Below are 94,713 nucleotides of genomic sequence, written 5' to 3' on the forward strand. Positions count from 1 at the left end.
CCGAGGTACTCAGGGGTGCGCCCGATGAGGAGGCCGGCGATGAACACCGCGATGATCGCCAGCACGAGCATGGCGTACAGGCCGGAGCCGACGCCGCCTGGCGCGATCTCGCCGAGCATCATGTTCAGCATCGGGAGGAGGCCGCCGAAGGCCGTGTAGGAGTCGTGCATGGAGTTGACGGCACCGGTCGACGTGCCCGTGCTCGTGGTGGCGAAGAGCGTCGAGCCGATGATGCCGAAGCGCTGCTCCTTGCCCTCCATCGCTCCCCCCGCGGCCTCGGGCGCTGCGCCGAAGCCCGCGCTCTCGACGGCGGTGAGCACGGCGAACGACACGGTGAAGAGCGTGGCCATGACGGCGAGCACGGCGAGCCCCTGGCGGCGGTCGCCGACCATCCGCCCGAAGGTCCGAGGCAGCGAGAACGGGATCGCGAGCATGAGGACGATCTGCAGCAGGTTCGTCGCAGCGCTCGGGTTCTCGAACGGATGCGCCGAGTTCGCGTTGAAGAAGCCGCCTCCGTTGGTGCCGACGAGCTTGATCGCCTCCTGGGACGCGACGGGGCCACCCGGGATGGACTGTGTTGCCCCGGCGAGCGTCGCGATGTCGGTGAACCCGTTGAAGTTCTGGATGACGCCGCCCGCGAGCAGCGCGAGCGCGGCGATCGTCGACATGGGCAGCAGGACTCGGACGGTGCCCCGCACGAGGTCGACCCAGAAGTTGCCGAGCGTGCCGCTGCGCGTGGCGGCGAGACCGCGCACGAGGGCGATCGCGACGGCCAGGCCGACCGCGGCGGAGACGAAGTTCTGCACGGTGAGCGCCGACAGCTGGACGGTGTAGCCGAGCGTGAGCTCCGGAGAGTACGACTGCCAGTTCGTGTTCGTGACGAACGAGACTGCCGTGTTGAAGGAGAGGGGCTCGGACGGCGCCGGCAGCCCAAGCGAGTAGGGCAGCCACTGCTGCGTGCGCTGCAGGAGGTAGACGAGGAGCACGCCGACCGCGGAGAAGATGAGCACTCCGCGGAGGTACGACTGCCAGGTCTGCGGGGAGGCGGGGTCGACGCCCACGAGCCGGTACGCGGCCCGCTCAAGACGCCAGTCCTTCTCTGAGGTGTAGACCCAGGCGAGGTAGTCGCCGAGGGGGCGGTGGAGTGCCGCGAGGAGGAGCGCGAGAGTCAGGAACGCGAGGGATGCCATGAGCACAGGAGATCCGTCCATCAGAAGCGCTCCGGTTTCAGGAGTGCCACGACGAGATAGACGATGGCGGCGACGCCGAGAGCGACCGCGATGATGTCGAAGACGATCACAGTTTCTCCATCGCCTTGCCGAGCAGGCCGATGGTGGCGAAGAGGGCGAGCACGCCCGCGACGAAGACGACGTCAAGCACTTGGGCTCCGTTCGGAGGTCAGCGGCCGAGCCGAGGCGGCTGGGCTGCACGCCGTGAGGCGCAGTGCTCGATACAACTCCTCTCAAAGCGCCTGCAGGGTCGTCCTAACGGAACCCATACGAGGTGGGTGCCCTTCCTTACAGAACGCCGATGCCGCCTCGCAGCTTGCACCGCGATGATGGGGGCCGGCACCCGACGCGGTGCCGAGGAGGCAGGGCTTTGAGCGATGAACGTACTGGTGATGGGCGCGACGGGATACATCGGCAGCCGAGTCATACCGGTCCTGCTCGACGCGGGCATGGAGGTCACGGCCGGCGCCCGCAAGCCGGGTGACCTCGACGCGTTCTGGTGGGCCGAGCGGGTGCGCCGGGTCGAGCTCGACGTGCTCGATGAGGCCTCCGTCGCGTCAGCGGTGACGGGCGACGTCGACGCCATCCTCTACCTCGTGCACGGCATGGCGAGCGACAACTTCCGCGAGGCGGATCTCGAGGCGGCGCGGCTCGTGCGCGCGGCCGCTGATCGCTCTGGAGTTCGACGCATCGTGTACGTCTCCGGCATCATCCCGCCCGTCGCGGAGGAGGAGCTCTCGGAGCACCTCACTTCGCGCCTCGAGGTCGAGCGCGAGCTCCACGAGGCGGACGCGGTGGTCGTCACCCTGCGAGCCGCCATGGTCCTCGGCGCGAGCTCCACGAGCTTCGAGCTCATGTCGCAGCTCGCCGCGCGGCTGCCCGTGACCGTGGTGCCTGCGTGGATGCAGAGCGACGTCGAGCCCATCGCGGTGGTCGACCTTGCCAGGGCCGTGAGCGGCGCGCTGACTGCCGATGTCTCCACGCGTGCCTACTCCGTCGGCGGCGGCGAGCGACTCCCCTACCCGAGGCTCATCGACCGCTACGCCGACACCGTCGAGAAGCGCCGGCCGCAGGTCATCCTGCCTGGGCTGCCCGAGTCCCTGGTCGCGAGGCTCGCGACACTGATCACCGATGTGCCGTCCTCGACCGTGACGTCGCTCATGGAGAGCCTTCGCGAGGACATGGTCGCCGACGAGGACACGTGGATCGCCGAGCTCCTCCCGGAGGACGCCGAGCGCCCGCTGACCGTCGACGAGGCCCTGCGTCGCTCCGTCGCGCAGCCCGACCTCACCGTTCCCGCGTCGCAGCGAGACCCGATGGGGCGGCTCCCCGGCGACCCCTCCTGGGCGGCGGTTACCGACTGAGCAGCTTCCACGTCGACGGCAGCAGCGCACTGACGGCCGCGATCTTGATGGCATCGCCGATGAGGAACGGCACGACCCCGAGCGCGAGGGCGGTGCCGAGGTCGACGCCGAGCGAGACCGCGAGCCACGGCACGCCGGCCGCGTAGACGAGGAGGGTGCCGAGCACCGAGGCGCCGACTGTGGACGCGATGTGGCGGTCGGCGCGGCGACGGGCAAGCGCACCGACGGCGACGGCGGCCAGCACGTAGCCGATGATGTAGCCGAACGAAGGGAACAGCACGCCGGAGGCCCCGTCGGCGAAGATGGGTGCGCCGAGAGCTCCGAGCGCAAGGTACAGGCCGGCGCTCGCCGCGGCCCGTGCGGGGCCGAGGGATGCGCCGGTCAGCAGCACCGCGAAGGTCGCGAGCGAGACGGGCACTGGCGTGAACGGCAGCGGGACGACGATGAAGCCGGCCGCAATGAGGAACAGCGTGCCGCCGAGCACGAGCGCGACGTTGAGGAGCTGAACTTCGGCACGGGTACGGGCGCTGACCCCACGGCCAGAACCGGCCCCGGCCACGAGGTCGGCGAGTACGCGGGGCACGGCGCCGTTGGCGGGACGCCCGGCAGCTGTGGTCGATTCGGTGCTCATAGGGGGTAGGACCTTTCTCTCGAATCTCCTGAACAGTGTTCAGTGAACAGTGTTCAGTAGATTAGCGCCATGACACCCCGTGGTCCAGCCGAAGGCGCCTCACGTGACGCCGCACGCACACCCGCGAGCAGCCACGAGAAGCTCAGCCGCACCGAGATCGTCACCACGGCCCTCGAGGTACTGGACGAGCACGGCCTGCCGAACCTCTCCATGCGGCGCATCAGCGACTACCTCGAGGTGCAGCCGAGCGCGCTCTACTGGCACTTCCCCAACAAGCAGTCGCTGCTCGCGGCCGTGAGCGACCGCATCCTGCGCTCACTCACCACCGAGACGTGGCTCTTCCCGGGCAAAGGAGTCGAGCCCGGAACACAGCAGACCCGTACCCTCGCACTGCAGCTTCGCACCGCGCTCCTCTCGCGCAGGGACGGCGCCGAACTCGTCTCGAGTTCGTTCGCGCTCGGCCTGCTGAGTGTCGACCTGGTGCGGATGACCTCCGGCGCGGCCCGGAGCGACTTCACCCTCGAGGGCGCGGGCAGTCGCACGTGCGCCGAAGCGGTCGTGCACTACACGATCGGGCAGGCCTTCCACGAGCAGCAGCGGACCCACGCCGCGGAGGTCGGCGCCCTCCAGGCTCACACCCAGGACCCACTCGAGCCCAAGGATCCCACCGAGCGCTTCACGGCGGGCCTCGACCTGATCCTCGCCGGAGCCGCGGCGCTCGCGAAGGACGAGACGAGCACCGCCCTCTAGGCGAAGTCGACGTGCTGCAGCACCCACGTGTGCATCGCGACAGCCGCCGCCGCTGACGCGTTGATCGAGCGAGTCGAGCCGAACTGCGAGATCTCCAGCACAGCATCCGACACCTCGACAGCCTCCGCCGACACCCCTGGGCCCTCCTGACCGAACAGCAGCACGCACCGCTCCGGCAGCTCGTAGGTCTCGATGGGCACGCAGCCGGGCACGTTGTCGATGGCGAGCACGGGCATACCCTCGCTTCTCGCCCAGGCGATGAACGCCTCGACCGTCTCGTGGTGCACGACGTGCTGGTACCGATCAGTGACCATGGCACCCCGCTTGTTCCAGCGGCGCTTGCCGACGATATGCACTGTGTCGGCGGCGAACGCGTTCGCGCTGCGCACGATCGAGCCGATGTTCATGTCGTGCTGCCAGTTCTCGATCGCGACGTGGAACGCGTGACGCTTCGTGTCGAGGTCGGCGACGATCGCATCCATCGACCAGTACCGATAGCGGTCGATCACGTTCCTGCGGTCGCCGTGCTCGAGCAGCTCCGCGTCGAACCACGGCCCCTCGGGCCATTCCTCGCGCCCACCAGGCCAGGGGCCGACCCCGTGAGGGGCGTCGTCTTCGCTGCCGAACTGCTGCTGTTCACTCACCGCAACAGCCTAGGCGCGCCGAGCTCGCAGCGGCGAACGTGGCGTACACTCCACTTAGAGTCGAACTGACCTTAAGTAGGCGCCGTTCCGGCGACACCACCAGCAGAGAAGAGAGCAGCGGATGACCGCCACCAACGCGACCCTCGCCGTCTCCACGGTGATCTTCGCGCTGCGCCCTTCCCCGCCCTCGTCGCACCGGGCGCCAGCGCCCACGATCTGGGTCCCGCTCGTGCGCCGTCAGCGCCAGCCGTTCATCGACCTCCTCGCCCTCCCAGGCGGACCGCTCGGCGACGAAGACCTCGGCGCCGCCGCCTCGCGCACCCTCTTCGAGACGATGCGCCTCGCGCCCAAGTACCTCGAGCAGCTCTACGCCTTCGGCGACGCCGACCGCGTCTTCGGCAACGACCCCCGCGTCGTCTCCGTCGTCTACTGGGCGCTCGTGGGCGGCGAGGAGGCGAGCTCCGCCCGCCTCGGAGACAACGTGCGCTGGCACCCCATCGACGACCTCCCGCCCCTCGCCTTCGACCACCGGCGCATCATCGACTACGCCCTCTGGCGGCTCAGGAACAAGGTCGAGTACAGCTCGATCGCGCACAGCTTCCTCGGCGAATCGTTCACCCTCGCCCAGCTGCGGGAGGTCTACGAGGCAGTGCTCGGCAGACCGCTCGACGCCGCCAACTTCCGCCGCGACATGCTCGCCTCGAAGTCCCTCACCGAGACCGGAGAGACCCTCGCCGGCACCCGGCACCGACCCCCGAAGCTCTACCGGTACAACGAGGCTTCCGCCCCGGCCCGCGAGAGCACCCCCGCGAAGAAAGACGCAAGCCATGACCACGACCGCCTCAGTGCACACCACGATCACGCGCATCCAGAACGGCAAGCAGGCGGGCGAGAGCTGCTCGCCGGAGCTCGTGAAGTCCCCGTGGGTGTTCGACCTGCAAGTGCCGTCCTACGGGCCTGGGGCGTCAATGGCCGACCGGCTTCCGCCCGCGGCGCCCAGGCAGGAACTCCTGCCGGAGGAGTACCGGACCGCGAGTGACGAGGAGATCCACGACCGCATCCTCGCTGCCAAGGCCACGCTCGGCGACCGAGTCGTGACCCTCGGCCACTTCTACCAGCGAGACGAGGTCGTGCAGTACGCCGACTTCATCGGCGACTCCTTCCAGCTCGCGAACGCCGCCAAGGCCAAGCCGGAGGCAGAAGCCATCGTGTTCTGCGGCGTGCACTTCATGGCGGAGACCGCCGACATCGTGTCGGCACCGGAGCAGGCCGTCATCCTCCCGAACCTCGCGGCCGGATGCTCCATGGCCGACATGGCCGACAGCGACTCCGTCGAAGAGTGCTGGGAGCAGCTCACCGAGCTCTACGGCACGGAGCCGGACGCCAGCGGCCGCGTGCCCGTCATCCCCGTCACCTACATGAACTCCTCCGCCGAGCTCAAGGCGTTCTGCGGCCGCAACGGCGGTATCGTCTGCACCTCCTCGAACGCCGAGACGGTGCTCACGTGGGCCTTCGAGCGCGGCCAGCGGGTGCTCTTCTTCCCCGACCAGCACCTCGGCCGCAACACCGCGAAGGCCATGGGCGTGCCCACCTCGGAGATGCCGCTGTGGAACTCGCGCCGCCCCCTCGGCGGGCAGACCCCTGAGTCGCTCGACGCCGCCAAGGTGATCCTGTGGAACGGCTTCTGCTCCGTCCACAAGCGCTTCACCGTCGCGCAGATCGAGAAGGCCCGCGCCGAGTACCCCGAGGTGCGCGTCATCGTGCACCCCGAGTGCCCCATGGCGATCGTCGACGCCGCCGACGAGTTCGGCTCCACCGACTACATCACGAAGGCCATCGCGGCCGCCCCAGACGGGTCGGTGTTCGCGATCGGCACCGAGATCAACCTCGTGCAGCGCCTCGCCGCCGAGTACCCCCAGCACACCATCTTCTGCCTCGACCCCGTCGTGTGCCCCTGCTCGACGATGTACCGCATCCACCCCAGCTACATCGCCTGGGTGCTCGAGGGGCTCGTCGCGGGCGAGGTGCGCAACCAGATCAGCGTCCCCGCACACATCGCCGAGCCCGCCAGGGTCGCCGTCGAGCGGATGCTCGCGGCAAGGCCAGACACCACGATGGCGTCCTGACATGGCCCACGAGACCGGGCCCCTGCGGGTCCTCGTCATCGGGAGCGGCATCGCCGGCCTGACCGCCGCCCTCGCCGCCTGCGCAGACGGCCACGACGTGAGCGTCGTCACGAAGTCGACACTCGATGACACCGCCACGTCCCACGCCCAGGGCGGCATCGCGGCGGTACTCGGCACCGGCACCGGCACCGGCACCGAGCGTGACGGCGACGACAGCGTCGAGTCGCACGTCCGCGACACCGTCGCGGCCGGTGCCGGCCTCGGCGACCGGCGCGCCATCGAGGTGCTCTGCCGTTCCGCGGAGGCGCGCATCCTCGAGCTGATCGCGCTCGGCACCCGCTTCGACCGGGAACCCGCCGGCGCGCTCGCCCGGGGCCTGGAGGCCGCGCATTCGCACGCCCGCATCCTGCACGCGTTCGGCGATGCCACGGGGCGCGAGATCCAGCGCGCGCTCAGCGCAGCAGTCCGATCAGCGGCCGCGCACGGCGAGCTCCGGCTGCTCGAGCACACGTTCCTCGCCGACGTCGCGGTGCGCGGCGGGCGTGCCGTCGGCGCGCGGCTCCTCAGCCCCGAGGCGCCGACGCCCCGCTTCCACTTCGCCGATGCCGTCGTCCTCGCGACGGGCGGCATTGGCCAGCTCTTCGCCCACACCAGCAACCCCGCTGTCGCGACCGGCGACGGCATCGTCGCCGCAGCCAGGGCCGGCGCACAGCTCGCGGACCTGGAGTTCGTGCAGTTCCATCCGACGGTGCTCGCCGGTTCCGGCGGCGCGCTCATCTCGGAAGCCGTGCGCGGGGAGGGAGCCGTGCTGCTGAACGAGGCGGGCGAGCGGTTCCTCCTCGGCGTGCATCCCGACGCGGAGCTCGCCCCACGCGACATCGTGGCGCGGGGCATCGCCGACGAGATGGCGAAGCAGGACGGCCGCCCCGTCCGCCTCGACGCGAGGCACCTCGGGCGGGAGTTCCTCGAGCGCCGATTCCCGAGCATCACTGCGCGCATCGACGCGAGCGGGCTCGACTGGTCGCGCGAGACGGTCCCCGTGACGCCGGCCGCCCACTACCTGATGGGCGGGGTCGTGACCGACCTCTCCGGGCGCACGAGCATCCCCGGGCTGTTCGCCGCCGGGGAGACCGCCCGCACCGGCGTGCACGGCGCCAACCGGCTCGCGTCGAACTCGCTCCTCGAGGGTGCCGTGTTCGGGCGCCGCATCGCGGAGGCGATCGACCACGACGCCGAAGCGCGATCCCTCGCCTCGGCTCCTGCCCCCGTTGCCGCCGCCGCTGACCAACTTTCGTGCGAATCTGCCCAAGCAGGGCTGGTTCAACCGCTTTCTCGCCAGAATCGCACTCATGTTGGACAGGCGACGTCGCGCGACGACGCTCCGGCCTTCTCGCGCGGGGCGCTGCAGGAGCTCATGTGGACGCACGCGGGGCTGCACCGCAGCGGTCCGGCGCTCGAAGACGCCAAGCGCACGCTCGACGCGTGGGCCGAGGCACGGCCAGCAGACGGGGCTTCCTCCAGCGTCCGCGACCGCGAGGACACGAACCTGCTCCTCCTCGCCCGGCTCACGGTGGCCGCGGCGCTCGCGCGCACCGAGTCGGTGGGCGCGCACTTCCGATCCGACGAGCATCCGGCGGCAGGTGCGGCGTCCCAGCCCGCGTCGCCGCACGCACTCCCCCGCTCGCTCCCCCTCCGACAGAAGGCGATGGCGCACTGATGCTGACTCCTGCCCACATCACGACCGCCGTCAGCGCTGCGCTGACCGAAGACGCCCCGTGGGGTGACATTACGGTGCACGCGCTCATCCCCGTCGAGGCGACCGCGAGCGCGACGCTCGTCGCCCGCGAGGCGGGGGTGCTCTCGGGCATCGACGTGTTCGCGGCGGCGTTCCGGCTGACGGATGCCGAGGTCCTCGTCGATCTGCACGCCGACGATGGCGAGGCGTTCGTGGCCGGGGATGTGCTGGCGACGGTGACGGGTCCCGCCGGGTCGGTGCTGACGGCCGAGCGGGTCGCGTTGAACTTCACGCAGCGGATGAGCGGCATCGCGAGCCTCACCCGGAGCTACGTCGAGGCCGTCGCCCACACCTCGGCTCGCATCACGGACACCCGCAAGACGACGCCAGGGCTCAGGGCCTTCGAGCGGCACGCCGTCGCGAGCGGGGGCGGCCGGAACCATCGCTTCTCGTTGTCCGATGCCGTCATGGCCAAGGACAACCACCTGGCGGTGCTGCTCCAGCAGTCCGGCCTTGGGGTCACGGCTGCGCTCCTCGCAGCGCGCGCGAGGCTGGGCCACACGACGCACGTCGAGGTGGAGGTCGATCGGCTCGACCAGATCGCGGCGGTGCTCGACGCGGGCGTGGATACGATCATGCTCGACAACTTCTCGCTCGCCGAGCTGCGCGAGGGCGTCGCCCTCATCGCCGGTCGGGCGGTCGTGGAGGCGAGCGGCGGGGTGAGCCTCGATACGGTCGCAGCGATCGCGGAGACCGGTGTCGACGTCATCTCCGTCGGCGCGCTCACCCACAGCGCGCGGGCCATCGACCTGGGTCTCGACATGTCGCTCGAGGTCGGGCCCGTGTCCGACACCGATGACTGAGCCCGATGACTGAGGCGGGTGCCTGACGTGCTGCACCTCGACGCCGCGGCGACCTCGCCGGTTCGCGAGGAGGCGCTCGCCGCCGCCTGGCCGTTCCTGACGGCGTCGTTCGGCAACCCGTCGAGCACGCATGGGCTCGGCGAGGAGGCGTCTGCGGCGCTAGCCGACGCTAGGAAGAGCGTCGCGGCCGTGCTCGGCTGCCGCGCCACCGAGATCGTGTTCACCTCGGGCGGCACCGAGGCGAACAATCTGGCGGTCAAGGGCCTCGCGCTCGGCGACCCGCGCGGACGGCACGTCGTGACGAGCCGCCTCGAGCACGAGTCGGTGCTCGCCTCCGTCGACGCACTGGTGCGGCTCCACGGCTTCGAGGTGTCGTTCGTCGACGTGGATGCCCGCGGCACGGTCAGCGCGGAGTCGCTCGCCGCTGCCCTCCGCGACGACACGACGCTCGTCTCGCTCTCGACAGCGAACAACGAGGTCGGCACGGTGCAGGACATCGCCGCTCTCACCGTCGTGGCCCATGCGCGCGGGGTGCCGTTCCACACGGACGCCATCCAGGCGGCGGGCACCCTCGACATCTCGATGTCGTCGACCGGCGTGGATGCGCTCAGCGTGTCCGGCCATAAGTTCGGGGCCCCGAAGGGGGTCGGGGCCCTCGCGGTGCGGTCGAGGCTGCCGCTCGAGCCACTCATCCACGGTGGCGGCCAGGAGCGAGGGCGTCGCTCTGGGACGGAGAACGTGGCCTTCGCGGTGGCGTTCGCGGTCGCGCTGCGGCTCGCCGACGAGGAGCGGCGCTCGGGCGAGCTCGACGCCCTCAGCGCCCTCAGCGCCAGAGACGCCTTCGTCGCCGCGGTGCTGGGGTCGATCCCGGGCGCGCGGCTCACAGGCCACGCATCCGCTCGCCTCCCCAGGCACGCGTCGCTCATCATCCCAGGCATCAACGGCGAGACGGTGCTGCTCGAGCTCGAGCAGCACGGTGTGCTCGCCTCGGCTGGCGCGGCCTGCGCCGCCGGCCACGACGAGCCGTCGCACGTGCTGCTCGCCCTCGGCATCTCGGAGGACGACGCGCGGACGGCCCTCCGGTTCACGTGGGGAGCGTCCACGACCGCAGATGAGCTCCGTGGTGTCGCGGACGCTCTCCTCGAGTCGGTCGCGCGGGTCTCGATCGGCTAGCGCCTGCGCTTCGGGGCGCCCGAGAGGAGCCTCGAGCCGTCCTTCGTGAGCTTCCGGTACTCGACCCCCTCTGGGCCGAGTCGCCTCCGCATGGTGCGCAGCGCATCCACCGACGCGTCGACCGTCACGACCCTGCGCCCGCACTCGCGCGCCACCGCCGCCGTCGTGCCGGAGCCGCCGAAGAAGTCGGCGACCCAGTCGCCCTCCCGGCTGGATGCGCGGATCATGCGCCGCAGCAGCCCCGCCGGCTTCTGCGTCGCGTAGCCGGTGCGCTCCTTGCCGGTCGGGGAGACGATCGTGTGCCACCAGACGTCCGTCGGCAGCTTGCCCCGCGCCCGCTTCGCCTCGGTGACAAGTCCGGGCGCCATGTACGGCTCGCGGTCGACCTCGGCGGCATCGAAGTGGTACTTCTTCGGGTCCTTGACGTAGACGAGGATCGTGTCGTGCTTCGCCGGCCACCGCTTCGACGTGCGCGCCCCGTAGTCGTACGCCCAGATGATCTCGTTGAGGAACTTGTCGCGCCCCACGAGCGCGTCGAGGACAACCTTCGCGTAATGCGATTCCCGGTAGTCGAGGTGCAGGTACAGGGTGCCCGTCTCGTCGAGCAGCCGCCAGGCCTCCACGAGGCGCGGCTCGAGGAAGCCCCAGTAGTCGGCGAACTCGTCGTTGAACGCCGAGAGCTCCCCGAGGGTGTGCTCGTAGCTGCGCCCCTGGAACCCCGTGCGGGTGAGCGGCGTGGATGCTGGGGCCGCCTCATCCGATTCGGCGGGCGCGGCGTCGTGCGCGAGCGCTTCCCCGAGCTCGGCGGCTTCGACGGACTCCTGCACGGGCGACTGCCGTTTTACCTTCACCGACTGCCGTTTCTGCTGCTTGCCGGTGTTGAAGGGCGGGTCGAGGTAGATCACCTGGAAGGTGCCGTCGGGGAGGCGGCGCATGGCGTCGAGGTTGTCGCCGTGCACGACGAGGTCGGGTCCGGCGGCGTTCCACAGCGAGGTCACCCGTCGAGATTAACGCGCCGAGCGGGTCGGATCGTGCACACTCGTCCGTATCCGCCCGCAGGCTAGGGTTTTGCCATGACGGTGAACTTCGACGACGGTCGCACCATGAAGCAGCGGATGCTCGCAGGCGAGCTGTACCACGCGGACGACCCGGAGCTGCTGGCGGGGGCGGAGCGCGCCGTTCGGCTGCAGGCCGAGTACAACGCGGCGTTCCCCGTCGATGCGGAGCGCGCGTCCGGGATCCTCGCCGAGCTCATCGGCAGTCTGGGCGCGAACGTCGCCGTGAAGGCGCCCCTGTTCGTCGACTACGGCTCCAACATCACGATCGGCGACGGCACCTTCGTCAACGTGGGTCTCGTGGCGCTCGACGTCACCCCGATCACGATCGGTGCGAGCTGCCAGATCGGGCCGAACGTGCAGCTGCTGACGCCGACGCATCCACTCGACCCCGAGCCCCGTCGCGCCGGCTACGAGGCGGGCGCGCCCATCACGCTGGGCGACAACGTGTGGCTGGGCGGCGGCGTCATCGTCTGCCCCGGCGTGACGATCGGCGAGAACACGGTCGTGGGCGCTGGCGCCGTCGTCACGAAGGACCTGCCCGCGAATGTCGTCGCCGTGGGCAACCCGGCACGCGTCATCCGCTCCCTCGACTGACCGAACCTCACGGAGCATCCATCATGGCTTCACGCAGCTACGCACGCGGCACCACGGAGTTCGACCGTGGGCTGACGTTCTTCGACGCGGTCTACGCGGTCGCCATCACCCTGCTCGTCGTCGATATCGTGCCGCCAACGGCAGACCACTGGGCGAGCTGGGATGCGCTCGCCGGCTCCGGCGTGCTCGACCAGCTCCTCGCCTTCGCGATCAGCTTCTTCGTCATCGCGAACTTCTGGAAGGTCAACCACCGCCTCATGGGCGAGGTGTCGGCGCTCGACGGCCCGCTGCTCAACACCAACATCGTGGCGATGTTCTTCATCGTGCTGCTGCCGTTCAGCACCGCGTCGATGAGCGAGGCGACCCTCGACGCGCAGCCCCTGCCCGTCGTGCTCTACGCCGTCAACATCATCTGCGCGTCGCTCGCGCAGCACGTCATCTGGGTCGTGGCCGTGCACCGCGGGCTCACGGAGCCGTCGCGGGCGGCGCGCCGCCGGTCCGCGTTCACGTTCGTCGTGCCGGCCGTGTTCGCCCTGTCGATCCCGGTCGCGTTCCTCCTCGGCCCGGACCCTGCGCGCTACACCTGGCTGCTGCTGCTCCTCACGGGCCCCGTCACGTCGGCCATCCAGAAGCGGATGGCCGCGCGCGACGGCGAGGAGCCGGGAGACGCCTAGCCCTGCGGCACGTACGCGTTCGTGAACGCGTCACCGTCCAGCGGCTTCTCGAGCAGGTCCTGATCGCTCATGAACGTCGCCATCGTGGCCCACACGTCGGCGTCGTTCGTGAAGAGCGGCTGCCCCTCCTGCGCGGACAGGAACGGGATGGTCGCCTCGAGTGTCGCGAGCGCGTCGCTCTTCGCCTCGTCCGTGTAGAGGGTCGGGATGTACTCGGCGGCGATGTCGATCGACTCCTCCGGGTTGTCGATCACGTCCTGCGTGGCCAGGGCGAGGGCCTCGAGCACGGGGGTGATCGACGCATCGTCGCCCTCGATGATCGAGTCGGCGACCCCCAGCGACGGGCCGACGAGGGTCGGCGCATCCGCCGGCGCGATCTCGATCGTGCGAACCGGGAAGCCCGCCTTCTCGAACTGCACGGCATCGTTGTTGATGTAGCCCATGACCCCATCGACCGCGCCCGTCGTGAGCGCCGCCTGCTGCGTGTAGCCGATGTACTCGATCTTCACGTCATCCGCCGTCAGCCCGTTGCTCTGCAGCAGCGACAGCAGCGCGAAGTACGTCTGCCCGTAGGGGCCGGGCGTGCCGATGGTCTTGCCGCGTGCATCCTCGGCCGTCGTGATGTCGGAGTCCTCCGGCACGATGAGCGTCGCCGGGTACGTGTTGTAGAGCGTCGCCACCGAGGTGACGGGGATATCGGCCGCCCGCGCCTGCGTGATCTCGTCGCCGCCCGCGTACACGAAGTCCTCCGTGCCGTTCGCGAGCGCACCGAACAGGTCCTCGCCCTCGCCGTGGTGGCGCAGCTCCACGTTGACGCCCTTGTCGTCGAAGTAGCCCTTCGCCTCGGCCACGTAGAACGGCACGAACTGGATGTTCGGGGTGTACGTGAGGCCGATGGTCACGTCGCCCGCGGCCGCGGCGGGCGCCTCCGCGCCGTTGCCGTCTGCCGAGGGGGAGCATCCGGCGAGCACGGCCACGGCTGCCACGGCGCCGGCCGCGATGACGGAGCGCACGGCCCGCGAGCGGAAGCCCGCGGTGGTTGGACGAGTGTTCATGGGCGTCTCCAGATCGAGAGAGGTGCGGTGGGAGGTCAGGCGGGTGTGAGGTCAGGCAGGAAGCGGTTCGTCGGCGAGCACGCGGGCGCGCCGCCTCGACTTGGGTTCGTCGTCGTTCCAGGTCACGGCGTTCTGGAACAGCCGCATGAGGATGTACAGGGCGACCGCGAGGAGCACGAGCATGAGCAGCGTGGAGAAGATGCCGGGGATGTCGTTGGCGTCGCGGTTGAGGGTGAGGAGCATGCCGAGCCCCCGGCCGCCCATCGTGAACTCGCCGACGACGGCGCCCGTGATGGACAGCGTCACGCCGGCGCGGATGCCGGCGAGCACGCTCGGCAGGGCGAGCGGCCCCTCGACCCACCACAGCAGCTGGTACCAGTTGGCGCCGTCGATGCGTGCGGCCTCGATGACGTCCTGCGGGAGCTGCCGCACGCCGAGCACGGTCGTGACGATCATCGGGAAGAACGACATGATCGCGCAGAGCACGACCGTCGGGGCGAGACCGTAGCCGATCCACAGCACGAGCAGCGGCGCGAGGGCGATGGCAGGGACGGCCTGCGACGCGGCGACGTACGGGGTGATCGCGACATCGACCCACGGAAGACGCGCGATGAGGTAGCCGAGCGGTACGGCCACGAGGATCGCGAGGAGACTGCCGAGCAGGGCCGCCGACAGCGTCACCCACGCGTGGCCCAGCATCGGGCCCTTCGTCACGTCGAGCCAGAAGCGCTCGGCGAGCTGGCCGGGGGCGGGGAGGAACTGCGGCGAGATGAGTCCGGCCGCCGTGACGAGCCACCACACGGCGAGCACACCGATCGCCACCGTGATCGGTGCGAGGAAGCGTGCTGACGTCGTGTTCATCTACCCGGCTTTCGTGGAAAGCTCCGGGGATGACGAGGCGCGTGGAGGTCGCCGAACTGGTCGGCGGATTCCACGAGCTGACGGTACGCCGAGGCGTGCCGTCACGTGCGCCTCCCTTCCGGACTTTCACCGTCGGTTCCGGAATTTCACCAGATCAGCCACTCCCTTGCGGGAGCAGGTCGCGGACTATAACCGCCGGCTCGGAATTACACCGACCCCGGAGCACGTGGACTCTGTCGCCAGAATACGACACGCCCCCGTGATGCGCGACATCGTGACGCTCCGCGACGAGCGAACAGCTCCAGGGAATGCCTGGATAGCAGCGCCGTCGCCCTTGCCACCGTCATCTCGGGATGGTCTGCACGCACGCGGATGGCTTGCAACACATCCCGAGGCGCGAAAGCCATCTCGAGACTCGGCTATCCGGCGGCGGCCTGCGCCTCCGCGGTCTTCTTCGCGCTGCGGAGCTCGCTGGCGATCGCCGCAGCTGCGATGGGCTTCGCGAGGCCGAGGCGCTCGGCGATGCCGCCGGCATCGAACTCCGCATCCACCGTCACGCGGGTGCTGGCCGGGGTGATCTCGTCAGTGCGCACCTCGGCGGCGAAGGACGCACGGCCCTCGACCGATTCCCAGCGCAGGCGCTTGCCCGGCTCGTTGACGACGACCTTCGCGTCGATCGAGCGTCGCTGCCCGACGAGCTCGACGTCCCACCTGATGAGGTCAGGGCCGAGCACCTCGACGTGCTTCACGATGCTGAGGACGCTCGGGAGCGACTCCGGCTCGGCGTAGAGGTTGAAGAGCACGTCGACGGGCACATCGATGTCGATGGATTCACTCACGAAGGTCATGCGATGAGCGTAGCCGTCGCACGCTACCGGTTCGCCGCGAGCGAGCCGGTCGTGGATGCCCCCGGCGTGGAGGCGAAGCAGCGGTAGCCGCGCAGCCCCGCGTCCCAGTCCGCCTGGTTCAGGGGGTAGCTGGCCTCGATGACGAGCCCGGGCACAGCCGCGGCCGCGGCGGTGTCGAGGACGTCGCTCGCCTGGCACGTGATCTGGGCGCGGTCCCTGAGCGCCGCCTCACCCGGATACTCGGCGTCTGCGGAGAACGTCGTCGCCTCGACGTCGGCGAGCAGCTGCCCCGAGTGCTCGGCGTCGCAGTCGACGACATCGAACCTGGGCTCCCAGGGCGAGACGTAGTCGCGGATGCACTGGCCCGGCTCGAGCAGCGACGCGTCGATGCCCGCGAGCGGCACCTCGCTGAGCGCGGGCCCGGCCGTCTCCGCCGGCGGGACCTGCCCGTCGCCGAACGGCTGGAGCCAGACTCCGAGCGCGGCCCCACCGAGGAGGAGGACCCCGATCAGCGCTGCGAGGACGCCGCGGTTGCGGCGCTTCGCGGCGCGCTCCACCTGCTGGTCGCGCGCTTCAGGCTGCTCGCGCGCGTCAGGCCTGGGGGTCGCTGCCACGGGGAGTGCCTAGGCGAGGCCCAGGTCTCCGAGGCCGATCGCGGCGCGGTACGGATAGCCGGCGGCTTCGATGACGCCCTGCGCTTCCGTGGCACGGTCGACGATGACGGCGACGCCGACGACCTTCGCTCCGACCTTCTCAAGGGCTTCGATGGCCTTGAGCGGCGAGCCGCCCGTGGTGGACGTGTCCTCGAGCACGACGACCCGCTTGCCTTCCAGGTCCGGCCCTTCCACCTGGCGGCCGCGGCCGTGGTCCTTCGGCTCCTTGCGCACGACGAACGCGTCGACGATCTTGCCCTGCGCGAGCCCCTGGTGCATGACGGCGCTCGCGAGCGGGTCTGCACCCATCGTGAGGCCGCCGACTGCATCCACCGGCGCACCCGTGAGGGTCTCGAACTCCTCGATGACCTCGAGCAGCACGCGGCCGATGAGCGGCGAGGCGCGGTGGTCGAGGCTCAACTTGCGGAGGTCGATGTAGTACGTCGCCTTCTTCCCGCTCGTGAGGGTGAAGTCGCCGTGGAACACGGCTTCGTCGCGGATGAGTTCGATGAGGGCGTCGCGGTCTGTCGTCACGGTCCTCAAGCCTAATCGCCCGAGGGGCAGGTCACCGCGCTGAGAGCGAGTCCGCTGCGATGGCGTCGGCGATCGTGGCCCACGGATGCGCGCGACGCCACTCCCGCAGGGCGGCTCCCGTCGGCAGCCCGTGTTCGTCGCGGCTCGCGGTCACACCGCCGCCACCGGAGGACGCGGGCCGGTGGTCGCCTGCCCCGCACGACGTGGTCGGGTCGAGTTCGCTGGTCTTCGTCACGGTGTTCGTCTTCATCACGCCTCCTCCGGCCAGCGCCTCGCTGGCCTTCGTTGTCTCGGGATGCTTCCGGTCCTGCGCGTCGAGCTGTGCTGCGTTTCGAGCTGCCGCCAGCCCATCAAGGCCCTCGGCCCGCTGTCAAGCGCACAGGACTTTCGATGGACGGGATTCACCCGATCCCGCGACTCCCAGCGAACTCTGCGAACCCTGCGATGGCGGCGATCCCGTCGCCTCCAAAGCCGCCGAGCGCGCGCACACTGTGAGATCGCCGAGACACCGAGACCCGGCCACCGAATGAGCGGTGGCCGGGTCTCGGCGTTCGGTGGAGTTGTCACCCTCCTCGCTGAATCAGCGGCTGAGGAACTCCAGCACGACCCGGTTCCACTCGTCGACGTGACTCACGTTGACGCCGTGGGGCGCATCCGCCACGACGTGCAGCTCGGAGCCGGCGACGGCCTCGTTCGTACGAGCTCCGGACCCCTCGAAGGGCACGGTCGCGTCGCTGTCGCCGTGGATGACAAGCGTCGGCACCTTCACGGCCTGCAGGTCGTCGCGGAAGTCGGTGCTCGCGAACGCCGCCATGGCCTGCAGGGCGGCGGGCTTGAACGCCTGCTTGGTCAGCTCGATGGCAGCCTGGCGCTCCTGCTCGGAGACGACGAGCTTGTCGTCGACCGAGTAGAACGTGGTGATGAAGCCGTCGTAGAACGTCTCCTGGTTGGCGGTGAGCGCGGCCGTCATCTTGGCGGCCTCTCCAGCCTCGAGGGGGCCGTCCGGGTTGCCGGCGGTCTTCAGCAGGTACGGCGGGACAGCGGATGCGAAGACGACGCTGTGCACGCGCTCGTCGCCGAATTTCGCGAGGTAGCGGGCTACTTCGCCGCCGCCCATGGAGAAGCCGACGAGGGTGACCTCGCGGAGGTCGAGGGCCTCGAGCACCGACTGCAGGTCGTCGGCGAAGCTGTCGTAGCTGTACCCCGTGAGGGGCTTGTCGCTGCGGCCGAAGCCACGGCGGTCGTAGGTCACGACGCGGTGGCCGGCGGCCTCGAAGGCCGGCACCTGGTGGTTCCAGGCTTCGCCGGAAAGCGGCCAGCCGTGGATGAGGACAACGGGGCGACCGGTTCCACCCGTGTCGTCGACGTGGAGCTTCGTGTCCGCGAGCAGGCCGTGGTGTGCGGTGATCTCAGTCATTGCGGTGCCTTCCCGCGCCGCGACTTGCGACGCATCTGCAATCATTCGGAACCGGGCTCCGCATCGGATCGGTGGCTCGGAGGCAACGCTCAGACGTCGATCGTGAAGGCGAGGAGCTGGAACGGCGGCCGCCCGTCGCCGGGGTCGACCGTGCGCACGCGCGACTCGAGGATCGAGAAGCCGAGCCGCTCGTAGAGGCGGTGCGCTCGCACCATCTGCGGTCCGCTGTTCATGACCACGCGCCGCAGCCCGCGTCGTCGCGCGAGCTCGATGACGAGCTTCGTGAGGATCGCGCCGACCCCGCGCCCGCGAGCGCCGGGGTCGACGGCGAGCAGCCGGAAGTCGAGCTCCTCGTCGCTCTCGGGCAGCGTGGTGAGGTGCTCCCCCGGCTTCGGCGTCACGACGGATCCGAGCAGCTCCCCGCTCAGTGCATCCACGGCGACCCACACCTGATTGGCTTCGGCGCGCTCGGCGACGGAGACGATGTCGTCGCGGTAGTGGCCCGAGATCGTGTACTCGAGTTCGTAGGCGCGCAGCGAGAGGGCCGAGACGGCGTCGATCTCGTTCGGCCGCACGAGCCGCACCACGACGCCGGGGGCGAGCTGCAACGGCAGCCGGTAGTCGATGTGTGGGATGCGGGACGCGTCGGCGACCGCCTCCGTGTCGCTCGCGTCGTCGGCCCCGTTGGTGCGCCGATACCCCAGGCCCTCGTAGAGGGCCTGCGCGGCGAGGTTCTTGCCTCCCGTGTCGAGCACGAGCGCGGATGCGCCCCACCCGAGCGCCGTCTCGCTCGCCGCCTGCATGAGGCGTTTCGCGATGCCGAGCCGCTGCGCGGTGGGTGAGACGGCGAGGAGGCGCACCTCCGCTTCGTCACCCGTGGCGAGGCGCGATGGGCCCGTGCCGGCGCGCGCGATGCTGAGCGTGCCCACGATCTCGGCGCCGCCGCGATCGCCGGGACTGCCGCGTTCGGCGACGAGCACGGCACCGGCGGCGGCTCGCCCCTCGACGTCGCGCACGAAGCGTCGGCGCTCTTCGCCGACCTGCAGGTGCCCGTATGGCCCAGCGGCGAACGCCGCCTCGCTGACACGGACGACCTCGGGCCAGTCCGCGGGCACCGCCTCGCGGACGCGGAGCACCGCGGGCTCTGCGGGCCTTGCGGGCTCTGGCCCGGCCGACACCGCCTGCGTCGGCACGGGTGCGGTCTGCGTCATGCGGCGGATGCCCCGACCAGCTCTTCGCTCCAGAGCGTCGTGGGGAACTCCTCGCGGAGCGCTGGGATGACAGCAGTGGCGAAGTACTCCAGCTGGTCGAGCTGCTGCTCGTGCGGGAGCGTGGTGGGGAGGCTGATCGACTGCAGGTCGTGGTCGAAGGCGGCGTGGAAGCGGCCGATCTTGTCGATCACCTGCTGCGGGCTTCCGACGAGTGCCGGCCCCTCGGCGATGGCGTGGTCGATGTCGCGGAACACGGAGTTGTTGCCTGGCACGTTGGTGGCGGCGACGAGGGCCTCGTAGACCGGACCGTACTGCTCCTTCGCCTTCTGCGAGGTCTCTGCGATGAAGAGCGAGCCGGCGCCCGCGCCGACGAACGCGGTGCGGGGGTCGTGGCCGTGGCGCTCGAACTCGTCGCGGTAGTGGCGCACGAGCACCTCGTAGTTGCGCAGGGGCTGGATGGCGTTCGCCGAGAAGAGCGGGTCGCCCCACTTCGCCGCGAGGGCTGCCGAGGCGAGGGTCGTCGCCGAGCCGTGCCACACGCGAGGCGGCCCGGCGTAGGGCCGCGGCAGGGTCGTGACCTTCGTGAGGGGACGCGTGAACTCGCTGCCTGGCCAGTCGAGCTCGGTCTCCCTCCACAGCTGCCGGAGCAGCGCGTACTTCTCGGCGAGCAGCTCCCACTGGTCGTCGATCTCGAGACCGAACAGCGGGAACTGGGCGACCTCGTTTCCTTTGCCGATGGTGATCTCGAGGCGGCCACGCGAGAGCTGGTCAATCGTCGCGAAGTCCTCGGCAACCCGGACGGGGTCGAGGATCGACAGCACGGTCACGCCCGTCTGGAGGCGGATCGTCGACGTCTGCGCCGCGATGGCCCCGAGGAGCACGCTCGGCGAGGACGACAGGAAGCGGCCAGCGTGGCGCTCCCCCACCGAGAAGGCGTCGAAGCCGAGCTCCTCGGCGCGCAGCGCGAACTCGAGGGTCTCGTGGAGCCGCTCGGACGGCGTCAGCTGCTCGCCCGTGACCGGGTTGGCGACGTACGGGACGATGTCGAGGACCTGGAACTTCACGCTGAGGCGCTCTCTGCGTGCTCGCCGGCCTTCGCGAGCGGCGTCTTCTCCCCGGCCTCGATGCCGACGGGGAGTCGGTTCTCGGCGGGAGGCAGCGGGCAGGTCGCGAAGACCGTGTACGCGCAGGGCAGGTTCACGGCGCGGTTGAAGTCGACCGTGACGCGGCCCTCCGCATCCGGTGCCGAGACCGACAGGGCACGGTTCGCGGCGTACGTCGTGAGGCCGCTCGTCGCATCCGTGAACAGGACGAGCAGCGATCCCGCCTCGTGCCCGTTGAACGCGGTGAGCGAGAACTGCTCGCCGCGAAGCTCGAAGGTGACCTTGCCCGGCGAGGAGTAGACATGCTCGAGACCCTCGACCGCGGCCCCGACGGTCACATCACGCGGCTCGTCGAACGCCTCGAACGTGCCCTGCGCGCGCCAGCGCAGGTTCGGGAGGTAGGTGGGGGTGCCCGAGTAGGCAGCCAGGTAGTCGTAGTCGGGGTCGCGGGGGCGCACGATTATGAACCCTCCCCGCTTGGCGATCTCGATGAGCACCTTGCCGGCGCGAGCAGTGACCCCGTCGCGCTCGGCGATGCACGGGAACCGGTGCAGCCGGGGCCCCTGCAACAGGAGGCCGTCGGCCTCGAGGGTCTCGCCGTCGGCGAGATCGACGATCGCCTGCCCATCCTCAAGCGACCAGGAACCTGGGATGCCATCAATGGCCTGCGGCTCCTCCGACAGGAAGTTCAGGCTGGTCACGGCCAGGAACCCGTGGCCATCGGTGCGCCGCTTCTCGTGCTCGACGTGCCACGCCTCCCAGTCGCGGTTGAACTGGGCGCGGTCGACGTCGGCGTCGCCGCCGGGGCCACCATCGCGGACAAGGGACGGGGAAGCCGAGATGCTCATGCCGGGATGGTAGGCAGACGCCGCCTGCAACCGTAAGACGGGGGCTGCGCCGGACTACTCAGGGCGTCACATTGCGCAAGGCGGGCGGTGCGTTTCAGGGGACACGCCGGAAACACGACTGCAACACACTTCGTTCGTTCGCGTAACACCACCGCCGCGCAGGCGAAACAGCACGAGCGCACCATGAGTGCACCCCGACGCCCCACGTGCGTCCCTTGCAGAGAGGTCTACAACGATGGATCAAGGAAATACCGCATTCATCCTCTTCGCGGCGGCGCTCGTGCTGCTGATGACACCAGGACTGGCCTTCTTCTACGGAGGCCTGGTCAAGGCGAAGAGCGTGATCAGCATGATGATGATGAGCTTCGGCGCGATCGGCCTGATCGGCGTGCTCTGGGTGCTCTTCGGCTACTCGATCGCCTTCCCGGCGGCTGAGGGCCTGAGCCCGCTCTTCGCGATCGACCCGTCCGCGATGGGGCTCTCCAGCCTCCTCGAGGTGCCGGAAGACGCCGCCTACCCACCCCTCGCGTTCGCCGCCTTCCAGGCGACCTTCGCGATCATCACCGTCGCCCTCGTCTCCGGAGCCATCGCCGACCGCGCGAAGTTCGGCTCGTGGATGATCTTCGCCGGCATCTGGGCGACCGTCGTCTACTTCCCCGTCGCCAGCTGGGTCTTCAACTTCGGCCTCGCCGACGACGGCTCCTTCGCATACGGCGGATGGACGACCTACGGCCTGCAGGAGACCTTCGGCCTCGGCGTCATCGACTTCGCCGGCGGCACGGCAGTGCACATCACGGCCGGCGCTGCAGCCCTCGCCCTCGCGCTTGTCCTCGGCCGCCGCGTCGGGTTCGGCAAGGGAGCTCACGTCCCCCACAACCCGCCCTTCGTGCTCCTCGGCGCCGGCCTCCTCTGGTTCGGCTGGTTCGGCTTCAACGCCGGATCCGAGCTCGCCGCTGACGGCGTCGCAGCCCTCGCCGTCGTCAACACGATCGCGGCCCCCGCGGCCGCGCTCCTCGCCTGGCTGGTCGTCGAGAAGATCCGCGACGGCAAGCCCACCTCGGTCGGTGCAGCATCCGGTGCCGTCGCGGGCCTGGTCGCCATCACCCCCGCCTGTGCATCCCTCGACCCCGTGTGGGCGATCCTCCTCGGCGTCATCGCCGGAGCCGTCTGCGCCATCGCGATCGACCTGAAGTTCAAGCTGGGCCTCGACGACTCGCTCGACGTCGTGGGCATCCACCTCGTCGGCGGCCTCATCGGAACCCTCTACCTGGGCTTCTTCGCCAACGGCACCGGCCTGTTCCTCGGTGGGGACGGCACGCAGCTCCTCGTGCAGGCCATCGCGGCCTTCGCCATCATGGCGTACTCCTTCGTCGGAGCCCTGGTCATCGGATTCATCATCCACAAGACCATCGGCTTCCGCGTGAAGGACGAGGACGAGATCGCCGGCCTCGACACCGTCTCGCACGGTGAGGCGGGCTACGTGCTCGAGGACACGCGCGTCTAGCGTCGCCCCGTTCACCGACCTCGAAGGTGGCGGCACAGTTCACAGACTGGCCGCCACCTTCTGGCCTTCCCCCCACCACGGCAAGGCCAACCCCAAACTGAGCTACACGCAGATTGGATGCCGTTCGATGAAGATCGTCACGCCGCAGTCGCTGCCCCGGGAACGACTCGGCACCGACCTCCGCTCGGGAAGCGTGCACGAGATCTGGCGCGACCCGGACGACGAGGTCGACCCCAGGTGGAGCCTCTCCCTCGTCGACGTGAAGCGAAACGTGAAGTCGCTGCACCGACCCGAGGGAACGGTCGACCACTGGCTCGGCATCAGCGGGCCGCAGCTGCGCCTCGTGGATGGGACACGGCAGGAGAAGGTGCGCGCAGACCACCAGATCGTGGTCGAGTCGACGACGCCGCTCCTCCTGCTGCGCAGCTCCATCGGACGGGCGAAGAGCACCCGGCTGCTGCGGGTGACCCGCAAGTCGGAGATGCAGCCCATCATCCTCGGCCGCGTCTTCGTGAGCGACCCCGTCGAGTTCGACCCCGACGTGCGCGCCATCTACCTCATCAGCGGCCGCCTCCGCGTCGCAGACACCGATCTGGCCGAGGGTGAGGCCGCGATCTTCGACGACACCGTCCCCCCGGTCATGCACTCGGATGGCGCCTTCGTCGCGACCATGGCGATTCCCTGCGTCGAGGTGCCCCAGGGCTCGTGACCGAGCTGTGCCCAGCGCGACGAATGCTCGGGAACTCCTACGGGGCGTAGAGCACGGCGTAGCCGGCGACCTCGCGTGCGTACTCGGCCGGGAGGTTGTAGGCGGAGATCGCGGTGTTCCAGCCGTCATCGCTCGTGAGCTCGCCACCCCGCTCGCACAAGTAGGCGGCCGCCGTCTGCACGGCGTCGTCGATGTGGTGCGGGTCGGCGACCCCGTCGAAGTTCGCGTCCTGCCCGAACTTCGCCCACGTCTCCGGGATGAACTGCATGGGGCCGACCGCACGGTCCCATTCCGCGTCCTCATCGAGAGCGCCGCCGTCGGTGTCCGGGATAGCGAGGAACCCTGCGCTGCCATCGAGAGGCACGCCGATGATACGTGGCTCGACCTGGCCAGAATCCAGTACCTGAGACCCGCCGTACGTGCCGTGTCGGGACTCGACCGCCCCAATGCCGGCGAGAGTGTTCCAGCCGATGCCGCACTCCGGGCGCGTCTCGGAGACGCGGATCGCCGCTCCCGCGTAGGCAGAGAGCGCCCTGGTCGGGATGCCCGTCGCCTCCGAGGTCGCCTGTACCCAGGCCGGAGCTGCGAGCTCAGCGAGCGGCACATCCCAGATCCCGTACCCCGCCGACTCGGGCAGGGCCTGCGCGGGCGCCGCCGGGTAGCCCTCTGCCGCGGGGTCGAGTTCCGGCTCCGTCTGCACCTGAGCGTCCCCGCTGCCGACCTCGTCCTCGCCGTAGGCAGGCGAGAAGAAGGACCCGGCGCATCCCGTCAGCAGCGAAGCGGACGCGACGCCGACACCCAGGGTCATGAGCAGGCGGGTGCGAGCGGGGGTGCTGGCAGACAAGACGATGATGCTGGCCCTTCCTGGGGTCGGCGGCGGGGTCGGCGCGGTTCGGCGCGGGGTCGGCGGCGGCTGGAGCCGAGAGGCTCAGCGTACGTGCGACCACGGACACCCGACTGGATGCGCGCCGAACGCGCTCAGGCGCGGTCGGCTTCTTCGGCCAGCTCCGCCTTCTTCTCCGGCACGAGCTTCAGCCCGATGACCGCCAGGATGATGCCGGAGATGAACACGGCCTTCCACGGAGAGAACGCTTCGTCGCCCGTCGCCATCGCGTAGATGACTGTGAGCGCCGCCCCGATGCCGACCCACACGGCGTAGGCGGTGCCGATCGGGATGCGAGCCGCGGCCCAACCGAGGCCCAGCATGCTGAGCACGACCCCGACGAAGAAGACGATCGTCGGGCCGGGCTGCGTGAACCCGTCCGACTGGCCGAGGGCGGTGGCCCAGACGGCTTCGAGGATGCCGCTGATGACAAGCGCGATCCACGCCATGGTCAGCTCACCACCTTGAGGCCGATGACGGAGCCGACGAGCAGCAGGAGCAGGAGGACTCTGGCGACCGAGACGCGTTCCTGCTTCGTGACCATGGCCCAGACGACGGTGAGGGTCGCGCCGATGCCGACCCAGACCGCGTAGGCGGTGCCGGTGGGCAGCTGCGTCATGGCCCAGGCGAGGCCGGCCATGCTGATCGTGAGCGTCACGAGGAACACGACAACGGGGATGGGCTTCTTGAAACCCTTCGAGGCGGAGAGCGCTGAGGCCCAGACGGCCTCCAGCATTCCAGACAGAATCAACACGAACCAAGCCACGACGGCTCCTTCTGAGTCAGTCTTGTCGTGGTGCGGGTACTGCTCCCTCGTCCGCAAGCCCGATTCCGGGGCTTCAACATCCAACGGTAGCAACAGCCAGGACCATTGGCCAGGTCTGAGGCGCGGTCGCTGCGGATGCACAGGGGCCGTCGGATGCACACCACGGCACACGTGACAAGGGGTGGGGACCTTCATCCCGACGCGGGACAGACTCTGAGCATGTCTCCCACGCAGCCCCCATCGCAGACTCCGGCACTCAAACGCGACGTCACGGGGCTGCTCCTCTTCGTGTTCATCCTCGGCGACGTGCTCGGGGCCGGGATCTACGCCCTCGTCGGCACCATCTCAGGCGAGGTCGGCGGCGTCACCTGGCTGCCGCTGCTCGTCGCCCTCGGCATGGCCCTGCTCACAGCGGCGTCGTATGCGGAGCTCGTCACGAAGTACCCGAAGGCGGGCGGCTCCGCGGTGTTCGCGCAGCGCGCCTACCGCTCGGAGTTCGTGTCCTTCATGGTGGGCTTCTGCATGCTCGCGGCCGGCGTCGTGAGCGCGGCGAGCCTCGCGCTCGCGTTCAGCGGCGACTACCTGGCCACGTTCGTCGATCTGCCGCCCGTGGTCGGCGCATCCCTGCTCCTCGTGCTCATCGCCCTCGTCAACCTCCGCGGCATCAAGGAATCGCTGCGCTCGAACATCGTCATGACGTGCATCGAGCTCACCGGCCTCGTCTTGGTCGTGGTCCTCGTGGGAGTGCTCGTCGGCAACGGCGGTGGCGACATCGGCCGGGCAGTGTCGTTCGGCGACGGCATCAGCCCGTTCCCGGCCGTGCTCGGCGCGGCCCTGCTCGCCTACTACTCCTACGTCGGATTCGAGACGTCGGCGAACCTCATCGAGGAGGTGCGCGAGCCGTCCAAGGTGTACCCGAAGGCCCTCTTCTTCTCGCTGCTCACCGCCGGCTTCATGTACATGCTCGTCGGCACCGCAGCGTCCATCGCCGTGCCCTCGGGCGAGCTCGCCGAGTCCACCGGCCCCCTGCTCAACGTCATCGAGGCGACCGGAGTGCCGGTTCCGGCTTGGCTGTTCAGCGCGATCGCCCTCATCGCGGTCGCCAACGGAGCGCTGCTGACCATGATCATGGCGAGCCGCCTCACCTACGGCATGGCGGGGCAGGGCCTGCTGCCCCGGATGCTCGGGCGCGTGCTCCCCGGGAGGCGAACCCCGTGGGTCGCCATCATCGTCACCACCGTCTGCGCCATCGTGCTCACCGCAACCGGCGGCATCGCCGTGCTCGCCGAGACCGTCGTCATCCTGCTGCTCATCGTGTTCATCAGCACCAACCTCGCCGTGCTCGTGCTGCGTCGCGACAAGGTGGAGCACGCCCACTTCAGAGCCTGGACCGCGCTGCCCGTGCTCGCGATCATCTCCTGCATCGTCCTGCTCACCCAGCAGAGCGGCGAGGTGTGGCTGCGCGGCGGGATCATCGTCGCGGTCGGGATCCTCTCGTACGTCGTGCTGCGCTTCGCGCGGCGAGATGGCCGCGACCGCGCGGCGACGCCCGTCGAGTAGTCGCGCGTTCTACACCCTGAGCCGGGGCTCGCGGTAGCCCTCTCGGAAACCCAGGAACGGTTGGTGCTCTTGGGGAACCGGCGCGTCCGTGTCGGCCCGGAACGATGACGAGGAGACACCCATGTACTTCCACGCACAGACCTGGATCAATGACATCGCCGACGGCGAGCCAGACCCCGCAGCGGCGAACGCCCTCCAGGAGGGGCTCGGTGGGCAGTTCGGCGAGATGCGCACCATGATGCAGTACCTGTTCCAGGCGATGAACTTCCGCGGCCCCACCGCGAAGCCCTACCGCGACCTCATCCAGGGCATCGGCACGGAGGAGATCAGCCACGTCGAGCTCATCGGGACGACGATCTCGCGCCTCCTCGACGGCTCCCCCGAGTACACGGGCAAGCTCACCGACCCCGTCGACAAGCCGGGCGCCGGCGGTGCGACGCCGCTGAAGATCGCGCTCGACACGAGCAACATCCACCACTATCTCGTGGGCGCGCAGGGTGCGCTGCCGGTGGATGCGGCCGGCAACCCGTGGAGCGGCAGCTACGTGTATAACTCAGGCAACCTGCCCCTCGACCTGCTGTACAACCTCATGCTCGAGTCGACGGGGCGCCTGCAGAAGTGCCGCATCTACGAGATGACCGACAACCCGACTGCGCGCGGCACGATCGCCTACCTCATCGTTCGCGATCAGGCGCACGAGAACGCCTACGCGCGGGCCCTGGAGACGCTCGGCGTGAGCTGGAAGTCGCTGCTGCCCATCCCCAAGACGAACGCCGAGGCGTTCCCCGAGGTGAAGGAGCTCCTCGACCTGGGGTTGCAGAGCAAGCAGTACTCGTTCGACCTCGACGGCAAGTCGGAGGCTGGCAAGATCTTCCAGGGAGCGTCGCCCTCGAACGACGGGACGACGCTGGACGCCTCCGAGCAGGCGCCGGCCGGCGCCCCGTCGTTCATCGCCGACGAGCGTCTCGAGGAGTTCTCGCCGGGGCTCGACGCCGAGCTGCTGGCGCTCATCCAGGCGACGGCCGAGCTCGAGCTGTCGGAGGTCAACGGGTTCTACGGGCCGACGACGACGTAGACACCGGGAGCCACACGCGCATCTCGCCCGGCGCGCGGTTGCCCCACGAGAAATAAGGGACAAGCGTGAGCGTCGTGTCCGCATCGAGGTCGGCGGTGAGGATCGTCACGGGCCCGCTCGGGTGCACCCTGCCGTCGTGCGCCTCGAGTGGGCTCGTCATCGGCACCGGAACGTCGTCCAGTGGATGCACGTTGTCCGTCGCCTCGGCCGCATACACGAGCGGGCCGCGGACGATCGCGACCCTCCCCGCCGCAGCCTCCACTCTCGGGTCAGCCCGCTCGAGGCGTGCGGCGAACGGAACGTGCACCTCGAATCGGTCTCCGTCGGAGAACGGACGCCGGATGATGGCGTGTCCGCCGCGCAGCTCGAAGGGGACGGGTGCTGCGCCAGCGCTGATCTGCAGTTCGTCCGCCCAGTCGGGCACGCGCAGACGCAGCTCGAATTCGAGCGCATCCGCACCCTCGATGCGCACCTCGAAGCTCGCCCGCCCCTCCCAGGGCAGCTCGCTGCGCAGCCGCAGCTCGACGTTCGCACCCCCGGATTCGAAGCGCAGGGAGCTCCCGACGAGCAGGTTGACAGTGATGACCTCCACCCCGTCGGTATCCGCGTTCCCGACGCTGTAGACGAAGCCGCCGAGCGAGGTCAGGAGCCTTGCCAGGTTCGGCGGACAGCAGGCGACCCCGAACCAGCTGGAGCGCACCCGGCTGCCATCGCTCGCGAGCGGGTTGTCGTAGAAGAAGTCGGAGCCGTCGGCGCTGACACCGGCGAGGACCGAGTTGTAGAGGGCGCGCTCGGCGATGTCGAAGTATCCGGAGTCGAGGTCGAGGCGGGCGTTTCGCTCCGCCCAGAGCACAAGCCCGATGGCGGCGCACGTCTCGGCGTACGACGTCAGGTTCGGCAGGTCGAAGTCGCTGGTGAACCCCTCATTCTCGGCGGAGGACCCGAGGCCGCCCGTGACGTACATGCGCCTCGACGTGACCGTCTCCCACAGCTCGCGGTTCGCGGCGGCCAGCGACTCGTCGCGGTCCGCGAGCGCGAGGTCGGCGACCGCGCTCAGGAAGTACATGGCTCGCACGGCGTGGCCGACGACCGCGGTCTGCTGCCGGATGGGGGCGTGCGACTGGAAGTACTCGTGGTTGGTCTCGAGCTCGGTCTTCGTGCCGGGGAAGCCGAGGCCGAAGTGCCCAGGACCGCCGCGTGCGGCCACCTCCAGGTCGAAGAAGGAGGGCTCGGCCCCTCGCTCGTCGACGAAGAAGCGGGCCAGGTCGAGGAACCGGTGCTCGCCGGTGTGGCGCCAGAGCTTCACGAGCGCCAGTTCGATCTCCTGGTGTCCGTCGTAGCCGCGGATCTGGCCCTCGTCCGGGCCGAAGGTGCGGCCGATGAGGTCGACGTAGCGGATGACGATGCCGAGCAGCCGTTCGCGACCGGTGGCCTGTGCGTGCGCGACCGCCCCTTCGATGAGGTGGCCCGCGCAGTACAGCTCGTGCGAGTCCCGCAGGTCGGTGAAGCGCAGCTCGGGCGCCGTGGTCGTGAAGAACGAGTTCAGGTAGCCATCCGGTTGCTGGGCGCCTTCGAGCAGGTCGACGAGCTCCTCGATCTGGGCTGCGAGAGCTGCGTCGGGGCCGGTGGCAAGCACGTTGCTGGCCGCTTCGATCCACTTGCCGATGTCGCTGTCCCAGAAGATGTGGGGCGAGCCCTTCCTGGACCAGGTGCCACTGAGCGCCTCGAGGTGCCCGACACTGCCGAACTGGGCGAGCATGTGCGGGAGCATGACCTCCCGCACCTGCTGGATGCGCGGTGTCCAGAACGCGTCATCGATGCGCACCTGGGTGAGCGGGGCGGGGCGCGCGCTCACGCGTCGCCGCCTCGGGATGCGCCCGCCGCTGGGAGGACGAGCTGCTGGCGCGGCCCTTCGTTGCCCGCCCGGTCCGTGGCCGCGTACTCGAGCACCTGCTCCCGGTCGGTGAGCGCCCTGACGAATGCCTCCTGGAAGGTGCCCCAGAAGGTGCCAGGCCCCTCCCACTGGATTCGCTCGACCCCGGAGACCTGGTCGTCGGCGACGAAGGTGACCTCGACGCTGCTGCCGAGCTCCCGCAGCCGGACCTCGACCTCAGGCGCGCTCGTGTCGACGCTCAGCTCACGGCTCGCGTAGCCGATCTGCCCGTCGCCGCCCGTGGCTCTCGCCGCGACCACGTGCACGCCCTCCGCGTCGAGCTCGAACGGATGCTCGTAGGGGCACCAGTCAGCGTCGTCGACCCGCACCTCGATGCGGATCTCGCCGGAGGCGAGGTCTCCGGTCCCGCCCGTGCTCGCATCGAGGAGGACCGCCTCCACGGTGACCACGGGGACCCGCGTGAACCAGCCGGACGGGGCGGGTTCGAGGTCGACCCCGATATGCACAGCGGGCGGCATGGCCGAATCCTGTGCCGCGTCGCCGATCGTCCAGTGCGTGCGAGTCACGTGGATGCCGTCGACCACCGTCTCGACGTCGTGTGCGCCGAGGTGGCTCATGCCAGCCGAGTCCGCGGTCGCCACGGTCGCCACGGTCGAGGTCCGCTGTCTCCCGTCAGCCGCGACGTCCGCCTCGCCCGCGGTGCGGAGCACGACCTCGAGCTCTGGGCGGGAGAGCAGCCCCTTCCCGCGCACGGCTGTCGCCGTCTCGAAGACGGACCGGAGGAACTCGGCTCGCTCGGAGAACGGGCCCCTCCGCCAGAGCGCTTCGAGGAAGGTCTCCCCCGACGCATCAGCACGGTTCGGGACACCGCTGTCATGCCCGGCGAACGCGATGCGTTCGTCGACGGCGCGCACATACATGTGGAACCGCGAGTCGGCGCCGGACCAGCTGGGTTCGAAGTCGACATCGGCGAAGCGGATCAGGCCAGCGTCGGCGTCGGCGTCGGCGTCGGCGTCGGCGTCGGCGTCGGGACGGAGCGTGCCATCGAGCAGGCGCCTGCCGAGCAGACCGAGCTGCAGCGACGTCGTCGCCTCCGACCTCGCGAGCAGCACGGTCGGACCGAGCTGCAGGTGGTGGAGCCGGGAGTCATCGATCGTGGGCGTCGAGGTCAGGGCCATCGGCAGGCGCAGCGAGATCACGTCACCGGGCCGGAACTCGCGGCGGATCGTGGCGAACGTGCCCGGCAGCGCAGCCACGTCGAGACGCCGCCCGTTGAGGAGCACGTCGACAGGGCCGGCGGTCCAGCTCGGGATGCGCACGTGCACCGCCTTCTCGACGCCGATGCCCGCGCCGGTCTCGCCGTGTGTCAGCGCCTGGAAGGTGAGGGCGAGCTCGCCCGAGACCGGGAGCTCCGTGCTGAGCCGCACCCGGAGCCCCGCCTCGCGCCAATCGAGCGTCGAAGCGGTGTGCAGGGTGACCCAGAGCTCGTGCCCTGCCGTGAAGAAGATCGAATCCTGGTACTTGACGTGGTTCTCGAGCCCCGTGCCCCCACAGCAGGTGCCGACGTTGTCGTACTCGCGCAGAGCGCCGGGATGCACGGGGAACATGTACGTCACTTCGGGGCTCGTGTCCGAGTCCACGGCGCGGCGCGAGCCGAGCACATGGTTCAGGACCGCGCGCTCCGCGTAGTCGAAGAACCGAGGGTCGAGGGTGTGCTGGAAGAGGAGGCGTGCGATCTTCAGGAGGTTGTAGGTGGCGCAGGTCTCGGCGTTGCGCTGCCCGATGTTGCCTGCCACCGTCTCAGGCGGCCCCCATAGCTCGCTCTCCCCGGTGCCACCGTGGGCGAACATCCGCCCTGGCACGATCTGGTCCCACAGGCCGAGCACGGCGTCGAGATAGCGACGTTCTCCCGTCAGCTCGTACTCGTGGAGGTAGCCCACGAGCTGCGGGAGGTGCTGGTTCGCGTGCATCTTCGTGAGGATGTCATCGCCGGCCACGCCCGCGTCGATGAGGGTGTCCATGTCGAAGAAGCGAGCGGTCTCGAGGAAGGTCGGCTCACCGGCGACGGCGCTCAGCCGGGCCATGGTCTCGTTCATGCCCCCGAACTCGCCCGCGATGTAGAGCGACCACATGCGTTGCCGCTGCTCCGGGGCGAGACGGCTGAGCCGGGCATGCACCCAGTGGCCCATGCGCGCGGCGATCTCGAGCGCCTGGGCGCTGCCGGCCAGCTCGTGTGCGTCGAGGAGCCCCGCCATGATCTTGTGGCACGTGTAATACGGGGCCCAGATCTCGCCGTACGGGGCGAACGACTCGAGGCGGGAGAACTGCCACTCCCCGTAGGCGGCGAGGAACCCCGGATGCGAGGAGCGGCCCGACGCGGCGAGCGCCTCCTGCACCTCGGCGAGACCTGCGACGAACGCATCCACCTTGGCGAGGAGCGCCGGGTCCCGCTCTCCCGCGTAGGCGAGCGACAGCATCGAGAGGAAGTGGCCCGCGTAGTGGCCGCGCAGCAGGTTGGCGGTCTGCGCACGCTCGCGGCCCGGGTAGTCTGCCTCGCCCCAGGCTTCCTCGAGCGGGTGGCCGAAGTCCTCCCACGTTCCAGGGGCCGCGGCCCCGCGGGTGTCAATGCCGGCATTGGCCCGGAAGACGGCCAGGAGTCGATCGACCGGGTACACCCGGGCGAGGTGCAGCATCTCGTCGCGGGCTCGCGCGTAGACGCTCGTGTCGTCGAGGGCCACGTCCTCGAGGCCGAACGGCGAGGCGAGGGGCCGGATGCGGGTGTCGGGGTGCGTCATGCCGTTCCGTTCGAGAGTCCCAGGCGGGCGCGGGTCCAGCGTTCCACCCCGTCGGCGTCGATCGGGAGGGCATCCGAGAGCACCTCATGGCCGTCCGCCGTCACCAGCAGGTCGTCCTCGAGCCGCACTCCGATGCCACGCAGCTCCGGCGGGACCGTCGCGTCGTTCGCGTGGAAGTAGAGGCCGGGCTCGACCGTCATCACGACGCCAGCCTCGAGGTCAGCCCCCATGTACTCCTCGTACGCGGAGTGGCTGCAGTCGTGCACGTCGAGGCCGAGGTGATGCCCGACGCCGCAGGCGAGGTAGCGGCGGTGCTGCTGCCCCGCTGGGGAGAGCGCCTCGTCCACGGAGACGGGGAGCATGCCCCAATCGTGCAGCCCCTGGGCGATGACCTCCATCGCCGCGAAGTGGAAGTCCAGGTACGGCGTTCCTGGCCGGATCTGCGCCATGCCAGCCCGGTGCGCCTTCTCGACGAGATCGTGCGCCGCCCGCTGCTCGGCGGAGAAGGTTCCGCTCGCGGGGATCGTGCGCGTCACATCGGCCGTGTACAGCGAGTTCGTCTCGACTCCCATATCGAGCAGCAGCGCTGCATCCGGCAGCAAGGGACCATCGCAGCGCACCCAGTGGAGGATGGGCGCGTGGGGTCCGGAGCCGACGATCGTCGAGTACCCGGGCCCATTGCCGAAGGTTCGGGCGTGGCGGTCGAAGGTGCCCTGCAGCCAGCGCTCGCCGAGTCCGTCGGCGATCGCACGAGGGACCTCGGCGACGACCGCCGCGAAGCCCGAGACCGTGTCATCGATCGCGCGCCGAAGCTGCGCGATCTCCCACTCGTCCTTCACCATGCGGAGGTTGGAGAGCTCACGGTCGAGCTCGGGCGATCTGAGGAGCGAGAGGGCGTCGAGGACCGAAGGTGGCACAGAGGCGCTCGCGAGGCCACCCCGCTCGATGCGCACGCCAGCCAGCTCCTGGACGGGCTTCACGTCGAGGTCGAGCGCTTCGGCCCACTGCGCCACCCCGGGGGAGGCTCCGACCCAGAGCTCGCCGTGGTTGGCGTCGCTGAAGAACCCCGCCTCTCCGGGGCGGAACGGTGCGGGAAGGTACAGCGTCGCGTCGTGGCCACCTGGCACGGGATGCAGCACGAGGGTCGCCCCCTCGACCTGGCAGCCGGTCAGCCACACGAAGTCGCTGTTGGCGCGGAACCCGTAGTTGCAATCGTCGTTCCGAACGGGAGCCGCACCGCTCGACACGACCAGCGCCGAGCCGGCGAAGCGCGCGCTGAGCCGTGCTCGGTGGGAGGCCGCGGCTGCGGCAGCGCCGGGTGTCAGCGCGATCGGCGCATCCACGTCCTGCCAGTCACGCGCGATGAACTCGGTGAAGGCCGGGATGCTCGCGAGCTTCGGGTACCTGGTCCCCGCATAGGGCGGCCGCGCGGTGGTCGCGGAATCTCCGTGGGTGTGTCCTGCGTTCATCGTCGCTCTCCTCCTCGGTCGCGGACCAGCTCCCTCAGGCGCGTGAACGTGCGCCCCGAGCCGATCCCGTCATGCTCGAACTCATTGGTGACCCAGCTGGTGGAGTTGCCGACGCGGGTGAGCGTGTCGAGCTGCAGCTGAGCATCCACGTACATGTCGTCGAAGTACACGGCGGCGGCGACGGGCACCTCGTTGGCGGCGAGCGCATCGAAGTCGTAGAGGGCGCCCCATTTCTCCCGGCTGGCGAGCTCGTGCACGGCGTCGCGGAACCCGCGCAGCAGTCGCACCTCGTCGAACATCCAGGGGAACGCCATCTCTCCCGTGAACAGCAGCGGCCGGCGCTCAGCGTCGAACTGGGGTCGGCGCTCACGCTCACGCTGCGCGGCCCAGTTCGTGGCGCCGCTGCGCTCGTCGCCGTAGATCGACTCCTGGAGCGTCCAGAACAGTGGGTTGCCGGCACTCGACGTGCGCGCGAGCACCTGCGCCAGGAACGGCTCGCTGAGGCGTCCGTCCGGCGTGATGGCGTCCTCGAGCAGCCAGTGCATGCGCTCGAAGCCCGGCTTCATGCCGAAGTCGAGGCCGAGCGACTGGAAGCGCTGCACGGTGAGCCGGTCGCCGTCCGGCAGGCGCACGTCGTCGTCGGCGAGGCGGTCGGCGATCGCCGACACGATCGCGACGTCCTGCGGGTAGCGCCTCGCGAACTCGGCGTTCTTCTGCTCGACGCGGGTGAAGGTGCGTCGGTACACTTCTGCCGCGTCGGGCGGCGTTCCGGGGATGCCCCCGCAGACGTAGCTCGCCGCGATGGCCGCCGGTGCGTGCGAGAGGTAGGCGAGCGTCAGCCATCCCCCGTAGCTCTGCGCGAGAGTCGCCCACCGGGCGCCGCCGTACAGCGCCGCGCGAACGTGCTCGAGGTCGCGCACGATGGAGTCGGCCCGGAAGCGAGAGAGGTAGTCCGCGCCGCGAGCACCGTCACCGAGACCCGCAACAGTGTGCGCATCGACGGGGGTGCTTCGCCCGGTGCCTCGCTGGTCGACGAGCACCAGCCGGTAGTTCTGGAGCGCCTCGCGGATCCAGCCCGATGCCTCGACCGGCCGCGGGTTCGACCCGCCAGGGCCACCCTGCAGGTAGGTCAGGAGCGGCAGCTCATCGCGCTTCCGATCGGGGTCGACGAGCTCGCGCACGAACAGCGAAATCTCCGCGGACTCAGGGTTCCACCAGTCAAGGGGCACCCGGATGCTCTGCTCGCGCACCCACATGCCCGGCATCGAGTACTCGACGACTTCACTCACGCTGACTCCTCCTGCTCTTCTCGTTCCCTGCGGCGGCGGGCCCGCTCGTTCTTCTTCCGCAGCGCATCCCATTCGGGGTTGATGCGCGGCACGGCGTCCAGGAGCGTGCGCGTGTACTCGTGCGTCGGCCGCTCGAACACCTGGTCGCGCTCCCCGATCTCCACGATGCGCCCTTCGCTCATGACCGCGACCCGCGTCGCTATCTGCCGCACCACGGCGAGGTCGTGCGCGATGAAGAGGTAGCTGAAGCCCTCCTCCTCCTGCAGCTGTCGGAGCAGATTGATCACCTGAGCCTGCACGGACACGTCGAGCGCCGAGACGGCCTCGTCGCAGATCACGAGCTTCGGGCCGACGGCGAGCGCACGCGCGATGCCGATGCGCTGTGCCTGCCCACCCGAGAACTGCGCTGCATAGCGCCCGGAATGATCCGGATCCAGTCCGACCCGCTCCATGAGACCCCTCGCGAAGCTCCTCGCTCCTCCGGGGATCTCGCGCCTCTGGTAGACGAGCGGCGCCGTGATGATGCGCTCGACCGTGTGGCGCGGGTTGAGCGACGAGAACGGGTCCTGGAAGACGACCTGGACCTCGCCCCGGAAGGCGTGCAGCTCCTTGCCCTTGATCGAGCTCACGTCCTGCCCTTGGAACTCGACGGTTCCGCTCGTGACATCCATGAGGCGCGCGACGAGCCGCGCCGTCGTCGACTTGCCCGATCCGGACTCGCCGACGAGCGCCAGCGTCTCGCCCTGGTGCACCTCCAGCGACACGTCGTCGACGGCACGGAAGCTCCTGCTCTTCGAGAACAGACCGCCGTTGCCCTCCGTGCTGAACTCGCGCACGAGGTGCTGAGCTCGCAGGAGCGGTTGCGTCTCGTTCATCGGGTCTCCTCCTGGCGCATGGTCTGCACTGGCACAGTCGTGGTGCGCAGCAGGCCGATCTCATCGTCGATGCGCGGCACCGCGTCGAGCAGCAGTCGCGTGTACGGCTCCTGCGGGTCGGTGAAGATCTGCTCGACGCTCCCCGACTCGACGAGCTCGCCGCGCTGCATGACGACGATCTGGTCGGCGACCTCGCTCACCACGGCGAGGTCGTGGGTGATGAGGATCATGCCGGCTCCCGTCTCCTTCCTGATCTCCGTGAGGAGGTCGAGGATCTGCGCCTGGACCGTCACATCCAGCGCAGTGGTCGGTTCGTCGGCGATGATCAGATCCGGTTCCATGCTCAGCGCCATGGCGATCATGACGCGCTGCCGCATGCCACCGGAGAACTGGTGAGGGTAGTGGTCGACCCGCCGGGCGGCGTCGCGGATGTGGACGCGCTCCATCGCCTCGATGGCGACCTTCCTCGCCTCCTTCCTGCCGACCCCGGTGCGGTGCGAGCGGTAGGCCTCCGCGATCTGCGTGCCCACGGTGTAATACGGGTTGAGCGACGACAGCGGGTCCTGGAAGATCATCGCGATGCGATCGCCTCGGATGGCCCGCATGGCGGGCTCGCGGAGCGTGCTCAGCTCCTGCCCGTCGAACACCAGCGACCCCGAACGCGCCGCGCCCTTCGGGAGGAGGCCCATGATGGCGAGGCTCGTCATCGACTTCCCCGAACCGGATTCGCCGACGATGCCGAGCGCCCCGCCCCTCGGCACGTCGAAGTCGATGCTCTTGACCACTTCGGTCCTGCCCTCGGCGGTCTCGAAGGACACGGTGAGGTCACGCACGCTGAGGAGCGAGCCAGCAGCGTCCGGCATGCCAGTGGATGAGGATGCGAGTGCGTTCATTTCGATGCTCCAACTCTGACCCGAGGGTCGATGACGGAGTACATGAGGTCGACGACCATGTTGCCGACGACGACGAGGAATGCCGCCAGCAGGGTGACGCCCATGATGACGGGCTGATCGTTCTTCGTGATCGAGTCGGCGGCGAGCTTGCCGACACCGTTGATGCCGAAGACCGTCTCCGTGATGAGCGCGCCGCCGAGGAGGCCGGCGAAGTCCATCCCGAAGATCGTGACGATCGGCGTGAGCGCGGGTCGCAGCGCATGCCTGCGCCAGACGAGGCTGGGCCGCAGGCCCTTCGCCTTCGCCGTGCGCACGTAGTTCTCCTGCAGCGTGTCGATCACGTTCGCGCGGGTGAGGCGCGTGTACGTGGCCGCGTAGCCGATGGAGAGCACCACCCAGGGCATGATGAAGTTCAGGAACCACTGCACCGGATTGTCGAGGAACGGCACGGCCTGCGGAAACGGCAGCCAGCCCAGCGAGACGACGAGCACGAACTGCAGCACGAGCGCGAGCACGTAGTTCGGGATGGACATCCCGCCGAGCGTGAGGCCCGTGATGAAACGGTCCGCGAACTTCCCCTCCTTGACGGCGCTGATCACGCCGCCCATCACGCCGGCGAGGAGCCAGAGGACGGCGGCGCCGATCGCGACGGTGGCCGAGACGGGCAGACGCTGCATGATCATCTCGGTGACCGGCTGGCTCGACTGGAACGAGTAGCCGAGGCAGGGCGCGGCGCATTCGATGACGGAGCCGCTCGCCTCATAGGTGCGACCGAACACGAGCCCGCCGAGGAAGGTCCAGAACTGCGTCCAGAACGGCAGGTCGAGGCCGAGGTTCTCGCGGATCTGATCGATGCGCTCCGGGGTGCAGTTCTTACCGCAGATCTGCACGGCAGGATCGGGCGAGAGCACGAAGAACACGATGAACGTGAACAGGCTGACGAGGAACAGCACGAGGATCATGCCGAGCAGGCGATTGATGGCGTAGCGGGTCATGAGCGGGCCTCCCCTGACTCGGCGAGCTTCTTGATCCGGTCGCCGAGCACCGTGAACGAGAGCACGAGCAGGAACAGGAACACGCCGGGGATGAGGAAGTACATGGGGTCGACGGCGTACCAGCCGACGGAGCTCGCGATCATCTGCCCCCAGGAGGGCGTGGGCGGCACGACACCGACGCCGAGGAAGGACAGGCCAGCCTCGGTGCCCACGTAGCCCGGGATCGCGAGCGTCGTCATGACGATGATCGTCGAGCGCAGGTTCGGCAGGATCTCCCTGAAGATGATCTGCAGGCTCGACGCGCCGGATGCCTTCGCCGACTCGACGTACTCCCGCTGCTTGATCGACATCGTCTGGCCCCGCACGATGCGGGCCAGGTACGGCCAGCCGAAGACCGAGATGACGAGGACGAGCAGCAGCTGCCGATTGTCTGCGGGAAGCGCGGACAGGACGGCGATCATGAAGATGAGGGCCGGGAACGCCATGAGGAACTCCATGACGCGGGAGATGATCGTGTCGACCCACCCGCCGAAGTAACCGGCCAGCAGCCCGAAGACGACGCCCATGATGCTCGTGAGGGCGGTCGCGGACAGCGCGATGGTCATGGACACCTGCGCGCCGTAGACGATACGGGCGAAGATGTCGCGACCGCTGCCGGGCTCCACGCCGAACCAGTGCTCGGCGCTGATGCCGCCCCAGGGGCCGAGAGGCACGCCACCCAGGTTCGGGTCGATGGCGCTCTGGTCGAAGGCGTACGGGTCCCATCCGCTCAGCTTGACGAGCAGCGGGGCAGCGAGCGCCATCACGATGATGAGCACGATGTACGTGCTCGAGAGCACGGCGCCCCAGTCGCGGAAGAACGCGCGGGCGAGCCGACGGCCGGAGGCAGGTGGTGCATCCAAGGTCTCAGCGAGACCCGGATCACCACCTGCCGTGCCCTCGACCTCAAGGTTGGTCGACGAGAAGGTCATGACGATTAGCCCCTAGACGGGTCCGCGAGGCCGACGATGGTCAGGTCGGTCATGCTCGTGCTCGGGGAGTAGCCTGCGATGTTCTCGCCTGGCAGGAAGACGCCCTTCTCGAGGACCAGCGGGGCGATGGGCGCGAGTTCCATGATCTGCTTGTCGAGCTCGCCCCACGCGGTGTTCGCCGCGTCGAGGTCGGTCATGGCCTTGATCTCGTCGATGCGGTCGTTGATCGCAGGGTCGTTGATCTGCGCCAGGTTCGAGTTGCCCTTGTCGGTGATGTTGCGTCCGTCGAAGAGCGGCGGCAGGAACGTGCTGGCGCTCGACGCCCAGTCGGGGCACCAGCCAGTGATGGCTGCGTCGTGCTGCTGCGAGGGTGTGCCGATCGTCTCGTAGTAGGTCGAGGTGTCGATGACGTTGAGGGCGACGTCGATGCCGAGCGGCGCGAGCGCCTGCTGGATCGCCTCTGCCTGGGCCTGCATCTTGGGCTGCGAGCGGATGTCGAGGGTGAACGAGAATCCGTCGCCGACACCAGCCTCCTGGAGGAGCTTCTCGGCTTCTGCCGTGTTCCCGGCGAAGTCGTCGCTCGGGTACAGGTCGTAGTCGAGGTGGCCGTTGACGGCCGCCGGGATGATGGCGGTTGCCGGGTCTGCCAGCTGGTTGCCGCCTGACGCGTTCTGCACTGCCGAGCGGTCGATGGCGTAGTTGATGGCCTGGCGCACCTTGACGTCCTTGAACACGTCCTTGCTGGTGTTCATGGACATGTAGGTCGTGCAGAAGGCAGGTGAGGTCACCATGCGCTCCTGCAGCTGCGGGGTCTGGAGGCGGGGGAGGCTCGCTGCCTGGACGACCCCGGCAATGGCGTTGACATCCGCCGACTGCCCCGCGATCATGCGCTCGTCGATGGTGGCCGGGTCGAGGCCGATGTCGAACTGCCACGCGTCCGGGTACGCCTCGCGCACGTCATCGGTGTCCGGGTCCCAGTTCTCGTTGCGCACGAGCTTGATCGCCGTGCCGGGGGTGTAGCTGTCGAGGGTGTACGGGCCCGACGCGATGATGTCGTTGATGAACTCGCTGCCGCCGCCGGTTCCAAGGGGGAACGGGACGGCGTTGGCTTGTGCGAGCACGTTATCGAACTCGGGGAAGGGAGCCTTGAGGTTGAAGACGATGGTCTGCTCGTCTGGTGTCTCGATCGTCGGCAGGTCGCCCGTGACGTAAGGGCCTTCGTACCCCTCGGGTGCGTCGATGACCTGCTTGAGGTACGGCGAGCCGATACCGATCTCGGGGTCCCAGGCGCGCGAGATGCCGAACTTGACCTCCGCGGAGGTGATCGGGTCGCCGTTGTCGAATTTCAGGCCCTCTTTGAGCGTGTAGGTCCACTTGAGGCCGTCTTCAGACTGCTCGCCGAGGCCTTCAGCCAGGTCGGCGACGATCGCGTTCGGGTCCTCGGCGTTGCCGGCCGCCTGCATCGTGAGGCCTCGGTAGATGAGACGGTAGAAGGCGTTCACGCCCCCGTCGAATCCGCGCGCGGGGTCGAGGTAGGAGAAGTCGGCGTTCTGCAGCATGTGCACGGTGCCGCCGGTGGCTGGTTCACCGCTGGCGCCTCCTTCGGCCTGTGGCGCTGCTCCTCCACCGCAGGCGCTCAGCAGCATGATCGACGTCGTCGCCAGGGCTAGGACGCCGGCGAGCCTGGTTTTCTTCACGGGGTTTCTCACGGGGTTTCCTCTCTGAGGGTCTTCGTTGCGAAGACGAGGGCTTCTGCTCTCCGTCGCGCTCTCGCGACGAAATGAGAGCGATCACATTTACGACAGACGAAAGCGGCTGCTGACAGCCGCACACACCTCCGGTGTGAAATGTGACATATCACTTGAACTCGAATCGCTGCCGTACGGAGACACGGCTCCATACGACACCCGCAACATTTCCCTGGTGTGCAAGAAATGTTTCGCCCACGTGAAATCCAAGCGGCGGTGCGAGCCTCCCTTGACCCGCATCTCCCCCGGCGACGACTGCGGATGCGAAGCCGTGCAGAAGGGGGCGTGCGTCTTGGCCATGTGAACTCCGTCGGTCACTGCGGGCTGGAATCTGGTCGCTCGAGTCGGGGTAACGTATCACACAGCACTCCGAGCGCACGTGCACTCACCGCCACCCCCAGCGCACGAAGCTGCCACGTCGACCGCGAGAATCCTCCGATTCCAGTGACGTCGTGGACATCGATGTCGACGTCGTCGCGACCGACACCCTCCGCCGTGAAGCCCGCGATCGCGCCCTCCGCGAGGCAGTCGCAGTGTGACCATCACTGAGAAAGCCTCGCAGAAGACGCGAGACGGGGCGACACGTGTGCTCAGATCATCGCCCTGCGCACCTTCACTTGCACGTCGACGTCCCTGAGCTGCGCCGAGAGCTCTCGAAGACCGTCCTGTCGGCCCTGGAAGGGTGAGCAGCTGCCCGCCGTCGAGCAACCGCGCCGAGCACGACGTCGGCGACGAGGAAAGCGGCGAGCGAGATTCCCATGAGCGGCAGGAACACTCCGACCGCCGCCGCACCGGCCAGCACCAGCAGAACGCCCCACCACGGCGCGCGCCGGAGCGTTCCCCGCGGCGGTGACGCGCCCACACGACGCGACTGGTCGTGCTTCGGGCGCCGCTGCCACCACATGACGTAGCCCCACACGACCATCGCCGCGATGCCGATGGCGACGGCGAACAGCACGAGCTGGTTCGCGAGGCCGAACATGGAGCCCATGTGCAGGTCGATGCCCCAGCGGCTGAGCTTCGCGACCGGCCCGAACTCGGCGAAGTCGACCCGGTCGACGACCTGCATCGTCGCGCCATCGATGGCCACCGCATCCACCTCGGTCGGGAAGCTGCGCTGGATCTCCTGCACGACCCACGCCGTGCCCGGCTCGGCCGGCGGCCGGATCTCGACGAGCCCCGTGTTGACGTTCACCTCCTGCGCGACCGAGAGCACCGAGTCGTAGGCGCGCGGGCTCAGCGCTGCGACGTCGGCACTCGGCGTCGGCGCACCGTGACTGTGCCCGTGCCCGGCGTGTTCGTCGGCAGCAGGGCTGCCTGCGCCGTCGAGGCTCGTGCTGACCGAAGGCGTCGTCCAGCCCACGGCGGCGCGCAGCTCACTGAAGTTCGCCCCGCCGTACTGCGACCAGGTGATGCCCGTGACCGACAGGAAAAGGGCCCCGGCGAGCACCCAGATACCGGTGGATGCGTGCAGGCTGCGCGTGCGAACGAACCCTGTCGCCGCGAGGTTCGGCCGCAGCAGCTCGCGCTGCTGCGACGCCCGCTTCGCACGGCGAGCCCGCTGATACCTGGTCACCCAGAGGCCAGCTCCGGCGAGCGCGACGACCCCGAGCCAGGACGCCGCGAGCTCGCTGTAGAGCCTGCCGGCATCGCCGAGGTGGAGGCTGCGGTGCAGGTCGGAGACCCAGGTTCGGAACGGCAGGGAGCCCGAGGTGCCATACACGGGCAGGTCCCCGCGCACCTCGGCGGTCGCGGGATCGACGAAGACGGCGCGGGTCCTGCTCTCCCCCAGTCCAGCATCCGCATACATGACTCGCGTCGTGTCGCCGGGTTCCGGCGCCGGCCGCACCGCGACGATCGCCGGGGAGGCTCCGGCCGGCCCATCCCCGACGTAGGCGTCGGCCGCTTCGATCTGCTCGGCGAGCGGCAGGTACTCGTCCGCCGTCGGCGCGTGCAGCTCGCGGTCGTACACGAGCTGCTCGACCTGCGGTGTCAGCGCGTACAGGGCACCACTCAGCGCGGCGATGAGGATGAACGGGCCGACAAACACGCCTGCGAAGAAGTGGAGACGCATCAGCAGCTGAGCGAACCAGCCTCGCCGTGGAGTCGGACGCGCAGCGCTCACGCGAGGATCCCCTCTCCGATGTAGCCGCCTTCCGCGCATCCGGGTGGGATGGCGAACACCGCGGAGCCGATCGGCGTCGTCCACTCGTTGAGCAGATCGAGCTCGTCGAGGCGCCGCTGAACGGGCACGAACTGCGCGTCCACATCCGCCTGGAAGGAGATGAAGAGCAGGCCGGAGTTCGAGATCTGCTCGCCGCTCGGGGCGTCGTCGTAGTTGTAGCCGCGGCGGAAGAACCGCTCCGCCGTGTTCTCCGACCGCGCCCGCCGCAGGTGCGAGAACTCGGCGATGACGGGGAATCCCGCGGCGTTCTTGGCGGTGAAGTCGGGCTCGTCGTGCTCCTGGGTGCCGGTGAGCGGGGCCCCGTTCGCGAGGGTGCGCCCGACCGACTGCTCGCGGCCGCTGCGGTCGAGCCTGTCCCACTTGTCGAGGTCCATGCTGATGCGCCGCACCACCATGCCCGTCCCTCCCGCGAACGCGCCTTCCGTGATCCACACGAGCTGCTCGAAGTCGACGGTCGGCGGCGCGGGGTTGACGGTGCCGTCGACCTGCCCGAACAGGTTCCGCATCGTCGTGCCGGATGCCTCGGAGCCGCGTGCCCGGCGGAACCCGGGCTGCGTCCACCGCACGGTCGCGAAGCTGCGGGTGTCCTTCAGCAGCATCCGCAGCGCGTGGGCGACGGTGAACGGGTCGTCGGCGGCGACCTGCAGGAGCAGGTCGCCGTCGTTCCACGCGTCCTCGAGGCGGTCGATGCCGAAGGCAGGGAGTGGCCGCAGCCAGGCGGGGGCCTGCGTCGGGGAGGTGGAGGCGCGGCGGACGAACTCCGGGCCGAACCCGAACGTGACCGTGAGGTTCGCGGGCACGTGCGCGAGCTCGGGTTCGGAGTCGGCGAGCGCCGGTTCGCCGCGGGCGAGCCTCGCCGCGTCGTCGGTGAGGAGCTGCATGAGGCGGCGCAGCGCGTCGCGGTCGGTGCCGTCGCGCAGGTCGAGGGCCACGAGTGTCGCGTGCGCCTGCGGCGGCGTCGCGATGCCGGCCTGATGCTGGCCGTAGAACGGGACGGTGTCATCCCCCGGCACGGGAACGGGAACGCTGTCGTCCTGGCTCGCAACGGGTGCCGCGAGGCGGAGCGCCTGGTCTGCGCCGATGGCCGCGGCCGCGCCGAACCCGGCGACAGCCCCTCCGAAGAGGAGCTGCCGCCGAGTCGGGCGGGTGCGACCAGGGCTCTGGTCGCCGTGCATCAGCTGTTGTCCGCGTGGTCGCTGTGGTCGGCGTGGTCGCTGTGGTCCATCTCCGTGTCGCCGCCCATGTCATCCATGTCGCCGTCTTCGTAGGTCTCGTTGGCGCCCGCGTAGTCCTTGGCAGGGGCGGTGAAGTCGAGCGTCGAGTCGTCCGAGAACGTGAGGGTGAACGTGACCTCGTCGCCCGCGACGATGGGCTCCGGCAGGTCCATGAGCATGATGTGGTTGCCACCGGGCTCGAGGGTGAGCGCTTCACCGGCGGCGATCGTGAATCCGCCGCCCTTCTCGCGCATCGTCATCTCGCCGGTCTCGTTCGCGACCGTCTCGTGCAGCTCGAGGGCGGTGGATGCCGGGCTCGCGACCGACACGATCGTCACGTCCCCCGCCCCCGTGTTCTCGATCTCGCCGAATGCGGCGGACATGCCGGAGTCCTCGGCCTTGACCCAGGTGTTCTCGACGGTGACGGACTCGGCGGCGGGCGTCGCCGAGTCGGCATCCGCACCGGTGGCGGTGCTTGCCGTCGCGCACCCCGTGAGGGCGAGCGCCGCGGCCGTGAGGAAGGCTGCTGCTGCGAGTGGGCGGGTGGTGCTCGTGGTCATGCTGGTCATGAGTTGGGTTCCTTTTCTGGAGGAGAAGAAGCGAATGTGTTGGGCGGCGGAGTCAGCGCGCATCGGCGTCGCCGTCCTGCTGGGCGCCCTTGCGGGAGCGGACGATCACCCAGGCGACGCCGAGCGCGACGACCGCGCCCAAGCCGCCGATGAGGAGCAGCCGCGGCACGTCGAACGCCGACCGGGAGGTGACCTCGGCCGTGGGCTCGGTCGTCGCGCCGGAGTCGGACTCCGACGCAGGGGCCGAGTCGGCGTCAGACACGGCCGCCTCGCTTGGCGCCGGTGTGGCGACCTCTGCGGCGAGCGCATCCGCTGCACTCGCATCGCCGACCGTGAACGGAATCGTGCCGGTGATCGGGTGCCCGTCTGACGAGACGACGCGCCAGTTGATGGTGTACGAGCCGTCCGGCAGCGCGTCGTCGATGGTGCTCGTGACCGCGGAGCCGTCGATGACCGGTTCGCCGGTCGCCCAAGCGGTGCCGGCGGCGTCCTCGAGGACGATCATCGGACCGATGTCCATGATGTCGGCGGAGTAGCGGAGCGTGATGTCGGCAGGTGCCGCGTCGAGGGCCGCCCCCGGCGCTGGTGCGCTCTCGATGAGCTGGTCGTGGGCCTGCGCGGGGGCCGCGCCCGCGAAGCCCAGGAGGCAGGCCACGAGCAGCGCGAGCACTGCGGAGGCCGCGCGGACGACGCGCTTCGGTTCGGTGGTCGGTGGGAGGAGTGCTTGGGTCGTTGAAAGGGGAGTTGAGTCGATTGACATCTCGAGAATTCCTCGGGTCTGTCCGACCGCACGCGAACCGAGCGCGCAGAGCGCGCGCGGCTGCCGCGGACGGAGAAAATTCGACGCCGGCCCGCACCGGATCGCCTCCCCCGTGGAAGCGGGGTCGAGGGGATGCGGTGCTAGTTCGAGGTCGCGAACGTTGAGGGTCGCGGGGGCGCGGGCGGGCCGCGTCGCGGCTGCGTGCGCCCGGCGCGAACCGTCAGCGACGGTACCCAGGGCAGATCGAGTGGCGCCGAGTCGACGGGCGCCGTGGGGCGCTCGCCTCGGGCGAGGAGGAGGATCGTGCGCAGCAACGGCAGCAGCAGCTCGACTGCCGAGTCCCTCGCCTTGGCGAGGCTCGCGACGAGCGTCTCCCCGAAGAAGAGGGCGAGGGCCGTCAGCACCGCGGCCACGGCGTGCATCGCCCACATGAGCGCGCCGTCGTGGGCCAGGTGCAGCGCCGCCCCGGAGGGAACCGCGCTGCCCGCGGTCGACGCGAAGTCAGCCATGGCGGAGGCCGCGGCGAGCTGGCCGTGGCCGGCGTGCGCATCCGCCGCCGGCCCCGCGCCGACGGCCGCAGACGGCGTGCCGAGCACGAAGAGCGTGTGGAAGAGGAACTGGCTGGCCCCGACCGACAGGGCAAGGCGCAGCGAGTCGGTGCGGATGCGCGCGAGCAGCAGGCACGCGAGCACGGCAAGGCCGAACGGGAAGGCGACGCCGAGGAGGCCAGGCATGCCGCCACCTGCGAGGACGTGCGAGGCAAGCGCGATGAACGTGGAGACGGAGGCGGCGACGAACGCGAGCTGCACCCGGCGGACCCGGGCGGCATCGCGCGGTCGCTGATCGACGGGCGCGGCCAGGCCGGCCTCGAAGTCGAGATCGGTGCCTCGCAACTCCACTTCACCCATGGTGGGTGTCAGCAGGCCGGTCGAGGTCACCCCTCAAGTCTAGGCGGCTCTTCTACGCCTCGTAGACGCGGCCCTTCCACGCGACGCGGCGTCGCCCGGCCAGCGCGTAGACGGGCAGCACGAGCAGCGGACTGATCGGGCCCAGGATCCCCTCCGCCAGGTCGAGCGGTCGGCGTCGCCCCGTGATGACGCTCACGAGGGCGCGGTCGAGCAGCCCCGCGATGCGCACGAGGTGCAGGATGCGTGCCGTCGCGCCCCTGCCCGCGCTGGCTTGGGCATCCGGCCACACCCGCAGCACCCAGGGCAGCGTGTAGACGCAGATCGTGAGGAGGCTCGTCGCCGCCATCAGCGCTCGAGAACCGTGGTGGAGGCCGAGGAGCGACTTCGCGAAGCCGCGCACGGAGCTGCCGTAGCCGTCGTACATGCGCACGGCGATGGCGCTTCCGCCGCGCACGACGACAACCCGCCCGCCAGCGGCGCGCATCCGCTCGGCAAGGCGCATGTCCTCGACGAGCTCACCGCTCACGGCCGCATGGCCGCCGATGCGGTCGTAGGCGGCGCGGGTGAACGCCATGACCTGGCCGTTCGCGACGACCGGCGCGCGCCGGTGTTGCAGGGCCACGGGCACCGAGCCGAGCACGACGGCGTCGTTCAACGGGGTGATGAGCCGCTCGCCGAGCGTTCGCGTCTCCTGGCGCGGGAACACCGTGAGCAGATCGGCGCGGGACGCGCGCATGGTGGCCAGCAGCGCATCGAGCGCGCCGGGGCTCCAGCGCACGTCGGCGTCGGTGAACACCAGCACGTCGCTCGGGTGCCGCGCGACGGCGTCTGCCTCTGCCTCTGCCTCGGCTGCTTCAGGATCTCCTGACCAACATCGGTGCGATTCCGAGTGTTCTCGGCCCGAAGCGGGCGCTGCCGGCGGATTCTGCACTGAAGTTGGACACTGGCTTGCGCGACCAGCGGGACCGGGAGCGGCACGACCGGAAAAAGGAGCGGGGGCGGGAGCGGGCGCAACTGCCTCGGCGAGCTGCGCGCACGACCAGTTCTTGCCCGTCCAGCCGTCGGGGCGAGGCGCGCCGCCGAGCACCCGGGCGCCCGCCGACTCGCTGAGGGCCCTCGTCGCGTCGCTCGACTCGTCGTCGAGCACGACGACCTCATCGGCGCCCTGCCCGAGGAACCCTGGCAGCGTCTCCCGCAGGGTCGCCTCCTCGTCGCGGGCGGGGATCAGCAGCGAGACGCGAGGGGCCCGCTGTCGAGCTGGTGCGCCGGCCCGCAGACTCGGCTGCGTCAACAGGTTCCCGAGCAGCACGACGGCCCGGGCACCGAGGTAGGCGAGCGCGATTCCGGCGACGGCGCGGCTCGCGAGCACCCGGTTCACCCGCGCCCCCTGCCGCGCGCCCCGCCGCGGCGCATCCCGAAGCCCTCGGGCCTCGTCAGGTAGGCGAGCATCCGCCCGGCGATCCCGACCCGGTCTCGGCGGAAGCGCTGCGCGTCGAACACGACCCGGTAGCCGGGCAGCGGGCGGGCGGGATCGGCGGCGTCGAGCGCCCGGTCGAGCTCGCCGAGCATCGACGCGAGCGCCGCCCGGAGCTGCTCCGGGCGCACGGGTGCGCCGAAGCGGATGAACGCCTCCGGCTTCGCGGCACCCCGAAGGACGACGCGGATCGCGACGGGCACAAGCGGCACTCCAGCTCGCTCCGCGACCCACTCGGCACCAGGGTGCAGGTCGGACAGGCCGCGTCCGGCGCGCAGCTCGCCCTCCGGGAAGATCAGCGCCCAATCGCCCGCCCGGGCGCGAGCCACGAGAGTGCGGAGCGCGCGCGGAGGAACGGCACCGACCAGCCTCAGGAACGGGAAGCGCTGCAGCTGCTCGTCGCCCATCATGACGGCGACATCGGAGCCGACGTTCCTGGCGAAGAGGCCGATGAGGTAGGCGTCCCACCAGGAGCCGTGGTTCGCGGCGAGCACCGCCCCGCCCGCCGGGGGCGTGCCCGTGACGGCGATCGAGAGCAGCCCCGTCCGCACGTCGCGCACAGCGCTGCGCACGAGCAGTGCGCGGGCCAGGCGAAGCATCATGGTGTGCTCGACGCTATCGCAGGCGAGGGAGCGACAGGCCGGGCGGACGAACGCTCACCAGCCGCGCAGGCCCGCGGCGACGACGCCCCCGACGACGAGCAGGAAGACCAGCAGGTCCGTCCAGGTGGCGACGAGCTCGTTCAGGCTCTTGCCGCGCTTCGCGAGGTGGCGCAGGCCCGCGAGGCCGAGGTAGATCGCCCCGGGGAGCGCCCCGATGAGCCCCCAGCCGGGGACGAGCGAGGAGACGAGTGCGACCACGCCGAGGCTGAGGTTGGCGAGACCGAGCTCCTGGACGACCTGCGCGGTCGCCGCTCCGGTCTTCGTCATCGTGTCGGTCGAGGCACCGGTTCCGGTGCCCGTATCGCCCCGTTCGGCGTCGTCGTCAGGAGCGTCCTCCGAGTCGCCGTGCGCCGCTCCGAGGATCGTCTGCGTGGTGCGCCGAGGGTTCGTGAGCTGGCTGATGCCGGCGACGATGAGGCGGATCCCCACTCCCCAGAACGCGAACCAGATCCCGAACACGATGGCCGGGTTCCCGCCCGCGACGCCCAGGTGGACGCCGCCGAAGATCAGCGGCAGCACCACTGTCTGGAGGATCACGAGGAGGGCGTACATGCACGGTCCGATCGGCGTCGGGATGCCCGCAGCATCACTGCCGATCTGAGCGGTCAGTGCTGCATCGCTGCATCGAGGGAGGGGTGATCTGCACGCTATTGCATGCCGAGTCCCGCCGACAACACGGCGACGTGCGTTTACATGGACCGTCGTGCTGAAAGAATGGCCGGGTGAGCATCCACCCGAGTGTCACGCCGAAGAAGCCCTGGTACCGGCGCAAGAGTAGGACGGTGCCCCTCGGCGTGCTCTCCGCGGGGCTCGTGGGCGCGATCATCTGGGTGTCGACCCCCTGGCCAGCTGCCATGCTCATCCGCGCCCTGTTCGAGCTCGACGCGAAGCGCACCATCACCGAGATGGAGACGTTCGCCCCGACCGCCGACACCCTGCAGGCGCAGCTCGACGTCCCCTACGGCGACGACGGATCCGACACGACCTTCGACCTCTACTCCCCCGCTGGCACGAGCGAGGCGCTGCCGACGGTCGTGTGGATCCACGGGGGCGCGTGGATCTCCGGCGGCAAGCAGAACGTCGACCCGTACGTGCAGATCCTCGCCGCCGAGGGGTTCACGACGGTCGCCCTGAACTACACGGTGGCCCCCGAGGCCACGTACCCGACGGCGCTCACGCAGCTGAACGACGCGCTCGCACACCTCACCGAGCACGCCGCCGAGTACAACATCGACCCGAGCCGCATCGTCCTCGCCGGCGACTCCGCTGGCGCGCAGCTCGCAAGCCAGCTCGCGACACTCGCCACGAACCCCGACTATGCCGAGCTCGTCGGTCTGAAGCCGGCGCTCGCCGGCGATCAGATCGCCGGGATGGTGCTGAACTGCGGCATCTACGACGTGAGCGGCATCCCGGACGCGCCCGGCCTCGGCGGTTACGGCTTCCGCGTCGCCCTGTGGGCCTACCTGGGCGAGAAGGACTGGTCGCAGACGCCCGGCGGCCTCGAGATGTCGACCCTCGACTCCGTGACCGCCGACTTCCCGCAGACGTGGATCTCCGGCGGCAACGCCGACCCGCTCACCTCGAACCAGTCGCAGCCGTTCGCGGCGAAGCTGCAGGGGCTCGGCGTTCCGGTCACGACCGTCTTCTATCCGGACGACCACCAGCCGGCGCTGCAGCACGAATACCAGTTCAAGCTCGAGGGGGCGGATGCGCAGAGCGCGCTCACCTCGACGATCGACTTCCTGAAGTCGGTCACGTCGGCCGCCTGACCGCAGCACGCCGCACGCCGCCCCCAACCCGCAACCCAGCCAATAGGTCACTTTCACCCCGTTCTCGGGGTCGAGATGGGGCGAAGCTGACCTATTCGGCGGTCCCCCGACCCCGAAGACGTTCCCGACCCCCATGACGAGGATGAGGATCGGTGAGCCCAGGGTGATGGCCGCCAGCAGGGCCGTGTCGTCGAGCGAGCCGATGAATCCCGCATTGGTGAGGTTGTAGATCGCCCCGACGATCATCGCGGCCGCCATGGGCACGCAGAGGTGCAGGAGTGCGCTGACGATCGGTGCCGACGAGAGGTACCAGCGGTTCGTGTGCGCCGCATCCGGGGTGGCCTCACGGGTCGCCGACAGATCGGCCTTGGCTTCGGTTTCTGGTGGTGTGCTCATGGTTGCTTCTTTCTGGGCAGGACGGAGCGCGCGCCGACACTCGTCGGCACGTGAGGGGGCGCGACTCGGTCGCGCGTCTCGGAGGGCTAGTCGCGCACTGGCTGCGGGAGCTGAGCCGTGATCTTGGCGAGCAGCGCCTGGAACGCGACTCGCTCGTCGGGGTCGAGCGGCGCGAGGATCGTCTCGTCTGCGGCGATCATGGCCTCCTCGAAGCCCGCGATGAGCTCGGCTCCCGCAGGCGTTGCATAGACGCGCTTGGTGCGCTCGTCGCCACCCTCGGTTCGGCGTTCGATGAGCCCTCGCCCTTCAAGGCCGCGAAGCAGACTCGAGACGCTCGCGGGGGTCGTGCGACTCATGCGAGCGAGCTCCGATTGGCTCGCCCCTGGGCTCTGCACGAGGTAGCCGAGCACGAAGCTCTGCGGCCGGGTGAGCTCGCGCTCACGTGTCCAGTCTTCCCCGGCCTTCATCTGCGCCCAGCTGATCCATCGAACGAACTCGAGGGGCGTGCGTGGGGCTGGCGCTTTATTCGACATAGTTAGAACTATTACAGTTAGACTTCTAACTGTCAAGATGGCACAGCCTGGAACACGCGCCTCACGCGTAGACTGGGCTGATTCCCCGGGAGGAGCAACGATGCCCGAACCGAAGCATCCAGAGAAGCGCGCGAAGCCCGAAGCCGGCGTGACGCGCATCGTCGAGAACATCGACGAGACCGCCGCGATGTTCTCCGAGCCGAAGATCACTGCCGTCGGCATCCCCGCCGTCCTCAACTCGCTCAAGGTGACGACCGCGCAGATGGGCCCAGCCCGCACGGCCCGCACCCTGCTGCGCATCAACCAGAAGGACGGCTTCGACTGCCCCGGATGCGCGTGGCCGGAGGGCAAGCACCGCAGCCCGGCCGAGTTCTGCGAGAACGGCGCGAAGGCCGTCGCCGAAGAAGCGACGAAACGGCGCGTTCCCCCGAGCTTCTTCGCCGAGCACTCCATCGAGGAGCTGCGCACCTGGGACGACTACTCGCTCGGCCAGCAGGGCCGCCTCACTCACCCGATGCTCCTCGAAGAGGGCGGAACGCACTACCGGGCCGTGAGCTGGGACGACGCGTTCGACATCATCGCCGACGAGTTCGCGCAGATGTCGAGCCCAGACGAGGCGATCTTCTACACCTCAGGCCGCACCTCGAACGAGGCGGCGTTCGTGTACCAGCTGTTCGTGCGCGGCCTCGGCACCAACAACCTCCCCGACTGCTCCAACATGTGCCACGAGTCGAGCGGCTCCGCACTCGGCGAGACGCTCGGCATCGGCAAGGGCTCGGTGAGCCTCGAGGACCTCCACGAGGCGGACCTCATCATCATCGCCGGGCAGAACCCCGGCACCAACCACCCCCGCATGCTCACCGCCCTCGAGAAGGCGAAGCTCAACGGCGGCAAGATCATCGCCGTGAACCCGCTGCCCGAGGCGGCGCTCATGCGGTACGAGAATCCGCAGACCGTGCGCGGCATGGTGCTCGGCGGCACCGCCCTCAACGACCTGTTCCTGCAGATCAAGCTGGGCGGCGACCAGGCTCTGTTCCAGGCGCTCGGCCGCATCCTGCTCGACGCCGAGGAGGCGAACCCCGGCACCGTCTTCGACCACGACTTCATCGCGGCGAAGACGTCGGGTGTGGATGCGTACCTCGAGTCCCTCCGCACGCTCGACTGGGCGGAGATCGAGACCGCGACCGGGCTGAGCGAAGCCGAGATCCGCGAGGCAGGCGAGCTGCTGCTCGCCTCGAAATCGACGATCGTCTGCTGGGCGATGGGCCTCACCCAGCACAAGCACTCGGTGCCGACGCTGCGCGACTGCGTCAACCTGCTCCTCCTGCAGGGCAACATCGGCAAGCCAGGCGCGGGCGTCTGCCCCGTGCGCGGGCACTCGAACGTGCAGGGCGACCGCACGATGGGCATCTTCGAGCGGATGCCCGAGTCGTTCCACGACAAGCTCGACGCCGAGTTCTCGTTCGCCTCTCCCCGCGAGCACGGCTACGACACGGTCGAGGCGATCCGCGCCATGCGCGACGGCAAGGCCCGCGTCTTCATGGCCATGGGCGGCAACTTCTCCAGGGCGACACCCGACACGGCAGTGACGGAGGCAGCCATGGAGTCGCTTGCCCTCACGGTGCAGGTATCGACGAAGCTGAACCGCTCGCACGTCGCAACGGGACGCCGAGCGCTCATCCTCCCCACTCTCGGGCGCACGGAACGCGACCGGCAGGCGGGCGGCACGCAGCGCGTGACCGTCGAGGACTCGATGAGCGCCGTGCATGCCTCCCACGGGCGGCTCGAGCCGGCGAGCGACGAACTGCTCAGCGAGGTCGCCATCGTGACGATGCTCGCCGAGCGGGTCCTGACACGTTCGCGCCCGAACGTGCCGCAGGTGAACTGGGCCGAGCTGCGCGCCGACTACGCGAACGTGCGCGCATCCATCTCCCGGGTCATCCCCGGGTTCGAGGACTTCGAGGCGAAGATCGACGAGCCCGGCGGGTTCATCCTGCCGAACGGACCGCGCGACGGCCGCGACTTCTCGAGCATCGGCGGCACCGCGAAGTTCACTGCCAACGAGCTCGAGTACCCGAAGGTTCCCGAGGGCCGCCTGCTGCTGCAGACGCTGCGCTCGCACGACCAGTTCAACACCACCATCTACGGCAAGGACGACCGGTACCGGGGCGTGAAGAGCGCCAGGAGGGTCGTCTTCGTCAACGAAGCGGATGCACGGGACCGCGGCCTCGCCGACGGCGACCACGTCGACATCGTCTCGGAGTGGCCAGGCCGCGACGGGTCGCTCGAAGAGCGCCGCAGCGAACGCCACCGCATCGTCGTCTACTCCACCCCGCGCGGCTGCGTCGCCGCGTACTACCCGGAGACGAACGTGCTCGTGCCGCTCGACTCCACCGCCGACGTCAGCAATACGCCGACCTCGAAGTCGATCGTGGTTCGACTGGAGAAGCTCGACAGCTGACGCGAGCTTCTTCCCCACCTTTGGAGGCGCCCGCCACCCTGGGCGGTGAGGCCTCAGGCTCGGCGGCGGATGCGGATCGGCCCCCTGGCCGAGGCGCCGTCGACGACTTCGCCGCCCTGGGTGATGTCGACGTCGCCGGCCGCCACGAGGCGCAGCGCGGCCGCCCTCGCCGCATCCATCTCGCCGCGCCACTCGTCTCCCCCAACGGCTCGCGCCGCCTCCGAGGGGCAGATGGTGGCCCCTCAGCCCGCTTGGCGAGCAATTCGAGGATCACACGCTCGAGCTGCTGATCGCGCTGCGAGGCCGGGGTCACAGCAGCCGCTCCGCGAGGACCTTCGCCGTCGCCTCGGGATGCACGCGGTGCCCGACCGACTCGGCGACCTCGACGAGCTCCGACCCCGGCAGCGTCTCAGCAAGACGCCTCGCGGCGCTCGCGAGGAACGGGAACGTGTCGCCGCCCACGACGATCGTCACGGGCACCTGCACGTCGACCATCGCCGCTGTCGGCGTCGACACCTGCCGCACGAGCTGCGCGTCGTAGACCGTCGACTGCGCGAGCGGCACAAGCCCGGGGAAGATCGGGCTCTGCCGGATCTGCTCGACGAGGGCAGGGTCGAGCCCGACCCCCTCGAGCTGGAACGTCGAGACCGCGGTTGCCGCTTCACCCTCGTCGACGAGCCGCTGCAGGCGCTCGGCGAGGTCTGGGTCCGGTTCGTGCTGACCGAAGCGGAACGGAGGCTCCGACAGGAACAGGTGCTGCACGGGAACACCGAGGGAGGCGGCGAAGAGCGCCAGCACGGCCCCGGACGAATGCCCCACGACGCTCACTTGACCGCCGACCGCGCCGATGACGGCCGCGAGGTCTTCTGCTTCACGCTCTGGCGCCGACGGCTTCGTGTCACCGCTGTCGCCGCGAGCGCGCCGGTCGAAGGCGACGGCGGCGAAGCCGACCCTGACGAGTGCGAGCGCGAACTCCGTCACGTCCCGCGCCGTCGAGAACGCGCCGTTCACGATGACCACCACGGGCCCCGAGCCGCGGACCTCGTATGCGATACGCGTTCCATCCGCCGACAGGACCGTCTCGCGATCAACGCGAATCCCGCCCGTGCCCGGCTCTTCTGCTGCGACCATGTTCCTGCTCCCTCACCCTTGAGCGCTGCCGTCGACCCTCCATCGAGGATGGGCCGCGAGGCAAGTCTGTACCCTCGCGGCCCGCCTGGGGCGTTTCCTCCTCGGAAAGCTACCGAGCTGCAGTCAGCTCCTCGTCGGGATGCTCGCGCGCGTAGTTGGAGCCGGCGTGGCCCGTGCTCAATCGCTTCCTGAGCACCAGCAGCCACCAGAGGAATGCCAGCCCGAGAGCTCCTGCGAACACGAAGCCGTTGCCAGCGAACGCGGGGAGGAACAGCAGTGCGATCTCGACGATCAGGAACACCACGAGACTGATGATGAGCAGCGGTCGCCTGGCGCGCCCGAGGTCGAAGGTGCCCGGTTCGGGGGCTGGGATGCGACCCCTGTAGGACGCGATCAGCAACCCGATCGTCTGCAGGACGTAGGTGCTGAAGAACGCGAGCGTCGCGATGCCGAGGAAGTAGTTGAAGGCGGCGGGGCTGACGAGCGCAGACAGGAGCAGGAGCACCGAGACCACCCCGAGCGTGAGCACTGCTGTGGACGGGGTCTTGCGGGTGGGGCTGACGTGGCGGAGCGCTTTCGAGAAGGGCATCATGTTGTCCCGCGACATCGAGTAGAGCAGCCGGGTGCCGACCAAGACGTTGGCGAGCAGGCACACGAGGATGTTGGTGAGCGCGATGGCGATGACGATCTTCGAGACGACGGGACCGAGCTGTTGCGAGATGATCTCGTCGATGGGCGCCGAGGAGGCGAGCACTCCGGCAGGGTCCTTGATCGCGAGCGTGTAGACGAGGTACATCGCGAACTCGATGATGCAGGAGGCCGCGAACGCGTAGAACATGGTGCGGGGGATGACGCGGCGCGCGTCTTTCGTCTCCTCCGCCACATCGGCGACCGCCTCCACCCCGACGAGTCCGAAGAACGGCCCGAGAGATGCGGCGAGCCATGCGAGCAGGTATGGAGTCGCGTCATCGGGGCTGTTGCCCTCGAACAGCGACGAGAACGGCTGCGCGTTGCCCGGGATGACGAAGGCCACGAACGCGATCACGAGCGTGACGCCGATGGTGACGACGAATTCCAGCCCCACCCCGATGTTGTTGATGAGCGTCGCAAGCCGGACTCGGTAGGCGTTGATGAGCACGCAGACGATGACGACCGCGATGGCGAGGAAGATCTGATTCGGCTGCGAGAGCTCCCAGCCGAAGACGCTGCCGAGGTAGCCGGCGAACACGTAGCCGAGGCTGGTCATGCCGCTGGTCCAGCCGATGAGCGCCGCGAAGCCGGTGAACCAGCCGAAGACCGGCCCGTTGAGTCGGCTCGTCCACTGGTAGGCGTACCCGGCGAGGGGGATCTTGGCCGAGATGTCCGCCGCGATGAGCGTCCAGAGCAGGAATACCGGGATCGCGATGAACAGGGTCCAGATGAATGGAGCTCCCGCATTCGAATAGCCAGCCGCGAATCCGGAGAAGACCGCCGTGGTCGCGCTGATCGTCGAGAATCCGATTGCGAAGGATGCGATCTTCCCGACGGATCTATCGAGTTTCTGGTCGTACCCGAATTCCGCGAGCCGCGCATCCTCGTCCGCGCTGGAACTCGATGGTTCAGGCAGAGGATCACGCCTGGACCTTTTCAGTGGATTTATCACTGCATCTCCTCGCCTCTTTGCGTGGAACGACCATGATCCGGCCGTGTCCTTGGAGACAGTGAACCCAGTGGCCCAGCACTCTGGAAGTCCGGTCCTCTTATGGATTGATAACTCTGGCCTATCAGCCGGAGTCCGATTGCCGCACCTGCGCCCGGTCGAGCATGCGCTGGACGAGTCTTCGCGCGGAGGGCGACACCCGGTCGGGGTGCCAAGCGAGCGCGGAGTAGCTGACGGGCCTGTCCACGATGGGGACGAACGTGATGCCCGGCCGGTCGTAGAGCCTGGTCATCGACGAGGTCGTGAAGCTCACGCCGATGCCGCGCGAGACCATCGTCGTCTCGGTCTCGTACGTTGCAGCCTCACCGGCGATCAGCGCTGGCTTGCCGTGTCGTGCGTCTGCAGCCATCCAGTAGTCGCGCCAGGCTCCTGCCGGCTCCGGGGCGACGATCAGCGGCTCGTCGAGAAGCTCCTCGATCCGCAGCTCACCCCTGCCCGCGAGCCGGTGCGCCCTCGGCAGGCAGGCCACCCAGGTCTCCTCCTCCACCACTGCCATCTCGAGCCCGAACGCCCCGACGGGAGGGCGGATGAGTGCGATGTCGGACTTTCCGCTCGCGAGCCCGGCCGTCGGGTCGGCGAAGTCGTATTCAGTCATCTCGATCGTGATGCCCGGCAGGTCCCGCTCCACGTCCTCCAGCAGGGTGAAGAGGAGATCCGCTCCCGTGCCGATGAGGTACCCGATGCGCACTTCGGCGTGGTTGATGAGCGTCGAGGCGACGTCGAGGGTCTCGTCCACAGCGCGCAGCGCCGCACGCACATGGGGGAGCCACTCGCGCCCGAATGCAGTCAGCGCGACGGACCGGGTGTCGCGGTCGAAGACCTTCGCGCCCAGCTGCTCCTCCAGTTGACGGATGGCGGAGGAGAGGGCGGGCTGGGTGATGAAGAGCTTCTCGGCAGCTCGCCGATAGTTCAGGTCCTCTGCGACCGCGTTGACGTAGCGAAGCTGCCGCAGGGTCACGTCTCCGGTCATCGCTCCTCCAAGAGTCAGTGATAGATGCAGCTTATGAACTCATCGTAGCTTCGTCTTTCCACTCGGAAAGATTCGAGATCAGGATGAAGTCACTCACACGACTTCATTTGAGGAGCAGAACATGGGCGTTCACAGCGGGTCGCATTCGATCGACACACCCGCGCGGCAGGAGTTCTTCGACATCACCGACGAGGCGCAGACGTTCCTCGCCGAGCTTGGCGCCAGAAATGGACTCCTCACCGTCTACACGGCGCATACGAGCTGCACGGTCTTCCTCCAGGAGGAGTCCGAAGACGTGACGTACTACGGGACGCAGCTGATCCTGCAGGACACGCTCAACGTCCTCGCGAAGATCGCTCCCCCTACACGCCATGAGGGCCAGTACCTGCATCCGGGGCCGATCCACATCGAGAACGCCGCCGCGCTGCGCGATGAGCTGCCCGAATGGGGCCTCAACACCGACGGTCACATCATCTCGTCGATCCTCGGCCGTTCCGAGGTCATTCCCGTCGTCGATGGCGCGGCCGTACTCGGTGAGTTCGGACGCATCTACTTCGGCGATCTCGACAGTGTGCGCCCGCGCACACGCGTCGTGCACTTCCAGTTCATGGGTGAATGACGATGCTCGTCTACGCCATCGATGTCGGAACCACGAACCTCAAGGTCGTGCTGTATGACGAGCGGCTCGCGGTTCTTGCGAGCGCATCCGGGCCCGTGAGCTACGAAAGGTCCGGCGACCACGTCGAGTTCGATCCTGGAGCGCTGTTCCAGACGATCCTGGCGCTCGTCGCCGATTGCGCGCGGCGCGCAGCGGCGACAACTCGTGAGCACGACGCAGTGCTCGCGTTCACGGGACAGGCGGAGTCGCTGGTTCTCGTGGATGCCTCCGGTCGTCCCGTCCGTCCAGCCCTCTCCTGGCTGGACAGCAGGGCCGGTGTCGAGGCCGAGCTCATGGCTGCGTCGTTCTCAGCGGACACCGCCTTCGAGATCAGCGGGCAGCCATTCGCGTCGGCTGCATGGCCCGCCTCCAAACTGAGCTGGCTCCGAGCGCACGAGCCGGAGACGATGGCGAGAACCCACGAGGTGCTGATGGTCAAGGACTATCTCATCCGCCGCTTCACCGGGCACAGCGTCGGCGAGGTCTCGACACGTGGCTTCACCTACCTGTGGGATGTCCGCCGATCCCAGTACTGGGGGGAGATGCTCGAGTTCTGCGGCCTCACCTCAGACCAGCTGCCGGAGGTCGCTGCTGCCGGCTCCGACGTCGGCCCAGTCCTGGCGGACGTGGTGGCTCAGCTGCCCGAAGCCGTCGGCTATCAGGTGAACGTGGGCGCGCTTGACCACTTCTGCGCGATGGCGGGCACCGGCTCCTACCAGGCTGGCACCATCAGCGAATCAGCCGGAACGGTGCTCTCGCTGTCGATGCTCGCGAGCGACTGGCGCTTCGACCCCAGCCAAAGGATCTCGTTCCACACCGGACTCCACCCCGACGACATCGTCCTCTTCAACGGCGCAGACAGCGGAGGGGTTGTCCTCGAGTGGTTCAGAAGGGAGGGGCTCCAGAACCTCTCCCATGCGGAGCTCGAGCGCGAACTCACCTCCCGGTCGGCGATGGGCGCCCCCATCTTCCTGCCCTACCTCACGGGCCTGAATCCGCCCGACTACCTTCCGGATGCTCGCGGAGCTTTCGTGGGCATCTCCCTCGGCCATGACCGCTTCGACCTCGCATACGCAGTCGAAGAAGGCCTCGCCCACCTGTTGAAACGCAACATCGACTCTTTCAGCGGAGCGCGTGCGCAGCAGATCGTGTCCACCGGCGGTGGCACTGCATCGACCTTCAGGAACCAGCTCAAGGCGGACGTCTGCGAGGTGGACGTCGTTGTCCCCAATGAGCGGGAGGCGACCTGCAGAGGGGCCGCGGTGCTCGCCCTCGTCGCGGCAGGAGAGCTCGCGAGCATCCACGACGCCGCGGAACTCAACCGACCCCTGAACGCGCGCTACGAGCCGTCTCGTGGGCGGCTCCGGACCGAACTCATCGACCGCGCCGAGCGCTATGCGCTGTTCGAAGACTCCCTGCAACGCCTCTACGCGACCTGACACCTGCACCAGCGTGCAGAGGACGACACAAAAACACCTCACACGAGGTCGAGAAAATGGAGTGAAGATGAAACTGTGCTGCTCATCGCCGATGATTCCCGGTGCGACTCTCACGGAGAAGGCGGAACGGCTCTCGGCCTGGGGGTACGACACGATCGCGATCTTCCAGCCGTTCGTCGATTGGAACGACGACATCCGGGTGGAACTGGGCGAGCTCGAGTCGCAGACCGGGGTGCGCCCAGTCGAGTTCGTGCTCACTGACGACGTCTACGGCAACGCCATGTCACCAGACGCGGATCTTCGAACCCGATGCCGAGAGATGTATCTGGAGGCGGCATCGGTCTGCGCTGAGATCGGCCTCGTCACTGAGATCGAGTTCGAGTACGGCCCCCAGAATCCCCTGCCCCTCTTCGACCCGTTCCTGCAGCTTGATCTCCGTCAGCAGGAGGGCTTCCTGGACTTCTACGCCGAGATGCTCGACGTGGTTGACGGGACCGCCGGGCGCGTGCTCCTGGAACCGCTCAACCGGTACGAGAGCCGGTACCTCAACCGCGCCTCCGACAACGTCCACCTCCTCGAGATGATCAACCATCCGAGTGCCGGTCTCCTCCCCGACACCTTCCACATGTCGATCGAGGAAGCGGACATCGCCGCGACGCTGCGTCAGTGCGGTGGCCACGTCAAGCAGGTGCACCTCGGGGAGAACAACCGACTCCTTCCAGGTCATGGCTCGCTCGACTGGCCCTCGATCATCGGAGCCCTCCGAGACATCGGATACACGGGCTCCCTGAATCTCGAATGCTCCACCCACGGCGATCCGGAGCGGAGCCTGCCAGAGACAGCCCGCTTCCTGCGGGCATTGATCGACGCATGACCAGACTCCTCACTCCGCCGTTCTTCGAGATCGGCCCGAAGAACCTGCTGCGTCAGACCGAGATCGAGGCGCTGGCCGTCGCAGCGGGAGCGGCGGGGGCCGAACACGAAGTCGATGTCGTCCTGACCGTCCCGAACGCGCTCGTCACTCGAACCGCAGAGCTCGATTCAGGCGTGCTCGTCTTCGCGCAGGCAATGGACGCGGACACGATCGGCGCCACCTTCGGTTCCACGACCGCGGAGGCGCTCGTCGACGCAGGCGCCGACGGAGTCATGCTCAATCACGAGAGCCGCCAACTCGACCCAGAAACACTCGCCGAAACCGTGTCCCGTGCTCACGGGGTAGGGCTGCTCACCATCGTCTGCGCTGGCACGATCGGCGATGCAGTCCGCTTCTCACTCCTGAACCCGACGGCGATCCTCTTCGAACCGCCCGCACTCATCGGAACCTCAGGTGCCGTCAGCCGGTCCTGGATCCCCGAAGCGAATACGGCGGTCCGCGACACCAGCGGGGCAGTTCTCATGATGCACGCGGGAGGCGTCGCCTCCCCAACAATCGCCAGACACATCATGGCCGCTGGCGCGGACGGCACGGGATCGACGAGCGGCGTGCTCGGTGCGCTCGACCGGTCGGACGCAGCTCGCACGTTCATCGCATCCACAAGACAGGGGTTCGACGAGGCACTCGCCTCTCCCCAGCACGTCCAACACAACGAAGGAGACAGAACATGAGCAGAGAACTTGCAGGCAGAACCGCAGTCGTCACGGGTGGCGGCCGAGGGATCGGGCTCACCGTCGCCCGTTCACTTGCCGAGAACGGCGCCGACGTCGCACTCCTCGATCTTCTCGACAGCGTCGAGGACACCGCAGCACAGCTCGCAGACGAGTTCGGCGTCAAGGCAGTCGGTCGGAGACTCGACGTCGTCGATCAGGACGCGACAGCGGCGGTCTTCGCGGAGATCACGGAACTGCTGGGCACCCCGCAGATTCTCCTCACAGCGGCCGGCATCGAGATCAACGGCGACTCGATCGACGTCACCGCAGCCCAGTGGCGGAAGGTCATCGATGTGAACCTGACGGGGACGTTCTTCTCCACGCAGGCTTTCGGCGCGGGCCTCCTGAAGGCAGGGCTTCCGGGGAGCGCCGTCCTCATCGCATCCATGTCGGGCTCCATCGTCAACGTGCCGCAATGGGCTGCCTCCTACAACTCGTCGAAGGCAGCAGTCGCTCATCTCGGGAAATCCCTGGCTGTCGAATGGGCCAGCGCCGGCATCCGCGTCAACTCAATCGCGCCCGGCTACGTCCTCACCGACCTCACCCAGCAGATCATCGACCGCGAGCCGGAACTCCTCGAGGACTGGGTCTCCCGTATCCCGCTTGGCCGCATGGCCACCCCCGCAGATCTCACCGGCCTTGTTCGATTCCTCGCCTCAGACGCTTCGAGCTACCTCACCGCGCAGCAGATCGTCATCGACGGCGGGTACACAGCGATCTGACGGATCTCGTGTGCTGGCAACCCCACGCACACGGCGGGCCCCACGCTGCAGTCCTCCCTGCAGCATGGGGCCCGCCGCCCTCCACGCTCTGTCGCGGTCTGGTGTCCCCCGCTCCTGGCTACTTCACGTAGCCGTTGGGGTTGAGCACGTACTTCTTCGGCGCGCCCGCATCGAAGTCGGCGTAGCCCTTCGGAGCCTCATCGAGCGTGATCGGCGTCGCCTGCACGGCGTCGGCGATCTTCACCTTGTCGAAGAGGATCGCCTGCATGAGCTGCCGGTTGTACTTCATGACCGGGCACTGGCCGGTCGTGAACGACAGCGACTTCGCCCAGCCGAGCCCAAGCCGGATCGAGAGCGAGCCGACCTTCGCCGCCTCGTCCACTCCGCCCGGGTCGCCGGTCACATACAGGCCAGGAATACCGAGCGCGCCGCCAGCCTCCGTCACCGTCATGAGGGAGTTGAGCACCGTCGCCGGCGCCTCGTGCCCCGCGTCGGAACCGTGCCCGCGGGCCTCGAAGCCGACAGCATCCACACCGCACTCGACCTCCGGCACGCCAAGGATCTGCTCGATCTGCTCGCCGGGGTCGCCCTTCGAGACATCGACCGTCTCGCAGCCGAACGAACGCGCCTGCGCGAGGCGCTCCTCGTTGAGGTCGCCCACGATGACACACGCGGCGCCGAGCAGCTGCGCGCTGACTGCCGCCGCGAGTCCCACCGGGCCCGCACCGGCGATGTACACCGTCGAGCCTGGGCCGACCCCTGCGCTGTAGGCACCGTGGAAGCCCGTCGGGAAGATGTCGGAGAGCATCGTCAGGTCGAGGATCTTCTCGAGTGCCTGGTCACGGTCCGGGAACTTCAAGAGGTTCCAGTCGGCATACGGCACCAGCACGTACTCCGCCTGCCCGCCGACCCAACCGCCCATGTCGACGTAGCCGTACGCACTGCCGGGGCGGTCCGGGTTCACGTTGAGGCAGATGCCCGTCTTGCCCGACTTGCAGTTGCGACACCGCCCGCACGCGATGTTGAACGGCACCGACACGATGTCGCCAACCTTGATGAACTCGACGTCCGGCCCGACCTCGATGACCTCACCCGTGATCTCGTGACCGAGCACCAAGTCGACCGGAGCGGTCGTGCGACCTCGCACCATGTGCTGGTCGGACCCGCAGATATTCGTCGTCACGGTGCGCAGGATGGCCCCGTGCCGCACCTGTCGACCCACGTTCGCCGGGTTCACGCCCGGCCCATCCTTCAGCTCGAACTCGGGGTACGGGATGTCGATGACCTCGACCTCGTTCGGCCCCTTGTACGCGACAGCTCTGTTACTCGCCATGATCTCTCCTTTGAGTTGAGCGGGCTCTGCGTGCGGTGCACGCGAAGGCGCATCCCTGCGAACGTCTCTGTTACGCAGTGTTTCGAGGCTATTGGCCACCCTCGGGACACACCAGGATTCGAGGCAGATGACCAGTGGATGCACAGACTCAGGCCCGGGTGATCTGTCCAGTCGACTTCCCAGCGCGTTCGGAATACGGCCGCCGCCCCATCGGTTGTTGTAGCTGCAAGCATCCACTTCTCGGAAGGAACAGCAAGCATGGCAATCGTCATCACCGGCGCGACCGGACAGCTCGGAACCCTCGTCATCGACAGCCTCCTCGAGCGCGGCGCGACCCCCACCGAGATCGTCGCCGGCGGTCGCAACGCCGAGCGACTCGCGCAGCTCGCAGCGAAGGGCGTTCGCACCGCCACCATCGACTACTCGAAGCCCGACACCGCGGCCGCCGCGATCAACGCCGGCGACACCGTCGTGCTCATCTCCAGCAGCGAAGTGGGCACCCGCGTCGCACAGCACGAAGCGGTCATCGACGCAGCGAAGGCCAAGGGCGCGGCCCGCATCGTCTACACGAGCGTCCTCGGTGGCGACCCGGATGCCCTCATCCTCGCGCCGGAGCACGTCGCGACCGAGTCGCTCATCCGCGAATCCGGCCTTCCTGCCACCATCGCGCGCAACGGCTGGTACACGGAGAACTACGTCGCCGACATCGCCCAGGGCGAGACGACGGGCGTCATCGTCAACAGCGCAGGCCAGGGCCGCGTCGCCAGCGCCTCCCGCGCCGACTACGCCGCCGGCATCGCCGCGATCGCCCTCGAAGACGGCCACGAAGGCAAGGTCTACGAGTTCTCCGGCGACAAGGCCTGGGACTTCGAGGAGTTCGCGAAGACCCTCGCCGACGCGATCGGCCGCGACGTCGAGTACCGCGCGCTCACCACGGAGGAGCACAAGGCCGCCCTCACCTCGAACGGGCTCGACGAAGGCACCATCGGCTTCATCACCGGCCTCGACGCGAACATCCGCGACGGAGCGCTCGCCCTCACCACCGGCGACCTCTCCCGAGTGTCCGGACGCCCCACGACGACGCTCTCCGAGACGCTCCGCACCCTCACCGCCTAGGCAGCTCCGCCGGCGGTCTGGCTCACGGTCTGGCCCACGCCACGACGACCCTCGTTTCGGGGTGGGTTCCGCGCCTCCGGATGACTTGCAGAGCATTCGCTGGCGCGAAACCCACCCGGAGACGGTCGCGGGTTACGGGTCCGACGCCCCGCGATGGATGCGCGCGGTTGCTACCGGAGCGGCTGCGGGGCGAGCGAGCGGGGTCGGCTGATCGAGAACAGCTCGGGAGCTGCACCAGCACCGTTCTCGGCGAGGTCGGCTCCGAGGCGGCCGATCGAGGGAACGAACTTGAAGCCCTCCCCCGCGAAGCCAGCGAGGATCACGATGCGGCCGACCCGGTCGATCACGAACCTGGCGTCGTCGGTCGTCGTGTAGGTGCAGCTGATCGGGTCGGCACTGTCCGCGTCGACGCCGGGCAGCCAGTCCCGCGCATACTGCGTGATGGCGTCGAGCTGCGCGGACACCGGCAGGAAGTCTCGCGAGTCCGGGTCGACGACTGGCCCGACCCCGTGCCATCCCGCCTTGATCCCCTCACCGGGGGTGAGCATCCCGTAAACCGGCGAGAGCCACCCCTCGTATCCGGGCCTCCCGAGCGCGGGCAGGTGGTTGAAGCTCGGCCAGTCGATATACCCGTTGAACTCGCGGAAGTGCACGGGCGCCTCCTGGGTGACGCGCAGGCGCGGCAGCTCGACGGCCCCGCCGAGCAGCGTGCGGGTCCACGCGTTGACCGCTGAGACGACGACCTTCGCGGTGATCGTCTCGCGCGCGTGCCCTCGATGCTCGGGCTCTTCACCCCAGGAGTACGCCTCGACGACCACGCGTTCGGCCTGCTCCACGACGTTCACCGCTCGGGTACCCCAGCTCAGCTCCGCGCCGCTCGCAGCCGCCAGTTCGGCCATGCTCGTCAGCGCGTCCGCTGCTCTGACCCGTCCGGCCCTCGGGAGGTGCAGCACCTCGGTGTCGAAGCGGATGCCAGGCCATCGTTCGCCTGCGTCCTGCGTCGAGAGCAGCTCGGCAGGTTCACCGCTGGCGGAGATCGCGGCGTGCACCTCGGGGCTCGCCGCCCCGGGTCCGTGGTTCACGAGACCGACGAGGTCGAGGATCTGGCGGCCCGAGTCGAGCTCGAGCTCGCCCCACAGCGCCCGCGACTCGTGCAGCATCGCGACGAGATCCGGCTGCGTGTACGACGTGTTGAAGTTGCGTGTCGCCCCGTGGGATGCGCCCATGTGGTGACCGGGCTGGAACTGCTCGAGCAGGCGCACCCGCCTGCCGCGTCTCGCCAGCTGCCATGCGGTCGACAGGCCCATCGCGCCGCCGCCGATGATGAGCACGTCAACGTCAGTCATGACCCCACGCTACCCGCACTCAACTCGCGCGCTTTCCTCGGTACCATTGCGGAATGCTCACCGTCTCCGGTCAGCGGGAGAAGATCCTCACCGCGTACATGAACCTGCTCGTCGACTCCGGCGTGCGCGGGACGACCCTCGAAGCAGTGGGCACGACCTGCAAGCTCTCCAAGGCCGGGGTACTGCATCACTTCGCGTCGAAGCAGGCGCTGGGGGACGCGCTCCTCGAGGAGCTGCGAGGGCAGGCGCGCGTCGACGCCGACAACATGCTCGCCGACCTCGACAACGCCGTCTCGTACTACATCGTCTCCTCGCAGGATCGGGACAGCCTCCTGGAACGGCTCGTGGAAGCGGTCTACCGCCTCGCGCAGACTGGCGACAAGGACGCGCTCGACGTGCTCCGCCAGTGCCGTGAGGGCTGGTTCGATGCCCTGGTTCGGGCTATCGGCGACGCCTCGGTCGCTCGGCTCGTGCTGTTCGTCGGTGACGGCATGAACCACAACGCACTGCTCAGCGTGGGCTCGGAGAACGAGAAGTTCATCAACGCGGAGTCGACAGCCGAGATCATGAACTCGATCGCGCAGCTGCGCGCCTAGGGCCAGCTGCAGCGCACCCTGCCGGTCCAGTCCGGTCGGGTCGGGTCGGTTCCCCCGTCCCGCCGACCGCCGCGTCCTGCGCGGAAACACAACCGTTACGACGGGATGCTGGAAAACTCTCGGCGCATCACCGACCAAATGGTAAGTTCGTGCTCACTCCGCGAACGCGGCAGGCCCTTTGATGCGGGAGACAACGATGACCAACGCACAGCCTGGCCCCATTACCGAGGCCCTCGCCACTCAGACCCCCGTCGGCAAGGGGCTCGCCCCCGCACGACTCGGCATCTGGGGATCGACCGTCATCGGCCTCGCCTCGACGGCGCCGCTCTTCTCCCTCGCTGCGACCCTCGGCTTCGTCGTGATCGCCGTCGGCGAGCAGGCGCCCATCGCATTCATCCTCGCGTTCATCCCGATGATGTTCACGGCCTTCGCGTACCGCGAGCTCAACAACGAGCTCAACGACTGCGGCACCGTCTTCACCTGGGCGGCCAAGGCGTTCGGACCTCGCACCGGCTGGATGTCAGGCTGGGCCCTCGCGGTCGCCGGGATCCTGGTCATGGCGAACCTCGCCGAGATCGCCTCCGTCTACATCCTGCTGCTCATCGGGGACGGATCGCTCGCCGAGAACCGGGTCGTCGTGACGCTCTTCGGCGCCGTCATCATCGCCGTCATGACGTGGATCTCCATGCGCGGCATCGAGCTGGGCGAGAAGATGCAGGTCGTCCTGCTCGTCATCCAGTACGCGGCCATGGCGGCGTTCGTCGTCGGCTGCCTCGTCGGCTACTTCAACGGCACGGCCCCCGACCCGACGCCCGTCAGCATCGACTGGTTCAACCCGTTCCTCGCGGACGGCACCGGCATGGTGCAGGCGATCATCCTCGCCCTCTTCATCTACTGGGGCTGGGACACCTGCCTCGCCCTGACCGAGGAGACGAAGGACCCGAAGAAGACCCCGGGCCGCGCCGCAGTGCTCTCGACCGTGCTGCTGCTCATCACGTACGTCGGCATCACGATCGTCGTCATGATGTACGCCGGCCTCGGCGAGACCGGCACCGGCCTCGCCAACGAGGAGAACGCGGACGACGTCTTCTCGGTGCTCACCGACCTCGCTATGGGTCCGTGGGGCTGGTTCCTCGTGCTCGCCGTCGCCGTCTCGTCGCTGTCGTCGTCGCAGACCACGATCCTGCCCACCGCCCGCGGCACCTTCGCGATGGGCGTGTACAAGGCGCTCCCGAAGCGCTTCGCCGTGGTGAGCGAGAAGTCGAAGACCCCGACGTTCTCGACACTCCTCATGGGCATCGTCGCGATCGTCTACTACGTCGGCATGAGCTTCGTGTCGAACAGCGTGCTGCAGGACTCGATCCTCTCGATCGGCCTCGCCATAGCATTCTTCTACGGCATCGCGAGCTTCGCCTGCATCTGGTACTTCCGCACGAGCCTCTTCACGTCGACCCGCAACTTCTTCTACCGGTTCCTGTTCCCGCTGCTCGGCGGCGTGTTCATGGTGTGGGCGTTCTTCCAGTCGGCGATCGACATGGCCAACCCCGAATACGGATACACGACGTTCTTCGGCCTCGGCAGCGCGTTTGTCATCGGCATCGGCTCGTTTGTCATCGGCTTCATCCTCATGTTCGTCTGGGCCGCGATGCCCGGCTCGAAGGACTACTTCGAGAAGCGCACCATCAACCGCCACTCGGCGATCCTCGCCCCGGAAGACTGACCCGCAGCCAAGCGTCCCGCCTCCGGGGCTCGCGCTTGAGCCGCACCGCACGACCTACCAACCGCAAGGTTCATCCCGAGAACCGGGCAGAACATCCACCGCACGTGATCAGAGAAAGGCCTTTCGTGCACATCCTCATCATCGGCGCCGGAGGCGTCGGCGCAGCCGCTGCCCGCATCGCGAAGCGACGCAGCTTCTTCGACTCCTGCCTCATCGCCGACTACGACCCCTCCCGCCCGCAGGACCTCGTCGCCGAACTCGGCGACGACCGATTCCGCGCGGCCCAGGTGGATGCGTCCGACCCGGGCGCCGTCGAGTCGCTCGTGCGCGACAACGGCATCACGCACGTCCTCAACGCGGTCGACCCCCGCTTCGTGATGCCCATCTTCACGGGCGTCACCGGTGCCGGAGCGACCTACCTCGACATGGCGATGAGCCTCTCGAAGCCGCACCCCGAGCATCCGCACGAGCAGACCGGTGTGAAGCTCGGCGACGAGCAGTTCGAGCACGATGAGGCGCTGAAGGAGCGCGGCGTCCTGGCGCTGTGCGGCATCGGCGTCGAGCCCGGCCTCTCGGACGTGTTCGCCCGCTATGCGGAGGATGAGCTGTTCTCGGAGATCGACGAGCTCGGCGTGCGCGACGGCGCGAACCTGACCGTCGAGGGCTACGACTTCGCGCCGTCCTTCTCGATCTGGACGACCATCGAGGAGTGCCTCAACCCGCCCGTCATCTTCGAGCGCGAGCGCGGCTGGTACACGACGCCGCCCTTCAGCGAGGCTGAGGTGTTCGACTTCCCCGAGGGCATCGGCCCCGTCGAGTGCGTCAACGTCGAGCACGAGGAGGTCCTCCTCATGCCGCGGTGGACCGACGCGAAGCGCGTTACGTTCAAGTACGGACTCGGCCAGGAGTTCATCGACGTGCTCAAGACCCTGCACATGCTCGGCCTCGACAGCACCGACCCGGTCAGCGTCAAGGGCCAGCAGGTGTCGCCGCGCGATGTCGTCGCCGCGGTGCTGCCGGACCCCGCGAAGCTGGGCGACCGGATGCGCGGCAAGACCTGCGCGGGCCTTCTCGTGACCGGCAAGGGCAAGGACGGCGAGCCGAAGCAGGTGTACCTGTACCACGTGGCCGACAACGAGGAGACGATGGCGAAGGACAATTCGCAGGCCGTGGTCTGGCAGACCGCCATCAACCCGGTCATCGCACTCGAGCTGCTCGCGAACGGCGTCTGGTCTGGTGCCGGGGTGCTCGCACCCGAGGCGTTCGACGCGAAGCCGTTCCTGGAGCTGCTCGGCTCGGCGGAGCCCGCCGGCTACGGTTCGCCGTGGCACGTGCAGGACCGCAGCGCGGCGCTGTCCGCGTAAGCGCCCGGGTCCGCTGACCAACTTCAGTGCGATATCGGGCCGAGGAGCCCGCTCGGGCGCCGCAGAGCCCGATATTGCACTGAAGTTGGTCAGTGACTCCCCAGCAGCCGTTCGATCTCGGCGGCCGTCGGGATGCTCGGCGAGGCCCCGCGCTTCGAGACGGCGAGAGCACCAGCGGCCGCCCCGAACCGGATCGCCGCTTCGAGGGATCGCCCGCCGGCAAGCGCAGCCCCGAGCGCGCCGGCGAAGGCGTCGCCGGCCGCGGTCGTATCGACGGCGTCGACCTCGATCACGGGGAACGTCTCCGCGCGTTCGGGCGTCACGAGCGTGGTCCCGTCCCCGCCGCGGGTGACGAGCACCGCCCCGACGCCGCGGTCGAGGAACCACCGCCCGGCTTCGACTGCGCTTGCCTCCGAGTCGACGACGACGCCCGTGAGCATCCGCGCCTCCGTCTCGTTGGGGGTGACGAGGTCGACGAGGCCCCACACTTCCTCATCGAGGGGTGCGGCGGGAGCCGGGTCGAGGATCGTCGTAATCCCGGCGTCCCGTGCCGAGCGCAGGATGCTCGCGGTCAGCCGCGCGGGAGTCTCGAGCTGGGTGAGCAGCACCGAGCTCGTGGCCGCGGAGTCGCGGATGCCCTGCACGACGGTCGCCTCGTCGAGCGCGTCGTTCGCCCCCGGCACGATGACGATGGAGTTCTCGCCGCTCGCATCCACGCGGATGTGGGCGATGCCCGTCTCGCCTGGCACCGTCCGCAGCTTGTCGACGCCCACGCCGGCGTCGACGAGCTCGCGCGTGACCATCGTGCCGAACGTGTCGTCGCCGACACACGCGATGAACGAGGTGGATGCGCCAGCGCGGGCGGCCGCGACGGCCTGGTTCGCCCCCTTCCCCCCGAGGGCCAGGCTGAAGCTGTCGCCCCGTAGCGTCTCACCGGGTTCCGGCGGCCGGGCGGAGAAGGCGGTGAGGTCGGCGGAGACGCTCCCGACGACAAGCACGCCGCTTCGGTTCGTGCCGCTCATGCGCGCTTCGAGCGCATCGCCTTGAGCTGCGTGAGCGACTCGTCGCCTGCTTTCTCCTCATACTCGTCCGAGCCGAGTGGCACGAGCGCGACACGCGCCTCCTCGTCGGAGTGGATGCCCCACCCCCAGCGCTTGCCGAGGGGCGACGCTCGCAGGCAGGCTTGGTCTTTGGCGAAGAAGGCGGCCCGGGCCGCGGCCCGCTCCTCAGCCGGTATCGCGTTGCGCACAGCGTAGGTCTCGAAGAGCACATCGTCGGACGTGTATTCGTACGGGTGCGCGGCGATGAGGGCGTGCTGGAGGCTCGCGATGGTCGGCCCCTTCGCCGACTCGGGCGGCGCCTCAGCCTCGTCGACGGGGCAGTCGTCGGCGATCTGGATGAACGTGCTCGCGTAGTTCGTCGTTCCCATGGGCAGAGCCTACGGGGCCTTCAGCTGGGGAGCCGATCGCGAAGAGCATCGCTAGCGTGACAAAGGCGTGACCGAGTGGTCGGCGCGTGCGCGGAACCGTTATCCGGAAATCCGCCTGGGGGCAGAGCCCCTCGCATAGGGTACGAATTCGGCGTTCGGAAGGAACCTGCATTGCGCGATATCTCAAGCCTGAAGCTCGCCCTCAGCTTCACGACGGCCACCGTCGTGCTCCTCATCTCGGGGTGCTCGCCATCGGCCCCGGCGGAAACGGCACAGTCGGAGCCCGCCGCAGCGCCGTCGGCGACCCAGGCAGTCACGCCATCGACCACCCCGATGGCAACCGCGACCCCCGAGGCGAGTTACGAAACCGACGCGTACGGCGTGCGGTTCTGGAATTCCGAGTCCGACCGCAGCGCCGTGACCTACGAGGAGGGCGCATTGGGGATGAACGTTGCCGACCAGCAGCTCTACGTCGAGGAGAAGTTTCTCATCTCGCAGTGCATGCGCGAGAAGGGCATCCACTACCGCTTCCGACTCCCCTGGCAACTGCATCCCGAGGACAAGAGCGAAGCGAACGAGCACTTCGGGGAGGCGGAACTGCTCGCCCTCTACGGCGAGCCCGCGCTAACCGGGCCGTACGACTGGACGCAGCACGGATGCATGGGCTTCGCGGAGCACGAGATGGGCCAAGACGCCACGACGTAGGGCGCGGGTCAGGTGCACTGCAGGCCCCGAAGCCAGTCGTCGGCCGCGTCCTGCGACCGGAGTCGGACCACGCGGAGGTTCGGCCAGGCCCGCTCGGCCGCGTCCACTCTCCGGCGAATCTTGGCGCGCCCCTTCCACCCCCACCGGACGATGTGCTCCGGGTCGACGAGGATCGTGTGCAGGGGAGGCTCGATGTTGCCGTTCCACAGTTCGACGCGCCGCAGCCTTCTGCGGAGCGTGCGCCGCACGAGCCGAGACATGTGCGTCCAGACCGAGTAGTCGAGGAACACCAGCGTGTCGGCCCGGCTCGTGAGCAGGTCACCGAGCTGAGTCGCGTACTGCCACTCCGTGACCCAGCGCTCCTCGCTGGTGAAGGCGTCGACGGATTCGATGAACCCGGGCAGCACCGTCCATCCCGGACCATGGAACAAGGCGTCGATCTCCGTGTGCGGAAGGCTCGCCGTGCGCTCCACCTGGCGCGCAACCGCTGTCTTCCCAACGCCGGCGGCACCCGCGATGAGCACACGGCGAGGGGCGGATTCCGGGGATCCTGCAGGAGCTGACACTCTGCAACCCTACGGTCGCCTTCCGGCACTCGCTGGCCCGATGCCGCTCGAGCTCGCCGCAGGGTGGTCGGCGGCGGAGACGCGAAGATGGCCGGACACAGGGTGTCCGGCCATCTTGCGCGCGTTCAGGGGAGACGCGCAGCACGATCGGGGGATCGCGCCTCGGCCGCCGAAGCGACCTGGTTCGTCGTTAGACGGCGAGCGTCGCCTGCACGTCGAGGTTGATCGTGACGGTGTCACCGAGCGTAAGGCCGCCGGCCTCGGTCGGTGCGTTCCAGTTGACGCCGAAGTCCTTGCGGTTGATCTTCGTGACAGCCTCGAAGCCGAGCTTCTTCTGGCCGTAGCCGTCGGTCGTGATGCCACCGAACTCGACATCGAACGTGACGGGCTTGGTGACGCCGCGGAGCGTGAGCTCGCCGTCGACCTTGACCGAGTCGCCCTCGACGCGCGTGGCGGAGGAGGCGAACGTGAAGGTCGGGAACTCTTCGGCGAGGAAGAAGTCGGAGGTCGCGAGGTGCTGGTCACGAGCAGGCTGCTTCGTGTTGACCGATGCGACCTCGACCTCGGCGTTGACCGTGGACTCCTCGATCGTCTCACCCGTCGTGATGGTGCCCGAGAAGGTCTCGAAGCCGCCACGGACCTTGCTGATCGCGAGGTGGCGAACGACGAAGCCGACCTCGGTGTGCGTGGGGTCGATGTTCCAGGTGCCGGCGGTCCAGCCGTTGATGTCTGCTGCGCTGATGCTCATGTCTTCTCCTGAAGGGTCGTTGGGTGCTGTCTCGGTCAAGTCCTGGACAACGTAACACATTGTTGCGGATACAAGTTATTCAAACGCATAGAAGTGTGACGGTATTCCGACGCCCAGGGAAATCTTTGGGAAACGGGTCGACAGCCTCGGCGACCAGCCGTCCGAGCTAGCCCTGCTGCTGCTTCGCGGCGTCGCTGACCGACTTCATGAACCGCAGCACATTGTCATCCACGAAGATGTCGTTCGGCTGCAGCGGCCGCGACAGATGCAGCCCATCGAGCGACCGGATGCGCGACAGGGCCACGTACGTCTGCCCGGGCGAGAAGGCCCTCGCCCCGAGGTCGACGACGGCGCGATCGTACGTCTTACCCTGCGACTTGTGGATGGTCACCGCCCACGCGAGCCGCAGCGGGAACTGCGTGAACTCCCCCACGACGTCGCGCGACAGCTCCCGCGTATCCGGCGAGTACGAGTACTTCAGCTTTTCCCACACGAGGGGCTCCACCTCGTGCTCGTCGCCATCGATCTCGACGTAGACGGTCTTGTCGATGCGCGTGACCTCGCCGATCGAGCCGTTCACCCAGCGCCCGTCCGAGTCGTTGCGGAGGAACATGACCTGCGCGCCGACCTTCAGATCGAGGCGCTCATCCGCGGGGAAGTTGCGACCACCGAACTCCCCCGAGATGTCAGCGTTCGCGGTCATCGACGCCCCGGGCAGGCGCTCGAGGTTCTGCGCGTTGATGCGAGACACCTGCGCGTTGCGCGAGGCGAGCGTGATCGTGCCGTCGGCCGGGGCGGGCCTCGCGCCGACCGTGTTGAGGCGGTTCGCCATGTCGGCCGTGACCTGCCCGTATCTGACAGCCGTGAGGATGTTCTTGAACTCGTCCTCATGCTGCCGGTGGATCTCGCGCAGGGCGTGGATGCGCAGCTCCGACTCCTGCCACACCTTCGCGTCGAAGAACCACAGCGAACGGTAGTGGTCGCGGAAGTACGCGCGCTCATCCGGGTCGGACGGCGGCACCGGCGCCAGCTGGAACGGGTCGCCGAACATGACGAGCTGCACGCCGCCGAACGCCTCGTTCTTCCGCTGACGCGCCTGCCGCAGCGAGCGGTCGATGGCGTCCATGAGATCGGCGCTCACCATCGACACCTCATCGATGACCAGCGTGTCGATCTTGTTGAGCAGCTTCCGCACGTCGCCGTTCTGCTCGATGGGCGCATCCCCGATGACACCGATCGGCAGCTTGAAGAGCGAGTGGATGGTCTGCCCGCCCACGTTGAGGGCCGCGACCCCCGTAGGTGCCGCGATGACGAGCTGCTTCGACGTGTGCCACGCGAGGTGGTTGAGGAGCGTCGACTTGCCCGTACCGGCGCGCCCCGTCACGAACAGGTGCTCGCGCGTGTGCTCGATGGCGTCGAAGACACCCTGCTGCTCCGGGGTGAGGACGATCGTCACTTGGTGGACTCCTGCTGCTGCTCGCGCTGGAGCCGCTCCTGCTTGCGCTTCTCCAGCGCCTCCGTACGGTCGGCCATCACCTTGAGCTGCGCGTTGTACGCCTCGAGCTCCGCGTCGCCGTCACGGTCGGCCTTCCGGTCTCGTCGCTTCGCCTCCCGGTCGTCGGACCGGGACCATGAGTAGGCGACGAGCATCGCGAGGAGCACCGTCGGCACTTCGCCGACACCCCACGCTATGGCACCGCCGATCTGCTGGTCGGTGATGGCATCCGCTCCCCACGGCCTACCCATCGCGCCGTACCAATCGGCGAGCAGCAGGCCCGTGCCGCTCATGATGCTGAGGCCGAAGAAAGCGTGGAACGTCATGACGAGCACGAGGGCGATGAGGCGCATCGGGTAGGGGGCGCGCGTGCCGATCGGGTCGATGCCGATGAGCGCGTTGGCGAAGAGGTAGCCGACGATGAGGAAGTCGGCGATCATCCACATGTGCCCGACGTGGTCGGTCACCGCCCAGCGGAACAGCGGCGTGTAGTAGAAGACGAGCAGCGAACCCGCGAAGACGACGGCGGACACGATGGGGTGCGAGAAGAACTTCGCCCACCTCGAATGCACGAACTTGAGCGCCCACTCTCGCGTGCCGAGGCTGCCGTCGTGGCGCGCGTGCACGCTGCGCAGGAGGAGCGTCATGGGGGCCGACAGCACGAACATGATCGGCACCAGCATGGTGAGGAACATGTGCTGCGTCATGTGGAAGCTGAAGACGAACTTGCCGTAGACGATGAGCGAGCCGTTGACGAGGTACAGCAGGATCACGATGCCGAGGACAAACGAGATCGTGCGACCAAGCGGCCACTCGTCGCCGCGGCGACGCAGGCGCAGGACCCCGGCGATGTAGAAGAACAGGCCGAAGAGGCACAGCGTTGTCCACATCGGGTCGAGGCGCCACTCGGTGAGCAGACGGAACGGCTCGAACTCAGGAGGCAGCAGCTCGCCCGTGAGCAGCTGCGCGGGCGTCGGGGCCGCGAGCTGGTCGGCCGTGACCTCCGTGACGGGCGACGGGGTACGACCGAGTGCCGCTGCGGCACCGGACGCGATGCCCATGAAGGCGAGTTCGAGCGAGATGAGCCACACCATGGGCTTGCGGGTGGATGCTCCCTGCTCGACGGCAGCGCGCATCCGGTTGATGAGTCCCCGCCGCTGCGCCCAGCCGACGAAGCCGAGCACGACGAGCACAACCGCCTTCACGATGACGATGACCCCGTATGGCGAGGCGAGCTCTTCGAACGAGCCGATGTTGGCGACGCTCGCGACGACACCGGATGCGGCGACCACGATGAACGCGACGAGGGCGAGCGACGAGTAGCGCTCGATCACTGCGAGGCGGCGCACATCGGGCATGCGCGGCGCGAGGATGGCGACGACCAGGAGGCCGCCGAGCCAGAGCGCGGCGCCCATGTAGTGCAAGGTGATGCCACCCACGACGGTCTCGTGGTTCGCGGCGCCCGCGGCGTGCCCCTGCGCCCCGAGCGGCCAGAGGCAGAAGAGCGAGAACGCGGCCGAGAGCCCGACCATCCACGGGCTGCGGCTCGCGAACACCACAACCGACAGCAGCAGCACCATGCCGAGCGCCAGCACCCACGCCTGGCCGAGCTCGAGCGAGGTGAAGAAGAAGAGCAGTCCCTGCCCGAAGGCGGCGTCGAGCGAGAACGCGGCGTTGGAGATCTGCAGGTAGGTGAGGAAGGCCGCCGCCGCCGTGGAGACCACCCAGGCAGCCGCACCGGACGAGGCGATCGTCATGGCCCGCTCGAACTCGGGCTGCTTGCGACTCGCCGCCCACGCCGCCAGCACCAGGGCGCCGATCGTGACGGAGGCCGAGAGGTTCAGCGCGAGACGCGCGACCGGCACACCCCACATGACGATAGGTCCAGGGTCGGAGACGATGAGCGGGGTCGCTCCGCCTCCGTAGGCGAGCCCCCAGATGACCGCCACGAGGGCCGCGAGGAGGAAGATCGCCGGCCCGAGCACGATCATGCGCTTCGTGTGCAGCGACCAGGAGTCGGCGCTCGCGCGATTGCGCTCAGCCTTGCTGCCGCCCCTGCCCGCAGTTGCCGCCGCCTCGATCGTGGAACCGGAATCGAGGGGCGTAGGCATGATGATCAAGTGTAGATCGTCGCTGGCGTTCGGGCTCGTCATCCACAGAGGGAAGCGGTGCAGCCCTGGCCTTCCCGCCAGCGCCACGCCCCTCGACCTCCGCGCCCCAACTGGTTTCGGGATGGGTTGCTCGCCTCGGGATGCATTGCTCCCCATCCCGAGACGAGGAACCCATCCCGAGTCATCGAAGCGTGGCGAGGATGTGGGGTGCGGCATTCGGCCAGCGGCCGGCGACCGGCAGCAGCAGGCAGGCGCCCGACGGACGGGATGAGCGCACACAAGAACGCGGGGCCGCTTCCGAGTGGAAGCGACCCCGCGTGCATTCAGGCGCGAAGACTACTTAGCTGCGGCCTTGAGCTTCGAGCCAGCCGAGATCTTGACGCCCTTCGAGGCGGCGATCTGGATGGCTTCACCCGTCTGAGGGTTGCGGCCGGTGCGCGCGGCACGAGCGGTCTGCTCAACGGAGAGCCAGCCCGGGATCGTGACCTTCGTGCCCTTGGCAACGTTCGAGGCGAGTTCGCTGAAGAGTGCGTCGAGGACGCTTCCAACAACAGCCTGGCTCTGGCCGGTCTCGGTCGCGATCGCGGCAACGAGTTCGGTCTTGTTCACAGTCTTGTCTGCCATATGTCCTCCTTAGGACGCAGCCCCGCCCTTGCGAGTGCAGCATGTTGGGTTCAGAAGTCCTGCAGTTCCGCGGGATTCCGCGGCAGGACCTTCGTCAACCTACCAAAACCAGGGCCTCTCGCTTGCAGATTCGCCTGACACGCCGCGTCTTGCCACGGAATTCACCGGTTCGTGGCTGTTCTGGACCGGATCGATGCCCGTATCGGCGCTTGATCAGTCCAAGCGGTGGCGTCGCCCCAGCAGCGACGGGACCCGCTCAGCGCCGCTTGATCTCCGGGAAGTCGTCGTCGCGCCACTCCTCGGCGAGGCGAGTGCCATCGGCCTCGATCTCGCGATTGCGGAGTTCGACGCGACGGATCTTGCCGGACGCCGTCTTCGGCAGCTCGAAGAACTCGAGACGCCGAACCCGCATGTACGGCGGCATGACCGCGCGGGCATGCCGGAGCACCTCGAGCGCCGTCTGCCGATTCGATTCCCAGCCCGCCGCGAGCGTCACGTACGCCTTCGTGATGTTGAGCTTCGTCGCGTCCGGCGCCCCGACGACGCCCGCCTCCGCGACGGCATCGTGCTCAAGGAGGAGGCTCTCCACCTCGAACGGCGACACCTTGAAATCGGACGACTTGAACACGTCGTCGGTGCGCCCGACGAAGGTGATGCATCCGTTCTCGTCGCGCACCGCGACGTCGCCGGTGTGGAAGAAACCGTCGCGCACCGCATTGTCGGTCGCCGCGGGTGAGCCGAGGTATTCGGTCATGAGGTTCACGGGGCGCTCACCGCGCATGTCGAGGCAGATCTCCCCCTCGTCGCCTTCGACGCCCGTCACGGGGTCGAGGAGCACCACGTTCATGCCAGGCAGCGGATGCCCCATGGCACCCGGCTTGATGACACCGCCCGGCGCATTCGCAATGAGGGCGGTCGTCTCGGTCTGGCCGTAGCCGTCGCGGATCTCCAGCCCCCACCAGGCGTGGATGCGCGCGATGACCTCGGGGTTCAGCGGCTCGCCGGCCGAGAGCAGCTCGCGCATCGCCCGCGGCTTCTCCGACCTGCCGTGCTGCACCAGGATGCGCCACACCGTCGGCGGAGCGCAGAACGAGGTCGCGCCCGCCTTGTCGAGCTGCTTGAGCAGAAGGGCCGCGTCGAAGCGCTGGTAGTTGACGACGAAGACGGTCGCCTCTGCGTTCCAGGGCGCGAAGAAGCTGCTCCACGCGTGCTTGCCCCAGCCTGCCGCACTGATCGCGAGGTGCACTCCGCCCGGCTCGACCCCGATCCAGTACATCGTCGAGAGGTGTCCGACGGGGTACGAGCGGTGGGAGTGGACCACGATCTTAGGGTGGCTCGTCGTGCCGGAGGTGAAGTAGATGAGCGCGGCGTCGTCGCTTGCCGTCCGCTTCTCGATCGGCGCATCCGACACGTCGTAGATGTCGTTGAAGTCGAGCCACGCCTCCCGCGCGGCCCCTTCGAGGCCAGCACCAACCTGCGCGATGCGGTAGCTCCCGAGGACGTTGTCGAACTTCACCGCGTCTGCCTCCTCGGCGATGACGAGCCGCACCCTGGCACGTTCGACGCGGTCGTCGAGGTCGTGCGGGCCGAGCACCACGGACGTGGGGAGGATGACGGCGCCGAGCTTGAGCGCGCCGAGCATCGCCTCCCAGAGTTCGCGTCGATTGCCGAGCATGAGCATGACGACGTCACCGCGGCGGATGCCCTGCCCCTCGAGCCAGTTCGCGACCCGGTTGGATCGCCGGCGCAGCTCGTCGAAGCTGTACTTCGCCTCGCTGCCGTCATCTTCCACGATCCAGAGCGCGGTGCGGTCGTTGCCCTCGGCGATCTGGTCGAACCAGTCGAGCGCCCAGTTGAAGCTGTCCCCGACATCGGGCCATTCGAATTCCCGGACCGCGCGCCCAGCGTCTGTGCGGAGGGCGAGCAGCTGGTCACGTGCGCTGCGGAAGGCGTCTGCGCCTCGAACATCTGACATGCGTGCCATTCTCACGCACCCCGCCGACAAAGACCTTCGCTGCGCTAGGGCAGTTTCCGCCCATCCAGGTGCCCAAGACGGGACAAAACTGCCCCATTCGCGGGCGGGAGGGCGCGGGAGGCGCGAGAGCGGCAGGTATAGGGCAGTTTCCACCCATACAGGCACCCGAAACGGGAGGAAATCGCCCCATTCGCGAGCGCGATGAGGCGGGAGGCGCGGCGCGGGGAGGCGCGACGGGACGGCGCGGGGATAGGGCAGTTTCCACCCATCCACGTGCCCAAGACGGGAGGAAAGTGCCCTATTCGCGAGCGGGATGAGACGGGAGGCGGGCGGCGCGGCAGGCGCGGCCGCGGGCGCGGGCGGCGCTCAGCGCGGCGGAAGGTAGTCGAGCAGCTCGCCCGGCTTGCACTCGAGGACCGCGCAGAGCCTCGCGAGCGTCTCGAAGCGCACAGCCTTGGCGCGGTTGTTCTTGAGCACCGACAGATTGACCACGCTGATCCCCACGCGCTCCGAGAGCTCCACGAGCGTGATCCCGCGCTTGGCCATGATCTCGCCGAGGTGGCACACGATGTAACTCGGCTCCTCGAGGGGGTCCGGCACCATCAGACGAGCCCTTCCTGATCCTGCTGCAGGCGCGCGCCGCGGCGCATGATGAGGTTCACGACGAGCACGATCACGAGGATGAGCAGGAACGTCCACGTCTGGTCGAGGACCGTCGGCTCCGGCGCATCCCGTCCGTCCCAGCCGAGCTTCGCGATCGTCCAGTTCGTACCGAGAAGCTCGAAGAATCCAGGCGCGGCGAGGGCAGCGATGACGAGTCCTGACGACCAGTCGAGGAGGCGGATGCTCTTGCCCCCGAAGAAGTCGCCCCTCGCGAGGTTCCTGGCGAAGAGGAGGAGCATCCACACGGCGGCAAGGCTCAGGAGCGCACCGACAACCTGGCCGATGAGGAGCAGCACGAGGGCGCCGGCGGGGATGAGGTCGCTCGCGACGAGGATCGTCGAGGCCCCGTCGAGCGGGACGTCGGCGCCGACGGGAGTGGGGAGCGAGACAGCCGCCCCCTCGAACGATGCGTTGACACGCACCTGGCCGTCGACGAGGAAGCCGATGACATTCTCGAGCGGCTTGAGGACGACGAGTCCGGCTGCGACGATGCCGAGCGGCCACAGGTAGCCGAGTTCCTTCGCTTCGCGGTCCGAGCCTGTCGTGTTCTGTCGTGCGTTCATGATCTTCCTCCATATCGTTTCTCGATATGCGTAACGATAAACGATATGCCGGGATGCGCAACCCCGGACTCGCAGCTCGTTTCGGGATGCCCTTCACGCCTCGGGATGCCTTGCAACCCACCCGGAGGCACGCAAGCCATCCCGAGAGCGCGCTGGGGGGCTGAGTGAGCCCGACAGGGAACGCGAGGGAGCGCAAGTGGCGGGAGAGGGCCCGAGAGTTGCCCAGGATGCGAGACCCCCTGGGCGCGAGACCCAAGGACGCGACCGGGCCGCCGTTCCGCACCCCAGCACGCACGCACCCCCGCCGTTCCGCGCCCAAGCACGCAAAACAAGCACGCACGAAACTCCAGCGACCCAACGCCCCAACACCCCAACACGCACGAAACCCCCGAGCGGAGACGCTCGGGGGTTTCGGAAAGCACTACGCCATTGCTGGCGGGCCGGTGGTTACCAGCTCGACTTCGTGATTCCTGGCAGCTCGCCACGGTGTGCCATGTCGCGGAAGCGGACACGCGAGATGCCGAACTTCGAGACGTGGCCGCGGGGGCGTCCGTCGATGCTGTCGCGGTTGCGAACGCGGACCGGCGAAGCGTTGCGGGGAAGCTTCTGGAGGCCGACGCGAGCTGCCTCGCGCGACTCGTCGGTGCCGTTCGGGTCGACAAGAGCCTTCTTCAGCTCTGCGCGGCGTTCCGCGTAGCGCTCGACGATGACCTTGCGCTGCTCGTTCTTGGCGATCTTGCTCTTCTTGGCCATGTTTAGCGCTCCTCTCGGAATTCGACGTGCTTGCGGATGACCGGGTCGTACTTCTTCAGCACGAGGCGGTCAGGCGTGTTGCGACGGTTCTTCTTCGTCACGTAGGTGTAGCCCGTTCCAGCGGTGGAGCGGAGCTTGATGATCGGACGTACGTCCTGGCTCTTCTTCGCCATTAGAACTTGACTCCCTTCGCACGAAGCTCAGCGACGACGGACTCGATGCCGCGTGCGTCGATGACCTTGATGCCCTTAGCCGAAAGCGTCAGCGTGATCGTGCGCTTCATGGAAGGCACGAAGTACTTCTTCTTCTGGATGTTCGGGTCGAACCGACGGTTGGTCCGTCGGTGCGAGTGCGAGATGTTGTGACCGAATCCGGGAACCGCCCCGGTCACCTGGCACACTGCTGCCATTGTTTCCTCCGTAGATACCGCGGGAACCAGAAGGCCCCGCCCAAGATCTCTTGTCTGCGTCGATGGCGGTTGCACACCAACACGGTCGCGCCAGAGGGGAACCCCGGCGCACCAAGGGTCGAGCTTAGGCGACACGCCCGGGGAAGCGCAAGCCTGCATCGGGAGACGCGCCGCGACGGGATGAAAGACTCGAGCATGGTCTCCTCCCCCGGCTTCTCCCCTCCCTGCGGTCCGATCTCCGGCTGGACGCAGGACTGGCCCGGTGGCCGTCAGATCGTGCGGGCCTCGGGCATCCCGTATGCCAGGGCCGACAGATTCGAGGCCCCTCGAGCAGAGCCCGACCACGGCGAGACCTTCGCGGCGACGAGCTGGTCGCCCGCATGCCCGCAGGCGCCCATGCCCGTGCTCGAGGAGGTACTCGGGAGCGGCATCGACGAGCTCGGCGTCGACGAGGACTGCCAGCGGCTGTCGATCACCCTGCCCGATGATGTGAGGCCCGGGGAGCAGCTGCCCGTCATGGTGTGGATCCATGGCGGCTCCTACGTCTCTGCCGCCGGTGACGCTGCGGCGATGGACCCGGCACCGATCGTCGCCGAACAGCGTGTGGTCGCCGTCAACGTGACGTTCCGACTCGGCCTGTTCGGGTTCCTCGGGGGAACGGATGCACGCCCCGCGAACCTGGGACTGCTCGACATCCTCGAGGCGTTCCGCTGGGTGCAGCGCAACATCGCGGCGTTCGGCGGCGATCCGCGGCAGGTGACCGCCTACGGGCAGTCGGCTGGCGCGCATGCGATCGCGCAGCTGATGGCGCTGCCGGAGGCGCCGAGCCTGTTCCGGCGGGCCATCATCCAGAGCGCGCCCCTCAACGTGGCGGGCGGGCGTGAGGAGATGCAGGGCAGGATGCTCGACGCGACGAGAGAGCTCACGGCAGCGAGTCCCGTGCGCGAGGTGGTGCGCGCGCACGCAGACGCGTTGCGCGCCTCGTCCGCGTACGGATTGCAGGGCGCGATGTCGTTCAGCCCGCAGTACGGCGAGGATCCGCTGCCCGACGATGCCGGCGTGCTCGCCGGGCGCGACGCGAACGCTCCGGCGATCGATCTGCTCATCGGCTTCACCTCGGAGGAGGCGCTCCTCTTCGTGCCGCGCATCCCGGCCACCAAGCGCCTGAGCGAGCTGCCGATCGTCGGGAAGCCGCTCACGAGGGCCGTCGTCGGTGCGCTGACGTGGCTCGTCTACCGGCGCGACGCGGCGACGTTCGCGAAGCGGCACGTGCGCGCCGGCGGCCGTGCGTCGACGTACGTCGTGAGCTGGAAGGCGCCGCACAACGTGTGGGGCGCCTGCCACATGATCGAGCTCCCGCTGCTCTTCGGCAGCGAGAAGACGTGGCATCGGGCGCCGCTCGTGCGCGGCGCGAGCTGGGCGGAGATCGATCGCGAGGGCAGGCGGCTGCGCGCCGTCTGGGGCGACTTCGCCCGCGGAACCCTGCCGAGCGGCACCGACAGTATTCCCGGGGTCGCGACGTTCCGGCGGCTCGCGACCCACAAGCGCTGAGCGCAGCCCGCGGGTCGCGCACCGCTACGAGAGGAACGCCAGGGCCACGGGGGCGATCACGAGCGCTGGCAGCAGGTCCCCGACGGGGATGGGCTTCAGGGGGACCAGGCGGACGCCGAGCGCGATCAGGATGAGGCCGCCCACCGCCGACAGCCCGTCGATCTGGGCGTCGCTGAAGACGTCGCCGGCGAGGAACCCCACAAGAGTGAACGCGCCCTGCAGGATCGCGACCGGGATGGCAGCGAAGAGCACGCCCTTCCCGAAGGTCGAGGCGAAGGCCATCGCAGCGAAGCCGTCGAGCACGGCCTTGACGTAGAGCTGGTCGGCGCCGAGCCCCAGACCGTCGGAGATGGATCCGAGGATGGAGAGCGGTCCGACGCAGAAGAGCAGCGTCGCGGTCACCATCCCGTCGACGAACCGACCGTCGCCGTTCGCGTCCGAGGTGAGGCGGCGTCGCACCCAGCCGGCGACGCCTTCGAGCCGGTCCTCGATGCGCAGCCAGGAGCCGAGGAGCGCGCCGAACACGAGCGACAGCAGGATGACGATCATCGCGAACGGACCAGCTGCGTCCGCGAGCGCCTGAGAGCCCATGTCGGCGACGCTCATCCCTCCGAGGACGATCACGAACAGCCCGAGGACGGCGGTGACGGTCGCCTTCGTCCGGTCCTTGAGGCGGTCGCCGAGGAGGATGCCGAGCAAGCCGCCGACGAGAATGAGTGCGACGTTCAAGAGCGTCCCGGACCCGATGATCACGGTCCGATTATCGCGCCTCCGACCAGGCTCCGTCGCAAGCGTCTCATGCCCCGCCTACTCGCCGACCTCCGCCACCGAGAACAGGTAGTAGCTGTGGCCGGGCGCCGAGACCTCGACGACCCTCCCTCCCGGGATCTCGCGGGGCTCGCCCGTCGCGACGGCCGGGTGGTCCGCGCGCCACGCATCCACGTCGTCGACGAAGTACATGGGGCCCGCTGCACCCCAACCGGGCTCGTCGTCGAGCATCAGCTCGATCTCGAGCTCCGGCATCTGCAGCGACACCGTGTGCTCGCCCTCACGCCAGGCCTCCTCCCACCCGAGGTCGAGGTAGTGCTGCACGGCCGCTTCGAGGTCGTCGACGGGCTGGAACTGGAACGTCAGGATCACGGTGCTCTCCCCGGTGGGCGTGCTGGCTCGTTGCTCCGAATGTAGCCGTCGATGCGCGCAGGGCGCCATGCGCCGATTCCGAATCGTGATGCTCGCGACGAGCGTCGATACGGTTCCGTGACCGGATGCGTGCCGTCGGGTTCGTAGGGTCGGTGCATGCCTTCTCGCCGTCTCACTCCAGCGACGATCGTCTGCGCCGCGCTCGCGGTGCTGCTCGTCGGATGCGCGCCCACTGACTCCCCGAGCGTCGTGGGTTCCGCATCCGCGCCGGCACAGACCGCGAGCGCTGGCGTCGGATCAGCACCCTCGGAGACGGCCCCCTCCCAGGCGTCGCTCGAGGGCATCTCGATGCAGGAGATGACCCACCAGCCGGTGTCCGTGCAGATGACGCAGTGCCTCACGCAGCACGCGAAGTGGATCGACCTTCCCGCGGGCACGACGTCGTCTGACCTGTACACGCGCATCTCGGCGTATGAGCAGGAGCTGCTCTTCCTCCTCCCCGATGCGGTCGGCGGCTTCGACAACGTGGACGTCGCGGCCGACCCCAGCCCGCGCGGCACGGTCACGGTCTTCGTCGTCGGGTCCGCGGAGGCCGGCGACGAGGCAGCCGCCGCATGGACGGCGCTGCGCGATGCATCACCAGAGGTGGAGGCCGCCGCGGCCGGCATCGAAGCGGAGGGCGCATCCTTCGCACCAGAGCTCGTCGAGTACTCCTACGCGGAGCTCTGCACGTCGAACCTGGCGATCCTGTCCGTCTGGATGGAGAACGACAAGGGGCTCGTCTCCGCTCGCATGGACGTGGAGCTGAATCGCAACATCCTCGGCATCGAGCCTCAGCTCTTCTCGGACGAGTACCGGCAGCAGTTGCTTGCCCTCGGGCCTGCTGGCATCTACGAGTTCGAAGAGGTTCGGTAGTCGCGAGCCGGCGGCTGCCGAGCAACGTAGGCGCGGCAGTCCTCCGCCGTCGCCGGGCCGAAGACGCGGACCCACCCGGCGGGGGCCTGGGCGAAGTCCGGCCACAGCGAATGCTGCCGGTGCTCGTTCCTGACCACGAACACCTGCTCGCCAGAGTCCTCCCAGGCGCTCACCACGCGCTGAGGGTGGTGCGGTTGTCGTGGACGTCGCATCTGTCGTGCATTCCGGACCTCGGTTCAGCGTTCTGTAGGACTCCGAGAAGGAGCGTGGCGCTGTGCCGCTGCGGGGGCTGGGCATGGGAGCGCGACCGTACGCCCGGAGCCAATGAGTGGCGTGTGAAGTAGGCAGGCGGCCTGCCGATCGCAGCAACCAGCACCCCCAACCGCGCGCTCCCAAGCAGCACCCCGCCGCTGCGCCTACTGTGTCCCGCATGACTGCGACCACGCACGAGGGTGTCCTCTTCGGGAATCGCTTCGCGCGCGAGCTCCCCGAGCTCGCCGTGCTGTGGCAGGCCGAACCAGCCCCCGCGCCGCGATTGCTGCTCCTCAACGAGGACCTCGCCGGGGAGCTCGGCTTCGAGCCGGCGTTCCTCCGCTCGGAGGACGGCGTCGCGATCCTGCTCGGCACCTCCGTTCCCGAAGGGGCCACCCCGGTCGCGCAGGCCTACGCGGGCCACCAGTTCGGGCAGTACTCGCCGCGTCTCGGCGACGGCCGTGCGCTGCTCCTGGGAGAGGTGACGAATGTGCGCGGACAGCTGCACGACATCCACCTCAAGGGCTCCGGCCGCACGCCGTTCTCTCGCGGCGGCGACGGGCGCGCCGTGCTCGGACCCATGCTGCGCGAGTTCATCGTGAGCGAGGCGATGCACGCCCTCGGCATCCCGACGACCCGCGCGCTCGCGGTGATCGCTACGGGGCGCCACGTCCAGCGCGACGACATCGAGCCCGGCGCGGTGCTCACGAGGGTCGCGAGCAGCCACCTGCGCGTCGGCTCGTTCCAGTACGCGCGGGCCACCGACGACCTGGAGCTGCTCCGTCGCCTCGCCGACCACGCCATCGCCCGACACTTCCCTTCCGCGGCGGGCGCCGAGGCCCCGTACCTCGAGTTCTTCGAGCAGGTGGTGGCAGCGCAGGCGAAGCTCGTCGCGCAGTGGATGCTCGTCGGCTTCGTGCACGGGGTCATGAACACGGACAACATGACGATCTCGGGCGAGACGATCGACTACGGCCCGTGCGCGTTCATCGACGCCTTTGATCCCGAGGCAGTCTTCAGCTCCATCGATCACCGCGGGCGGTACGCCTTCCGGAACCAGCCGCCGGCCGCTGCCTGGAACCTCGCGAGATTCGCGGAGGCCCTCCTGCCGCTCTTCGCCGAGGATGAGGCCGAGGCCATCGCTCTCGCTGAGCGCAGCGTGTCGGCGTTCGGCCCTGCCTACGAGGATGCCTGGAATGCAGGGATGCGGCGCAAGCTCGGCCTGGACGACGAGGTCGACTCGGAGGCGAGTGATCGTCTCGTCGCCGAGCTGCTCGCGCTGCTCCAGAAGAGCGGGGCCGACTACACCTCCACCTTCCGGGCACTCAGCGCGTACGCGCGCGGCGACCGCGCGCCCGCCCTCGCCGCGTTCGGTGAGGCTGCCCCCTCGTTCCGCACCTGGGCTCAGGCCTGGCTCGCGCTCGCGCCGAACGCGGGCGCGATGGACGAGGTCAACCCCGTTTACATCCCCCGCAATCATCTTGTCGAGGAGGCCCTCGCCGCCGCAGACGCCGACGACCTCCAGCCGCTCGCCGATCTCCTCGAGGTCGTGACCAGTCCCTATGACATTCGAACGGGCCGCGAACGCTATGCGGCCGGGGCGCCGGCGGACTTCGGTGCCTACCGGACCTTCTGCGGCACCTGAGTCGCGCTGCCCGAGTTCAACCGAACGGCCGATCCGCATGTCGGTGGTGGTTCCTAGACTCGCTGCATGACCGTTCCGCTGCCGAAAGCTCCGCCCCTCGTGGACGAGCTGGCCCTCGACGGCGTGGAGACGGCTGGTGGGCTGACGCAGAGCGACCTGCGTTCGGCTGAAGCTCTGGTGGAGAACCGACGCTGGAAGCCGTGGATGCGCGCGGTGACCATCTCGCTCGGCTCGTTCCTCGGCGGGGCGCTCCTGTTCGTGATCACGCTCGCGGTCCAGGTGGAGGATCCCGCAACAGACTCGGATTCTGGTGCGTTCCTCGGGTTCATGATCGTCAACGTGGTCGTCGGCCTCGCGGCCTGCATCGCCATCGGCCCGGTTCGCGGGTCGCGCGCCGGAAACCTGTGGATCGTCGCCGTCGGCATGGCGAGCTCGCTCGCTTTCGCGGCCTGGCTCGTCGCCGTCATGCGCCTCGGAGCCAGGCGTTCGCTGCCCATGGATGTCTCGGTCGTCGCGATCGTCGTGGTCGGCGGAATCCTGTGGGACTGGTTCGAATCGAGCATCACCGGCCGCGCGCCCATGGACGCGCCGATCTTCTACATCATCGTCGTCGCACTCTCGACGATCATCGCCCTGCTCTTCGGCCGGTCCCGGGGCACGCGGGCCGCGCTCATCACGTCCCTTCGGGCCCAGGCCGCGTCGGCTGAGCGCGAACGCGCAGCCCTGGCGCAGAGCCGCGCCTCCGACATCGAGCGGGCACGCGCCGAGGAGCGCGCCGCCATCGCACGCGACATGCACGACTCCATCTCCCACGACCTCGCGGTCGTCGCCACGCAGGCCGGGGCGCTCGCCTACCGAAGCGATCTGTCACCCGAGCTGGTCAGGGAGACGGCCGCCACGGTTCGCGAGTCCGCTGCGCGAGCGAACACGCAACTCCGGGAGGTGCTGCAGGGCATGCGCGAGCCGAGCGAGACCGGACGAGGCGACACGCCACTTCCCGACCTGGACGCGCTTGCGTCTCTCCTCGTCGACGGCATCCCCGCGCACGCGCCGCCTCAGATGACCTGGCTCACGATTGGGCCCGGAGACCTCTCGAAGCTCTCCGGGGAGCGCATCCGCGCCCTCCACCGCACGCTCTCCGAACTGTTCGTCAACGCTGGGAAGCACGCGCCGGGAGCAGAGGTGCGGGTCGAACTCGCCGGCAGCGACACCGAGATGGCCATCTCGGTCGCGAACGCCGTGCAGCAGGGGCAGGCTCCCGCGCCGGGGACCGGCTACGGACTCCTCGGTGCTCGAGAGCGCATCCTCCTCGTCGGCGGCACGCTCGAGGCGGGCGCTCGCGCAGACAACGATTTCGTGGTGGAGGTGAGGCTCCCGTGGTGAATCCCGGCGGCATCCGCGTGCTCATCGTCGACGACGAGGCGGGCATCCGTCTCGGCCTGCGCCTGCTCATCGATGGGGCAGAGGGCATTCGTGTCGTCGGCGAGGGCACCAACGGCGAAGAGGCGCTTGCGCTCGCCGCCGAACAGCACCCCGACGTGATCCTTATGGACGTTCGCATGCCCGGGCTCACCGGCATCGACGCCGTCGAGCGACTCACCGCCTCCGGTTCGAGGGCGAAGGTCGTCATGCTCACGGCGTTCGACACGGAGGAGTTCCTGCTGGATGCGCTCCGGGCAGGAGCGGTCTCCTTCCTGCTGAAGGACGCCCCACCGGAGGACATCGTCGGGGCGGTGCTCGACGCCGCGCAGGGCAAGGCCGTGTTCTCGCCGAGCGCCCTCGACCGGCTTGTACGCGCGGCCGCGAGCGGCTCGAAGGACAGCGCTCGCCACGGCGACAAGGGCGGCGGCGGTCAGCGACCGGCGCGTGACGCGTGGGGCGACGAGCTCCTCGCGACCGTCACGAGCCGAGAACGGGAGATCGCCCGCTACGTCGCGCAGGGCATGACCAACGCGGAGATCGCTGCCGCGCTCTACGTCAGCCAGGCAACGGTCAAGACGCACCTCGCGAGCCTGTTCTCAAAGCTCCACGTCACCAACCGCGTCCAGCTCGCACTGCTCACCCTGGAGTGGGACGCGGCCGGTCGCGTCTGAGTGGCCGGAAGGACTGAGCGGCCGATAGGCTGCGGCTGACCGTCGTCTGAGTGGCCGGAAGGACTGTGACGGCTGTCCGAGCGCTCCCTGCGTGTACTCTGGGCGGCACCACGGAGATCAAGGGGAGCGCTGTCATGCCGAACATCCCTTCTGCCGACCGCGAGGGCCAGGACGACGACCCGACCCCCGCCCCGCCGACCGAACAGAGTCCGGCGCTGCTGCTGAGCACCGTGCTGACCGAGTACGCCGATGCACGGTCCGCGTCCCAGAACGACGCGCGTCGCTCGCTCGGCATCGGCGAGATGGATGCGCGCGCCCTCGCGTACCTCAAGGAGAATCCGGGGGCCAGGCCCAGCGCCCTTCGCGCGCACCTCGGGCTCACGTCCGCCGGCGTCTCCACCCTGTGCGACCGACTCATCGAGCGGGGCACGATCCACCGCGACACCGACCCGAGCGACCGCCGCGCGAGCCTGCTGACCGTCATGGTCGACCTGGCCGCGGAGCCGTGGAATCGCCTCGGCGAATTCGACCGTGGAATCGCCTCGGCCATCGCGGCCGAGGCCGAGCCCGAGACGCTCCTGCGCCTGGCGCAGCTGCTGACGCACGCGCTCCGAGTGAGCAGCGCGTCGCGCGCAGACGCCGCGCCTCACCCCAGCTAGGAGCTCGCCTCAGCCGACACCGGTGGGCGATCGTTCTGCGAGTGGCGTGCGGCAACCAGCACGATCGACTTCGCTTGCAGGAAGGTGCAGAGCGCCGAGACGACCGCGAGCTCCTGCGAGAGCGTCTGCACGTCGGCTGCCGACAGGTGCAGCGTGTGCTCGCGCGGTTCCATCGTGACCGACCAGTGCGGGCTCTCGAGCGTGCCCGGCTGCACGTACACGTCACTGGGCACGTGCGTCAGCTGCACCCGGACAAGGCCGGTGTCGTGCCCTTCGTCGCCGTCCTGCAGGATGACGTTGACGACCCCAGGTTCGACGTAGCCGAGCCCCTCGAACTCGCGGGCCCATGACTCGAGCACTTCCTTGCTGCGATAGGGCATCCTGAACCTCCGACCCGGGGTGATCACTTCCGCACCCAGCATCCCCCATCCTCAGCGGCTCCAACGCCTGCCCGGCCGCCCCTGGAGGAGGCTGGCACACTTTGCCGAGTCGGGGTGCCTCGACGGCACAGACTGCTCGATCCGCCGCCCGTATCGCCTAGGTTGGTCGGGTGTCAGACGAAGAAACCGCCCAGCCGGCGCAGCATCCCTCGCATCGCCCGATCTTCTCGTTCTCGCGACGCAGCGGCCGCCTCACCGACGGCCAGCAGACGTCGTGGGAGTCGCTCGGCCCGAAGTACCTCGTCGAGGTCGAGCGCGCGGAGCTGGACTTCTCCGTGAGCCCCACGTTCCGGGTCGACCCGGCCGAGTTGTTCGGTCGGGATGCGCCGCTTGTCGTCGAGATCGGCTCGGGCACCGGTGAGGCGGTCGTGGCGGCCGCCGCCGCGCATCCGGAATGGAACTTCCTGGCGGTCGAGGTGTTCGTCGCGGGTCTCGCGCGCACCCTCCGACGGGTCGAGGACGCGGGGCTCTCGAACGTTCGACTCGTCGAGGCGAACGCCGTGGAGGTGCTCGAGCACATGCTTCCCGCCGGCAGTGTCGAGGAGCTGTGGATCTTCTTCCCCGACCCGTGGCACAAGGCGAAGCACACGAAGCGTCGGCTGGTGCGCGATGGCTTCGGCACCGTCGCAGCGAACTCCCTCCGCACCGGCGGCCGCATGCGGCTCGCGACGGACTGGGAGGACTACGCCTTCCAGATGCGCGAGGTACTGGATGCGGCCCCCGAGTTCACGAGCGAGCACCCGGGCGGCTGGGCCCCGCGCTTCGAGGGCAGGACCCTCACGGTGTTCGAGCGGAAGGCAGAGAAGGCCGGGAGGCGCATCCACGACCTCAGCTACGTGACGGCGGGCTAGCTTCTGCCGGCGACGACTCCTCGTCTTCTCGCTTCCCAGATCCGAGCCGGAGCGTCGCGGCGAGGCCGAGGGCCAGGAACGCGGCGGCGGTGAACGCTGACGCGCGGGTGCCGTCGGAGAGCGCGGCCTTCGCGTCGTCGGCGAAGTCGGCCGTGGCGGGGTTCTCGCCGAGGCCCGCGATCGCGCCGCCTGCCGAGTCGACGACCGCCGAGACCACTTGATCTCGCTGATCGGCGGGCACCTGGGCGTCGTCGAGCGAAGCGCCGAGGGAGGCGCCGGTCGTGGTGAACAGGATGGTGCCCAGGATGGCGACGCCGAGCGCCGAACCCACCTGCCGAGACGTGGACTGCGTGCCGGATCCCTGCCCCGAGAGCTCGACGGGCACATCCTGGAGCACGACACCTGTCAGCTGCGCCGTGGCGAGCCCGACGCCGAAGCCGTAGACGAACAGGGCCGGGATGAGCCAGCCCCACTGCGCATCCGGGGCGATGATGAACCCCGCCCAGGCGATGCCGATGATCTCCGCGAGGATGCCGACGCGCACGATGACCACTGCGCTGACCTTGCCGCTGCTCGCCCCCGCGAAGCCGCTCGCGACGAACGAGCCCGCCGCGAGCGCCAAGAGCACGAACCCGGTCTGCAGCGCATCGAAGCCGAGCACGAACTGCAGCCACAGCGGCAGCGACAGGATGATGCCGAACTCCCCCAGGGCGACGACAAGCGCCGCCACGTTGCCGTTGCGGAACGATGAGATGCGGAACAGCGAGAACTCGAGGAGCGTCGACTCGCCCCGACGGGAACGGGACACACCCCGAACGATGAAGAGGGCGAGCGCCACGGCCGAGATGGCGAAGGCGAGCGGCACCGGCGAGATGGGGAGGGGCCACTCGAACGAACCGATCGTGAACGACTCGTTGACCGCCCACCAGCCGTAGGTGCGCCCCTCGATGAGCCCGAAGACGAGCGCCCCGAACGTGACCACTGAGAGGGCCGCGCCGACAAGGTCGAGGCGCTTCTGCGTCGGCTCCCGCGACTCGTTCACGAAGAGCAGGACACCGACGACGATAATGATGCCGAGTGGCACGTTGATGCCGAACGCCCACCGCCACGAGAACGCTGTCGTGAGCCAACCACCGAGCAGCGGGCCGACGGCCGCCATGCCGCCGATGGTCGAACCCCAGACGGCGAATGCGATGCCCCGCTCCCGGCCGCGGAAGGTCGCGTTGATGATCGACAGCGTGGTCGGCAGGATCATGGCACCGCCCACCCCCTGCACGAGGCGGGCGAGGATCAGCAGCCCGCCGGTCGGAGCGAGCGCGGCGGCCACCGAGGCGAGCGCGAAGATCACGACCCCGATCAGCATCAGCCGCCGACGCCCGACGCGGTCGGCGAGGCTGCCGAACAGGAGCAGCAGCGACGCGAACACCAGCGTGTACGCCTCCTGCACCCACTGGACCTCGGTCGACGTGATGCCGAGCTCCGTCACGATCGACGGCACGGCGACGTTCACGATCGTCGAGTCGACGATGATGAGCGCGACCGCGACGCTGATGAAGACCAGACCAACCCACCGACGACGCGCTGACTCCGCCATGATGCTCACTTCTTCTGCTGTGGAACGAGGAGGACGAGGTGAGACTACGCCCGCGATTCTGGAATTTTGCTCAATTGTTTAACTACTTTCGGGGCGGAGATGAATCAGGTGATGATGCCGTCTCATTCCCTCCCTGACCGTTCATGACATCCTCCGGCGCACCATTTGTTGCGTGTCACGAAGCGTCACACCCTGGCCAGACCGATGGTCCAGGCGTAGCCTCGCTCAGTTCGCGAGAAATCTCGCGAAATGAGAAATCGCATCGGGAGATCTTCCATGTCGGCCAACACCCCAGGCACCCCCACCTCCGAGGTGGCATCCAACGCCACCGGAGCAGAGGCCACGCCGCGCCCCAAGAGCCGCGCGCGCAAGCTCCTCACCTCATTCGGATTCCAGATCCTCGCCGCCCTCGTTCTGGGTGTTGTCCTCGGACTCGTCGCCCGCAACCTCGGCGACGACGCTGAAGGCAACCCGAACGGACTCGCGGCGACGCTCGACACCATCGGCAGCTCGTACGTCACGATCCTGACGGCCGCCGTCGTCCCGCTCATCCTGACCGCCGTCATCTCGAGCATCGCGCAGCTGCGCCTCGTGACGAACGCGGCGAGGCTCGCGGGCCAGACGCTGCTCTGGTTCGGCATCACGGCCCTCATCGCCGTGACGATCGGCATCACCCTCGGCGTCACCATCCAGCCGGGCAACCGCGTCGACCAGTCGCAGCTCGAGACCGGCGAGCCCTCCTCCGTCGGTACCTGGTGGAACTTCCTCACCGGCCTCGTGCCGCAGAACTTCCTCGGCATGGGCGTGCGCTCGCGCGTCGACGCCGAGACGGGCGACGTGAATTCGACGATCGCGTTCAACGTGCTGCAGGTCATCGTCATCGCCGTCGTCATCGGCATCGCGGCCCTCCGCCTCGGCAAGCGCGCCGAGCCGTTCCTTGAGTTCACGGCCTCTGCCCTCGCGGTCATCCAGAAGGTCCTGTGGTGGATCATCCGCATCGCCCCGCTCGGCACGCTCGGACTCATCGCGAGCGCCGTCGTCGACTACGGCTGGGAGAAGCTCACGAGCCTCGCCTGGTTCGCGATCGCCATCTACGTCGGCCTCGCCCTCGTGCTGTTCGTCGTGTACCCGATCCTCGTGAAGGCGCACGGCCTCTCGGTCGGCCGCTTCTTCTCCGGCGTGTGGCCGGCAGTGCAGCTCGCATTCGTGAGCCGCTCTTCCATCGGCACGCTCCCCCTCACGCAGCGCGTCACCGAGCGCAACCTCGGCGTACCCCGCGAGTACGCGTCGTTCGCCGTGCCGTTCGGTGCGACCACGAAGATGGACGGATGCGCCGCGATCTACCCGGCCATCGCGGCGATCTTCGTCGCGCAGTTCTTCGGCATCGAGCTGTCGATCATGCAGTACGTCCTCATCGTGATCGTCTCCGTCGTCGGTTCGGCCGCGACGGCTGGCACGACGGGCGCGACGGTCATGCTCACCCTCACCCTGTCGACGCTCGGCCTGCCCCTCGAGGGCGTCGGCCTGCTCCTCGCCATCGACCCGATCCTCGACATGGGCCGCACCGCGACCAACGTCGCCGGCCAGGCGCTGGTTCCGATGATCGTCGCGAAGCGCGAGGGCATCCTCAACGAGAAGCTCTACAACGCGCCCCGCGGCGACGTCGCCTTCTCCGACGAGAGCGACGAGGAAGTGGAGGAGACCATCAAGCGCTCCACCGCCTCGACGACCAACCGCGAGCAGGACGAGTTCGAAGGCGCGACGCTCCAGGACGCGGAACGTCGCAGCTAGCAGCACGGCAGCGATCAGCGGGCGCTTGCCCTCGGAACCCCCAGCGGGCATCCGGGAGCGGGCGCCCGTTCTGCGTCTGCGACGACTGGCCGCGCCACCCAGGCCGCCATCCAGGCCGCCTGCCCGCGCCACCGCGGCCGCCGAGAGCGGACTTGTGGTCGTTTCCAACGAGTTTTGACGACCACAACTCAGCTCCCGGCCGCGGCGCTCGCATCGAGGGCCGGGATGAGGTCGGGCCGGGATGCGCGGGCTCGGGATGCGCGGGGCGGGGA

General features: G+C 68.7%; 92 protein-coding genes, 1 pseudogene and 2 riboswitches (1 of these 95 running past the window's edge). Of the genes and pseudogenes, 33 read left to right on the forward strand and 60 right to left on the reverse strand.

What is annotated here, in order from left to right; all coding sequences use genetic code 11:
• Both kdpA and kdpF read right to left on the reverse strand, forming a co-directional pair.
• Positions 1 to 1,190: the 5' portion of a potassium-transporting ATPase subunit KdpA gene (kdpA, locus tag GV007_RS02495; RefSeq protein WP_236558369.1), read on the reverse strand. 472 nt of this gene lie to the left of the window's left edge; 1,190 of the gene's 1,662 nt are visible here — the first part of the coding sequence; its start codon is at positions 1,188 to 1,190; the stop codon falls past the left edge of the window.
• Positions 1,191 to 1,210: 20 nt separating this feature from the next.
• Entirely contained in the window at positions 1,211 to 1,300 is a 90-nt protein-coding gene (gene kdpF, locus GV007_RS02500; protein ID WP_160070858.1) for a K(+)-transporting ATPase subunit F, read from the reverse strand.
• A 306-nt stretch (positions 1,301 to 1,606) separates the two neighbouring features.
• On the opposite strand from kdpF, the gene GV007_RS02505 reads away from it, so the two are divergent.
• Entirely contained in the window at positions 1,607 to 2,593 is a 987-nt protein-coding gene (locus GV007_RS02505; RefSeq protein ID WP_160070859.1) for an NAD(P)H-binding protein, read from the forward strand.
• Here the strand turns inward: GV007_RS02505 and GV007_RS02510 are convergent.
• Entirely contained in the window at positions 2,583 to 3,224 is a 642-nt protein-coding gene (locus GV007_RS02510; RefSeq protein ID WP_160070860.1) for a biotin transporter BioY, read from the reverse strand. The genes GV007_RS02505 and GV007_RS02510 overlap by 11 nt on opposite strands.
• A gap of 69 nt (positions 3,225 to 3,293) precedes the next feature.
• Between GV007_RS02510 and GV007_RS02515 the strand changes: the two genes are divergently transcribed.
• Positions 3,294 to 3,974 (forward strand): TetR family transcriptional regulator, encoded by a 681-nt coding sequence (locus GV007_RS02515; RefSeq protein WP_160070861.1) that lies wholly within the window; start codon positions 3,294 to 3,296, stop codon positions 3,972 to 3,974.
• On the opposite strand, the gene GV007_RS02520 is transcribed toward GV007_RS02515, so the two are convergent.
• The gene (locus tag GV007_RS02520; RefSeq protein WP_160070862.1) at positions 3,971 to 4,618 is read right to left on the reverse strand and encodes a TrmH family RNA methyltransferase; all 648 of its coding nucleotides are present in this window, start codon (positions 4,616 to 4,618) and stop codon (positions 3,971 to 3,973) included. The two genes, GV007_RS02515 and GV007_RS02520, sit on opposite strands and share 4 nt — an antisense overlap.
• Positions 4,619 to 4,739: 121 nt before the next feature.
• Between GV007_RS02520 and GV007_RS02525 the strand changes: the two are divergent.
• The 5 genes and pseudogenes from GV007_RS02525 to GV007_RS02545 form a co-directional block, all read left to right on the forward strand.
• Positions 4,740 to 5,411 (forward strand): annotated as a pseudogene (locus GV007_RS02525) (NUDIX hydrolase); the annotation flags it as partial.
• A 34-nt stretch (positions 5,412 to 5,445) separates the two neighbouring features.
• Positions 5,446 to 6,744 (forward strand): quinolinate synthase NadA, encoded by a 1,299-nt coding sequence (gene nadA / locus GV007_RS02530; RefSeq protein WP_160070863.1) that lies wholly within the window; start codon positions 5,446 to 5,448, stop codon positions 6,742 to 6,744.
• 1 nt (position 6,745) lies between these two features.
• Positions 6,746 to 8,461, forward strand: coding sequence for an L-aspartate oxidase (gene nadB, locus GV007_RS02535; protein WP_160070864.1), 1,716 nt, complete (start codon positions 6,746 to 6,748; stop codon positions 8,459 to 8,461).
• On the forward strand, positions 8,461 to 9,342 hold the full coding sequence (gene nadC, locus GV007_RS02540; RefSeq protein ID WP_160070865.1) for a carboxylating nicotinate-nucleotide diphosphorylase: 882 nt from the start codon (positions 8,461 to 8,463) through the stop codon (positions 9,340 to 9,342). The genes nadB and nadC overlap by 1 nt, the downstream gene beginning before the upstream one ends.
• A gap of 27 nt (positions 9,343 to 9,369) precedes the next feature.
• Positions 9,370 to 10,515 carry a cysteine desulfurase family protein gene (locus tag GV007_RS02545; protein WP_160071546.1) on the forward strand — a complete coding sequence of 382 codons (1,146 nt, stop codon included), beginning with the start codon at positions 9,370 to 9,372 and terminating at the stop codon, positions 10,513 to 10,515.
• Here GV007_RS02545 and GV007_RS02550 read toward each other — a convergent pair.
• The gene (locus tag GV007_RS02550; protein ID WP_160071547.1) at positions 10,512 to 11,450 is read right to left on the reverse strand and encodes a DNA-methyltransferase; all 939 of its coding nucleotides are present in this window, start codon (positions 11,448 to 11,450) and stop codon (positions 10,512 to 10,514) included. The two genes, GV007_RS02545 and GV007_RS02550, sit on opposite strands and share 4 nt — an antisense overlap.
• A 138-nt stretch (positions 11,451 to 11,588) precedes the next feature.
• Here GV007_RS02550 and GV007_RS02555 point away from each other — a divergent pair, with 138 nt between their 5' ends.
• Together GV007_RS02555 and GV007_RS02560 are read left to right on the forward strand one after the other, a co-directional pair.
• Positions 11,589 to 12,167, forward strand: coding sequence for a sugar O-acetyltransferase (locus tag GV007_RS02555; protein ID WP_160070866.1), 579 nt, complete (start codon positions 11,589 to 11,591; stop codon positions 12,165 to 12,167).
• A gap of 23 nt (positions 12,168 to 12,190) precedes the next feature.
• Positions 12,191 to 12,841, forward strand: a complete 651-nt coding sequence (locus tag GV007_RS02560; protein ID WP_160070867.1) for a TMEM175 family protein — start codon at positions 12,191 to 12,193, stop codon at positions 12,839 to 12,841.
• On the opposite strand, the gene GV007_RS02565 is transcribed toward GV007_RS02560, so the two are convergent.
• The 10 genes from GV007_RS02565 to GV007_RS02610 form a co-directional block, all read right to left on the reverse strand.
• A complete protein-coding gene (locus GV007_RS02565; protein WP_160070868.1) occupies positions 12,838 to 13,896 on the reverse strand; it encodes an ABC transporter substrate-binding protein in 1,059 nt (352 codons plus the stop codon). The two genes, GV007_RS02560 and GV007_RS02565, sit on opposite strands and share 4 nt — an antisense overlap.
• Positions 13,897 to 13,947: 51 nt before the next feature.
• Positions 13,948 to 14,757 (reverse strand): ABC transporter permease, encoded by an 810-nt coding sequence (locus GV007_RS02570; protein ID WP_160070869.1) that lies wholly within the window; start codon positions 14,755 to 14,757, stop codon positions 13,948 to 13,950.
• A gap of 102 nt (positions 14,758 to 14,859) precedes the next feature.
• Positions 14,860 to 14,986, reverse strand: a riboswitch (FMN riboswitch).
• Between the two features lie 190 nt (positions 14,987 to 15,176).
• Positions 15,177 to 15,605: an SRPBCC family protein gene (locus tag GV007_RS02575; RefSeq protein ID WP_160070870.1), complete on the reverse strand. Its 429-nt coding sequence runs from the start codon at positions 15,603 to 15,605 to the stop codon at positions 15,177 to 15,179.
• Positions 15,606 to 15,628: 23 nt separating this feature from the next.
• Positions 15,629 to 16,219 carry a septum formation family protein gene (locus tag GV007_RS02580; protein WP_160070871.1) on the reverse strand — a complete coding sequence of 197 codons (591 nt, stop codon included), beginning with the start codon at positions 16,217 to 16,219 and terminating at the stop codon, positions 15,629 to 15,631.
• A gap of 9 nt (positions 16,220 to 16,228) precedes the next feature.
• A complete protein-coding gene (gene pyrE / locus GV007_RS02585; RefSeq protein ID WP_160070872.1) occupies positions 16,229 to 16,792 on the reverse strand; it encodes an orotate phosphoribosyltransferase in 564 nt (187 codons plus the stop codon).
• 31 nt (positions 16,793 to 16,823) lie between these two features.
• Positions 16,824 to 17,042, reverse strand: a complete 219-nt coding sequence (locus tag GV007_RS02590) for a hypothetical protein (RefSeq protein WP_160070873.1) — start codon at positions 17,040 to 17,042, stop codon at positions 16,824 to 16,826.
• Between the two features lie 330 nt (positions 17,043 to 17,372).
• Positions 17,373 to 18,209, reverse strand: coding sequence for an alpha/beta fold hydrolase (locus tag GV007_RS02595; protein WP_160070874.1), 837 nt, complete (start codon positions 18,207 to 18,209; stop codon positions 17,373 to 17,375).
• 89 nt (positions 18,210 to 18,298) lie between these two features.
• Positions 18,299 to 19,420: a GNAT family N-acetyltransferase gene (locus tag GV007_RS02600; protein WP_160070875.1), complete on the reverse strand. Its 1,122-nt coding sequence runs from the start codon at positions 19,418 to 19,420 to the stop codon at positions 18,299 to 18,301.
• The gene (locus GV007_RS02605; protein WP_160070876.1) at positions 19,417 to 20,484 is read right to left on the reverse strand and encodes an LLM class flavin-dependent oxidoreductase; all 1,068 of its coding nucleotides are present in this window, start codon (positions 20,482 to 20,484) and stop codon (positions 19,417 to 19,419) included. Before GV007_RS02605 ends, GV007_RS02600 begins: the two co-directional genes overlap by 4 nt.
• Entirely contained in the window at positions 20,481 to 21,371 is an 891-nt protein-coding gene (locus GV007_RS02610) for a DUF1684 domain-containing protein (RefSeq protein ID WP_160070877.1), read from the reverse strand. Before GV007_RS02610 ends, GV007_RS02605 begins: the two co-directional genes overlap by 4 nt.
• 235 nt (positions 21,372 to 21,606) lie before the next feature.
• Here GV007_RS02610 and GV007_RS02615 point away from each other — a divergent pair, with 235 nt between their 5' ends.
• Both GV007_RS02615 and GV007_RS02620 read left to right on the forward strand, forming a co-directional pair.
• Positions 21,607 to 22,875: an ammonium transporter gene (locus tag GV007_RS02615; RefSeq protein WP_104330269.1), complete on the forward strand. Its 1,269-nt coding sequence runs from the start codon at positions 21,607 to 21,609 to the stop codon at positions 22,873 to 22,875.
• A gap of 127 nt (positions 22,876 to 23,002) precedes the next feature.
• The gene (locus GV007_RS02620; RefSeq protein WP_104305726.1) at positions 23,003 to 23,584 is read left to right on the forward strand and encodes a hypothetical protein; all 582 of its coding nucleotides are present in this window, start codon (positions 23,003 to 23,005) and stop codon (positions 23,582 to 23,584) included.
• A 37-nt stretch (positions 23,585 to 23,621) separates the two neighbouring features.
• Here the strand turns inward: GV007_RS02620 and GV007_RS02625 are convergent, their stop codons facing one another.
• The 3 genes from GV007_RS02625 to GV007_RS02635 form a co-directional block, all read right to left on the reverse strand.
• Positions 23,622 to 24,428, reverse strand: a complete 807-nt coding sequence (locus GV007_RS02625; protein ID WP_228502512.1) for a lytic transglycosylase domain-containing protein — start codon at positions 24,426 to 24,428, stop codon at positions 23,622 to 23,624.
• Between the two features lie 134 nt (positions 24,429 to 24,562).
• Entirely contained in the window at positions 24,563 to 24,916 is a 354-nt protein-coding gene (locus GV007_RS02630) for a DMT family transporter (protein WP_160070878.1), read from the reverse strand.
• Positions 24,917 to 24,918: 2 nt separating this feature from the next.
• The gene (locus GV007_RS02635) at positions 24,919 to 25,233 is read right to left on the reverse strand and encodes a DMT family transporter (RefSeq protein ID WP_160070879.1); all 315 of its coding nucleotides are present in this window, start codon (positions 25,231 to 25,233) and stop codon (positions 24,919 to 24,921) included.
• A 10-nt stretch (positions 25,234 to 25,243) separates the two neighbouring features.
• Positions 25,244 to 25,310: riboswitch (guanidine-III (ykkC-III) riboswitch) on the reverse strand.
• Positions 25,311 to 25,452: 142 nt separating this feature from the next.
• Here GV007_RS02635 and GV007_RS02640 point away from each other — a divergent pair.
• Positions 25,453 to 26,793 (forward strand): APC family permease, encoded by a 1,341-nt coding sequence (locus GV007_RS02640; protein WP_160070880.1) that lies wholly within the window; start codon positions 25,453 to 25,455, stop codon positions 26,791 to 26,793.
• 121 nt (positions 26,794 to 26,914) lie between these two features.
• Positions 26,915 to 27,868, forward strand: a complete 954-nt coding sequence (locus GV007_RS02645; protein WP_160070881.1) for a manganese catalase family protein — start codon at positions 26,915 to 26,917, stop codon at positions 27,866 to 27,868.
• Here GV007_RS02645 and GV007_RS02650 read toward each other — a convergent pair.
• The 17 genes from GV007_RS02650 to GV007_RS02730 all read right to left on the reverse strand — a co-directional run bounded on the left by GV007_RS02650 (position 27,837) and on the right by GV007_RS02730 (position 49,121).
• The gene (locus tag GV007_RS02650) at positions 27,837 to 29,723 is read right to left on the reverse strand and encodes a glycoside hydrolase family 127 protein (protein WP_160070882.1); all 1,887 of its coding nucleotides are present in this window, start codon (positions 29,721 to 29,723) and stop codon (positions 27,837 to 27,839) included. The genes GV007_RS02645 and GV007_RS02650 overlap by 32 nt on opposite strands.
• A complete protein-coding gene (locus tag GV007_RS02655; RefSeq protein ID WP_160070883.1) occupies positions 29,720 to 32,557 on the reverse strand; it encodes a beta-L-arabinofuranosidase domain-containing protein in 2,838 nt (945 codons plus the stop codon). The genes GV007_RS02650 and GV007_RS02655 overlap by 4 nt, the downstream gene beginning before the upstream one ends.
• Positions 32,554 to 34,026 (reverse strand): aminopeptidase P family protein, encoded by a 1,473-nt coding sequence (locus GV007_RS02660; RefSeq protein ID WP_160070884.1) that lies wholly within the window; start codon positions 34,024 to 34,026, stop codon positions 32,554 to 32,556. Before GV007_RS02660 ends, GV007_RS02655 begins: the two co-directional genes overlap by 4 nt.
• Positions 34,023 to 35,291: an alpha/beta fold hydrolase gene (locus tag GV007_RS02665; protein ID WP_160071549.1), complete on the reverse strand. Its 1,269-nt coding sequence runs from the start codon at positions 35,289 to 35,291 to the stop codon at positions 34,023 to 34,025. Before GV007_RS02665 ends, GV007_RS02660 begins: the two co-directional genes overlap by 4 nt.
• 20 nt (positions 35,292 to 35,311) lie before the next feature.
• A complete protein-coding gene (locus tag GV007_RS02670; protein ID WP_160070885.1) occupies positions 35,312 to 36,190 on the reverse strand; it encodes an ATP-binding cassette domain-containing protein in 879 nt (292 codons plus the stop codon).
• Positions 36,187 to 37,083: an ABC transporter ATP-binding protein gene (locus GV007_RS02675; protein WP_236558265.1), complete on the reverse strand. Its 897-nt coding sequence runs from the start codon at positions 37,081 to 37,083 to the stop codon at positions 36,187 to 36,189. Before GV007_RS02675 ends, GV007_RS02670 begins: the two co-directional genes overlap by 4 nt.
• Entirely contained in the window at positions 37,080 to 38,078 is a 999-nt protein-coding gene (locus GV007_RS02680; RefSeq protein WP_104330259.1) for an ABC transporter permease, read from the reverse strand. The genes GV007_RS02675 and GV007_RS02680 overlap by 4 nt, the downstream gene beginning before the upstream one ends.
• A complete protein-coding gene (locus tag GV007_RS02685) occupies positions 38,075 to 39,049 on the reverse strand; it encodes an ABC transporter permease (protein ID WP_104330258.1) in 975 nt (324 codons plus the stop codon). The genes GV007_RS02680 and GV007_RS02685 overlap by 4 nt, the downstream gene beginning before the upstream one ends.
• Positions 39,050 to 39,054: 5 nt before the next feature.
• Positions 39,055 to 40,758 (reverse strand): ABC transporter substrate-binding protein, encoded by a 1,704-nt coding sequence (locus GV007_RS02690; protein ID WP_236558267.1) that lies wholly within the window; start codon positions 40,756 to 40,758, stop codon positions 39,055 to 39,057.
• A 652-nt stretch (positions 40,759 to 41,410) separates the two neighbouring features.
• Positions 41,411 to 42,961 carry a PepSY-associated TM helix domain-containing protein gene (locus GV007_RS02695; RefSeq protein WP_160071552.1) on the reverse strand — a complete coding sequence of 517 codons (1,551 nt, stop codon included), beginning with the start codon at positions 42,959 to 42,961 and terminating at the stop codon, positions 41,411 to 41,413.
• Positions 42,919 to 44,157 carry a Dyp-type peroxidase gene (locus tag GV007_RS02700; RefSeq protein ID WP_160070886.1) on the reverse strand — a complete coding sequence of 413 codons (1,239 nt, stop codon included), beginning with the start codon at positions 44,155 to 44,157 and terminating at the stop codon, positions 42,919 to 42,921. Before GV007_RS02700 ends, GV007_RS02695 begins: the two co-directional genes overlap by 43 nt.
• Positions 44,157 to 44,765 (reverse strand): copper chaperone PCu(A)C, encoded by a 609-nt coding sequence (locus GV007_RS02705; RefSeq protein ID WP_160070887.1) that lies wholly within the window; start codon positions 44,763 to 44,765, stop codon positions 44,157 to 44,159. Before GV007_RS02705 ends, GV007_RS02700 begins: the two co-directional genes overlap by 1 nt.
• 52 nt (positions 44,766 to 44,817) lie before the next feature.
• Positions 44,818 to 45,525: a copper resistance CopC family protein gene (locus GV007_RS02710; RefSeq protein ID WP_160070888.1), complete on the reverse strand. Its 708-nt coding sequence runs from the start codon at positions 45,523 to 45,525 to the stop codon at positions 44,818 to 44,820.
• Between the two features lie 140 nt (positions 45,526 to 45,665).
• Positions 45,666 to 46,463, reverse strand: a complete 798-nt coding sequence (locus tag GV007_RS02715) for a hypothetical protein (RefSeq protein ID WP_160070889.1) — start codon at positions 46,461 to 46,463, stop codon at positions 45,666 to 45,668.
• Between the two features lie 22 nt (positions 46,464 to 46,485).
• Positions 46,486 to 47,811, reverse strand: a complete 1,326-nt coding sequence (locus GV007_RS02720) for a glycosyltransferase (RefSeq protein ID WP_160070890.1) — start codon at positions 47,809 to 47,811, stop codon at positions 46,486 to 46,488.
• Entirely contained in the window at positions 47,808 to 48,509 is a 702-nt protein-coding gene (locus tag GV007_RS02725; RefSeq protein WP_160070891.1) for a lysophospholipid acyltransferase family protein, read from the reverse strand. Before GV007_RS02725 ends, GV007_RS02720 begins: the two co-directional genes overlap by 4 nt.
• A gap of 54 nt (positions 48,510 to 48,563) precedes the next feature.
• Positions 48,564 to 49,121: a hypothetical protein gene (locus GV007_RS02730; RefSeq protein WP_160070892.1), complete on the reverse strand. Its 558-nt coding sequence runs from the start codon at positions 49,119 to 49,121 to the stop codon at positions 48,564 to 48,566.
• 170 nt (positions 49,122 to 49,291) lie between these two features.
• Here GV007_RS02730 and GV007_RS02735 point away from each other — a divergent pair, with 170 nt between their 5' ends.
• The gene (locus GV007_RS02735) at positions 49,292 to 50,338 is read left to right on the forward strand and encodes an alpha/beta hydrolase (protein WP_236558269.1); all 1,047 of its coding nucleotides are present in this window, start codon (positions 49,292 to 49,294) and stop codon (positions 50,336 to 50,338) included.
• Positions 50,339 to 50,820: 482 nt separating this feature from the next.
• Here GV007_RS02735 and GV007_RS02740 read toward each other — a convergent pair whose 3' ends face one another.
• Complete coding sequence (locus tag GV007_RS02740) at positions 50,821 to 51,267, reverse strand: MarR family winged helix-turn-helix transcriptional regulator (protein WP_160070893.1); 447 nt, start codon at positions 51,265 to 51,267, stop codon at positions 50,821 to 50,823.
• Positions 51,268 to 51,454: 187 nt separating this feature from the next.
• On the opposite strand from GV007_RS02740, the gene GV007_RS02745 reads away from it, so the two are divergent.
• Complete coding sequence (locus GV007_RS02745) at positions 51,455 to 53,728, forward strand: FdhF/YdeP family oxidoreductase (RefSeq protein WP_160071554.1); 2,274 nt, start codon at positions 51,455 to 51,457, stop codon at positions 53,726 to 53,728.
• A gap of 53 nt (positions 53,729 to 53,781) precedes the next feature.
• Here GV007_RS02745 and GV007_RS02750 read toward each other — a convergent pair whose 3' ends face one another.
• From GV007_RS02750 to GV007_RS02765, 4 genes are all read right to left on the reverse strand, one after another.
• Complete coding sequence (locus GV007_RS02750) at positions 53,782 to 53,961, reverse strand: DUF3253 domain-containing protein (protein ID WP_160071555.1); 180 nt, start codon at positions 53,959 to 53,961, stop codon at positions 53,782 to 53,784.
• A gap of 76 nt (positions 53,962 to 54,037) precedes the next feature.
• Positions 54,038 to 54,859 (reverse strand): alpha/beta fold hydrolase, encoded by an 822-nt coding sequence (locus GV007_RS02755; RefSeq protein WP_160070894.1) that lies wholly within the window; start codon positions 54,857 to 54,859, stop codon positions 54,038 to 54,040.
• 109 nt (positions 54,860 to 54,968) lie between these two features.
• Positions 54,969 to 56,501, reverse strand: coding sequence for an APC family permease (locus GV007_RS02760; protein ID WP_201297544.1), 1,533 nt, complete (start codon positions 56,499 to 56,501; stop codon positions 54,969 to 54,971).
• Positions 56,502 to 56,622: 121 nt separating this feature from the next.
• Positions 56,623 to 57,528, reverse strand: coding sequence for a LysR family transcriptional regulator (locus tag GV007_RS02765; RefSeq protein ID WP_160070895.1), 906 nt, complete (start codon positions 57,526 to 57,528; stop codon positions 56,623 to 56,625).
• A 121-nt stretch (positions 57,529 to 57,649) separates the two neighbouring features.
• On the opposite strand from GV007_RS02765, the gene GV007_RS02770 reads away from it, so the two are divergent.
• The 5 genes from GV007_RS02770 to GV007_RS02790 all read left to right on the forward strand — a co-directional run bounded on the left by GV007_RS02770 (position 57,650) and on the right by GV007_RS02790 (position 61,994).
• Complete coding sequence (locus tag GV007_RS02770; protein WP_160070896.1) at positions 57,650 to 58,147, forward strand: YjbQ family protein; 498 nt, start codon at positions 57,650 to 57,652, stop codon at positions 58,145 to 58,147.
• A complete protein-coding gene (locus GV007_RS02775; RefSeq protein WP_160070897.1) occupies positions 58,144 to 59,625 on the forward strand; it encodes an FGGY-family carbohydrate kinase in 1,482 nt (493 codons plus the stop codon). The genes GV007_RS02770 and GV007_RS02775 overlap by 4 nt, the downstream gene beginning before the upstream one ends.
• 67 nt (positions 59,626 to 59,692) lie before the next feature.
• Positions 59,693 to 60,499 (forward strand): sugar phosphate isomerase/epimerase family protein, encoded by an 807-nt coding sequence (locus GV007_RS02780; RefSeq protein ID WP_228502669.1) that lies wholly within the window; start codon positions 59,693 to 59,695, stop codon positions 60,497 to 60,499.
• A complete protein-coding gene (locus GV007_RS02785; protein WP_160070899.1) occupies positions 60,496 to 61,230 on the forward strand; it encodes a triose-phosphate isomerase in 735 nt (244 codons plus the stop codon). The genes GV007_RS02780 and GV007_RS02785 overlap by 4 nt, the downstream gene beginning before the upstream one ends.
• Positions 61,227 to 61,994 (forward strand): SDR family oxidoreductase, encoded by a 768-nt coding sequence (locus GV007_RS02790; protein ID WP_160070900.1) that lies wholly within the window; start codon positions 61,227 to 61,229, stop codon positions 61,992 to 61,994. Before GV007_RS02785 ends, GV007_RS02790 begins: the two co-directional genes overlap by 4 nt.
• 118 nt (positions 61,995 to 62,112) lie before the next feature.
• Here GV007_RS02790 and fdhA read toward each other — a convergent pair whose 3' ends face one another.
• Positions 62,113 to 63,327, reverse strand: coding sequence for a formaldehyde dehydrogenase, glutathione-independent (gene fdhA / locus GV007_RS02795; protein WP_160070901.1), 1,215 nt, complete (start codon positions 63,325 to 63,327; stop codon positions 62,113 to 62,115).
• A gap of 258 nt (positions 63,328 to 63,585) precedes the next feature.
• On the opposite strand from fdhA, the gene GV007_RS02800 reads away from it, so the two are divergent.
• Positions 63,586 to 64,443 carry an SDR family oxidoreductase gene (locus tag GV007_RS02800; protein ID WP_160070902.1) on the forward strand — a complete coding sequence of 286 codons (858 nt, stop codon included), beginning with the start codon at positions 63,586 to 63,588 and terminating at the stop codon, positions 64,441 to 64,443.
• A 170-nt stretch (positions 64,444 to 64,613) separates the two neighbouring features.
• Here GV007_RS02800 and GV007_RS02805 read toward each other — a convergent pair whose 3' ends face one another.
• Positions 64,614 to 65,789 (reverse strand): FAD-dependent oxidoreductase, encoded by a 1,176-nt coding sequence (locus tag GV007_RS02805; protein ID WP_160070903.1) that lies wholly within the window; start codon positions 65,787 to 65,789, stop codon positions 64,614 to 64,616.
• A gap of 53 nt (positions 65,790 to 65,842) precedes the next feature.
• Between GV007_RS02805 and GV007_RS02810 the strand changes: the two genes are divergently transcribed.
• The 3 genes from GV007_RS02810 to GV007_RS02820 all read left to right on the forward strand — a co-directional run bounded on the left by GV007_RS02810 (position 65,843) and on the right by GV007_RS02820 (position 69,469).
• Positions 65,843 to 66,385 (forward strand): TetR/AcrR family transcriptional regulator, encoded by a 543-nt coding sequence (locus tag GV007_RS02810; RefSeq protein WP_160070904.1) that lies wholly within the window; start codon positions 65,843 to 65,845, stop codon positions 66,383 to 66,385.
• A gap of 196 nt (positions 66,386 to 66,581) precedes the next feature.
• Entirely contained in the window at positions 66,582 to 68,105 is a 1,524-nt protein-coding gene (locus tag GV007_RS02815) for an APC family permease (RefSeq protein WP_160070905.1), read from the forward strand.
• 125 nt (positions 68,106 to 68,230) lie between these two features.
• On the forward strand, positions 68,231 to 69,469 hold the full coding sequence (locus GV007_RS02820; RefSeq protein ID WP_160070906.1) for a saccharopine dehydrogenase family protein: 1,239 nt from the start codon (positions 68,231 to 68,233) through the stop codon (positions 69,467 to 69,469).
• Between the two features lie 89 nt (positions 69,470 to 69,558).
• Here the strand turns inward: GV007_RS02820 and rbsK are convergent, their stop codons facing one another.
• Together rbsK and GV007_RS02830 are read right to left on the reverse strand one after the other, a co-directional pair.
• Positions 69,559 to 70,491, reverse strand: a complete 933-nt coding sequence (gene rbsK, locus GV007_RS02825) for a ribokinase (protein WP_160070907.1) — start codon at positions 70,489 to 70,491, stop codon at positions 69,559 to 69,561.
• A complete protein-coding gene (locus tag GV007_RS02830) occupies positions 70,488 to 70,898 on the reverse strand; it encodes a DUF6157 family protein (protein WP_160070908.1) in 411 nt (136 codons plus the stop codon). Before GV007_RS02830 ends, rbsK begins: the two co-directional genes overlap by 4 nt.
• A gap of 171 nt (positions 70,899 to 71,069) precedes the next feature.
• On the opposite strand from GV007_RS02830, the gene GV007_RS02835 reads away from it, so the two are divergent.
• On the forward strand, positions 71,070 to 71,603 hold the full coding sequence (locus GV007_RS02835; protein WP_160070909.1) for a hypothetical protein: 534 nt from the start codon (positions 71,070 to 71,072) through the stop codon (positions 71,601 to 71,603).
• An 8-nt stretch (positions 71,604 to 71,611) separates the two neighbouring features.
• Here the strand turns inward: GV007_RS02835 and GV007_RS02840 are convergent, their stop codons facing one another.
• From GV007_RS02840 to rpmB, 11 genes are all read right to left on the reverse strand, one after another.
• On the reverse strand, positions 71,612 to 72,169 hold the full coding sequence (locus GV007_RS02840; protein WP_160070910.1) for an AAA family ATPase: 558 nt from the start codon (positions 72,167 to 72,169) through the stop codon (positions 71,612 to 71,614).
• Positions 72,170 to 72,359: 190 nt separating this feature from the next.
• Positions 72,360 to 72,917: a YceI family protein gene (locus GV007_RS02845; protein WP_104243798.1), complete on the reverse strand. Its 558-nt coding sequence runs from the start codon at positions 72,915 to 72,917 to the stop codon at positions 72,360 to 72,362.
• A 166-nt stretch (positions 72,918 to 73,083) separates the two neighbouring features.
• Positions 73,084 to 74,373, reverse strand: coding sequence for an ATP-dependent DNA helicase (locus tag GV007_RS02850; RefSeq protein WP_160070911.1), 1,290 nt, complete (start codon positions 74,371 to 74,373; stop codon positions 73,084 to 73,086).
• Positions 74,370 to 76,523, reverse strand: a complete 2,154-nt coding sequence (locus tag GV007_RS02855; protein ID WP_228502616.1) for a cytochrome c oxidase assembly protein — start codon at positions 76,521 to 76,523, stop codon at positions 74,370 to 74,372. Before GV007_RS02855 ends, GV007_RS02850 begins: the two co-directional genes overlap by 4 nt.
• Before the next feature lie 336 nt (positions 76,524 to 76,859).
• Entirely contained in the window at positions 76,860 to 77,147 is a 288-nt protein-coding gene (locus tag GV007_RS02860; RefSeq protein ID WP_068483913.1) for an HU family DNA-binding protein, read from the reverse strand.
• 256 nt (positions 77,148 to 77,403) lie between these two features.
• The gene (locus GV007_RS02865; protein ID WP_160070912.1) at positions 77,404 to 79,122 is read right to left on the reverse strand and encodes an AMP-binding protein; all 1,719 of its coding nucleotides are present in this window, start codon (positions 79,120 to 79,122) and stop codon (positions 77,404 to 77,406) included.
• Positions 79,123 to 79,488: 366 nt separating this feature from the next.
• Entirely contained in the window at positions 79,489 to 79,725 is a 237-nt protein-coding gene (locus tag GV007_RS02870) for a helix-turn-helix domain-containing protein (protein ID WP_160070913.1), read from the reverse strand.
• Positions 79,725 to 80,348, reverse strand: coding sequence for a DUF2975 domain-containing protein (locus GV007_RS02875; protein WP_160070914.1), 624 nt, complete (start codon positions 80,346 to 80,348; stop codon positions 79,725 to 79,727). Before GV007_RS02875 ends, GV007_RS02870 begins: the two co-directional genes overlap by 1 nt.
• Positions 80,349 to 80,795: 447 nt before the next feature.
• A complete protein-coding gene (gene rpsN / locus GV007_RS02880) occupies positions 80,796 to 81,101 on the reverse strand; it encodes a 30S ribosomal protein S14 (protein WP_068483923.1) in 306 nt (101 codons plus the stop codon).
• Positions 81,102 to 81,103: 2 nt separating this feature from the next.
• Positions 81,104 to 81,274, reverse strand: a complete 171-nt coding sequence (gene rpmG / locus GV007_RS02885) for a 50S ribosomal protein L33 (RefSeq protein WP_068483925.1) — start codon at positions 81,272 to 81,274, stop codon at positions 81,104 to 81,106.
• Entirely contained in the window at positions 81,274 to 81,510 is a 237-nt protein-coding gene (rpmB, locus tag GV007_RS02890; protein WP_068483927.1) for a 50S ribosomal protein L28, read from the reverse strand. The genes rpmG and rpmB overlap by 1 nt, the downstream gene beginning before the upstream one ends.
• A 195-nt stretch (positions 81,511 to 81,705) precedes the next feature.
• On the opposite strand from rpmB, the gene GV007_RS02895 reads away from it, so the two are divergent.
• On the forward strand, positions 81,706 to 83,061 hold the full coding sequence (locus tag GV007_RS02895; protein WP_160070915.1) for a carboxylesterase family protein: 1,356 nt from the start codon (positions 81,706 to 81,708) through the stop codon (positions 83,059 to 83,061).
• Between the two features lie 24 nt (positions 83,062 to 83,085).
• Here GV007_RS02895 and GV007_RS02900 read toward each other — a convergent pair whose 3' ends face one another.
• Both GV007_RS02900 and GV007_RS02905 read right to left on the reverse strand, forming a co-directional pair.
• Entirely contained in the window at positions 83,086 to 83,814 is a 729-nt protein-coding gene (locus GV007_RS02900; RefSeq protein WP_160070916.1) for a DUF554 domain-containing protein, read from the reverse strand.
• 54 nt (positions 83,815 to 83,868) lie between these two features.
• Entirely contained in the window at positions 83,869 to 84,201 is a 333-nt protein-coding gene (locus GV007_RS02905) for a VOC family protein (RefSeq protein ID WP_160070917.1), read from the reverse strand.
• A gap of 156 nt (positions 84,202 to 84,357) precedes the next feature.
• On the opposite strand from GV007_RS02905, the gene GV007_RS02910 reads away from it, so the two are divergent.
• Positions 84,358 to 85,116, forward strand: coding sequence for a hypothetical protein (locus GV007_RS02910; protein ID WP_160070918.1), 759 nt, complete (start codon positions 84,358 to 84,360; stop codon positions 85,114 to 85,116).
• Here GV007_RS02910 and GV007_RS02915 read toward each other — a convergent pair.
• Positions 85,092 to 85,292: an MbtH family NRPS accessory protein gene (locus tag GV007_RS02915; RefSeq protein ID WP_236558272.1), complete on the reverse strand. Its 201-nt coding sequence runs from the start codon at positions 85,290 to 85,292 to the stop codon at positions 85,092 to 85,094. The two genes, GV007_RS02910 and GV007_RS02915, sit on opposite strands and share 25 nt — an antisense overlap.
• Before the next feature lie 254 nt (positions 85,293 to 85,546).
• Between GV007_RS02915 and GV007_RS02920 the strand changes: the two genes are divergently transcribed.
• The 4 genes from GV007_RS02920 to GV007_RS02935 all read left to right on the forward strand — a co-directional run bounded on the left by GV007_RS02920 (position 85,547) and on the right by GV007_RS02935 (position 89,765).
• Positions 85,547 to 87,013 carry a protein adenylyltransferase SelO gene (locus GV007_RS02920; protein WP_160070920.1) on the forward strand — a complete coding sequence of 489 codons (1,467 nt, stop codon included), beginning with the start codon at positions 85,547 to 85,549 and terminating at the stop codon, positions 87,011 to 87,013.
• Positions 87,014 to 87,079: 66 nt separating this feature from the next.
• Positions 87,080 to 88,396 carry a sensor histidine kinase gene (locus tag GV007_RS02925; protein WP_160070921.1) on the forward strand — a complete coding sequence of 439 codons (1,317 nt, stop codon included), beginning with the start codon at positions 87,080 to 87,082 and terminating at the stop codon, positions 88,394 to 88,396.
• Complete coding sequence (locus tag GV007_RS02930) at positions 88,390 to 89,106, forward strand: response regulator (protein ID WP_201297546.1); 717 nt, start codon at positions 88,390 to 88,392, stop codon at positions 89,104 to 89,106. The genes GV007_RS02925 and GV007_RS02930 overlap by 7 nt, the downstream gene beginning before the upstream one ends.
• Before the next feature lie 134 nt (positions 89,107 to 89,240).
• The gene (locus GV007_RS02935) at positions 89,241 to 89,765 is read left to right on the forward strand and encodes a MarR family winged helix-turn-helix transcriptional regulator (protein WP_160070922.1); all 525 of its coding nucleotides are present in this window, start codon (positions 89,241 to 89,243) and stop codon (positions 89,763 to 89,765) included.
• Here GV007_RS02935 and GV007_RS02940 read toward each other — a convergent pair.
• Positions 89,762 to 90,145 carry a hypothetical protein gene (locus GV007_RS02940; protein WP_194677617.1) on the reverse strand — a complete coding sequence of 128 codons (384 nt, stop codon included), beginning with the start codon at positions 90,143 to 90,145 and terminating at the stop codon, positions 89,762 to 89,764. The genes GV007_RS02935 and GV007_RS02940 overlap by 4 nt on opposite strands.
• A gap of 170 nt (positions 90,146 to 90,315) precedes the next feature.
• Here GV007_RS02940 and trmB point away from each other — a divergent pair, with 170 nt between their 5' ends.
• On the forward strand, positions 90,316 to 91,056 hold the full coding sequence (gene trmB / locus GV007_RS02945) for a tRNA (guanosine(46)-N7)-methyltransferase TrmB (protein WP_160070923.1): 741 nt from the start codon (positions 90,316 to 90,318) through the stop codon (positions 91,054 to 91,056).
• Here the strand turns inward: trmB and GV007_RS02950 are convergent.
• Positions 91,034 to 92,650 carry a DHA2 family efflux MFS transporter permease subunit gene (locus tag GV007_RS02950; protein ID WP_160070924.1) on the reverse strand — a complete coding sequence of 539 codons (1,617 nt, stop codon included), beginning with the start codon at positions 92,648 to 92,650 and terminating at the stop codon, positions 91,034 to 91,036. The genes trmB and GV007_RS02950 overlap by 23 nt on opposite strands.
• A 276-nt stretch (positions 92,651 to 92,926) precedes the next feature.
• On the opposite strand from GV007_RS02950, the gene GV007_RS02955 reads away from it, so the two are divergent.
• Positions 92,927 to 94,441 (forward strand): dicarboxylate/amino acid:cation symporter, encoded by a 1,515-nt coding sequence (locus tag GV007_RS02955; protein WP_201297548.1) that lies wholly within the window; start codon positions 92,927 to 92,929, stop codon positions 94,439 to 94,441.
• Positions 94,442 to 94,713 lie beyond the last annotated feature (272 nt).

Source organism: Pseudoclavibacter sp. 8L, from assembly GCF_902506465.1.
Classification (GTDB): Bacteria; Actinomycetota; Actinomycetes; order Actinomycetales; family Microbacteriaceae; genus Pseudoclavibacter.

Bases quoted from the DNA above. Each gene is read 5' to 3' on its own strand.
- GV007_RS02925 (WP_160070921.1), top strand. From the start codon at position 87,080: ATGACCGTTCCGCTGCCGAAAGCTCCGCCCCTCGTGGACGAGCTGGCC.
- nadC (WP_160070865.1), top strand. From the start codon at position 8,461: ATGCTGACTCCTGCCCACATCACGACCGCCGTCAGCGCTGCGCTGACC.
- GV007_RS02780 (WP_228502669.1), top strand. From the start codon at position 59,693: ATGAAACTGTGCTGCTCATCGCCGATGATTCCCGGTGCGACTCTCACG.
- GV007_RS02700 (WP_160070886.1), bottom strand. From the start codon at position 44,157: ATGCACGGCGACCAGAGCCCTGGTCGCACCCGCCCGACTCGGCGGCAG.
- GV007_RS02595 (WP_160070874.1), bottom strand. From the start codon at position 18,209: ATGACTGAGATCACCGCACACCACGGCCTGCTCGCGGACACGAAGCTC.
- GV007_RS02570 (WP_160070869.1), bottom strand. From the start codon at position 14,757: ATGAACACGACGTCAGCACGCTTCCTCGCACCGATCACGGTGGCGATC.
- GV007_RS02645 (WP_160070881.1), top strand. From the start codon at position 26,915: ATGTACTTCCACGCACAGACCTGGATCAATGACATCGCCGACGGCGAG.
- GV007_RS02695 (WP_160071552.1), bottom strand. From the start codon at position 42,961: ATGCGCGGAAGGCGGCTACATCGGAGAGGGGATCCTCGCGTGAGCGCT.
- GV007_RS02515 (WP_160070861.1), top strand. From the start codon at position 3,294: ATGACACCCCGTGGTCCAGCCGAAGGCGCCTCACGTGACGCCGCACGC.
- GV007_RS02615 (WP_104330269.1), top strand. From the start codon at position 21,607: ATGGATCAAGGAAATACCGCATTCATCCTCTTCGCGGCGGCGCTCGTG.
- GV007_RS02775 (WP_160070897.1), top strand. From the start codon at position 58,144: ATGACGATGCTCGTCTACGCCATCGATGTCGGAACCACGAACCTCAAG.
- GV007_RS02640 (WP_160070880.1), top strand. From the start codon at position 25,453: ATGTCTCCCACGCAGCCCCCATCGCAGACTCCGGCACTCAAACGCGAC.
- GV007_RS02855 (WP_228502616.1), bottom strand. From the start codon at position 76,523: ATGCCTACGCCCCTCGATTCCGGTTCCACGATCGAGGCGGCGGCAACT.
- GV007_RS02805 (WP_160070903.1), bottom strand. From the start codon at position 65,789: ATGACTGACGTTGACGTGCTCATCATCGGCGGCGGCGCGATGGGCCTG.
- GV007_RS02505 (WP_160070859.1), top strand. From the start codon at position 1,607: ATGAACGTACTGGTGATGGGCGCGACGGGATACATCGGCAGCCGAGTC.
- GV007_RS02510 (WP_160070860.1), bottom strand. From the start codon at position 3,224: ATGAGCACCGAATCGACCACAGCTGCCGGGCGTCCCGCCAACGGCGCC.
- GV007_RS02670 (WP_160070885.1), bottom strand. From the start codon at position 36,190: ATGAACGAGACGCAACCGCTCCTGCGAGCTCAGCACCTCGTGCGCGAG.
- GV007_RS02845 (WP_104243798.1), bottom strand. From the start codon at position 72,917: ATGAGCATCAGCGCAGCAGACATCAACGGCTGGACCGCCGGCACCTGG.
- GV007_RS02765 (WP_160070895.1), bottom strand. From the start codon at position 57,528: ATGACCGGAGACGTGACCCTGCGGCAGCTTCGCTACGTCAACGCGGTC.
- GV007_RS02685 (WP_104330258.1), bottom strand. From the start codon at position 39,049: ATGACCTTCTCGTCGACCAACCTTGAGGTCGAGGGCACGGCAGGTGGT.
- GV007_RS02955 (WP_201297548.1), top strand. From the start codon at position 92,927: ATGTCGGCCAACACCCCAGGCACCCCCACCTCCGAGGTGGCATCCAAC.
- GV007_RS02575 (WP_160070870.1), bottom strand. From the start codon at position 15,605: ATGACCTTCGTGAGTGAATCCATCGACATCGATGTGCCCGTCGACGTG.
- GV007_RS02590 (WP_160070873.1), bottom strand. From the start codon at position 17,042: ATGAAGACGAACACCGTGACGAAGACCAGCGAACTCGACCCGACCACG.
- GV007_RS02680 (WP_104330259.1), bottom strand. From the start codon at position 38,078: ATGACCCGCTACGCCATCAATCGCCTGCTCGGCATGATCCTCGTGCTG.
- nadA (WP_160070863.1), top strand. From the start codon at position 5,446: ATGACCACGACCGCCTCAGTGCACACCACGATCACGCGCATCCAGAAC.
- rbsK (WP_160070907.1), bottom strand. From the start codon at position 70,491: ATGAGCGGCACGAACCGAAGCGGCGTGCTTGTCGTCGGGAGCGTCTCC.
- GV007_RS02770 (WP_160070896.1), top strand. From the start codon at position 57,650: ATGGGCGTTCACAGCGGGTCGCATTCGATCGACACACCCGCGCGGCAG.
- GV007_RS02875 (WP_160070914.1), bottom strand. From the start codon at position 80,348: ATGAACGCACGACAGAACACGACAGGCTCGGACCGCGAAGCGAAGGAA.
- GV007_RS02755 (WP_160070894.1), bottom strand. From the start codon at position 54,859: ATGGTCGCAGCAGAAGAGCCGGGCACGGGCGGGATTCGCGTTGATCGC.
- GV007_RS02555 (WP_160070866.1), top strand. From the start codon at position 11,589: ATGACGGTGAACTTCGACGACGGTCGCACCATGAAGCAGCGGATGCTC.
- GV007_RS02655 (WP_160070883.1), bottom strand. From the start codon at position 32,557: ATGACGCACCCCGACACCCGCATCCGGCCCCTCGCCTCGCCGTTCGGC.
- rpmG (WP_068483925.1), bottom strand. From the start codon at position 81,274: ATGGCGAAGAAGAGCCAGGACGTACGTCCGATCATCAAGCTCCGCTCC.
- GV007_RS02815 (WP_160070905.1), top strand. From the start codon at position 66,582: ATGACCAACGCACAGCCTGGCCCCATTACCGAGGCCCTCGCCACTCAG.
- GV007_RS02705 (WP_160070887.1), bottom strand. From the start codon at position 44,765: ATGACCAGCATGACCACGAGCACCACCCGCCCACTCGCAGCAGCAGCC.
- GV007_RS02610 (WP_160070877.1), bottom strand. From the start codon at position 21,371: ATGAGCATCTCGGCTTCCCCGTCCCTTGTCCGCGATGGTGGCCCCGGC.
- GV007_RS02785 (WP_160070899.1), top strand. From the start codon at position 60,496: ATGACCAGACTCCTCACTCCGCCGTTCTTCGAGATCGGCCCGAAGAAC.
- GV007_RS02920 (WP_160070920.1), top strand. From the start codon at position 85,547: ATGACTGCGACCACGCACGAGGGTGTCCTCTTCGGGAATCGCTTCGCG.
- GV007_RS02550 (WP_160071547.1), bottom strand. From the start codon at position 11,450: ATGCGCCGCCTCCCCGACGGCACCTTCCAGGTGATCTACCTCGACCCG.
- GV007_RS02800 (WP_160070902.1), top strand. From the start codon at position 63,586: ATGGCAATCGTCATCACCGGCGCGACCGGACAGCTCGGAACCCTCGTC.
- GV007_RS02895 (WP_160070915.1), top strand. From the start codon at position 81,706: ATGGTCTCCTCCCCCGGCTTCTCCCCTCCCTGCGGTCCGATCTCCGGC.
- GV007_RS02830 (WP_160070908.1), bottom strand. From the start codon at position 70,898: ATGGGAACGACGAACTACGCGAGCACGTTCATCCAGATCGCCGACGAC.
- GV007_RS02745 (WP_160071554.1), top strand. From the start codon at position 51,455: ATGTTCTCCGAGCCGAAGATCACTGCCGTCGGCATCCCCGCCGTCCTC.
- GV007_RS02730 (WP_160070892.1), bottom strand. From the start codon at position 49,121: ATGTACGCCCTCCTCGTGATCCTCCAGACAGTGGTGCTGCCGCTGATC.
- GV007_RS02565 (WP_160070868.1), bottom strand. From the start codon at position 13,896: ATGAACACTCGTCCAACCACCGCGGGCTTCCGCTCGCGGGCCGTGCGC.
- GV007_RS02935 (WP_160070922.1), top strand. From the start codon at position 89,241: ATGCCGAACATCCCTTCTGCCGACCGCGAGGGCCAGGACGACGACCCG.
- fdhA (WP_160070901.1), bottom strand. From the start codon at position 63,327: ATGGCGAGTAACAGAGCTGTCGCGTACAAGGGGCCGAACGAGGTCGAG.
- GV007_RS02910 (WP_160070918.1), top strand. From the start codon at position 84,358: ATGCCTTCTCGCCGTCTCACTCCAGCGACGATCGTCTGCGCCGCGCTC.
- GV007_RS02790 (WP_160070900.1), top strand. From the start codon at position 61,227: ATGAGCAGAGAACTTGCAGGCAGAACCGCAGTCGTCACGGGTGGCGGC.
- GV007_RS02665 (WP_160071549.1), bottom strand. From the start codon at position 35,291: ATGCCGGGCATGTGGGTGCGCGAGCAGAGCATCCGGGTGCCCCTTGAC.
- rpsN (WP_068483923.1), bottom strand. From the start codon at position 81,101: ATGGCCAAGAAGAGCAAGATCGCCAAGAACGAGCAGCGCAAGGTCATC.
- GV007_RS02560 (WP_160070867.1), top strand. From the start codon at position 12,191: ATGGCTTCACGCAGCTACGCACGCGGCACCACGGAGTTCGACCGTGGG.
- GV007_RS02675 (WP_236558265.1), bottom strand. From the start codon at position 37,083: ATGAACGCACTCGCATCCTCATCCACTGGCATGCCGGACGCTGCTGGC.
- GV007_RS02870 (WP_160070913.1), bottom strand. From the start codon at position 79,725: ATGGTGCCGGACCCCCTCGAGGAGCCGAGTTACATCGTGTGCCACCTC.
- GV007_RS02740 (WP_160070893.1), bottom strand. From the start codon at position 51,267: ATGTCGAATAAAGCGCCAGCCCCACGCACGCCCCTCGAGTTCGTTCGA.
- GV007_RS02860 (WP_068483913.1), bottom strand. From the start codon at position 77,147: ATGGCAGACAAGACTGTGAACAAGACCGAACTCGTTGCCGCGATCGCG.
- rpmB (WP_068483927.1), bottom strand. From the start codon at position 81,510: ATGGCAGCAGTGTGCCAGGTGACCGGGGCGGTTCCCGGATTCGGTCAC.
- GV007_RS02725 (WP_160070891.1), bottom strand. From the start codon at position 48,509: ATGATGCTTCGCCTGGCCCGCGCACTGCTCGTGCGCAGCGCTGTGCGC.
- GV007_RS02630 (WP_160070878.1), bottom strand. From the start codon at position 24,916: ATGGCGTGGATCGCGCTTGTCATCAGCGGCATCCTCGAAGCCGTCTGG.
- GV007_RS02865 (WP_160070912.1), bottom strand. From the start codon at position 79,122: ATGTCAGATGTTCGAGGCGCAGACGCCTTCCGCAGCGCACGTGACCAG.
- GV007_RS02950 (WP_160070924.1), bottom strand. From the start codon at position 92,650: ATGGCGGAGTCAGCGCGTCGTCGGTGGGTTGGTCTGGTCTTCATCAGC.
- GV007_RS02660 (WP_160070884.1), bottom strand. From the start codon at position 34,026: ATGAACGCAGGACACACCCACGGAGATTCCGCGACCACCGCGCGGCCG.
- GV007_RS02620 (WP_104305726.1), top strand. From the start codon at position 23,003: ATGAAGATCGTCACGCCGCAGTCGCTGCCCCGGGAACGACTCGGCACC.
- GV007_RS02710 (WP_160070888.1), bottom strand. From the start codon at position 45,525: ATGTCAATCGACTCAACTCCCCTTTCAACGACCCAAGCACTCCTCCCA.
- GV007_RS02600 (WP_160070875.1), bottom strand. From the start codon at position 19,420: ATGACGCAGACCGCACCCGTGCCGACGCAGGCGGTGTCGGCCGGGCCA.
- GV007_RS02810 (WP_160070904.1), top strand. From the start codon at position 65,843: ATGCTCACCGTCTCCGGTCAGCGGGAGAAGATCCTCACCGCGTACATG.
- nadB (WP_160070864.1), top strand. From the start codon at position 6,746: ATGGCCCACGAGACCGGGCCCCTGCGGGTCCTCGTCATCGGGAGCGGC.
- GV007_RS02940 (WP_194677617.1), bottom strand. From the start codon at position 90,145: ATGCCCTATCGCAGCAAGGAAGTGCTCGAGTCATGGGCCCGCGAGTTC.